We start from the raw sequence: 115,343 nt of genomic DNA, 5'->3' as shown, positions 1-115,343 counted from the left end.
CCCAGGCTTCCGTGGCGCTGGACAATGCTAAACTATACGAGGATATCAAACAACTCAACGAAAAAAAGGATGAGTTTATAGGTTTGGCAAGCCACGAGTTAAAAACGCCGGTTACCAGCCTGAAAGGGTATTTGCAAATCATTGCCCGCAATTTACCTGCTGATGATAGAAACAAGTTACTGGCAAACCGCGCGCTCGAACAGGTAGGCAGATTAACTACGTTGATATCAGATTTGCTTGATGTTACCAAAATCCAAACCGGTAAACTACCTTTTACCTATGCGGATTATGATATCATAAAATCAATTACCGATTTACGCGAGATCCTGCAACAGACAGAATCATCGCACCAGATCATTTTAAACCTTCCCCTTGAACGGTTAATTATTCATGCCGACAGTCAGCGCATTGAACAGGTGATCATCAATCTGGTAACGAATGCAGTTAAGTATTCGCCCAAGGGGGATAAAGTGATCATTACTGGTGCTGTTATCAATAATAAATTAAGGATCTCGGTACAGGATTTCGGTATCGGCATTCAGCCAGATCAGTTGGAACGTGTGTTCTCGCGCTTTTACCGGGTCGAGAACCTTGCGTCCCACATGTCGGGATTAGGGATCGGCTTATACATTTGCCAGGAAATTGTTACCCGGCATCAGGGCAGGCTTTGGGTTGAAAGTACCTACGGCGAAGGGTCTACCTTCTATTTCGAGCTACCGTTAAATACACCGACTAATTAGGGTTTATTTAAACTTTTCCTTCATCCCCAGCAGTCCCCAAATCCCCCCGCTATGAACGGCCAGGATCCGGCTGCCGGGTTCGAAATGTTCTTTGGTAATCAGATCATATAATGCATACATCATTTTGCCTGTGTATACCGGCTCAATTAATATGCCTGTCGCAGCAACAAACTGTTTAATGAAATTGATGAGTTGATCATTGGCTTTACCATAGCCCCCAAAATGGTAATCGACATGAAGGTCGTAATCCGTTCGTTGCGTTAAAAAGCGGTCGATCTCATCCTTAATAAATCCGCCGTTCTTAAACACAGGCACCGCATTAAATTTTGTTTTAAGCTGATGATTGTTCAATCCGTTAAGGATGCCTGCCGCGGTGGTTCCTGTGCCACAAGCGCAAAAAATATGATCATAACTTTCCGGCAGTTCGTCAACCAGTTCGCTGCAACCTTTAGCCCCTTCCGCAGATGCGCCACCTTCGTCAATAAAAAAAGCTTGCTCATCGTGGCCAAAATACCGATTGAACAGGGCAGGTTTATCGCGGTAGCTATCCCGATCGGTAAATAGTAGTTCCATACCGTGCAAACGGCATAAAAACAAGGTGTCATTATCAACTTCCTCTCCCCTTACAATACCCGTTGATTTAAAACCAAACTTCGCGGCAGCGGCAGCTGTAGCCATCAGGTGGTTTGAATATGCGCCGCCAAAGGTTACAAGATGTGTTTTTCCTTCAGCCTGAACTTGTTTAAGCAGATATTTAAGCTTACGCCATTTATTTCCTGATATCATGGGATGGATCAGATCATCGCGCTTGATAAAAACTTTTACACCCCGAGCATCAAACAAAGGGCTGTTGATTTGCTGTACCGGGCTAAAAATTTCAAGATCAATGTTCATAAAATAATACGGCGTTAATGCTATTGCAATATTACGTTTAACCTACCACAAAAAACGATTACTTTTGCGCCTCAAATGGCACACGAACCCGAACTTATTGAGCAGGAAGAACAGGACTTGTATGAACACTTACGTATAGTGGTTGACAAGGGCCAGTCACTTTTGCGGATTGATAAATTTTTGATGCACCGCGTAGAGAACGCTTCGCGCAACCGCATTCAAAATGCTATTGAACTGGGTAACGTGCTGGTGAACGATAAAACCATCAAATCAAGCTATAAAGTAAAACCGCTTGATGTAATCTCCGTAGTGCTGCCGCATCCGCCGCGTGATACCGAAGTTTATCCCGAAAACATCCCCATCAAAATCATTTATGAAGATGATGATGTACTGGTTGTTGACAAGGAAGCAGGTATGGTGGTGCACCCCGGCTATAACAACTATACCGGAACATTGGTGAACGCGCTGGTGTATCACTTTCAGCAATTGCCAACCCTGCCGGGTAATGATGGCCGCCCGGGATTGGTACACCGCATTGATAAAGACACCTCTGGCTTGCTGCTCATCAGCAAAAATGAGCGTGCCATGACCTGGCTCGCTAAACAGTTTTTTGAGCATACCATCACCCGTAAATACCTCGCATTAGTCTGGGGTGATTTGCCTGAAGATGGCACCGTAACCGGCTATATTGGCCGTAGTGTGGCCGACAGGCGGGTAATGTCGATATATGATGACCCGGAAAAGGGCAAATGGTCGGTAACGCATTATAAGGTATTGGAGCGCATGGGTTATGTTACGTTGATCGAATGCCAGCTGGAAACCGGTCGCACACACCAGATCAGGGCGCATATGAGACACATTGGTCATCCTCTGTTCAGTGATGCCACTTATGGCGGCGATAAAATTTTAAAGGGTACCATGTTCAGTAAGTATAAGCAGTTTGTTGAAAACTGTTTTGAGCTAATGCCGCGGCAAGCGCTGCATGCGCAAACACTCGGCTTTTTACACCCCACGTTAAAAAAGCGGGTACATTTTGAGTCGCCCTTACCGGCCGATTTTGAAGCAGTACTTGCAAAATGGCGAAAATACAGTGATACAGATACGAAGCAATAGACGTTAGATAAAGCATACAAACAATACCCGGTAAACAAATAAGCACGATCAAATTATAATATCTACCTGTCCCATGATGCCCGTATTCATCAATTTTAATGGCGAATATCTCCCTCAAAATACACCATTGCTCACCATTGGCAACAGGGGTTTTAAATATGGCGACGGCCTGTTTGAAAGCATGCGGCTGATGAAAGGGAAACTAAAATTTGCCGAACTACATGCCGACCGGCTTCAGCGGGGTATGAAAGCCCTTAAAATTGACGGCTATTCGCAAATGGATACCTGGTTTTTAAACGATATAGTTAACGAACTTGCCCGCAGAAATAAGGTAAAGCACGGCAGATTGCGTTTAACCGTTTACCGCGATGCTGAAGGCTTGTATACCCCTACCCAAAATAAAATGGCCTATTGTTTGGAACTGACCGCATCAGAAGAGCCAAGATACTTTTTAAACGAGAAAGGGCTGATCATGGATGTGTTTACCGAGCTGCCCAAACCGTCCAATTATCTATCGAACATTAAAACCTGCAACTCGCTTATTTACGTGATGGCCAGCCTGTACAAAACCCAGAACAAGCTGGATGATGTATTTTTACTAAACCAAAGCGGCAACCTCTGCGAAGCCAGCAGCTCTAATATTTTCATCAATTACCAAAATCACCTGTATACCCCGGCATTAAGCGAAGGCTGTGTTGAGGGCGTTATGCGCCAGGTAGTGATTAAGCTGGCAAATGAAAACAACATCGAAATAACCGAAGCCCAGATAAATCCAGATATTTTATATGAGGCTGATGAGGTGTTTTTAACCAACGCTACCCGCGGCATACAAACCGTTATGGGTTTTGGCGTAAGGCGTTACTTTAACCAGTACAGCAAAGTGCTGATGGATGAGTTAAATAAGTTGTAGGGATTTTCAGCGTTCTTATTCAATAAAACCCGTTGTCATTTCGACGAACCAGTGGGGGAATGTGCATGGGGTGAGGAGAAATCTTATACGCCTTGTTATAAATCATGCATGATGATCTTGCCAGACGCATAAGATTTCTCTTCGCTCCGGTGCTCAGTCCTTCCCATGCTCTGTCGAAATGACAACTTTTATAGGGTGTATACTTAGAAGGAACTTACTTCCTGTACTTTTATGGCCTCCAGTATCCCATCCCAAAGCGCAATGCGGGCTTGCAATGCTTCTTTAACAGCTCCGGTAGCTTCAGCCCATTTGTTATCGTCTTCGCCGCAAAGTTCGGCAGTCATTTGATAAGCTAATTGTGAATGATGATCGCCATCAACCTCAATATGACGCTCCAAATAATATAGCAGGATATCAACTTTACCGGGTAATTGCTGGCTTAGCTCCTTCACTATGCTCACGAACATATCCGGAATCAGGTCTTCGCGACCGAAAGTGAATACTGCAGCCTGCAGATAATCTTTGTTGGTATCTATAACATCAAAAGTATGTTGCACAAAGTTACGCGCGGCTACCGGGATATTGGCTATGATCAAGGCTTCATCAATATGCTTACCGAAATTCAACTCGTTAAACAGGTTATTGATACCGTTAGCGGCACTTCCCGCTTGCTGCATAGCACGTAAATAAAGTTCAAAATGGCTTGCACGGTTACCCTGCTCGTCAATATCGCTTTCTTCGCCGGCCACTATTTCGTTGATCAGGTAACGGGTATTAGCGTTTCCTGTAGGCATCCAGGGGGTAACGGTGCAGGTAAGCTTTTGCTGCAAAGCTTTAAGCAACGACATAAAGTCCCAAACAGCAAACACATGGTGCTCCATAAAAACGGTAAGCTCTTCAAGCGAGGTAATATTTTTATAAAGCTCGTGGCTAATAAGCTGATCGCGTAAAGGCTGGATCTCGTTTTTTAAATGTGCAATGCGGTTACTGTAATTTGCCATGTATCAAAATTATATGGGTGGCAAAAATAGTAAACAAGGTGATTACTAATGAAATGATTATTTTTTTTGACGGGATGGTGATGAGGAATAAGACTTCCCTAATTTTCTCAAAGTGATAAATATGCTACGCTGCCCCAGCGGGGCAAAAGGTTTGTAGAAAATAAGGTAGATTTGACTGAGCACCAGAGGTGCTCAACTTAACAAACCTGATCACGAAGCATGGCAAGTAACAACACCTATTCTCAATTAAATATTCACATAGTTTTTGCCGTAAAATATCGACTGGCATTAATTGAGGATAGCTGGGCTGAACGATTAAGGATGTACATAACTTCAATTGTTCAAAATCAAGGGCATAAATTAATTGCCATCAACAATGTGCCCGATCATCTGCATTTACTTATCGGTCTAAATCCTAATAAATCTATTTCTGAAATTGTAAGATTTATAAAAAGCGATTCGTCTGAATGGATTAATAAGCAAAAGTTAACAAAGGGGGGGATTCCAATGGCAGGAAGGGTATGGAGCTTTCAGTAATAGCAGGTCACAAATTGATAAGGTTATAAACTACATAGCAAACCAGCAGGAGCATCATCAAAAAACAACTTTTTTAGATGAGTACAGAAAAATGCTAAATGATTTTAATATCGAGTTTGACGAACAATATATCTTTAAACTGCCTCAATAATTGATCTACCAATTTAAGTTGAGCCCCTCTGGGGCTCTAAAAGAGAGGACATCTATTTTCTACAAACCTTTTGCCCCTCTGGGGCAGATCAGCTTGCTCGATAATTTACCTTCTAAATATTAAATTAGTTGGGATTTAAACCTTTTCAAGTAGCAAGTAGTAAAAACAATGCTCACTTCCCAACCACTATCTTCTCCCCCATTCGTACAACGATATCCGATCCCAACGCGTAAAAAGCCGAAACAGGTTCTTTTTCAAGATATGGTTTAAACTCGCTGCCGTACAAGGCTGCAACATCGGCATCAAAAACATAATCCCGCACCAGGCCGGTTTGCCAGGAGATATGTTCAACCTGGTACTCCATGGTTTTTGTTGCGCTTAGCCCGTTGTATCCCCAATAATGCTCTAAAATAAACTCTTCGGGACTGCCCGGCTTAATATCCACTAACTCATTACTTGCAGTAGCGCCGAGCTTGTTCCAGCGCCCCTTGAGTTTCCATTCGTACAAAAATTCGGTATGATGATCTTCGGTTGCAATAATAGAACTGCGCATAGGCAACGCGCGGTAATGTTCTTTATAAAGATTATTGGCGATAAGCACGATCATGTGTTTCGGTACAATTTCGCTGATAAAAACAGCGCCGCGTTTCCATTCGCTACCGTTGAAGTATCGCACATAAAAACGCAGGTTTACCTCCTCAAAATTCACGTGCCATGGCCATTTAATGCCCATAACCTGTGTATCCAGAAACATGAAGCCAACCATGCTCACCAGGGCTTTGCCTTCCCAAAGATCGAGTACGGTACCTGCAGGTATGTAAGGTTTTAATATAGCGGCGTCAACCTCGTAATTAAGCATCACCAGGTTTTTCCATTGTGCTTTTAAAAATTCACTTTTAGCCATAAAAAGAAAAATCCCGCCTTTTGCGGGGCAGGATTTATTGTAATGAGGTAATTAGTTTTTATAATATTTCATGGCCTCAGGTATGAGGTTCTGGATATCGGCAATACGGGTAGCATCAGCCGGGTGGGTGCTCAAAAATTCGGGTTGAGCGCCGCCTTTGTTTTGGGCCGCCATTCGTTGCCAAAAAGCGATGGCATTATGCGGATCATAACCGGCCATAGCCATAAAGGTTAAACCTAACCTATCGGCTTCTGATTCTTGTTTACGGGAATAAGCCAACAACTTCAACTGGCTTCCAACACCGTACAAAGTACTTATTGCAGTTTGTGTAGCTTGCGATTGCTGGCTTGTTGCAGCCCCAACCAATTGTCCGCCGCCCTGCACCAGCATTTCCTGCGAGATACGCTCGGCCGAGTGGCGCGCAATGGCGTGACCAATCTCATGACCCATAACTACTGCAAGATAAGCGTCGGTATTAGCAACAGGTAACAATCCGCTGTAAACAGCAACCTTGCCGCCGGGCATACACCAGGCGTTAACCTCGCTGCTTTGGATCAGGTTAAACTCCCACTGAAAGCTATACTGATCGCCGTAGCCATTCTCTTTAAGATATTTTTCGATCGCCGCGGCCAGCCTGTTGCCAATAACCTTAACGCGCTGCGCGTCATTACCACTGGCTATAACTTTGGTTTTAGAATCGGTAAGGAGTTGTTTGTAGCTTGCCGCAGCCGATTGGTTTACTTCGGCATCGCCAACAAGACTTAATTGTTTACGACCGGTAAGCGGTACGGTTGAACATGAAAAGATAGCCATGAGAGCTATCAGGACTAATGCAGGTTTAAATTTTTTCATAATGATCAGGCAGTTGCTTTCTTTTTAAAAAAATTGACTTTTGATTCTTTGCCCCTTATTAAGCGTTCAATGTTTTTTTGGTGCGTTACCAACACAAGTACGCAAATGCACATGCCGTAAATTACTATCGACCGGATAGGTGTCGGAAAAACAAATGTAACGCCAATAGGGTAAGTAAAGGCTGCTGCAATTGAACTAAGTGACACATACTTTGAAATCAATAACACCGTTATAAAAACAATTATGCATAACAAAGCGGCATGAAAATGTATAGCCAAAATCATTCCAAACAAGGTTGCTACACCTTTCCCCCCTCTAAAACCTGCAAAGATCGGGAACAGGTGGCCCATAACCGCGGCTATGCCCAAAGCAAGCTCATAGTTGGTATATGCGGTTGAGTTGATGGCGCCTGTGGCAGACGCACCAATAAAATAAGCGAAGTTGGTAGCTGCCCAGCCTTTAAATATATCAAGCAGCATCACAGGGATACCTGCTTTTTTACCAAGAACACGAAAAGTATTTGTAGCACCGGCATTACCGCTTCCGTACTCGCGTACATCCACTTTGTAAAAGGCCATACCTATCCAAACAGCCGTAGGTATCGAGCCGCACAGATAAGCCATTATGAGTGCTGTAACAGAGTAAACGGTTATCATTCTCCTGCAATATTACAAAATTGAAGCGGTAAAAGCGTTTTAATCTCAGCGCTTTTACCACTAAACTTTGTTTAACAATATGTTATCTGTTGTTTAACTACCCCTATTTTACAGCTTTAAGACTAAGGTCAAGGCTTTTAACAGAATGAGTAAGCGCGCCTACCGAAATATAATCAACGCCACAATCGGCATACTGGCGGATGTTATCAATGGTAATTCCGCCCGAAGCTTCGGTAATAAAACGCCCTTTGTTCATGGCTACCGCCTGGCGCAGGTTATCGAAATTAAAGTTATCTATCAAAATGCGGTTTACATTACCGGTTTGTAAAACCTGCTCCAGTTCATCAAGGTTGCGAACCTCAATTTCTATTGCCAGTTTTTTTCCGTTATCAGCCAGGTATTGGTTAGCGCTTTCAATGGCTTGTCTTATTCCGCCGGCGTAGTCAACATGGTTATCCTTGATCAGGATCATATCATATAAACCAAACCTATGGTTTACACCACCGCCTATGCGCACAGCCCATTTTTCGAGGTAGCGAAGTCCCGGAGTAGTTTTACGGGTATCTAAAACTTTGGTGTTAGTGCCTTTCAACAGGTCAACAATCTGCCGGGTTTTTGTAGCAATTCCCGACATGCGCTGCATACAATTCAGTACCAAACGCTCGGCAGTTAAAATGCTGCGCGAACTGCCTTCAACCTCAAAAGCAACGTCGCCATATTTTACAGGAGTGCCGTCTTCTAAAAAAACATTCATTTTAAGGTTGGGATCAACCACGTGAAATATTTCGGCAGCCAGCTCAACACCGGCCAGTATTCCTTCGTCCTTAACTAAAAGTTTTGCTTTACCGGTAGCATCGGCTGGGATAGTTGAAAGTGAAGTATGGTCGCCATCGCCAACATCCTCACTTAAAGCATTATTTATAAACTGATGTATTAGTTCCTTATCCAATTGTGTACTTTTTATAGTGTCAAAAGTAACAACAATTTTCAAATGCGGGGGTTTGATTACGGTAAAGATAATGGTTCATTGTTCATTGTTCATGGCAAATCATTGACTATGAAAACTATTCGGCTCAAACAGGTGCCATGAACCATTAACTATGATCCATGAACTGTGTCACTTCACCTTTTCATCTTCAATTTTCAGCTCAACAACATTGGTGCTTTTGCCGGCGTCTTTAAGGGTTATTGCAACGCGGAATTCGCCTTTATCTGTATTTAAAATATATACTCCAAAATGGTAATTACCGCCTGAGTTTACTTTATGCAGCAATTTGATGCCCTGAGGTTTATTCTTGGCGAAAAACTTATCCAGTATTACCGCTGCCTGGGTTTGAGAGTAAACATTCTCATCCTCCATGATGGTTATCTCCACATTGTTGGCAAACAGCCTGGAAAGCTCTTTGGTATTACCGGCTTTTAAAAGATTAGCCACGTTATCTATCACATCGGCATACGACGAAGCATATGGGATCAGCAACAACAAAACTAACGATGGCAAGTATTTCAATTTCATACTATAATAACGTACTAATAGGTGTTAAAGTTACAAAGGGCCACTAACTGTTTAGTTGTTTTTCATGTAAGATAAAATGATATTTCAAAACCTTGTATACTACATACTAACACGGAAGTGGCACTTTTATTTCAGACTGCTAACCTAAATTAAAAAATTATATATAAAGTACCCCGTTGCCTTTATATTTGCATTGTGGAAAACAAAAAAAAACTCGCATTAATAATACTTGATGGCTGGGGTTACGGCCGTAATGATCAATCAAACGCTATAATAGCAGCTAAAACTCCTTTTTTTGATAGCCTGATTGAACAATATCCAAATTCAAAACTTGAAGCTTCAGGAACAGCAGTAGGTTTACCTGCCGGGCAAATGGGCAACTCTGAAGTTGGCCACATGAACCTTGGTGCTGGTCGCGTGGTTTACCAGGAACTTGGCCGTATTCATAAAGCAGTTGATGATAATGAACTGCCAACCATCCCGGTATTGAAAGATGCCTTTGAATACGCTAAACAAAACAATAAAGATATACACTTCATTGGCTTAGTATCTGATGGTGGTGTTCACTCACATATCAGGCACGTAAAAGGCCTTTGCGATGCTGCCAAACAACTGGATGTTAACAACGTATATATCCACGCGTTTTTGGATGGCCGTGATACCGACCCTAAATCAGGACTTGGCTTTATTACCGATCTTGAAGAGCACATTGCCGGTACCGGCGCTAAAATTGCTTCTGCAATTGGCAGGTATTATGCCATGGACCGCGATAACCGCTGGGAGCGCGTGAAACTGGCTTATGACCTGATGGTGAATGGTATTGGTACGCCAACTCAAAATGTTACAGACCTCATCAAGCATTCATACCTTGAAGATGTTACCGACGAGTTTGTGAAACCAATAGTTGCTACTGATAGTGAAGGAAAACCATTGGCTGTTATTAAAGATGGCGACGTGGTGATCTGCTTCAACTTCCGTACCGACAGGGGCCGCGAGATCAGTATCGCGCTTACCCAGAAATCGTTCCCAGAGTACAACATGCACCCGCTGTCTGTCCGTTACATCACCATGACCCCATATGATGAAACATTTAAAAATGTTCAGGTTGTTTTCAACAAAGAAGATCTGACCAAAACGCTGGGCGAGATCCTGCAAAATGCCGGAAAAACCCAGATCAGGATAGCAGAAACTGAAAAATATCCGCACGTAACTTTCTTCTTCTCGGGTGGCCGCGAAAAAGAGTTTGAAAACGAAAAAAGGTTATTAGCGCCATCTCCAAAAGTTGCAACTTATGATCTGCAACCTGAGATGAATGCTGCTGGTATCCGCGATGCTATCATCCCTGAACTGGAAACAGGCTGGCCTGATTTTGTTTGCCTTAACTTTGCCAATACAGATATGGTTGGTCATACAGGTGTATTCAGCGCTGTAGTTAAAGCTGCCGAAACTGCCGATAGCTGCACCAAAGCCGTTGTTGAAGCTGGTTTAGCCAATGGCTATTCATTCATTATCCTGGCCGACCATGGTAATGCCGATTACATGATCAATGAAGACGGTTCGCCAAACACAGCGCACACTACCAACCTGGTACCATGTATTGTGATTGATAAAGACGTAAAAGAAGTAAAAGACGGAAAACTGGGCGATGTGGCGCCAACAATATTAAGCATATTAGGTGTTGCCATACCTCCCGAAATGACTGGTAATGTATTGGTATAATCCAAAAAACATAAGCAAAGCCGCCCTCATGGGCGGCTTTTTGTTATTAATAGCAACTTTATATTCCTGCAGGCCCGATAACAAGCAAAGCGGCGCTAAATTGGCTTATTTTGATCTGAAAGAATTTTTCAGGGCCGACTCTGCACGGCTTACTAAGTTAAATCCCGCTGTTGTTAAAACAGTTACCCACAATGGCGTTACCGAAACCAAAACGGTACACATTGGCAACTGGAACCAGGAGCTCAATTTATTTATCCAGTCGGACATTAACCGTCCTGCCTGGAAAAACAGTTACATTGTTAGCACCAGCGATAGCGCCATCGTTTACAGGGCCCGTACACCGGAGTTAAAAACCCGTCGCATTATCATTAAAAAAGCAGGCGATAAAGTGGAATGGATCCTGATTTACAACCACACCAAAAACCTGCTGTACGAAACCAACGAAAAGTTGAGCTATTTTCCCGATTCGCTTTACCTGATCCAGAAAACACAGCATGTAAAACTGATGGGACGTAATGACTATAAAGTGCAGGGGACTTTACCCAAAAGGTAAAAAGAAAAGTTTTATAAAATTTAGTGCTGTTTCACTAATGTACTGCCGCCGGTAGTGGCCTGGATAAGTTTTTCTTTTGATTGATCAATCAAGGCCGCGATATCCATACGACTTGGGTTATCGGCAAGTACTTTTTCCAGATCGGCAATGGAAGCCTTCAACGAGTTTATGCCCCTCGCCTTATCAAAAAAACGAGAAGTCGACTGTAGTTTAAATACGCCGTATTCACGGTAAGCTATACCCCGGTTCTGGTAGTATTTATTGTCTTTTAAATCGCTGTTAATGGAGATAGCTTTGGTAAGGTCAACTATTGCTCCTAACAGATATAATTCCTTATCAGCCGGCGATGCCTGGTTATCTCTGCCAAGATAGCTTTTTGCCCGCGCCCTGTAATAATACGCAGTAGCATCGGCAGGTTTTACAGCAATTACCTTGGTGTATGCCAATATCGATTTTTTATAGTTATCGCTATGATAATAAGAATACCCCAACATCCACATAGCATTGGCATTTGTTGAATCAGTTATGCATGCCTTTTCCAGGTGCGATACCGCCGAACGGAAATCGCCATCCATAAGTGCCTGCTGGCCAAGACGCACGTAAGCGTTTTGTGCCATAGCCGACTCAAGCGAAGACATGATCAGAAGGGGCAGGATAACTGATAACTTCATTAAACGGATTACTGGTAAAACAAAAATGGTATTATATTAACTATCAATACATCAAAATATTATGCAATATGGCAGTTTTGTGAAAATAAATTTCACATGTGCATAAAATTGTGAACAGCGATACTATGACTTTTTTTCATCTTTACCAATAAAATCTTATTTATTTACAATACTTGCCATAAATTTGTAACAAACATATAACCAGTACGTTAAATCAACGAATTATTTGTTGCTATTAATCAGCGTAACTTGGCACAGCTCTTGAACCATACACGGGTGCGATTCATAATCGCGCAATAACCTGTAATTGGCGTAATTGTCGTTTTGCAGGCTGACAACATGGCGTTTTATTCTATAAAATATAATTAATGAATTTCGATCCGTTTGATTTTAAAAATGCTTTACCGGTTATAAATGAGGATTCAGAATTTTTCCCGTTAATGTCATCGGAAGATGAGGAGGAGATGAATAATGAGGAGCTTCCCGATGTAATGCCTATTTTACCCTTGCGCAATACCGTTCTTTTTCCGGGTGTTGTTATCCCAATTACGGTTGGCAGGGATAAATCAATAAAACTAATCCGCGATGCCAATAAAGGCAGTCGCATGATTGGGGTGGTTTCGCAACAGGATGTGGGGATTGAAGACCCTACCTTTAACCAGCTTAATAAAGTTGGCACCATAGCACTCATCATAAAAATGTTGCAGATGCCTGATGGTAACACTACCGTTATCATCCAGGGTAAAAAACGTTTTTATTTAAAAGAAGAAGTACAAAGCGAACCCTATATAAAAGCTACAGTTGAGCCCTTCCATGAAATAAAAGGCAAGGAAGATAAGGAGTTTAAAGCCATGGTATCATCCATTAAGGATATGGCCATGAACATTATCCAGCTTTCGCCAAACATCCCGAGCGAAGCGGGTATCGCTATCCGTAATATCGAGAGCACATCGTTCCTGATCAACTTCATATCATCAAACATGAATGCTGATATGAGTGCCAAGCAGCACCTACTTGAAATTGCTAACCTGCGCGAACGTGCCAACCTTGTATTGGAGCACCTGACACTTGACCTGCAGATGCTGGAACTGAAAAACCAGATCCAAACCAAAGTGCGCGTTGACCTGGATAAGCAGCAGAGGGACTACTTCCTGAACCAGCAGCTTAAAACCATACAGGAAGAACTGGGTGGCAACACCCCCGATTTGGAAATTGAGAGCCTGCGCCAGCGTGCCGGTAAAAAGAAATGGGCTAAAGAAGTTAAAGATCACTTTAATAAAGAGCTTGAAAAACTGGCGCGTACTAACCCTGCCGCAGCTGATTACTCGGTACAGATCAACTATCTTGAACTCTTGCTTGATTTACCATGGAACGAGTTCACTAAAGACAATTTTGATCTTAAACGTGCGCAAAGGATCCTGGATAAAGACCACTTTGGCTTAGATAAAGTAAAACAGCGTATTATCGAATACCTGGCCGTACTTAAGCTAAAGCATGACATGAAAGCCCCTATCCTTTGTTTGGTGGGCCCTCCGGGAGTTGGTAAAACATCGTTAGGTAAGTCAATAGCCAAAGCTTTGGGCCGTAAATACGTGCGTATGGCATTAGGCGGCATTCGTGACGAAGCGGAGATCCGTGGGCACCGTAAAACATATATCGGTGCTATGCCGGGCCGTATTATCCAGTCGATAAAAAAAGCCGGTGCTTCAAACCCGGTGTTTATCCTTGATGAGATAGATAAAGTGGGTAACGATTTTAGAGGAGACCCTTCATCAGCCCTGCTTGAGGTGCTTGACCCTGAGCAAAACGGTACTTTTTCTGACCATTATGTTGAGATGGATTACGACCTGTCGAACGTTATGTTCATCGCTACCGCAAACTCATTGAGCACTATTCAGCCTGCTTTGTTAGACAGGATGGAGATCATTGAAGTGAACGGTTATACCATTGAAGAAAAAATTGAAATAGCCAAGCAACACCTCGTACCAAAACAGCGCGAGGCCCATGGTTTAAAAATAAAAGATGTTAGCCTTAAGGCCGATGTGCTTGAAAAGGTAATTGTGGATTATACCCGCGAATCGGGCGTACGTTCATTAGAGAAAAAAATAGGCTCGGTTGTACGTGGTGTGGCCAAAAACATTGCCATGGAAGAGCCATACAACAGTGTTGTCAGCAAAAAAGACATCGAGAAAATTTTAGGGGCTCCTATTTTTGATAAAGACCTTTACGAAGGCAACGACGTAGCTGGCGTTGTAACAGGCTTGGCCTGGACTTCGGTTGGTGGCGATATCTTGTTCATAGAAGCAAGCTTAAGTCCCGGAAAAGGCCGCTTAACGCTAACAGGCAGCCTTGGTGATGTTATGAAAGAGTCGGTAACAATTGCACTCGCCTATTTGCGGGCTCATGCTGCCGATTTTGATATCAATCCAAAACTATTTGACCAATGGGATGTACACGTACACGTACCTGCTGGTGCTACACCTAAAGATGGCCCGTCGGCAGGTGTAACTATGCTTACAGCATTGGTATCGGCATTTACACAGCGTAAAGTAAAACCTAACTTGGCCATGACCGGTGAGATCACACTTCGTGGCCGTGTGTTACCTGTTGGTGGTATTAAGGAGAAGATCCTGGCTGCCAAACGTGCCAATATCAAGGAGATCATTTTGTGCAAATCAAACCAAAAGGATATCCTGGAAATTAAAGAAGATTACACAAAGGACCTTAATTTCCATTATGTTACCGATATGAAGGATGTGATAACCCTTGCCCTTCTTAACGAAAAGGTTAAAAAGCCGATAGATCTTACCGTTAAGGAAGATGAAAAAACTGTGATTAATTAAGCAGTTTACTTACCAAAAAAAAGCTTCACGGCGTACCGTGAAGCTTTTTTGTTTTCCCCTTAAGCAATAACTGTGAACATGACGTCAATTTCAAACACACAAACTGATAACTACTTTATTTGCATTGGGTTTTTTATATATTAGCGCACATATACTATATAAACCCCAATGCCTAATAAACTATTTTTAACACTGGTATGCCTGCTAAGCGCTACCTGTTTATTTGCACAAACCCGAGGTCACGAATTTGGTATTCAATCTGATAATGACTCATTCCTTGCCCAGGGATCTGACAGGTATTACACCAACGGTATTTTCTTTTACTATCGTAAAGCTTTGCCGGTTAAACCTGCTGAAAAAGATCTGGCGAACAAAGTTTTGGGCTTTGAATTGGGGCAGAAAATGTTTAACCCGCAATCGGGCTATGTGCGCGGACCATTTGATATAGACAGGCCATTTGCCGCTTATACCTATTTAGGCTCGACACTCAACTTCCTTTATAAAAACGAAAGCAACCTGAAGTTTGGCGCTCAACTGGGCGTTGTAGGTCCAGCTGCCGGTGGCGAGCCAGTACAAAAGCTTATCCACAATACGTTTGGCTTTTATCAGCTTAACGGCTGGCAGTACCAAATCAAAAACGATGTGGAACTTAACCTTTCGGCCGAGTATAATAAGCTGTTAGCCCGCGCTTCATGGATCGACCTTACATTTAGTTCATATGCTAACCTGGGCAACGGTTTTACTGGCGCGGGTGCAGGCGGAATGATACGTATAGGCAATTTTAATCAACTATTCAATTCTATTAGTACTCAAAGTACGGTGTCAACCGGAGGTGAAGATAAACTACTACATAAGCACGAGATTTTCTTTTACTACAAGCCTTTAGCCAATGTAGTTGGCTATGATGCTACCATACAAGGCAGCTTGTTCCGCAAACATGATGACCCTAATAGTTTGGAGGTTACTTCAGAAAAAAAACCTTTTATATTAAGTCAGCAGGTTGGTGTAGCTTTTACCACCAGTCGTTTCGCGTTTGATATTGCTGCGGTATTCCATACCAAAGATGCCAAGGAAATGATCCGCTCGCACCAGTGGGGATCAATTACCGGGTTTTACAGGTTTAAGTAAAGAGATTAGAGGTTGGAGATTAGTGATTAGGAGCAACGCGCTACATCAACCACCATGTCATTGCTGTAAGGAACGAAGCAATCGCACGGAAGCATTGCCGCTCTGTATTGTATGCGATTGCCACGCTTCGCTCGCAATGGCGTAGTTTTAGTGAATCCTCAAACTAATCTCTAAAATCTATTTTTCTATTCTCTTTCTTAGCCGACTGCATTTTCTTATTATCCAACCTCGCGGCTTTAGCGGCTTTACTTACTTTGGTTGGCTTTCGTACTTTAGGCTTTTGGAGGGCTTTTGTCAGCAATGATATTAATCTTTCAATTGCTTTTTCTTTATTGAGATACTGGCTCCGCTCCTCATCGCATATCACCTGCACGTAACCATCTTTATTAAGCCTGTTTTGTAACTTATCGGTTAGCAGCAACTTTTCTTCATCGGTAAATAATGCAGATGAGGCTATCGAAAATAACAGTTCAACCTTGCTCGAAACCTTGTTTACGTTCTGGCCGCCCTTTCCTCCGCTTCTTGATGTTTTGTAGCTTGTTTCCTTCTGGAGATCGGCTTTGGTAAAATTCATCCCCAAAAATAAGTCTAATTGCGTTAGCTCCGGCAGGCCATTTGACGATTATTTGCTAACTTAGCAGCTCTATGAACAACAACATCGTAGTAGCTATTGACGGCTATTCATCGTGCGGAAAAAGCACCCTGGCAAAAGCTTTAGCAAAAGAGCTTCATTTCATTTATGTGGATAGCGGTGCCATGTACCGTGCAGTAACTTTATACTTTTTAAGGCATAAGATCGATCTGGAGAACCATGCGCAGATAGCTGAAGCCTTACATAACATCCATCTTAACTTTCATACGCAAAATCATAAAACCTTTATCACTTTAAATGAAGAGGATGTATCTGATGAGATCCGTCAGATGCATGTTGCCGAAAAAGTTAGTTCGGTAGCTGCAATTAAAGAGGTGCGCGTAGCTATGGTAAGGCAGCAACAGCGTTTAGGCCGTTCAAAAAACATCATTATGGATGGCAGGGATATTGGCACAGTAGTATTCCCGGATGCTCAGGTGAAGCTGTTTATGACTGCCGATCCGAAGATCCGCGCCGAACGCCGTTATAAGGAATTATTGCCAACAAACCCTACCATCACCTTAGAAGAGGTTTTTGATAATCTTGCCCACCGCGATTACCAGGATACAACCCGTGAGGAAAGCCCTCTTACCCGCGCCGAAGACGCCATTATATTAGATAACACCGACCTAAGCCAGGACGAGCAGCTTATGTTTGCCATAAGCCATATAGAGCCGTTTATTGCGGAGTAAATCTTGAACCTTGATTTTTAGGATTAGAGGATTTCCTGATATATCAAACAACATCAGGAAATCTTTTAATCAAGCGCATCATGGTTCTGTTTAAATTTCTCTGCCTTAACGCCAAACCTGTTTAAAAAATCCACCCCTTCGTCGCTTGGCAGGCCTTTATACTCAGCATAGGATTTGTCATAGTAAACATGCGTTATCCCCGCCGAATAGATAAGCCTTGCACATGGCAAACACGGCGATAGCGTGGTATACAGCGTAGCACCTTCAAGTCGCGCCCCGTTTTTCACGGCGTAAAGTATAGCATTTTCCTCGGCATGAAGGGCAAGTGAGCAACTACCTTTTGAATCGCGTGCACATCCAACTCCTGGCCATTCCTCATCGCAATTATGCGTGCCTGCAGGAGGCCCGTTATAACCGATGGATATAATCCTGGTATCGCGCGTTAAAACCGCTCCAACGTGTGCTTTAACGCAGTGAGAACGCAATGAAAGGTCATTGGCCAGGTTCATGAAAATATGATCAAAGCTGGGTTTCATAGTTTAATTCATTATGTCATTAAACGTCATTGGGTCATTACTTCATTTAAAAATGACTTAATGACCCAATGATCTAATGACTGATTAAATATTAATGTCCGCCTTTAACTTCAACGTGGTCAAGGTCGATACCCTGACTGCGAAGCTCGCGGCTAACTTTCCATGCAAAATAAGCAAGGTATGCAAAACCAATTACAGGCACAATGTATGAGAAGTGGATACCGCTCACACCTGGAATAACACCGGTTGCACCGTCAGCAATTTTACCTTGCAACGGCGGAATGATTGAACCACCCAAAATCATCATGATCAGGAATGCAGATCCCTGGCTGGTGTACTTGCCTAAACCGGTAATTGCCAACGAGAAAATTGATGGCCACATGATAGAGCAGCATAAACCACCGCTGATGAATGCGAATGTAGCAACCTTACCTGTAGTAAATAAACCTGCAAGCATGAACGCTACACCTAACAATCCAAGTACCGATAATGTACGGGTTGGCTTTTGCTGACCGATGAAGAAAGCCACTACCAGGATAGCTACACAAATTGCATAAGCATACAAGTTGCTTACATTAACGCCAGTGGCAGCATTCACTAATAAAACAATGCCAAAAGCAAGGAATGGAATTAACACATATAATATGTATTTAACCGATTTTGAAAGGTTGAAAGCGTCAATAGAACCCGCAAAACGGCCAATCATCAAACTACCCCAGTATAAAGAAATATAAGGAGCGATATCAGACTCGGCAAAAGAACCAAATTCAGGGGTTTTTAATAAAGCGCCCATGTTACTTTGAATAGTTACCTCGGTACCTACGTAAGTAAATATGGCCAGCATTCCTAATATCAACTGTGGGTACTGCATAGCTCCCCAACCTTCTTTGTTCTTTTTGGCGGCGAAAATAGTACCTACCAATGTAAAAATGATTATTGCTAACGAAGCATACACAAAATACTGACTTGGTACGCCGGTAGCCTTGCTGATAGGATCGGCAGCAAGTATCAAACAAAACGCTACAAACATAACCAGCAATGGTGTATTTGCTTTTGAGCTTGACTCGATCTTTTCATCGCTGGTAACTTTTGGTAAGTTTGAGAACCAGAAGAACAAAGCAACCGCGATGAACAGACCTGCCAATAAATAATACAAATTATTAATTGATGATATTTTAACATCGGCGGCAGCGGTTTTAGCAGTTGCGGAACCAAATAATACAACACCTACTACTACCGGGCCTAATAAAGCGCCTATATTATTAATACTACCTGCAAAGTTTAAACGGTTTGAACCAGTTTCGGGTGGCCCTAAGGCAACCACAAAAGGGTTTGCAGCCGTTTGCTGTAATGAAAAACCAACTGCTATAATGAAGAAAACAGCCAGGATAAAGCCAAATGCGCCTGAAGCTACAGCAGGGATCATACCCAACGCACCTACAGCCGAAATAACAAGCCCTAAAATGATACCATTTTTGTAACCCAACTTGTTCATGATATCCACCTTACTTGCTTGTGATGCGAAATAAAGTATCAGTGAGCCAATGAAATACCCACCATAAAAGGTAAAGTCAATTAATTGCGATTCGAACTGGGTGAGGTGAAAGTGCTCTTTACAGAAGGGTATGAAAATACCGTTAGAGGCCGCTAAAAAGCCCCAGAAAAAAAACACGGTAATCAGCGTATACAGGGCTGTACCGTAGTTTTTAGCATTGTTTTGTTCCATTTTAAAGTAGGTTGTACTGATTTGATTTTTGAATCTCTAAACATAATTCAATTTTGGTAAAAGTCTCCACTCTTTTTTAAATAAATTAAATCACAATTTTATGTTTCGTTGTTTAACTGATAAAATTGCATATTCGCAATGTTCAAAAAAGAACAAAGCTTAACTTAATGATAAAAGCCATTGTTTCGGGTATCGGGTTTGGATTAGTACTTACGTTTATAACCGGCCCGGTTTTTTTTGCGCTTATTAAAACCAGTATCGAAAAAGGCTTTCATGCCGGTGTTTCGCTTGCCCTTGGTGTAGTTTGCAGCGATGTGGTTTTTGTGGGTGCAATCCTGTTTGGTTCGCAATATATCGATGTATCCGACCATACCAAGGTCATAGCCGGCGTTGTAGGCAGTGCTATACTATTTGCGCTTGGCTTGTACTATATGTTTAAGAAAAGCGAGATCAATTACGAAAATAAAGTACCCTCAAGTGCCGACCGCTTTGGTTACGTACTCAAGGGTTTCCTGATGTGTATTTTCAATCCTACCCTCCTATTCCATTGGACGGTGGTAATTGGTGCCGCCAGTACAACCTTCCTTGTAGGTACGCCGCACAGGTCATTTCATATTGCTGTTATGTTTTTAACCATACTGATCATTCAGTTCGGCATGGATACCCTCAAAGCTTTCTACGCTAATAAACTCCGGGCACGCATTTCGGTTAAATTTATTCACCGGTTAAATGAAGTTGCGGGCATAGCGCTTATTATCGCCTCGTTAGTGCTTATTGATAAGTTGGTTACACACTTTGTGTTTGCGGCACCGGCAGGATCATAATAATTCAGCTGTCGTAAATAAGATCGAATCCCTGCTTAATATTTGATTCCTTTTAGAAGAAAAGACTTCTCCGCATCGTCATTGCGAGGTACGAAGCAATCCCCGACTTTACAGGGCGGATCTGCTAATAGGGGATTGCTTCGTACCTCGCAATGACGCCCTTAGATATTAAATTGTTTAAAACAAAAAAGGCGATGAAAAATCCATCGCCTTGTATATCAATACCCCTTTAGGGGGGTAAGGGGTTTTACATATAAGCTCTTTGGTTTTTACCTTCCATCCAGTTAACAAAGGCGCGGTTAACAACCTTGTTACCGCCTGGAGTTGGATAATCACCGCTGAAATACCAGTCACCAAGGTTATCAGGACAGGCGATGTGCAGGTTATCTAAAGTTTGATAAATTACCTGTACTTCGCAGTTCACATTTTTAGGGGTGATGATCTGGGCGATACGGTCAGAGATCTGCTGATCGGTAAACATCGCGTAAATCTCTTTAACGTAGTTTTGAACTTCTTCTTTCGGTAATTTCTGGCTGTCTTTACATTTTTGGTAAACATCCAGGATCACATCTTCCCTGTCCATTTCTTTCAACAGGCTGATTGCTGCCTCAAAAGCAACAAACTCGCCCATGCGCGACATATCGATACCATAGCAGTCAGGGTAACGGATCTGCGGAGCAGATGAAACCACAACAACCTTTTTAGGGCCAAGCCTGTCAAGAATTTTCAGGATACTTTGTTTCAGCGTAGTACCACGAACAATAGAATCATCCAATACCACTAAGGTGTCGGTGCCTTTTTTGATCAATCCATAAGTAGTATCATACACATGGGCTACCATTTCGCTACGGTCGGCATCCTGTGTAATGAACGTGCGGAGCTTAACATCTTTAATGGCGATCTTTTCAACACGCGGCGCAACCTGGAGTATTTCGGCAACCTTCTCTTCGGTAATATCGGCTCCAAGCTTCACTAATTCTTCGTGCTGATATTTCTTCACATACTTGTGCATACCTTCAACCATACCGTAAAAAGCAACTTCTGCGGTGTTTGGTATGTACGAGAATACTGTGTTTTTGATATCATGATTAACAAAATCCAGGATTTGCGGACAAAGCAACCTGCCTAATTGTTTACGCTCACGGTAAATGGCCGCATCACTGCCGCGTGAAAAGTAGATCCGCTCGAACGAGCAAGCTTTTCTTTCCTGTGGCTCGCTGAACATATCTTCGGTGATCTTACCGTTCTTTTTAACGATCAAAGCATGACCCGGGCGAATTTCCCTGATCTGTTCCATCGGTATATTAAAGGCGGTTTGGATAGCCGGACGCTCAGAAGCAGCAACAACGATCTCGTCATTATAATAATAATAAGCCGGACGAATACCAGCAGGGTCGCGCATAACAAAGGCATCGCCATGACCAAGGATACCGGCAATGGTATAACCACCATCCCAGTTTTTGGCCGATTTACGAAGGATCTTGGCAACATCCATATCATTAGCGATAAGTTTGCTAATTTCCCTGTTATCGTCCAATCCCTCACGTTTGTACTGATCAAACAAGCCTTGATTTTCGGTATCAATAAAGTGGCCTATTTTTTCGAGCACGGTAACGGTATCGGCTTTTTCTTTTGGATGCTGGCCTAAAGCATATAACTGCTGCAATAACTCATCAACATTGGTCATGTTAAAGTTGCCTGCAATAACCAGGTTACGGGTCATCCAGTTATTTTGCCTTAAAAACGGGTGGCAGCTTTCAATGCTGTTTTTGCCATGGGTACCATAACGCAGGTGCCCTAACAAAACCTCGCCGGTAAAGCTAACGTGTTCTTTAAGCCATTCGGCATCGGCCAGTTTTTCGGGAGCTTCTTTCTGAATATCCGCAAATTTCTTTTGGATGTATTCAAAAATATCAGCAACAGCATTTGAAGCCATTGAACGGTGACGGCTGATGTATCTTTTGCCCGGTTCAATATCCAGTTTAATGGTAGCAACACCTGCGCCATCCTGGCCGCGGTTGTGCTGTTTTTCCATTAAAAGGTAAAGTTTGTTCAGGCCGTACAGTGCAGTTCCGTACTTTTTCTGATAATAAGATAGTGGCTTTAGTAAGCGGATAAATGCCACACCGCATTCATGTTTAATCTGATCGCTCATGATTCGGAATGAGGCTGCAAAGGTATCATTTTAAAATGAAGTATCAGTAAAATCTATTGTCATAACATTGCATTTATTTGCAACCCTGTTTAATCCGCTTTATTAGGGTAAAAAGAACGCGTAACCTCAATATATCCAACTATATGATCGTTAAACTCTTCAAGTTCTTCGGCCGGGACCCAAAGCTCATCGTGTACAACACCACCCACATTTTGCACCTCGTAGCGTTTCAAATATTCAGCAGGCAAACTAAATTTAGTTACAAAACCCGAACCAGACGCAGGCACATTCCAATCCCTTGCTATTTGAATGGCATACTCCTCGTTCATCACCGGGTAAAAAATAGGTTGCTGAGCTAAGCGTTTGGGAAAACGCTTAAAACCCGATTCTTCTATCAGTTTTAATTCTTTTGGCCCAACTGGCCTGTAAAGTATCGTTAATCCTTCCATCCGTAACTTAATAAACCACTCCCCTACTTTTTAAACCCAACCATCTGGTGCAACTTAACCGGGTCATAGATCCGGCCTTCCTTTATTACTCCCGATACCTTCCTGATATCGCTGATATTCTTCAGCGGATCGCCATCGATGATCACAAGATCGGCTTGTTTCCCCACTGCAATTGAACCGGTTGTTTTATCAAGGCTCATTACTATAGCTGGTGTTATCGTTGCTGTTTTAATAGCCTGTGCCGGAGTTAGGCCAGCTTCAACATAAAGTTCAAGCTCGCGATCTACACTGTAACCCGGGAAGCCCATATCTGTACCGGCAACTATTGGAATTCCTGCATCATACAGCACCTTAACCGTTTTCTTCATGCTTTCATACAAGGGCTTAAGCTTAGCCGCCTGCGCAGGTTCTACGCCCATATTTTTAAACAAGGCTTGAAGCGGCAAGGGCAAATTGTAATAATTAGGTTCCAATTTGGTGATATCATCCTTAACATTACGCAGGGCCAGTTCAAAAACACCAACTGTAGGGTCTATAACCACATGATGATCTTTTATAAATTTAATCGCGGCAATACTTACAGAATCATCAAAAATAATTGACCTGTCCTTATCCCGTTTCATGATTGAATACACGTACTGAACATGGTTAACCATATTCATCCCCGAGTCAACCCCTTGCTGCAAGGTCATCCCATTCGGGATGTGACCTGTTACAGTTAAACCCAACCGGTGTGCTTCATCGCAAATAGCTTTTACTATAGCCGGTTTTACCGAGCTGTAGATCTTGATCTGCTGAAAACCATTTTCTTTATAACGATCAACTGCCTTTATGGCTTCTTCTTTAGTATCCGCCTGAATAATGCCCAATGCATAAGGCCCCTTGCCGTCAATGATACCAGCTTTAATAATATTAGGCCCCACACCTTTGCCTCCATCAATAGCCGCTTTTATAGCGTTGATATAACCAAACTCATTACCGCAATCGCGTACGGTGGTAACGCCTGCGGCAAGATAAGCAGGTCCCCATTCGGCCTGTTCAAAGTGCGCGTGCATATCCCACAGGCCCGGCAACACAGATTTTCCTTTAGCATCAATGATCTTCGCCCCTGCCGGAATTTTTACTTCGCCAACTTTGCCGGTTTGTTTAATAATGCCATTCTCTATTAAAATAACAGCGTTGGGCATACTTGTTCCAGTATTTACTTCAACCAGGTTTCCGCCGGTAATGGCTATCACTTTATCAACCTTACCTGTTGGCGCAGCAGCTTTGGCAAATAGTTCCATACCATAAGTGGCAGCTTTACCGATCAGTTGCGGCAGTAATTCTTCATAAGGCACACGCATCATTTCCAGCTTGTCGCCTTCCGCGTCATTAGTGATCAGGCAAATGAGTTTACCTTCCTGATCTGTCCAAACCAGTTCGTTACCCCAAACCAGGCCGCTAATAGTAAGCCGGTTTAACACAAGTGGCTTACCGTTAAAAGTAAGCTGATCTATACCTGATTTTTTGATTTGAACCGCGCCAAATGGCAAGGTGTGAATACTTTCGGGCTGTTTATGCTTATTCCAATACTGAATGAGCACCTGTTGCACAGTGCCCGGCGAATACCCCGCTACCGGGAAACTCAAGGGTAATAACTTTTGAGTATAAGATGAATCATTAACGCTGATTGACGCTTCGCCACCCCGGGTGGTCACTTTATCATCAATGGTCGAAAACCTTGAAGTACTTCCTTTGATCGTCAATTCAAGCGGTTCAACAGCGGGGTTTACCTTTAATTCGGCTTTAAGGGGTACCGGCGAGCCCCGGTCGACGAACTTGAAATCGATAGTATAATGAACCGCGTCTTTATATTTATGTACGTAGTATGTTTCCTTGCCTATATGCTGTTCAAATTTGTGCAGGAAAAATGTTCCGCTGTCTGTAGGCAAGTCGGTTTGTGCGCTGGCATTTGTTATGAGAGCTGCAAAAGCTGCCAATAGTAATAGATGTCGTTTCATAAGGTCAGTAAAGTTAATGTAAGATAGCAGTTTGCCGGACATCTTACAAAACAGTTTATACACACTACCCTATAAACCTAAATGTAATATTAATCCGCGCACCCTGCATCTTGCTTCTTTTAGGCACCTGGTGGAGCCAGTGATGCTGCGTTTCACCCTGCATAATGAGCAAATCACCATTGTTTAGTGCGATAGAAACTTTCGCGCTCTTATCCCGCTTATGCTTAAACTGAAAAACCCGCGAAGCTCCAAATGATACCGAAGCGATGACCGGGTTACCGCCCAGTTCAGTTTCGTCATCACTATGCCAGCCCATGCTATCGTTACCATCACGGTAATAGTTGAGCAACGCTGTATTAAACCTGTGACCGCTTTGCCGCTCGGCCGCCTGTTTAATATCCAACAACAGCGGACTAAACCTCACCGGCACATTCACCACACCAGAATATACATAAACCTCGTCGCTCTCGCCATACCAGGCTGTAAGCCGGGGGAAGTTTACCTCCTTACCGTAGATCTTCATCTTATCCTGTTTCCATGGCGTTTCATTAACCAGTTGCTCAAACACATCCTGCTTAAAAAAATGCGGGTAAAACAGCACCTCGCCATCAAAAGGCAGTAAGTTTTTTGAAGCCCCGAACAGGTTTAACTGATCATTATTGAATAGATCCATGCTCAAATATCTGTAATATCACGATAAAAGCACCATACCGCAATGGTTCTCAAAATGATAAAACCTATCATTTTGATAGTAACACCTCATATTGAGAAAAGCTTTCTCAATATGATAAATATTTGCAAATCAAAGCACTAAAGAAAACCCAATAGCTAATGGCATGCTAATTGGCCACATGCATTCGTAATCAAAATATAATTTACGATGGCATTGTTTATCGCGGCAGCAGCAAAATTTGCACAACGGACCACAAACGTCCCCGCCGCAGCCTTTTACATCCTTTCTTTTTCCCCTAATAATTTATACAATTCATGAATTCGCACGTTAAGCAACTCACTTTCGCGGGTATGATCGTTACCCTCGGTATTATTTTTGGCGATATTGGTACTTCTCCCCTTTATGTTTTTCAAACCCTGTTGGTTGAAGGTGGTAAAGTGAACACCGCGCTGGTATTAGGCTCAATTTCCTGTATCTTCTGGACACTAACCCTTCAAACCACTTTTAAATACATCGTTATTACACTACAGGCCGATAATAAAGGCGAAGGCGGCATTTTTTCCCTTTATGCTCTGGTAAGGCGTTATGGAAAATGGCTGGCCATCCCGGCTATAATCGGTGCGGGCACTTTACTTGCCGATGGTATCATTACCCCTCCTATCTCGGTAACATCGGCCATTGAAGGCTTGAATTTGGTTCCGGCATTTTCAACGGTTATCGTGCCGGGTAATAACCTGATTCTCATCATTGTAATTTCCATTATTCTATTACTGTTCTTCTTTCAGCAGTTTGGCACCAAGGTGGTTGGCTCGGCTTTCGGACCTGTTATGTTAATGTGGTTTATCATGCTGGGCGTATTGGGTACTTTACAGATAGTTCATTTCCCTTCTATATTTAAAGCCCTTAACCCTTACTATGGTGCCCGCTTACTGATGGACCACCCTAAAGGTTTCTGGCTGTTAGGCGCTGTATTCTTATGTACCACTGGTGCCGAAGCCCTATATTCTGATTTAGGCCACTGCGGCAGGCGCAATATCCAGGTAAGCTGGATCTTTGTAAAAACTACCCTGATATTGAACTACCTTGGTCAGGGCGCTTGGGTACTGTCACAGGCACCGGGCAAAAATTTTGCAGGTGTAAACCCATTCTTCGAGATTGTTCCTCACTTTTTCCTGCTGCCGGCTGTTGCCTTGGCTACATTAGCCACCATTATTGCAAGCCAGGCATTGATCAGTGGTTCATTTACGCTGATCAGCGAGGCCGTGAGTATGAATTTCTGGCCAAGGATCACTATTAAATATCCTTCAAACATTCGCGGACAAATCTATATCCCAAGCATCAACTGGATGTTATGCATTGGCTGCATCCTGGTATCGTTGTATTTCCGTACCTCAAGTGCCATGACAGCTGCCTATGGTTTTAGTATCACCATTGCCATGCTGAGCACCACCATTTTGATGTACTACTTCATGCGTTATGTAAAGCACTGGCCTGTTTGGTTGGTTACTATTATCCTGTGCGTGTTTGTAACTGTAGAGTTTTCATTCTTTATAGCCAACGCGGTTAAAATATTAAAACGTTTATTCTTTGTAGGATTCGAGGTTGGTTTGATCTTTACCATGTACACCTGGTTTAAGGCGCGTAAGATCAACAACCGCTTCCTTCACTTTACTGATATTAAAGAGAAACTGCCATTGCTTAACGCGTTGAGTAACGATACTACGGTAAATAAATATGCTACTCACCTTATTTATTTAACAAAGGCGAACAATAGCAGGCAAATTGAAGAAAAGATCATTTATTCGATCATGAGCCGCCGGCCAAAACGCGCCGATACTTACTGGTTCGTGCATATTGAACGTACTGACGAGCCTTATACCATGGAGTATAGCGTTGACCAGATTGAGCCGGGCAAAGTTATCCGTGTAGAGTTCCGTTTAGGTTTCAGGATCCAACCGAGGGTAAATGTACTTTTCCGCAAGGTAGTTGAAGATATGGTTGAACGTGGCGAGATCGATATCACCAGCAATTACCCATCGCTGAAACAATATCATATGGCTGCCGATTTCAGGTTTGTGATCATGGAGAAATTCCTGTCGTACAATAACCTGTTCAGCGTATCCGAAGGTTTTATTCTGAACAGCTATTTTGCCATCAAAAAATTGGCCCAGTCAGAAGCTAAGGCTTTCGGTTTGGATACCAGCGAAACACGCGTTGAAAAGATCCCTCTGGTAGTAAAACCGGTTAATAACATTCATATCAAACGGGTGGATGACCCGGTAAGCAATTTGGTTTCCGAGTTTGCTGATTAAAGCAATTCGCCCAACGTCGCTGCGCGTGTTACCCCTCTTTGCTTTGCAAGGAGGGGTTTTATTTTTTGCTATCTATTGTACAGGTACAAGTGTTAACTTCAGAGATAAAAAGCGAAGGGAATGTGCGATTCCTCTCTTGAGAGGGGTATGGTTCTACTTTGATTGCGCAGGTACAAGCGTCATTCGCTTGTACCATTCCAATGGTAAGCGTCCGCGCTTACCATAAATTCCGGGAGCGTGGACGCTCCTATTAAAAAAACATTCAAGCGTCGACGCTTGAACGTGCGTCGATTTTCATTATCCCGGCAATCCCTCCCCCAAAACAAAAAATCCGGCCTTTTGGGCCGGAAGTTTCTTAGGTTTGGTGGTTGGTTTGAAAGTATTATTATAATTTTTCGCCGTGCTGACTAAGGTCGAGACCTTGTTCTTCTTCTTCGGCAGATACCCTTAATGGCGAGATCATATCGGTGATCTTCAATAAAAGCAGTGAGCCAAAGAAAGCGAATATAGATACGCACACAAGTGCTACCAGTTGCACAATGAAAAGGTGGGTTTCGCCAAAGAATAAACCATTACCTGTTGTATTACCATGGTTAACTTGCTGGCTGGCAAATACACCGGTCAGTAACATACCCACCATACCGCCTACACCATGGCAAGGGAATACGTCAAGCGTATCATCAATGCTGGTACGCGTACGCCATTCAACCACCAGGTTACTTACCACTGCCGAAATAATACCGATAGCCATTGAGTGTGGTACCGTTACAAAACCTGCGGCAGGTGTAATAGCCACCAAACCTACAACAGCACCAATACAGGTACCCATTGCAGATGGTTTACGACCAAGCAGCATGTCAAAAAATATCCAGGTAACACCTGCAGCAGCCGAAGCCGTTGTACTGGTTGCCAAAGCGGTAACAGCTAAAGCATTAGCGCCAAACGCAGAACCGGCGTTAAACCCAAACCAGCCAAACCACAATAAACCGGTACCGATCATCACATAAGTGATACGGGCAGGTGCATGGTTAGCCTCAGTACGGCGTTTAAGGTATAAAGCTGATGCCAGGGCAGCCCATCCCGCCGACATGTGCACAACGGTACCACCTGCAAAGTCAAGCACGCCAAATTTGGCTAATATGCCATCAGGGTGCCAGGTGCAATGCGCCAAAGGCGAGAATATGAATATCGAAAACAGTACCAGGAAAATAATATACGAGTTAAAACGGATCCGCTCTGCAAATGCACCGGTGATAAGCGCCGGGGTAATAATGGCAAACTTTAACTGGTACATGGCAAACAACAACAACGGAATGGTTGGCGCCGCTTTCCAGGTAGCATTACCCAACATGCCTTTCATCATGAAAAAGGTTGATGGATTACCAATAATTCCGTAGAAACTATCGCCAAAAGCTAAACTGAAACCGAAAATGCCCCACATTACCGTAATAATTACCATACAAACAATGCTTTGCAGCATGGTTGATATTACGTTCTTTTTGTTAACCATACCGCCATAAAAAAAGGCAAGACCAGGCGTCATGATCAAAACCAGCGCTGTTGACATCAGCATCCAGGCAATATCGCCTGTATTAAAGTTAGGGTGACCAGAATCCTTGAAATCTACTGACGGAAAAAGGAAAGTAAGGGAAAGTATAATTAAGATCAGGAAAAAAGGGATATACCTCTTCATGTATTCAGAAAAAATATGTTTTAAATCTGCATGAAAGGTATGATTTTTTCTAAAAACAAAAGAAATTAATTGACTTTTGTTGAAAAAAACATCAGTTATAAATATTTAAGGATAGAATTTGGGAAAATCCCCAATAAAACAAGCAGAAAACTAATAACGACAGCTAAAACAAGAAGATTATATGATCTTTCACTTGCAACTTCTGCATTTTCTGTTCTTTTCAGAAATAAATACAAAGGAATTTTAAGGTAATAAAATAACGACACTACCGTAGTTAACGCGCCGGTTATCATCAAAGCCAGTAACCAGATGTTGTGTGTTTGCTCATAAGCGCTGTAAACTGCCGAAAACACAAACAATTTACCGGTAAAACCTGCTGTAACCGGGATTCCGGTAAGGGAAATGAGGATAATTACAAAACAAACCGATGCAGCAGGATATTTTAAGCCCAAACCTTTGTAATCTTCTACTTCTTCGGCATCAACAACGTTATTAAAATACGACGCGAGTGCCAAAGCCCCGATATTTGCCAACGCATACACTGCCAGATAGTAGGTAAGCGACGATAAACCCTGTACATTAAAGGTAACTACGGCCATTAAAGCAAAACCGGTATGGCCAATACTCGAATAAGCCAGCATTCTTTTCACATTGTTCTGCAAAACGGCAGCAAAGTTTCCGGCAATCATGGTGATAATACCAATGGCCGATAAAACGATGCCAAAATCAATCCCCTTCCAATCTGCCGAGAACAGGAACAAAGGCATCACATTTACCAGTAACGCGAAAGCGGCTATTTTAGGAACGGTTGAAAGATATGCAGTAACAGGCGTTGGCGCTCCCTGGTAAACATCGGGTACCCAAAAGTGCATCGGCATAAATGATAGCTTGAAACCAACACCTATCAACACCAATACTAAAGCGAAGGAAACACTAAGCGGGTTCACGTTTGGCAATTGTGCTACAATATTCAACAATCCGAGCGAGCCGCTGAATCCATATAGTAAGGAAATGCCATACAACATGATAGCCGATGAGGCCGCTCCGAACAGCACGTATTTTAAGCCGGCCTCGGTGCTCAAAGCAGTTTCGGAACGATAGGCCACCATCAGGTATGAGGCCACCGATACCATCTCAATGGCAAGATAAACCGACAGCAGGTTAATTGCCATAGCCATTAAATGCAGGCCTAATACCGATGCGATGGAAATGGTATAAAGATCAGATACTCCTTTTGTGTGGGCTTTCAGCTTATCATCCCAGGTAAAGTTTAACAACAGGATGAATGAGAGCGGATCGATAATGATCTTAAAGAACACTGCCGAGCGCCTAAGCAACAGCATACTGCCAAAAATAACATGATCTCCATCAAGGATCAGAGCAACCTGTTGCAGGTCTTTAAACAACACCAGCAGCAAGCCAGCACAGGCCACTATTTTACAAAGCTTCACAGATCTGCGCCCAAATATCAGGTCGGTTATCAGTACTACCAAAAACAGCGCGGTTAAATAAATTTCGGGCATGAAATAGGGAATACTGCCAAAAACATTGGTTAACTGAGCTGATATATGGGGTAGCAGATCGTGCATTTATATTTTATTGTACTATTACTGATTGATTTTTTGGGTATTTTACCTGGTATTTCAGCTTCACCTTCTTTTCATCAAGCGAATTTAACACGAAATTCCATGAAACCTTACCTGTTGTTGCATCGGGTTTTGCTCCTGATGTTTCCTGTGCCTCCACCTCGATATCTTTATTCTGCGAAACCGGTACCTGGTCTTCAACCAACAAATTAACCGATTGGCTTTTCCTGTTTTTTACATCGATGAGCCAGTTGCGGGTTTCCTTAAGGTTTGAACCAGATGACTGCCTCATAGCCAGGCCTTTTTCCATGCTACGGGTAACAACAATATTTTTATCGGTACCCAGGGATAGGTTCAGCGTATCGGTAGTGGCATCGGTATTGATAAGTGATTTACCAATATAGGTACCTTCAAAAAACAGGTTAGCCTCACCAGAGAGGAAACTATACTTATTCCAGTTGGTAAGCTGGGCGGTAAGGAAAACATCGGTACTCAGTTTAGGAGCTACATAATATTGGTAAGTAGCATCAATATTATACTGGCTTATTTCAACAGCATATTGTTTACCATCGCTTGGCACCGTATAAGGATTAGCGATATTAAACTCAATATTGGTTTGGTTTTCCTCTTTTTTAACTTCGATAGGAACTGTGTTAACTATGTTTTTAACCTGTACACCTGCAACAGCTCCAGTCAAATCACGTTTATATTCCGTACCATAACCCGCAACAACAACTTCATTAAGCTGTTGCGAAGATGATTTTAGGGATACGTTAATCAGCGGTGCGTTAGCCTGCCTTTCAGTTGTTTCAAAGCCAATAAAACTGTAGGTAAGTACAGCATTAACATTAGGTAGCTGGATGCTATAATTTCCACCGGCGTCACTTACCGCCCCTATTGAAGTTCCTTTTACACGAATGGCAACGCCCGGTAATGCCTGGCCATCATCACCGGCTACCACCCTGCCCATTACCTTGGTTAAAGAGGCTGTAGAGCCGGAGTAGTACATACCAAAATTAAGGTAAGTAGGTGTAAGTTCGGGCTTGGCGCCGTTTACTGTTGGGTTGCCTGTTGATAAAGTAAGCTTAGCGCTTTTCCAGTCCTCCCCTGTTTTTTGCGATACATTGGCTTTGTAAACAATAGTAATAGGACTGTTTACATTTTTAGCGCGGATATCATAGGTAGGAAACCAGCTTGCATTCCGCACCAGGTAGCTCAATGTAAAATTTGCCTGCAATGCTGCTTTTGAAGATACCGTTACCAAAACATTGCTGGTAGTCTTAGCGCCTACCCTATTTATTTCGGCAATTTGCTTGTCGTAACCCTGCAGTTCGTCGTTAAGCAGGTCAATCTGATCATTAACCACCTGCTGGTTCTTCTTGATCTCGTTTAAACGTGCAGTCTGAAAATCGAGTGTCTGTTTCAGCTTCACCGGATCCAAAGCAACATTGGTGCCGTTACTTATTGGGTTTTTAGCTAAGGTATTGGCTTCCTCCTGGTATATGGAAAGCATATTGTTTTGCAGGGCTATCTTATTCCTTACCAGTTTTTGCTTGGCTTCAATAGCTTGTATATTTTTCTGCCTGATATCGTTATCGGCAAAATCAAGTTCGTGATTTACGGAAAGAATGGTAAAGTCGCCACCGGCATTTACCTGGATGCTTTGCACATCAATACCCGGCGAAAGGTTTTCAAATACCAGCGTTGAGGTGCCTGGACTGATATTCACTAACGCGGTGCGGTTAACCTGCGCCCCATTTAAAAACACGGTTACTTTTTGAACTTTTGAGGCTACGTGCTGACCTTCGTTTGCCCTTGTTGCGGCAGCGATAAAAAATAATGCTGCGGCGATAGATAATTTTTTAAACATAATTCCTTCGGTTAAATACACACCATCTGTTATTTCGCTTATGCCCGTGTTGCCGGGGGCAGCGTAAATAAAAGATGCAGGGGTATGCACTTTTCCATAAAAGAATTTATGTTGAAACACTATTATTTTTATTTAGCCTGTAAAAACTGAATCAATGCTAATACCGAATCATTGATTTTTCCAAATACCAACGATGGCATTAAACCTAAAGCAAGTGCCGCAGCAGCCATTGGTATAAGTGCCAGCTTTTCGCGGATACTTACATCGGTGAGCGCTATTTTCCAAACTTCGCCCCCTTTAAGCGATACTTTTCCGAAGAACATGCGTTGCAGCGTCCACAGAAAATAGGCGGCACCTAATAAAATACCTACCGAGCCGCATATAGCCATCCAATATGGCAACAAACCGTTAACCGTTGGCGATTTAAATGTACCTGCCAATGTAAATGCTTCCGCCACAAATGCCGAAAAGCCGGGCAAACCTAATGAGGCAAAAAAAGCGACCATCACAAAGGCTGTATACTGTGGCATCTGGGTACCCAATCCGCGGAAATGATAAATATCCCTGTCGTGCACGCGGTTATAAACCACACCCACTAAAAAGAACAGCATTGATGACAAAAAGCCGTGACTTACCATCTGCATTACGGCGCCGCTTACACCTTCGGCAGTTTGCGAGGCAATCCCCAGCAATACGAAACCCATGTGCGATACTGATGAATAAGCGATCAAACGCTTCAGGTCGCGCTGGGCCAGCGCATTGCAGGCGCCATATAATATCGACACAACACCTATCAAGCCAAGCCAAAACGCCCCTGACGAGGCTATCTCCGGGAAAATCCCGAGGCAAATCCTGATAATACCATAACCACCTATTTTAAGCAATACACCTGCAAGAATAATAGATACCGGTGTAGGCGCTTCAACGTGAGCATCAGGCAGCCAGGTATGTAAAGGAACAATTGGTACTTTGATGGCAAAGGCAATGAACAGCACAACAAAACCAACCGTACGTGCCGGCATCCCCAATATGGTTTGATGGGCGGCGGCGGAAAATACTGAACCCTGAGTATAGTTGGCGGGGTTCATCATCTGGATAATATTAAACGTATGGCTACCCGTTGCCGGGTCATTTACCGAAAGGTATAAACCTACCATCACCAGCAACATAAATACCGACCCAAACAAGGTATAAAGGAAAAACTTAATAGCTGCATACTCCCGGCGTACACCACCCCACATCCCGATCAGGAAATAAAGCGGCAGCAACATCAGCTCATAAAACAGGTAAAACAGGAAGAAATCCAATGCGCAAAATACACCCATCACGGCCATATCCAACAACAAGAACAGCAAGAAGAAACCTTTCAGATTGCTCTTGATCTCCCATGAGGCCAGTGTAGCAACAACCATCACCAGTGCCGACATCACCAGCAGCGTTACCGAAATACCGTCTATCCCAACAAAATAATCTATCTGCAATTTCCCCATGCTGCCCAGGTTAAGGCCTATCCATGGCAGTTTCTGTACAAACTGAAACTGATCTTCATGGTTTATCCCCGCCGAAGCAGCTCCGGTTTTAAAATTGAGATAAATATATATGCTGATACCAAGTTGCAACAACGTAGCCAATAGCGTAATATATTTAAAACTGCCCCGCTGCGACGATGGCAACAGTACAATAACCAGCGCAAACAATACGGGTATAAATATGAGCAGGGTTAACAGGTTCATTAAATTCAGATCAATATTTTTAAAACAAACAGTATCAATACTATCAATAACATGCTGTACAGGTAATACTGTACTTTACCGTTTTGAAATTTACGTGCAAAATTGCCAATGCTTTGCACCAATGCTGCCATCAAATGCAAAAATCCGTCGACAATATGTTTATCGCTCCAGGCGGTAAGGGCGGCTACCATCCGGCTTGAGCGTTCAATCAGGTGGATTAAACCGTCTATAACATTCCTGTCAAACCAGAAACAGGTTTTACCCAAACCAAGTATAGGCTTTACAATCGCTTTTCTGTAGATTTTATCCAAATACCACTGGTTATAAGATAAGCGGTAAAGGAAACCGGTTTGCGGGAACGAAAACGTATTTCTTTTTACGTAGATGGCATAGGCGGCGTACATCACAAATACGCTTAAGATATTTACCCCTATAGGGATAATGGTATGATAGATATTTTCGCGGGCCATGAATTCGGCGGGCTTTAGGCTCTCGAACAACCAGGCTTTTTCATAAAAGAAAGGATTAAGCGAAAACAGCGGGAACAAGCTGCATATTGCCAATAATATCAAAGGTACGCGGTATTGCCAGCCGCCATCGCTGATATGAAGTTTTATTTCGGGATGTTTTTTTAACAATCGAAACTCACCAAAAAATACTTTTACCATCAGTCTTGATACGTAAAATACTGTGAGCCAACTGGTAAACAACGCTCCTGCCGGAATCAGCTTAAGCCATGCGCTCCGCCCCTCGCTCCATTCAAAAGCCTGGATCAGGATACCGTCTTTTGACAGATAGCCCGATGTAAGCGGAATACCAATAAGCGCCAGCGAACCAACAACGGCTGCAATAAATGTTACCGGCAGTTTTTTACGCAGGCCACCCATGTAATGAATATTCTGAGGGTCGATATCAAGGTTGTTCTCCTCTTTGATATGCTGCATTTCGTGAATCACGACACCGGCCACCAAAAACAGTAAACATTTAAAAAAGGCATGCGTAGCTAAATGGAATAACGATGAACCATAAGCTCCCACTCCCATAGCCAGGATCATGTAACCCAATTGCGATATAGTTGAATAAGCAAGTACACGCTTCAGGTCGTTTTGCGTTAACGCGATGGTAGCCGCCATAAACGCGGTAAAGCAACCGATAATGGCAAGAACAGTTAATTCGCTATCGGTAAACAGGGGATAAACCCTGCCCAGTAAAAACACTCCTGCAGCCACCATGGTAGCCGCGTGAATTAAGGCCGAAACTGAAGTTGGCCCCTCCATAGCATCAGGTAACCAGGTATGCAAGGGAAACTGTGCCGACTTAGCCGCGACAGCCATAAACACGCCAATACAGGCAACATATTGCCACACCGCAGGAATTTGGCCTGAAGCAGAAATCCACAAGCCATCATGGATAACCGATTTAAATACCAGGTTATCGTTTATAAATAGTGTGGCGATATCAAATGTATGGAACTTGGCAAAAATGATAATGATGGCGCTCAATAAACCGATATCGCCAATACGGTTCATGATAAAGGCTTTTTTATTGGCTTGTACCGCCTTATCCCTGGTAAACCAGAAACCGATAAGCAGGTATGATGAAAAGCCCACCAATTCCCAAAAGGCATAGAATAACACCAGGCTATCTACAATCACCAAACCCAGCATGCTGAAGCAGAAAAAGCTGAGATAAGTAAAGTAACGACTATACCTGTCGTCACACTTCATGTACGCGGTAGAATAGATATGCACTGGCAAAGCAATCAGCGATACCAGCAGCAACATCATTGCCGAAAGGTTATTCAGCAAGATCCCCGCAAAAACTTTGGTAGTACCAATAGTGAACCATAAGGTTTGAACGTGCTGAGGTTGCTGGTTCCAAACTGCTGCAAATACCATTGCAGACAATACACATCCAACCAAAATAGCCAGCGTTGAAATCCAACCTGCTGCTTTACTTTTTACCGGCAAGCAAAAATTGATCAAGGCAGCAAACAGCGGCAGAGCCACAGCTAAAATAGCATAGCAGAAGATGGAAGGATCTGTATATGGTATCGCGTTGTTCAATTATCTTTTTTATCTATTTATTTTCTGTAGAGACGCATCACATGCGTCTTTTCTGTTCTATCTGCTTTATGAAGACGCATGTGATGCGTCTCTACGCTTTTTAATCCCTCAAATTTTTAATCTCATCCGGATCAATGGTTTTATATCTCCGGTAAACATTCAGGATGATGGCTAATGCCACTGCCGTTGTTGCAGCAGCCAGTACAATGGCAAACAGGGCGAATACCTGTCCCCCATTATTCAACTTATCATATTTACCAAAAGCCACCAGGTTTAAAATGGCAGCGTTCAGCATCAGTTCAATACCTATCAACACCTGTATCGAGTTGCGTTTTGATACAATCATGTATACGCCTGTACAAAACAGCAACGCGCCTACCAGTAAAAAATCGGTTAGCGAGATCATGCGCTGCCCTCCTTACGTGATAAGTGCGCCGCACCCACCAAAGCCATCAGCAGTAAAACAGAAATAGCCTCAAAAGGCAGCAGATAGGTGGTCATTAAGTTAATACCTATATTTTCAATGGTGGAATTAGCAGGCGTTATCTCGTTTTTTTGCGCAATAGCCTGTTTTACCCATGGCAGGTTATCGGCATCGACTTTAAGGATAATGTTTACTATCACAGCTAAAAACAATACAGCCAGAATAACTGCAGGCACTTTGGCCATATTAACAAATTTCCCTTTTTGCTGCTGGATCACGTTCAGCGTTTCCCTGCCCGAGAGCATAAACGCAAAAAGGATCAGCACCAAAATACCGCCTACGTAAATTACTACCTGCGTTACGGCCACAAAATCGGCAAGGGCAATTACGTATAGCCCGGCAAGGGCAAACAAGGTCACAAAAAATATAAAAATACTCCTGACCAGGTTTTTGCTTAAAGCGGCATACAGCGCCGAACCAATGGCAATAAAACTCATGACATAAAACAACAAGCGCACTAAACTCATGCCCCGCCCTCCTTTTGTTTCATGGCGGCTAATTTGGCAGCTTGTTTTTCGGCCTGCTGTTTATCAAATAAAGCGCGTTTTTCTACGGCATCTTCCGGTTTCATATCCGAAAACTGGTAAACCAGGTCGCTAAGTTGAAAAACGGTTTTATCATACTGGTTGGTCATCGTAATGCACTCGGTTGGGCACACAATAGTGCACAGGCCACAATACATACATTTGGCCATATCAATATCAAACTTGGCGGCGTACAAACGTTTGGTAGTCCCGTCGGATGTTTGCCCGATAGCTTCCGTAGCCTTGATCGATTCAATATCGATACAATTAACCGGGCATACCTTAGCGCACAGATCACATACGATACAGTCATCCATTTCCACATCCAACTGATAACGGCCTACTTCGGGCACGGGCAACTGCTGTTTAGGATATTGAATGGTATTGGTACCATGTTCAAGCTGTTTAAAGTAATTGCTATCGCTCACGGTCACAATCTCCCGTTTGCCGTTACCGGCAAAAAGGTGGCGTATGGTAAGGCTTAAACCTTTCCATGCTGTTGTAAACGCGTTTATTACTCTTTGAACCATGATTTTTAGGATTTTAGGATTACCCTGAATTTCCTATATACTTTAATTATTTACTAATCTTTTCTTCTATCTCTTCGGACTTCCGGACTGCCGACTTCCGACTAAACACTTACATGAGCCACAACCGCCATACGCCAGATATCAGCATACAGGCAAAAGCCAGCGGGGTTAACACTTTCCAGCAAAGGTTCATCAGCTGGTCAACCCTTAAGCGGGGCAATGTCCACCTGATCCACATTTGTACGGCTACCAGTGCCAGTGTTTTTAATACAACCCATAGTATGCCCCAAGCTACCCCGGTTGTCCACGTTGCCAGTTTAACGCTGCCAATGTTGGGCAGGGGCGTATTCCATGCACCTAAAAATAATATTACCGCTATCATGGATACCAGGAACATCATCGAATATTCGGCCAAAAATACTAATGCGAAACGGATCCCCGTAAACTCGGTATGGAAACCGGCGACCAGTTCGGATTCAGCTTCCGGAATATCGAACGGTGCGCGGTTACTTTCGGCCAGTGAAGCTATAAAATAGATCACAAACGCCACAAGTAAATGTGGAGCCCTGAATACATTCCAGCTAAATAATCCGCCTATCTGGGATACATCCCAAAAACCTGCGAATTTAATTTTTTCAGTTGCCAGGATCCCTTGCTGAGCCGAGATCGCTTGTAAATCCAGCGTTTGGGCAATCATCACCACAGATATGATAGCAAAACCGGCAGGAATTTCATATGAAATGATCTGAGCTGCGGAGCGCATAGCCCCCAGTATAGAATATTTGTTGTTAGATCCCCATCCGGCCATCAGGATCCCTAATGTTTCGATAGAGATAATGGCGAAGATATAATACAGACCGATGTTTGTTTTTGAAGGGATAAGTCCCGGAGCCCAGGGCAGCGCGGCAAAGCCAAGATACACGGCTATGAATATTACCGCCGGAGCCAACATAAATAACCATTTATCCGCAGCTGCCGGAATGATCAGTTCTTTCTGAAGCATTTTTAGAATATCGGCCAGCGTTTGCAGGGTACCGTATTTACCTGTCTCGGTTGGGCCAAGCCTGTCCTGTATAAAAGCGGATATTTTACGCTCGGCATATACACCGAATAATGCAAAGAAAGCTGAGAAACTAAACAGCCCGATTGCCGCGATAAAATATGTAATATAATAGTTCAACAGGAATATTTGCTTAAGGGTGCAAACTTACTAAATGTTGAGTTATTTAGAATGATTAAATTATATATTAAGTTGATAGGAGAACCATGATTTACCTAATTCAAAGATTACTTGATTTATCAACGCCTAAAGCCCTGCATCACGGTCATCCTTCAATCCTAAAAATCGAGGTTCAACACTTTACCAAATCATTGGCCGATATAAATGTTGACTTTACCGGGGCCGAGAAAAACAGCGAGGCATGATGATCAAAGTCGGCAGTATCATCGGTTGTGGTGTAAAACTTGCTTTCACCGTCACGGCTTATCTTTTGTTCAATTTCGGGGTGACGGTTTAAATAATCAACAAGACTTTTTGCTACTATATCACCCTGGCCAACCACATTAATGCCTTCGGGCAAATACGCTTTAATTTTATCCTGGATGATGGGATAATGGGTACAGGCCAATAAAATGGTATCAATGTTTGACGACTGTGCCATGATCTGATCCAGGTAAAGCTGCACAAAAAAATCAGCACCAGGTTTATCGTACTCTCCATTTTCAATCAGTGGCACCCAAAGCGGGCAAGCCTGCTGATGTACCTTAATATCAGGAAAAAAATTATTGATTTCGAGCAGATATGATCCGGATTGCACCGTGCCTTTAGTACCCAATACCCCTATTTCTTTAGTTTTCGTGTAATTGCCAATGATCTCGGCCGTTGGGCGGATTACCCCTAACACCCTTTTTGTAGGATCAGCTATATTTTTAAGGTCTTGTTGCTGAATAGTGCGCAGCGCCTTGGCCGAAGCAGTATTACATGCCAGGATCACCAATGGGCATCCCTGATCAAACATCCATTGCACACACTCCCAGGTGTATTGATGTATGGTACTGAACGAACGGTTGCCATAAGGTGCGCGGGCGTTATCGCCCATATAAATATAATCATAGCCGGGCAGCTGCTCAATAATAGAACGGAATACGGTTAACCCGCCAAAGCCCGAATCAAAAATACCAATGGGTTGATTTGACATACACAAACATAAAAAAAGCGTCCCGCAATTACGGAACGCTCTTATATAATTTACTTAAAGGTGATCTTATTTTAAACCCAATTTCAATTTTACAGCTGGCATCAAATCGTCGCCCGCAGGAGATACGATCATGCTAACTTGTGATGAATCTAATACATAAGCATAGCCTTTTTCTTTAGCTACTGCTTGTACAGCGGTAGAAACTTTATCAATGATAGGTTTACCTAACTCTTGTTTTTTAGCATCAACCTGTTGTTGAGCGTTGTTCTGATAATCATTCATGCGTTTTTGAATGTCCTGCAATTCTGAGGTTTTTGCCTGACGTACAGCATCGGTCATTGTAGCCGCGTTTTTATCCAAATCGGCACCTTTGGTTTGTAATTCATTGTTCATAGTAGTTAACTGATCAATGAATGTTTTTTGATAGGCCTGTAATGTTGTAGAAACGGTTTTAGTTTCAGGCATCTGATCGATAACCTGGCTAAAATTAACATAACCTATTTTTGTTTGCGCTTTAGCGAAACTACCCACGAACAACATACCTGCTGCAACTAAGGCGACTTTAAATAGTTTTTTCATTTTGATTTTGTGTCCTGTGTTTTAATAATGGATAATAATTATCTGTTTTGTTTTTGTAACGTGTATCAGCAAATTACTTTATCAATTACCCCGGAAACAGCTAACAATGAACAGGAACATTAGCAGCTTATCTTTACCCCGGCTTAATTACAAGCAATCTCGATTGGTAAACATAAAAAAAGCGTCCCGTTTAATCAGGGCGCTTTTTTTAGTATTGGCAATTCTTATTTCAAGCCTAATTTTAACTTCACAGCAGCCATCAGGTCATCAGCATCAGGAGATACCAATAAAGTGATCTGTGATGAATCTAATACGTAAGCATAGCCTTTTTCTTTAGCTACAGCCTGTACAGCCTGAGTAGCTTTATCAATAAGCGGTTTACCTAATTCCTGCCTTTTAGCATCAACTTGTTGCTGGGCATTATTTTGGTAATCATTCATACGTTTCTGAATATCCTGCAGTTCGCTTTCTTTAGCGCCACGTACAGCATCGGTCATGCTCGCCCTTTTTGATTGGTAATCCTGACCTTTTGTTTGATACTCATTGTTCATAGTGGTCAATTGATCAATGAACGTTTTCTGGTAAGCCTGGATAGACGCTGTCACAGTTTTAGTTTCGGGCATCAAATCAATCAGCTGGTTGAAGTTGATGTGGCCGATTTTAGTCTGAGCATTTGCAAAGCTGCCCGCAAATAATAAACCTACTGCAACCAAGGCAACTTTAAATAGTTTTTTCATTTTCCTTTTTCTGTGTTTAAATAATAGTTCGATTTATCTTAATTCAAATTATTTAGCAAATACTCCCGGCTTTAATCCTAACCTGGTTATAACATCCGCGCTCTTATCATATCGCGGGCTTGCATATAACATGATTACCTCGCTGTTTTTATCAAAAATCATATCCAGGTTATCGCCTTCAGCAACTGCTTGTACAGCTTTAGACACCCTATCCTGAATTGGTTTAATCAGCGCTGTGCTTCTTTGCGAAAGCTCACCATCCGGACCAAATTTCTGGCGTTGAAAATCTTTCGCCGCCTTCTCTTTGTCAACAATTTCGGCCTCACGGCGTTTTTTCATGTCAGGAGTCATCAGCACCTGATCGGCCTGATAGGCCTTATACAAACGGTCAATTTCCTGAAAACGGCCATCAACCTCTTTTTGCCACTGATCAGATAATGCAGCCAGTTGCTTTTGTGATGATGCATATTCGGGCATGTGCTTTAATATATACTCCGAGTCAACATAAGCAAAACGTTGCGCATAAGCTCCTGCAAAAGCAGTTAACGTTAAAAAGGCTACTAAAATTATCTTCTTCATAAATTCGGTACGCAAATTAATTAAATCCGCCGGATAAACTCTGAGAAATTGTAAAATGGAACTGGCCTTTATTTGCATCCGGTTGTCCCGGTATTTTGTCAAAGCCATAACCATAATCTAACCCAAGTAAGCCAAATATAGGTAAAAATATCCTTGCGCCCACACCTACCGAACGTCTTACGTTAAACGGATTAAACTGGCTAAACTGGTTCCAGGCGTTACCACCTTCAGCAAAAGCTAACAGGAAGATAGTTGCCGACTGGCTTGCGATAACCGGGTGACGAAGCTCCAGGGTGTATTTATTGTAGATAGCACTACCGGTGTTGGTATTCTGATTTTCGTTTGAACCTTCAGGCACAATCGAGAAGTTTTGGTAACCACGTAAACCGATGATCTCGCTACCCTGTAAAAACTGATAGCTCTGCATACCGTCGCCACCTAATTTAAAGCGCTCAAACGGTGAAGGACCTACTTCGTGGTTGTACTGACCAAGGAAACCAAACCTCACCTGCGACATCAATACAAACTTACCTACCAGTTTCGAGAACCACTGCGCATCATATTTAAATTTATAATACTCAACAAAGTGGTAACGCTGTTCTGGAGTAGCAATACGGTAGTTGATATTGTTAAACAATGAATATGGCGGTGTAGCCTGGATAGTTAGCTTAATGTTTGAACCCTGTGTTGGGAAAATCGGCGCATCTATCGAGTTACGTGTCAATTCCTGGGTTAACTTGATGTTATAAGAGGTACCGTTTGTAAACAGGTAACCGGTATAGTTATCAAGGCTATAGTGGTCAAAGTTAAGTGAGTAGTTTAACTGGAAATAGTTATCAGGCCATTTCAAACGTTTACCCAATGTAACACCCACACCGTTAATACGCAGGTTGTTATAGTAAGGGCTTGATTTTGGATAGTACTGACCGGTTGAACTTCCCTGCGTATAAGCTGATAACGCAAAGTAGATTGGCTTTTTACCACCTAACCATGGCTCAGAGAATGTGAACGAGAAGTTTTGATAAGTACGACCGCTTGACTGTCCCCTTAAGCTCAGTTTCTGACCATCACCTTTTGGCAGTGGTTTGTAAGCTTTTAGGTGGAATATGTTACGGATAGAGAAGTTGTTAAAGGTTAAACCTAAAGTACCTACCAACTGGCCACCACCAAAACCACCCGAAAGCTCGATCTGGTCTGAAGGTTTTTCAACTACGTTATAAACCAAGTCAACAGTACCATCCTGCGGATTGATATTGGTTGGCTTAGGCTCTGTTTTTTGCTCATCGAAGTTACCCAGCTGACCAATTTCACGCGCACTGCGGATCAATAACTCTTTGTTGAATTTTTGACCTGGCTTAGTCTGGATCTCGCGCATTACCACTTTATCATTGGTAACATCGTTACCTTTTAACATAACGCGGTTAATAGTATACTGCGGGCCTTCGTAAATCCTAACATCAACATCAACAGTATCATTATATACCCTTGTTTGTACCGGATCGGCATTGAAGGTTAAGTAACCGTCATTCAAATAAAGTGATGAAACGTCATCGTTACCCGGAGTTGGGCCACTTAAACGTTTGTTTAGCTCATCTTCGCTAAATACGTCGCCTTTTTTAACATGGAGGATCCTGTTTAACAGATCAGTATTATATTTAGCATTACCCGAAAACTTAACATTACCAAAGTAATATTTAGGACCTTCGTATACTTTAAGTTTTACGTTTACAGTTTCATCATCGTGTTTCCAAACAGAATCGCTCAGGATCTCGGCGTCACGATATCCCCTGCCCTGCATTTTTTCAATCAGGTTCTGTTTATCTTCTTCGTATTTATCCTGCTTAAATTTCTTTGAGCCAAACAGGTTATACCATTTACGCTTACGGGTTTTGCTTAAAAATCCGCGCAGGGTACCTGTTTTAAATGCTTTATTTCCTTCAAAAATAACGTCGTTAATTTTAACCTTGGTCTTTTTATCAATGGCGACATCCAAAATAACGCTGTTAACATCACCCTGATCTTTACGCTGGGTAATGGTAACTGTAGTATTTAAGAAACCTTTTTCGTTAAAATGCTTTTTAATAATAGCAGTTGTTGTACTGATGAGGTTTTCGTTTACGATTTTGCCCACGCGGTCGTTCAGTTTTTTCTGAACGTCTTCAATCTCGCCTTTACGAATACCGGTCAGGTGCATACGTGATAAACGCGGACGTTCAGATACGGCAATTTCCAGGTAAACAGTATCCATATTAATTTTGGTGATGTTTAACTGAACATCATCAAATAAACCCTGTTGGTACAAGGTTTTAATTACCTCGGCATTACGTTCGCCCGGAAGGTTGATACGATCGCCTTTGGTTAATTTGGATAATTGGATCAGGATGTCTTTATCAAGATATTTTGCGCCACTAACAGAAATACCACCAATAATATAATCTTTAGGATTAAGATAACTTAAACTATCAGCCGGTATCGATTTTGACAGTGTAGGCCTCGGCCCGTTGGATATCTGGGCGAAAGCCGTAGTAGCCAAAACCGAGAAAAGAATAGCAAAAAGAAATTTATACATTCGAATATTTTAGTGGGCTAAAAATAATTTATACAGTTGTTAAAATTTGTTAAAAGTAAAAATTTAGTTCACCTGCTCGCTTGTTAGGCCAAAACGGCGCTCGCGTTTCTGGAAATCAATCACTGCTTCATACAGGTCTTCTTTCCTGAAATCGGGCCATAATTTAGTTGTAAAATACAACTCGGCGTAGGCAATCTGCCATAATAAATAATTACTAATACGGTATTCACCACTGGTTCTGATCAGCAGTTCGGGGTTCGGCATATCGCCGGTAAAAAGGTTTTGTTCAAAAACCTCCTCATTAATATCGTTCACATCAAGCTCGCCATTTTTTACTTTTATGGCGATATTTTTTGCCGCACTCACAATTTCACGGCGCGAGCTGTAACTCAAAGCCAGCGTAAGCACCACACCGGTATTGCCGGAAGTTGTTTCGATAGCACTATTAAGTTCGCGGAGACATTTTTCGGGCAGCATATCCAAATCGCCAATGGCGTTAAGCCTGATGTTATTTTTCATAAAGCCGGGAACTTCTTTATGAATGGTAGTTACCATCAGCTCCATGATCGCCATAACCTCCAGTTTAGGACGGTTCCAGTTTTCGGACGAAAATGTATATAAGGTGATATATTTAATACCTAACTTATCGGCACCCTCAACAACATCCCTAACAGACGTTACACCGTTGTGATGGCCAAATATTCTTAATTTGCCTTTGCCTTTTGCCCAGCGCCCGTTGCCATCCATAATGATAGCCACATGCTGTGGTAGTTTCGACAAATCAATCTGATCCAAATAATCCATATTACTCATTATCAAAAACCACCCCGTACAAACACACTCGTGTAAAATTTTCCATCAATACTTATGGTCTGCTATATTCGGTTGTTAGACTAATCAATTAAAATTAACCCGCATCTGCCATTTTTACCACGCAAATTGACGGATTTTTCAGGGTACAAAGGTAAAACTTACTTTGTATTTTTTTAGTATCCCGCACTAAAAGAAAATGTTATTGCGAATAATACATTAAAACAAGCTAAACAGCTATAAAAACCATCATTTTTCGTAATATTTAGAATAAAATAAAAAACCGGCGGCCACTATCTGTTTGATAATGAAAGCCGCCGGCCATGAAAAGCTACCTGTAAATTTGCTTACAATAGCGTTACATTATTATATTCCTTTTTGTTTAAGCGCATCAACGTCTTCGGGTTTAATATCAACTATGGCATATTGCTGGATACCCGTAATAGCAAGTTCATCAAGTGTACTCACCAAATTGCTGTATTGCGATTTATCGCCGGGCTTCACCAACACAATCATGGATTTGCCTGTTTGATCATGTACCTTTTTATTTACATCAATAAGCGCCTTGCGGATGCCATCAGCTTTAAAATCTGTTATTGAAGGCGCGATAATCGGATTTTTGAGCTCACCTAAAAAGTACATTGCCTTATTATTCTTACCCAGGCATACGGTTAAGGTACGACTGGCCCCCACCGGTTCACTTTGCTCCCCTACCGGCATAGCCAGGTCCATCGCCTTTGATTTGGCCAGGGTGGTTGTCATAATAAAAAAGGTAATGAGCAGGAATGCCAGATCGACCATTGCAGTAAGATCAACACGGGCGTTCATTTTTTTGCGTTTGTGCTTTCCGCCACCATTTTGGGAAGATGAATTTAATTCGGCCATGACTTTAAGATTTAAGGTTAATAATTAATCACAATACTAAATTACAAAACACAACACATAAACAGAATTAAATATTGTATTTTAATTTAAAAACGAATTAAATATTGTTTTATTGTCTAAAAAGACACAATAATTCCAAGGCGGGTCTATGCTGTAACCGAGAGATTTAGTAGATCAGAAGTAACAATTGGCGGTTACGAAAGTAAATGAGATGGTAAGATTGAGAAAGAAGTAAGTATCATGCGATTTGAAATCGCCGCGTTGAGAGCCAACGGTACCGGTATAAACGCCTGTCTTTTCGCCCGAACGGTCTGAAAGACCGGCAACAAAAGCGCTCATTTTGGTTTTATCGGCGTATACCCCACTCACGTCATCAAGATAATCGGTAAAGGCATAACGATATCCCATATCGGCCATGATGGTAAATTTGCCCGAAAGGTTATACTTAATACCTAAACCGTAAGGAATAACAACAGTATTATTACCGTAAGGTTTAAGCTGGCCTTCGGTTTTAAGTTGCCTTAAGCCAACTTCATGACCAAGATAATCCTGCGCCCGGGGGGCATAAGACGTTATGCCTATACCTGTAAATATATAAGGTGTGTATTTATTCCGGCCGGCATCGGGAATATAATTCATGAAATTAAATTCGCCGGTAAGGCTAACCTCACGCAATTGGTCTTTAAAGTTGAGATTACGTTCGCGAAATTGCGGATAACCGGAACGGCTGTCATAAGCCGCGATATTGCCGATGCCAACATTAAGCTTAGCTGAAAAATAGCCGTCGAAATTCCTTTTGCCAAATATGCCTGCCGATACGCCGCTTATCTTAACAGGATTATTGGGATTAAGATCACCAATATAACCCGCGCCGCCTATCGAGCCGCCTATTTCCCAGGTTTGGGCCTGCAGCTGATAAGTTAAAAACAAGAATATCGCTAAAAGTAGATATTTAGGCATTAATCAAATTTAGTAGTTACGGGCGTCAAGGCCCCAAAGCAATTTATTCCTTAACGTAGTTAAGTAACTTTCATTACTAAGCCTTATTAAATTTAACTGAAAACTGGCCTTTTGTACATGAAACTTAACTGTCTGATCCAACACTTCCGTTCGCGAATCGCATGAAATGATGTAATTGGCACTCCGGCTTTCAACCTCAAAGCAAAGCTTGCTGGTATCCGGGATAACTATTGGCCGCACGTTAAGGTTATGCGGCGATACCGGGGTTACAACAATACTGTTTGACTGCGGGAAAATAATAGGCCCGCCGCAACTTAATGAATAAGCCGTTGAGCCGGTTGACGTAGAGATAATAAGCCCGTCGCCCCAGTATGAATTTAAAAACTCATCATTTAAAAACACATGGGTTATAATCATGGCGGCATCATCGCGCTTATGGATAGTTATATCATTAAGTGCGAAATTATTACTACCAAAAACGTTAGGGTTTGAGTCGACAGTGAGCAGCTCCCTGCAATCGCAGGTGAATTGTCTGTTCACTACAGCATGAATGGCTGCGGTAATATCACTTTTGTTAACACTGGCCAAAAAACCAAGGCGCCCAAAGTTGATACCTATAACAGGGATTCCCGAATCGCGGATCAAGGTAACCGTATCAAGCAGGGTTCCGTCACCACCAAGCGTAATAAAAATATCAATAAAGCCTTTCAATGTTTCGGCCGGACGCAGTACTTTATATTGTACCGTGGTTAGCTTATCCTGCAAGTATTCGTGAAGTTGCTGATGTACGTAAATATCAACACCGTGTTGTGCAAGGCTATCAAAAACCTGCTGTATAAAAGGTAAAACAGATGGCTCATTAAATGGCCTGCCGTAAACTGCTATTTTCATTTTTTAAAAAAGCGAATATCGAACTTTGAAAGTACATTAATGCAGCAAGGCATAAATAATTAATACCGGCACACCCCTTTCGCTCCAATTACCTCCTGATTTGCCTGTTATATAATCTATACCACTATAAGGACAAACCCCATGCTATTGTTTGCTTATATTTCCGAATAAGGCCTTTTTAATTGCTTTAACAGATAAATAACTTCAAAGTAAAATAATTAAGTTTAACTATTTTGGCCTATCTTACAGCTATTAACAACGGTTATTTATAGATGGATCAAACCTTTACCCAAAAATTATCCAATATACAGTCAATTGCAGATGAACTTCCCTCCGCCCTGATTATACATGAGGTTGAAACATTGCAGATAGTGTATATGAACAGTGTAGGCCTTAATATATTGGGTACAACGCTTGATGAACTGAAGGCCATGGGGCCGGACACCTATCACATAAAATATTTCAACACTGAAGATAGCGACGAATATGTGCCTAAAATATTACATCTTATAAAAAGCCGCACCCAGGAACATATATCTTATTTTCAGCAGGCCCGCGCCTCACAACATGCCGAATGGCAGCTTTTTGTTAGTACTACTAACGTTTTTGCGCGCAATGAAACCGGCGACGCCACCCACATTTTAACTTTAGCCAGTATGCTGGATCCCGTTCATCACATCACTACTAAGGTGAACCGCCTCATGGACGATATCTCGTTTTTACGGCGAAACAACCTGCTGTTTTTAACGCTCACCCGGCGCGAGAAAGAAGTGCTGAAATACATAGCCATGGGCATGAGCTCGGCAGAGATTGGCACCACGCTATTTATTGCCCCGGCCACCGCCGAAACCCATCGTAAAAATATCAAGAACAAACTGCGGTTAAAAAATCATTATGATGCCGTGCGGTTTGCACAAGCTTATAATTTGGTTTAGACTTAAGATTTCAAACGTAAGACTACAAATTAAGATAATTCATGAGGGAATCATACCTATCGCGGGCGGTATCGTTGATATCTTTATGATTGAAGGTAGCTTTGATATCGTACTCATACCTTAGGAAACTGGCTATAATACCTGAAATATCCTGCTTATTGATTTTAAGCGTAACCTCCATCCGGGTTGAATCCGGGAATGACTGAACGTAGGAGCTCAGGATCTGCGCATTATCCGACTCAACTATCTGAGCCATGTGCGCCAACGAGTTATTTTTATTATTAATCTCGAGCACAATGATCCCTCCCGGCTGTGCTACCGAGGTTATCTGTGCAAAATATTCTGTAATGGCGTTAATGGATATCAGGCCAAGATAGTTGCTTTTGGCGTCAAGCACTGGTACAACAGTTAGCTGCTGTTCGTAAAACAAACGGATAACATCATAGATGTGCTGATCTTCCAGTACGTACGGATTCACCAGCGAAAGTGCCAATGATCCTATTGGTGCCTGGTAATCGCTTTCGCCTATAAGGTCATCCTCGGCAAGCAACCCCAAAAACTGCTCTTCATTTACAATAGGCAAATGCCTGAGGCGAAACTCAACCATACGGTCCAGCACTTTCTGAATGGTATCAGAGGTGTGTACCGGTGGTATCGAGTCAGCTATCAGGTCAAGTGCTATCATCTACGCATTTACTTTGGTCTCTAATTTAGTTAAAAACTGTTTAAGTAAAACATTAAATTCTTCAGGATGCTCCATCATTGGGGCATGACCGCATTTATCAATCCAATGCAGCTCTGAATCCGGAAGCAGTTCGTTAAATTCAACAGCTACCTCTGGCGGCGTGATCTTATCGTTACGGCCCCAGATCAAAGATACCGGGATAGTGATCTTATGCAGATCTTTTTTCATATTGTGCCTGATGGCCGATTTTGCCATCGCCAGCAAGCGGATCACTTTATGCCTGTCGTTAATGGTCTGGAAAACATCCTGCACCAGATCATCAGTAGCTATAGCCGGATCGTAGAAAGTGAACTGCACTTTTTCGCGCACAAAATCTATACTCTCCCTGCGCGGAAATGAACCACCAAAGGCGTTTTCGTATAGGCCCGAACTTCCGGTTAAAACCAATGCTTTTATATTTTCGGGATGTGTAGTTAAATAAACCAGTGCCACATGTCCGCCAAGCGAATTGCCAAGTAAAGTAATATTACTAAGCTTTTTAAATTTTATAAACTTATGTACAAATTTCGATAAACTTTTCACCCCGGTACTGATCAGCGGCATGTCGTAAACCGGCAACATGGGGATAATAACCCTGTACTTTGATTTAAATTCATTAATAACCCCATCCCAATTACTCAACGCCCCCATTAAACCATGCAGCAGTAACAGCACTTCTCCTTCGCCCTCATCGATGTAACTAAAACCGTGTTCCTCTTTAAGCACGAACTCCATATAAATATCAAAAATTAATTTTCTAAATTATCCTATACCAAAATCACTTTTAGTATAAATTCCCGTTATTCCGCTGCAAAATTAGTTTATTACCAACGGCATTTAGCAAGTATAGTAATTATTTATCAATGTAGTAATGTTAAGCTTTCATTAAACAAGTTAACATTAAAACAACATAAACATTTAAAAAGCTCAGTAATAATTAAATGCTGATAGCTTAGCCCAGCAACTGTTTAACTACCTCTGATATTGTTTTACCATCGGCTTTGCCCGCAAGTTCTTTACTGGCCATACCCATTACGCGGCCCATATCTTTTACCGATGTAGCGCCTATCCTGCCAATGAGTTCTTCAAGATAACCTTCAATTTCAAACTTGCTCATTTGTTGCGGAAGGTACTCTTCAATAACCAGCATTTCGGCTATCTCAACCTGGTAAAGGTCTTCGCGGTTTTGTTCTTTATAAATATCTGCCGACTCTTTGCGCTGTTTTACCAGCTTTTGCAATACTTTGATCTCCGCGTCTTCAGTAAGTTCATCAGCAGCACCTTTTTCGGTTTTAGCTAATAACAATGCCGATTTAATGGCACGTAAGCCCTGTAAACGATCTGCCTGCTTAGCAAGCATAGCCAGTTTAATATCCTGGTCTATTTGTGTAATTAATGACATATCTTTAATTAGTGAATTGTTTTTGATGTGCAAATTTACCCCCTGAATATCGTACCCGCATTTGCCTGTGCTGTTGGCATGATCAATATATCATTGATGTTAACATGCGCCGGGCGCGATGCAATGAACCATATCGTTTCGGCCACATCTACGGCTGCAAGCGGTTCAAAACCTTCATATACCTTTTTTGCACGTTCCTTATCGCCTTTAAAGCGTACTTCCGAAAACTCGGTTTCAACCGCACCCGGATGTATCGCCGTAACCTTAATACCGTGTGGCAAAAGATCAATCCGCATACCTTTATTTAGGGCGTCAACAGCATGCTTGGTAGCGCAATATACGTTTCCGTTGGCATAAACTTCTTTACCGGCAATTGAACCCAAATTTATAATATGGCCTTTACCATTTGCTATCATCCAGTTTGATACCACGCGGCTTACATACAACAGACCTTTAATATTGGTATCAATCATGGTTTCCCAATCGTCGATGCTGCCTTTTTGAATAGGGTCAAGCCCCTGGCTTAAGCCGGCGTTGTTAACCAATACCGTTACTTTTTTCCATTTTTCTGGCAATGCCTCCAAATTACTGATAGTATCCTCGCGGTTGCGGACATCAAATGATGAAATCGCTACTTCTACATTATATTTATCATTCAGGTGTTTGGCCAGCTTTTCCAGCCGCTCCAACCGCCGACCGGTTAATACCAGATTATATCCCTCGCGGGCAAAAACGTGTGCGCATGCTTCGCCAATGCCGGCGGTAGCTCCTGTAATTAAGGCAATCTTACTCATAGGTTTGATAACTCTAAACAGCGAAATTATGTTTTTTAGTTTGAAATATTGTCGGTTGGGAGTAAGGTTGTTTTTGAATGTAAGTTAAAACATTCTTCCCCTATCAAAATCTGAAAAGATATCATAAACGAATTGTCATCCTGAGGAACGACGGATCTTCTCGCCTGGCATAGTGATTCTGAATATTGAAGAATATTCTTTGCTACCGCTCAGAATGACAGGCATTTTTAATTATAATTTATGCTTCTCTCCTACTCAAAAATCAGACTGAACATAATGGTGTGTAAACCCAATCTGCTAAGAGGCGCGGAATACGGGTTATTTTCGCTGATCAGCACATTACCTATCGAATTAGAAATCTTGATCTCAGGCGAGAGCTTAAAAAATTCAAAGTAGATATCACAACCTACACCAGCTTCGTACGAGGCGTAGCCGCTAACATTTTTCACCAGTTTTTCGGAAAGATCAAGATTGGCATCTGAGTTTTTCTTAGAGCCGATGGTCTGACTATATTTCAATCCACCAACTACGTAACCTCTGAAATCGCCCAACCTGTCTGACTTTAATTTTATTTGCAGGGGTACATCAACCGAAGTGGTCTGCACTTTTTTGTCCACATCTTCCGATGGGTCAACATATGAATAATGCAGGTATCTATCGGCAAAAATTAATGACGGCGTGGTGCGTACTTCCAGGTGCTCGGTAAGCCTGTACCTTGTTAAAAAGCCAACACCAAAGCCTGATGAGCTTTTTGAGCTGATGCTATTGAGCGGCCCTTTAATTTGCACACCGGTTTCATCTAAAAAAGGGCGACGAAAATAGGGTTGATTAACGATTTTGAAATCGCTGCTTACATAAGTAAAGCTAAAGCCAAAGCTCAAATCCTGCTGATCGGCACCGCCACCCCATGCAGGTACACGCTGAGCAAGCAATAAATTGCTGCTAAATATCAGTACAACTACAATTAGGTAACGGTTTATAATCATTTAATACCGGTGTATATTGAACAGATACCAAACGTTAAAGGCCTGCATTTGGTATTCTTAAAGCCTACTTTATCCATCAAAGCCACAAAAGAAGGTCCATCGGGAAAGGCTGCTACCGACTCGGGCAGGTAACTGTAAGCCCTCGCATCTTTACTAAACAGCTTGCCTATGCCTGGTGTAATATAGCTGAAATAAAAATTATATAACTGTTTTACCGGGAATACCTTGGGTTTAGAAAACTCAAGCACCACTACTTTGCCACCCGGTTTAAGTACGCGGTTGATATCTGTAAGGCCTTTCTCCAGGTTTTCAAAATTACGGACTCCATAAGCTACGGTAACGGCATCAAACTCTGCCCCTTCAAAAGGGAGTTTTTCCGAATCACCCAGCTTTACGCCAAACTTATCGCTTAAACCACGTTTGGCTATTTTTTGCTCGGCAATGTCAAGCATTCCCCTTGAAATATCAACACCGATAATTTTTTCGGGTTTCAGGATAGATAAAGCCTCAAAAGCAAAATCGCCTGTACCTGTAGCAACATCCAGTATCAGTTTTGGTTTGTCTTTTTTTAACTCGTTGATGGCTTTTTTTCGCCAGATGATATCAATACCAAGCGACATGAAGTGGTTCAGGAAATCATACGTTTTTGATATATTGTTGAACATATCCGCTACCTGTTCTTTTTTGGTAGCCTGCTGGTCATGGTACGGTGTTATGGTTTTGCTCATCGCGGGCAAAGATAATGATTGTATGCCGAATGCTTTAATATTAAGGCAGCCGAAAAATGAATACTGAAACAGCGCTGACAAGTTAACTCACCCCAACATCGCTGCGCTCGTCACCCATCTCTGCTTCGCAAAGAGGGGCTTTCATTATCTTACGTTTTCCTTACCCTCTCTACGCTTTGCGTAGAGAGGGTGGCCCAGCGAAGCGCGGACCGGGTGAGTAAACTATACACCAGGAAGTTAATACCCCGATATTAAGTTGCCCTGATTATGTAAATGTTAAGTCAATTCATTATTTTTAGAAACCAATTATTGCCGACATATGCCGGCAAATCACATTTAAAATTTGCTTCCTTATCCTTATGAAAGACGAACAAGAATCCTCGCGCCGTAGTTTCATTAAAAAACTAACCACTGCAACAGCGGCCGTAGCTGCCGGATCGGGCCTTTTAGCCAACCAAAGCCAGGCCAAAACTTTTTCAATCCAGAAACGCCTTATAGGCAATAGTCCTAACGACCAGGTAAACATTGCCCTCATTGGCGCCGGTGGCATGGGCACGCAGGATACCATTACCGCCCTTCAGGTGCCAGGCGTAAAACTGGTAGCCGTTTGCGACTTGTATGACGGCAGGCTGAAAGATGCCAAAACCCGTTGGGGAGCCGACATTTTTACTACCCGGGTTTATAAAGAGATCCTGAATCGGAAAGATATCGACGCGGTGATCATCGCTACTCCGGATCACTGGCACCAGCAAATTTCTGTTGACGCCATGCATGCCGGTAAACACGTGTATTGCGAAAAACCAATGGTGCACGCCATTACCGAAGGCCCGGCAGTGATCAAGGCACAAAAAGAAACAGGCATGATTTTCCAGGTAGGTAGCCAGGGTGTATCTTCATTAGGTAATGAAAAAGCGCACGAGCTGTTGAAAAGCGGAGCCATTGGCGAATTAAATTATGCCGAAGGTTTTTGGGCACGGCGGGCACCACTTGAGGTTTGGCAATATCCCATTCCTGAAGATGCATCGCCACAAACTGTTGATTGGGAAACTTACATCAGCAATACTAAAAAGCGTCCGTTTGATGAGAAACGCTTTTTCCGCTGGAGAAACTATACCGACTATGGCACCGGCATGGCGGGCGATCTTTTCGTTCACCTTTTTTCAAGCCTACATTTTATAACCGATTCTGTTGGCCCCAATAAAATTTACGCATCAGGCGGTTTACGTTTCTGGAACGATGGCCGCGAAGTACCTGATGTGCTTTTAGGAACTTTTGATTACGGTAAAACACAGGCGCATCCGGCCTTTAACCTTTCGTTGCGCTGCAACTTTGTTGATGGCACCAGCGGTACCACGTATCTTAAACTGGTAGGCAGCGAAGGCTCAATGGATATAACCTGGGATAAAGTAACCTTAAAACGTAACAAGATATTAGCTTCTGACGATCCGTTTTACCTTGATAAGCTCAAAAAAGCTGGAAGCGGCTACGCCGAACGTAAAAAAATGCTTCCGCCCGAAGAAATTGTTTACGATGCCGAAAAAGGGTATCTCGGCGGACCATATGATCACATGAACAATTTCTTCACCGCCATCCGTAACAAAGGCAAAGTAACCGAAGATGCCATATTTGGCTATCGTGCCGCAGCCCCTGCCCTGTTATGTAACGATAGCTATTATAACAATAGCCCAATGTTCTGGGATCCTGAAAAAATGCAGCTTATCAAAAAATAACAGTTTAAAGCAAATACCTTATTATGAAACAACAACTCAAAAAACTCGGGTTAGTACTGGCTGCCGTGGGATTGGTTTGCGTACAAACGTCGGCCATTCCTGTTAATGATCATAAACCTGCTAAACAGGCCACCCCTGCAAAAGGTGGCTGGGTAAACCTTTTCGACGGTAAAACACTAAAAGGCTGGCATGGCTTTAATAAAAAAGGCCCGGTAAAAAACTGGACCATTATTGACGGAGCCCTTGTTTGTCTTGGTGCGGCACAGGGTGATACCGGCGGCGATATTGTAACCGATAAAGCCTACACAAATTTTGAACTTTCATGGGAATGGAAAATAGACAAAGGCAGCAACAGTGGCGTGATGTACCATGTAGTTGAAGACCCTAAATACCACGCGAGTTACGAAACCGGCCCTGAGTACCAGATCATAGACGATGCCGGATGGCCTGATAAATTGGAAGACTGGCAAAAAACCGGTTGTGATTACGCCATGTACCTGCCAAATGCTTCAAAAAAAGTAGCACCGGTTGGCACCTGGAACACAAGCAAAATCGTTTTCAATAACGGGCATGTTGAACATTGGCTCAATGGCAAAAAGATCATTGCTTTTGAAGCCTGGACCGATGATTGGAAAAAGAAAAAAACCGAAGGCAAATGGAAGGATTATCCTGATTATGGCACCGCGAAAACCGGTTTGATTGCCTTGCAGGATCATGGTCACAAAGCCTATTTCCGGAGTATTAAAATAAAGGAATTATAAAGCAGTATAACTTTTTGCTTCGTGCCTGCGTATAACAGATTCTATAAAAGACTCATTGCGAGGTACGAAGCAATCCTTAACAGCAGGCAACCATGCAATATCGCCGGCAGTGGATTACTTCGCCGTTCCACCTCCCAATGATCGGGAAAGAAATAATCTTTTGATCCCCCGTTGCAAATATAACTCGCAATGAGTTTTTTTGTTTGTTTTTATCTGTTAATTAGCGAGTTGTAACAAATTTTCTATATTTAAACGGCGGGTAAACATCGTTAAATTACCATTTTCGTCTACCGGCCATTCTTCTTTGGGCTTATCCCAATATAATTCAACACCATTTTGATCAGGATCGTTCAGATAGATAGCTTCAGATACCCCATGGTCAGATGCGCCGGTGATCTGATAGCGGGCATCAATCAGCCTTTTGAGTATAATAGCCAGGTCTTTTCTTTCAGGATATAAAATAGCTGTATGGTATAATCCCGGTGCATATTCCGGAGCCGGTGAAGCGCCTTTGCTGTGCCAGGTATTTAAGCCTATATGGTGGTGATAACTGCCCGCCGAAATAAACGCAGCCTGATCGCCATACATCACCATTTTTTCAAAGCCCAGCAAAGCACAATAAAAATCAAGGGATTTTTGGAGGTCGCTCACTTTTAAATGAACATGGCCTATGCGGGTTTGAGCTGGTATTTTATAATCGTTCATAATATTACATGTTTAAACATCAAATTTAACTATTATTGCATTACTTTTTGTTTTCCTATTGTAAAACAAGCTTATAAATACGCGGAGGCAATTTATGCATGGGTGTTACCACAGTGAACGCATTGAGTAAAAATACTACCTTTGCAGAATGATCGTAAAATCGGCCGAATTTATTTGCAGCAATAGCCAGGTAAGCAAGTTACCGCCCCCCGTAAAGGCAGAGTATGCTTTCATTGGGCGCTCAAATGTGGGCAAATCATCCCTTATCAATACCCTTACGGGTAAAAAAGGACTTGCCAAAACATCGCAAACTCCCGGTAAAACACAGCTCATCAATCATTTTTTGATTAACGAGAGCTGGTACATTGTGGATTTACCCGGTTATGGTTATGCCCGTGCCTCCAAAACCGAAAAAGCCAAATGGGATAAGTTTATTCATACTTATCTGGATAAACGCGAGAGCCTGCAATGTGTCATGGTACTGATAGACAGCAGACTGGAGCCGCAAAAGATCGACCTTGAATTTTGCAACTGGCTTGGCGAAAAAGGGCTGTCATTTGTCCTGGTATTTACCAAAGCTGATAAACAATCGAGCGTTAAAACCGATCAAAGCATTGCCAAGTTTAGGAAAGCCCTGATGGCTACATTTGAGGAAGTGCCGCAGTTTTTCATCACATCATCAGAAACGCAACTCGGTCGCGAAGAAATACTGGAGTTTATTGATGTAGTAAATCAGAATTTTGAGGTTCCAACATTTTTGGGTTCCCCTCTTGAGAGGGGGCGCGAAGAATAGCGCGATGGCAGGGGTGTGTTATGCAAGCGATTAGCAACATCGCTTATAAAACAAATGAAGAAACACACCCTACACCCCTCTCAAGAGGGGAATCGCACTGGGCTCGCTTCTGAAGTAAAAATAATTTGCAATAAATAACTCACCCTAAACTGTTGCCACGTACTATTATCCCATATAATCCCCGGTTAAAAGAGTTAGCCAAGCGATTGAGAAATGATAGCACAATTGGCGAAATATTGCTTTGGAAAGAGTTGAAAGGCAAGCAAGGTTACGGTTATGATTTTCATCGCCAAAAGCCATTGCTAAATTATATTGTCGATTTCTATTGTTTCGAGTTAAATTTGATAATTGAAATTGATGGCCAATATCATAACCATGAAGAAGTTTACAGACTGGACATGATACGGGAACAGGAACTTGAGAAATACAACTTAACAATTATTCGGTTTACCGAAATGGAAGTAAGAAAAGATATGCCTAATGTTTTAAGAACAATTGAGCAACACATAGAGAAACTTAACACGAACAACATATAATATACCTCCTCCTCTTTGAAGAAGGAATTTCATATCATGAAAAAATACTTATCCTTAGTAACTTTTGCCCACACCATTTTTGCCATGCCGTTTGCATTTATCGGCTTCTTTTTGGCGGTGACTACAACCCAATATCATTTTGACTGGCTTAAGCTGGTTTTAATGGTGCTGTGTATGGTATTTGCGCGTAACTCGGCTATGGCCTTTAACCGCTACCTGGACAGGGATATCGATATTCAAAACCCGCGCACCAAACAACGTGATATCCCGGCAGGAAGGATTACACCAAAAGCGGCTTTAACATTTGTGATTATTAACTGCTTGTTGTTTATTACGGCAACCTGGTTTATCAATAAACTTTGCTTCTTCCTGTCGCCGGTGGCTTTGTTTGTGGTGATGGGCTATAGTGCTACCAAACGTTTTACCGCGCTTTGTCATTTAGTTTTAGGTTTAGGTTTATCACTTGCCCCTATCGGCGCTTACTTAGTAGTTACAGGTCAGTTTGCTATTACTCCAATATTCTTTTCATTATCAGTTTTGTGCTGGGTAAGCGGCTTTGATATTATCTATGCTTTACAGGACGAAGACTTTGATCGCAGCCAAAACCTGCACTCTATCCCCGCTTACCTGGGTAAGGTGAATGCGTTGAGGCTCTCTACCTTTTTACATGTGCTTTCGGCTATCTTTATCATGATGCCGGCTATCGAAACGCATGTAGGTATCCTTTACTATGTGGGTATCGCGTTCTTTTGCGCCATGCTGATTTACCAGCACCTGCTTGTAAAACCAAACGATCTGAGTCGCGTTAACTTTGCGTTTATGACAACCAATGGCATTGCCAGTGTAGTATTTGCCGTATTGTTCTTGCTCGACAGGATATGGATACACTAATCGCCCTTAACAAGTTCAGGAAATATTTTGAAAGCTTTGTTCCGCTCAATGACGAAGAGTGGCAAGCCTTATCGCAGTATTTAACGGTAGATCCGTTAAAAAAGAAAAAGTTTTATGTAGAAGCCGGTAAGGTCTGTGATCAGATCGGCCTGGTTGTAAAGGGATCGGTACGTTATTACCACGTTAAGGATGGCGAGGAAATAACCGGTTATTTCAGCTTTGAAGATGAAATGCTAAGCTCATATAAAAGTTTCCTTACACGTACTCCTGCTGTAAACTATATTCAGGCACTTGAAGATTCAGTTATCGTAAACCTGAGCCACAAAAACCTGCAACAAGCATGCATGAATGAGTTGCTCGGTTTTAAGATGGAACGTTTTGGCAGGTTAGTAGCCGAGCATTATCTTATTTGCTACGAAGAACGTGTTACCTCGTTCATCACCCAATCGCCTGAAGAACGTTACAGTCAACTCCTCGAAACCGGAGGCGAAGCACTGTACCGCATCCCGCAGCATTATATCGCCAACTTTTTAGGAATTACCCCGGTTTCGCTATCGCGGATCAGGCGAAGGATCATGAAAATAAGCGCTTGATTTGAGGTGAAAGTTTAAAGGCGAAAGGTAAAAGGCGAAAGGCGAAAGGTTTTTCTTAAAAGCCGTAGGCAAAAAGTCGAAAAGAAAAAAGCTCAAAGCTGAAGGCTTAAAGCACAAAGCAAATAAAATTCAAAAATCCACCTAAATTCGAAATCGAACATCCGAATTCCGAAATCAAAGTAAATCCGAAATCGAAATTCCGAACTCCGAAATTCCCCAATTCCTTATCTTTTGTTAACGTTTTGATTTACAAAGGGCACCTACCTTTGTTATACACAAAACGAAAAAGATCATGCATACTATATTAGGAGCTGGCGGTCCGGTAGCGAACGCCCTTACCAAAGAGTTAATCAACCATAACGAAACTATCCGCTTAGTTAGCCGCAAACCGGTTAATACCAATAACAACAACAAAGTAACCTGGCAAAAAGCCGACTTGTTAAATTATGATGAGGTACTGTCCGCAGCACAAGGATCAACAGTAATTTATCTTGTAGCAGGCTTGGTTTATGATAAGGATATCTGGCGTGCGCAATGGCCGGTGATCATGCAAAACGTGATCAATGTTACCAAAGCAACCGGTGCGCGTTTAATATTTTTTGATAACGTTTACATGTACGGCCTGGTTAACGGTGCCATGACCGAAAACACGCCCTATAAACCCAGCAGTGTTAAAGGCGAAATCCGCGCAGGGATTGCCAAAATGCTCATGAACGAAGTCGAGGCCGGTAATATCAACGCAACTATAGCCCGTGCACCTGATTTTTATGGCGCCCCGATTAACAGCTTTGTTGATATGATGGTGCTGAGCAATTACGCCAAAAAACAAAACGCACAATGGATAGGCAATCCGGATTGTAAACACAATTTTATTTATGTGCCTGACGCAGGTAAAGCTATGTTCATGCTTGGTCAGGCCCCCGATAGCGGCAACCAGATCTGGCACCTCCCTACTCCGCCGGCCATTACCGGTAAACAGTTTTTGGATATTGCCGCCAGGATTTATAAAGTTGAACCAAAATATACGCGTGTTAATAAAGCAATGCTGTGGCTGTTCGGTTTATTTAAAAAGGTGGTAATGGGTACAGTGGAGATGTATTATCAATATGATCACGATTATATTTTCGACAGCAGCAAATTTGAGAAAGCATTCAACTTTAAACCAACAAGCTATGAGGATGGCATAACCGAAATATCAAAAACTCTTCATAAGGGTTGAGTATGGAGTTGTAAATAGCTGTTTAAAAACAAAAAACGTCATTGCGAGGCACGAGGCAATCGCGAACTATACAGAGTGGACCTGCAAATCGGGGATTGCTTCGTACCTCGCAATGACGTGGTGGATATACTTTTCTTTTATCAAATAAAACACATTTAAACGTGTATTATTTGCACTTCTCCAACCATAATCTGCACATTTGCACATAAGCAAATTGCACATCTATAAATCATGATCCACAAAAAAACAAGAACATATATCCCGGCTTCCCTTGATATTAAATGGGAAAACCTCGAACCATTTTATAAGGAACTGCTTGATCGACCTATTAATTCGGTCGAAGAACTGGAAAAATGGCTGCGCGATAAAAGTGAGCTTGAGGCTGCACTGGAAGAAGATTTTGCCTGGCGCTACATCCGCATGACCTGCGATACCACCAGCGAGGAACTGCTTCAGAAATTCCAATACTTTGCTACCGAAATTGAGCCTAAAATAGCCCCCTTCAGTAACGAACTCAATAAAAAGCTGGTTGCCAGCGAGTATGTTGACAAACTGGACAGCCATAAGTATTTCGTTTTCCTCCGTGCTGTAAAAAAAGCGTTGGAACTTTTCCGCGAGGAAAATATCCCGGTACAAACTGAGATCCAAGTTGAGCAGCAGAAATATCAATCTATAACCGGTTCTATGTCGGTGCATGTTGACGATAAGGAGTTTACCTTAGAGCAGGCATCAGTATTTTTAAAAGGTACCGACCGTGCCAAGCGCCAGGAAGTTTCGGAAAAGATAACCAATCGCCGTTTACAGGATAAAGAAAAGCTGAACGAGCTTTTTGACCATCTGCGCAAGCTTCGTCATACAGTAGCTACCAATGCAGGTTTTGAAAACTTCCGCGATTATATGTTCCAGGCTTTAGGCCGTTTTGATTATACCCCGCAGGATTGCTACGCCTTCCATGCGGCTATTGAGACCGAAATAGTTCCGATACTAAGGGCCCAGGCCGAAAAGCGCCGTGAGGCTTTAGGTCTACCTGCCCTTAAACCATGGGATATGGATGTAGATATTTCGGGCAAGCCAGCGCTTAAGCCATTCCAAAATGGTGAAGACCTGATCGAAAAATCTATCCAGTGCTTCAGCAACATTAACCGCTATTTGGGAGAGCGTTTGGAGATCATGAAAGATAACGGCCTGTTTGATGTTGAAAGCCGTAAAGGTAAAGCACCAGGTGGCTACAACTATCCACTGGCCGAAACGGGCGCTCCGTTCATTTTCATGAACTCGGCCAATACATTCCGCGATTTAACCACGATGGTACACGAAGGCGGTCATGCGGTACATACTTTCCTAACCGCCGACCTGGAACTGAATGATTTTAAACATTGCCCATCTGAAGTTGCAGAACTGGCCTCTATGTCAATGGAGTTGATCTCGATGGATAACTGGAATGTTTATTTTGACAATAAGGAAGACTTGAAACGTGCCAAACGCGACCAATTGGTGGATGTACTGAAAACCCTGCCATGGGTAGCTGTTGTTGATCAGTTCCAGCACTGGATCTATACCAATCCGGGCCACACTGATGCCGACCGCACAACTGCCTGGATCGAGATTTTTGAACCATTCGGCGCAAACTTTGCCGATTGGAGCGAGCACCGCGATGCGTTGGCAAACTTATGGCAAAAACAACTGCACATTTTCGAAGTACCTTTTTATTACATTGAATATGGCATGGCCCAGTTAGGCGCTATAGCCGTTTGGAAAAACTATAAAGAAAACCCTGAAAAAGGTTTACAGCAATATCTTAACGCTCTTAAGTTAGGCTACACCAAAACCATCAAGGAAATTTATGAAACTGCAGGGATCAAATTTGATTTCAGCGCGGCTTACGTAAAAGAACTGGCTGAGTTTGTTAAGGCGGAGTTGGATAAGTTGAACTAAATAATTCGATAATACTTTATGTCATTGCGAGGAACGAAGCAATCGCATGCTTTACAGAGCGGCCGTGCTTCCGTGCGATTGCTTCGTTCCTCGCAATGACATATTTTTTATCACCACGGGTCACGCTTCGTTAAACCCGCGGCAGCTATTTATTTTGCCAATATCCTCTTGTACAACTCCCAATAATCACTCACCATTTTCTCGCTCGAAAACTGAGCATTAGCCCAGTTGTAACAATCAATCCTTTTAATCTCACCAACAGCAGCAACCGCTTCCACCGCTTCATCGACGGTATCAACCAAAAAACCGGTTTGTCTATCCTTAATCAGTTCCCTCATCGATCCACGATTAAAAGCAATAACAGGCGTACCGCAAAGCATGGCTTCCGCTACACTTAAACCAAATGGTTCATTAAAACTAATAGGATGCAGCAAAGCATAAGCTTTCCCTAAAAGATCCCGACGTTTTTCCGGTCCGGCGTGACCTATATATTCTATATCTGCCGAGAGTTGCGGCTCTATCTTTTCTTTAAAATAATTAGCGTCCTGCACTATGCCCGCTATTAGCAACTTTCGTTTACTTTTTTTGGCGATCTCGATAGCCTCGGCTGTTCCCTTATCCGGATGGATGCGGCCGAAATATAGCAGGTAATCATCCGGTTGCTCATAAAAATTAAAATCCCGGGTGTCTATGCCGTTGTAAACTGTAGCGAGGTAATCAAGCTCCGGACTACGGTCTGCATTGCTGATGGATACATAATGTCCCCTACTGTTGTATTTTTTATATACCGGGACGATCTTTGGTGATGAAAAGCCGTGAATAGTAGTGATCACCGGAGTTTTGGTCAAACCCGAGTAAGTAAGCGGCAGAAAATCGAAGTTATTATGAATGATATCAAACTGCCCGGCCTTCTCCATCAGGTTACTGATATGCAGGCATTCCAGCACCTTGGCATCTTGGGCTCGGTCTTCCTCGTAACCGGCAACGCAAATAGCATCAAGCGTACCTGTGGTTATGGAATCGCCAGTGGCGAAGAGTGTTACTTCCGCGCCCAGCTTAACCATACCTTCGGCTATGTTTGATGCTATTTGTTCCCATGGCCCGTAGTGCCTGGGCGGTGTGCGCCAGGCAACAGGGGCTAATACAGCTACTTTCATTTAGCAGGTCTGTAATTTTTGACCGTACTTGTTATATTCGTATTCCAGCTCAAAGGCTTTCAATACAGTTAAGTGTGATATGAGGTAGGCCAGCGTACTCTCTGCCCCCTGGTTACGGTTTATGCCGCCCGGCAGCAAGCCATCACAGCATCCTTTGGTTTCATGATCATACAGCGGGGCTCGCAGGGTGTTTTCACCAAGGAACCATTTATAGCTCAGGAACATTTTTTCGATATACTGCGGAACTCTGAAAATCTGGTAAGCCTGAAAATGCATCAGTACCATAGCCATGGTTTCTATCGCCTGCTGATCAAACGTAGGGAAGGTACCACCACGGTAATACCAGCCGTCATTACCTACCGGGCTCAAATACCCGTTTGACAATGTAAGCTGATCAAGGAAAGCCATGGTTGCCAAAGCTATTTTCTTTGCCTCTTCATTTCCCGTTATCTCGCACGAATGCAGTAAAGCCAGCGGAAGAATGGCATTATCATAGGTCATCTTTTCTTCAAACCACTGCCAATCATCTGATTGAGTATTGTTATAAGCATCTATCAGCGGCTGGGTTAAATTGGCTAATATTTTTACCATACCCTCATCTGTAGGATAGACCTGCAGATATAAACTGATACCGATTATGGTATTCGCCATTCCCCTCAAATGCTTCAGAGCTGCAAAATGCGGAACGGATTTGTGGAAGATCTCTAACGAAAATTCCCGGTATGAATTACTTGCGGCACAGCCAATTAAATGACCTAATGCCCAAATAGTACGCCCAAATGAATCTTCCGATCCAACCTCATCCAGGTAACGCCTGTCGAAACTCAGGAAGTTGCGGAAGTTGCCGTCATCGGTTTGCATGTAGTGGATATAGCTCAGGTATATTGGCAGCAGTTCAAAAGCTTCACGGCTTCCATTACGCTGGTAAGCCATGAGCGCCATAATCAGCGCGCGGGCATTATCGTCTAAACAATAACCCTCTTTCAAATTTGGAATCCCATATTTGGCATGTTGCACAATACCTGTATCGTCGGTCAGGCGCAAAACATGGGTTAAACTGAATTTTGGAAGTATCTCCGGATCTACGATACTATTGCGAAGGATCTTGTCGCTAAAGTCATAACGTACCAATGATTCCTGGGCCACTTTAATAAACTCGGCGCCAATAACCGGCCAGCGCAAGTGCAGGCCGTATTGGTAAGCGTTCTCTTTTAACTCAGCAAGTACACGATCCTGGTCAAGCAATTCGATAACCGTATCGGCCAATGCTTCTGAATTTTTAAAATCAAACAACCTGCCGCGTTTATCAGCCAGCAATTCGGTGGCATGCCAATACGGCGTCGAAACCACCGCCGCCCCTGCACCAACAGCATATGAAAGTGTGCCACTGGTGATTTGGGCTTCGTTCAAATATGGGGTTACATATATTTCACAGGCGGTAAGATAGTTCACCAGTTCTTCTTCAGAAACAAACTTGGCTATAAAAGCGAGATTTTTGGAAACGCCCAATTGTGCCGCAAGCGACTTCAGGTGATCGCGGTATTCCTCGCCCGAACTTTTGATAACGCCCGGGTGGGTATTGCCCAACACCACGTACATCACATCGGGATGTTTCTCAACTATTTTGGGGAGTGCTTTAACCACCGTTTCCAGACCTTTATTCCGGCTCAGTAAGCCAAAAGTGAGCATTACCCTTTTATTTTTGAATGATGAAAGGTTCTTAACCGGGTTTTCAACCGGTGCTTCAACATCGGGAACACCGTGCTCAATGATCTGGATCTTATCAGCAGGGATATCATAAATATTGGTCAGGAACTCGACGGCACGTTTGCTCATCACCACAATTTTTGAGGATTGCTCGGCTATTTCACGGATGATGATACGCTGTACATAACTCGGATCTTTTAATATGGTATGTAGAATAGAGATTAAAGGCTTCTCCAGGCGATTGATCAGCGGGAGAATATAAATGCCGCTTTCACCCCCATAAATACCAAATTCATGTTCCATGATGCATACATCGGCATCACTCGTATTGATGTAGTTTGCCGCCCGGATATAATCTTTCTGGTGGTTTTGACGGATAACATATTTTACCTCCTCCGGGTACTCGTATTCCTGTAAATTTTCCGAATCGTTAAGGGCTACAACAAAACCATTTTGTGCCAGGTTCCGCCTTTCCGGAAAATTTGAGTTGATGGCGTGCATCAAATTATTATTAAATGTCGCAAGACCGCATTCGCGGGGAGGATAGGTTGATATATATGCTATTTTCATAAGTAGATTGTGTATAGATTCATTGCATTGATCTGCTTTACAAAATTTAATTAATTGTAAAAACAGAATGACTACAAAAAAGTGCAATAAGTGACCTGAATTATTGCTTCGGATACATTCAATGCACTATTTTCATAGATGCAGGTATAAATGCACAAACTATACCAATTTAACTCAAACTATAATTCGGCGACAATTTTTAACAGTTGTAACAGGCAAGTTACAGGGAGGAGTTATTGTTATAAATGTTGTCATTTCGATAGAGCATGGCTGGGGGATTACGCGACGGGGCGAAAGAGAAATCTTATACGTCATGCAAATTCAACCTGCATAGTTGCTTATCATATTGTATAAGATTTCTCCTCGTTCCTCGTTCGAAATGACAACGAGGGTATTTTTTGTTCCCTCAGTGGGATGAGGAAAGTATGCTTTATGTCATTTCGATAGAGCGGAGATTAGGATTGCGCGGTGGGGCGAAAGAGAAATCTTATACGCCATGCAAATGCAAGCTGTATAGTTGCTTAGCATCTTGTATAAGATTTCTCCTCGTTCCTCGTTCGAAATGACATCGGGGTATTATATTCTTTATCTCGTATAGAAATCAATCGCCTCAATAATCACATTACAAGCTTTCCTGATCTCATCAAGTGTAATAATAAGCGGCGGCGCCAGGCGCATAGAGTTGCTGCAATGCAGGAACCAATCGGTAATCACGCCGTTTTCGATACAGCGGTCAATTATTTTTTTATTAAGATCGAAATCTTCTAATTCAACAGCCATCATCAGGCCTTTACCACGAACCTGGCGTATAGCAGGGTGTACAAGCAATTCACGAAACAGGACTTCTTTTTCGGCAACGGCAGATACAAGGTCATTATCCAACAGAAATTCTAAGGCAGCCAAACCCGCCGCGCAACATACCGGGTGACCTCCAAAAGTGGTGATGTGACCAAGGATAGGATTTTCTTTCAGCGCATCCATAATCTGGTTTGATGAGATGAACGCGCCTATCGGCATTCCGCCGCCCAGGGCTTTTGCAAGCAAGAGAATATCAGGTACAATATCAAAATGCTCAAAAGCGAAAAGCTTGCCCGTGCGCCCAAAAGCGGCCTGAATTTCATCCAGTATCAGCAAAGTGCCTGTTTGGGTACAGCGGGCACGTAAAGCTTTCATATAAGCCAAATCCGGCACTCGGATGCCGGCTTCCCCCTGGATAGTTTCGATGATCACGCAAGCTGTTTGCTCAGTGATCAAATCCAGATCTTCAGGATTATTAAAGTGGATAAAGTTTACTCCGGGTAATAATGGTCGGTATGCCTGTTTAAACTCTTCATTACCCATTACGCTTAAAGCACCCTGGGTACTGCCATGATAAGAATTATGACAAGCTATAATTTGCTGCCGGCCAGTGAAGCGCTTGGCCAACTTTAATGCGCCCTCAACAGCTTCAGCTCCGGAATTGGTAAAATAAACCGATTGCAGGTTATCCGGCAATACAGAAACCAGCTTTTCGGCAAAGCGGACCTGCGGAGTTTGCACATACTCGCCGTATACCATCAGGTGCATATATTTATCAACCTGCTCTTTTATAGCGTTAATAACATAAGGATTACTGTGTCCCAGGCTGCTAACACCAATGCCTGATATCAAGTCGATGTAAGGTTTACCCTCCGCATTGTACATATAAACACCTTCGGCACGCTCAAATTCAAGCAATAAAGGGAAATTTGTAGTTTGAGCGTTGTTGGCTAAAAAAAGCTGGCGAAGAGTTGTCATGATGTTTTGTTATAAGTATTAAGTCGCCTTTAGAAGTTATTGCCTAAAAGGCGTCATTGCGAGGTACGAAGCAATCGCGAACTGTACAGAGCGGCTCTGCTAATCGGGGATTGCTTCGTACCTCGCAATGACGAGTAGTAGAACCCAGACTTACGAAGTTTTAAAAACTTCGTAAGTCTTAGATCCGCGATGACGCTTACTTAAATTTTAGCGACAAAGATAAACTAAAACAGATGGACGAAAATCCATCTGCAAATGTTATTTGAAATACTTTAAATTTTCAAGACAGTGAGGTAACTAATCTCTAAACTCCAACCCCTAATCTCTCCCCTAATTCCCCGCTCTTTCGCTGCGTTCGCTGAGTTGTTTGATGAGTTCGTCGTTAAACTCCTGCTCGCTTTTGTAAAGCACGCTCACCTTTTCGGGCGGAAGAATTTTGGAGAACGAATCACGGTAACGTTTACGGATCCCAACCAACTGGCTTTCGTAATAAATTTCTTTATCTATTTGTTCGGTACCGTTGGTTGATGAAGTTGAATTGTTTAAACGCTTCAGGATGCGCACAGCAGTAAGTTCCTGCTGATATTGATTATAAAGCGGCCAGAATTTGGTCGCTTCATCATCGGTAAGATCAAGCTGGCGGCTAATGTACCTGTTACGGGCAGCCTCAAGTCTTTTTCCCATAGCACCTTTTTTGTTGCCATTAGGGCGAACGGGATTAAGCTCGGGCCTTGAGGGCGTTTGAGCCGGAACAAAGCGGTTAACCTGCCCCACAGCTTCATAGCCTATAGCCATAACAAATAGCACAATACAAATATGCCTGATCAATTTACTCATTAAATATTTTCCTCTGTTTAATTATCTATATAATCCGACAGATCTTCGTCTGCATTACTTGTATTACTTTTTTGATTAGCATCCATCAGTGTACGGGTGTCGCTCGCGTCCATATGTAACTGAAGGTAGCTTTTTATTTCATCAACCGGAACTGATGATACCTGCTCGTGTAAATAAGAGTGGTTATGATCTGATGGCTGTAAATCTCCCCTGAAAATAACACCTACGCCAAGTATCAGGGCAAAACAAGCGGCTGTAGCATACCTGATGGTTGGTGAAGACCAAAGCCTTCTTACCATACCCTTTTTCTGTACAGGCTTAGCTTTATTAATGCTTACAACGTTATCTGCTTCCTGCTCCTCTTCTGCTTCGGCATTAACGGTTTTATCCAAAATGCGCTGGCTAAGCTGGTCAAAATAGTTTGCAGGCACTTCAAAGCCTTCATGCTCTACGTTCATAGCTTCCTCAACCGCTATGCGGCTTTGGATATTGGCGCTCAATTCCTCAAAATAATTTTCAGGAACGGTAAAGCCTTCATCGCCCATGGCCTCCTCCACCGCAATACGGCTTTGGATATTACTGCTCAGTTGGTCAAAGTAATTCTCGGGAACCGTGAAACCTTCATCGGCCATCCCCATAGCTTCCTCTACCGCAATGCGGCTTTGGATGTTACTGCTCAGTTCGTCAAAATAGTTTTCGGGCACCGTGAAACCCTCGCCCGCATCCATGGCTTCATCTACCACAATACGGCTTTGAATGTTGCTGCTAAGCTCATCAAAATAATTTTCGGGAACGGTAAACCCCGAATCACCTGCGCCAAAAGCACTTTCAATATTTATGCGGCTCCGGATATTGCTATTTAACTCGTCGAAGTAATTTTCAGGTACCGTGTACCCTGCAGATGGATAGTTCTTTAATCCCTCAAGCCTTATGCGTGTTGTAATGTGCTGCGCTAACTCATGGAAATAGCCATCAGGCACCGTGAACGGGTTAGTTTTGCTAACCTGTTTCAGCGCGATGAAATCATCCAGCCATTCCCTATTGTCCATATCGCTTTTCATACACAACTATAGATTACTATTGTGCTAAAAGGTTTAACGTAAATTAAAAAATTAATCTCTGCCAAGCAAATGAGCTTCTATCTTTTTGACTGCCAGGTGAAAAGATGCTTTTAAAGCCCCCACACTGGTACCCAAAACCTGCGACATTTCCTCGTACTTCATGTCTTCATAGTATTTCATATTGAAAACAAGCCGTTGTTTTTCGGGCAGGGTAAGCAATGCTTCCTGCAGTTTACGCTGCGCGGCGTCGCCGTTAAAATAGGTTGAGTCGGCCAGTGTATCGGCCAGCTCATAAGCAACATCATCCAACGAAACATTATTTTTTTGTTTTTTCTTATTCAAAAAAGTAATGCATTCGTTGGATGCTATCCTGTACATCCAGGTGTACAGTTGCGCGTCGTTTCTGAAACCAGCCAGGTTTTTCCAAACCTTTACAAAAACATCCTGAACCAGGTCATCGGCATCGTCATGATCAACAACCATACGACGGATGTGCCAGTATATTTTCTGCTGGTATTTTTTCAACAACAGGTTAAATGCCTCATTCCGGGTCTTTTCGTCCTGAAACTTGCTTAATATCTCTGAATCTTCAACCTGTACCGACATTTTTAGAATTTTATTAATGTTAAAGGTTTAATTAACCTTTTTTGTTTTTTCTTTCTATCACCTTTTTAACCGCTGCCACAATATGCTCGGCATCTAAGCCGTATTTTGTCATCAGTTGTTCTGGTGTACCACTTTCGCCAAAGCTATCGTTAACAGCTACGTACTCCTGTGGTGATGGGTTGTGTACCGCAAGTACCTGCGCAATGCTATCACCCAAGCCACCTAAACGGTTATGCTCTTCGGCAGTAACTACGCAACCGGTTTTAGCAACTGATTTTAATACAGCCTCTTCATCCAGCGGTTTAATGGTGTGGATGTTGATGATCTCGGCATCGATACCCTGCTCAGCCAAGATTTCGCCGGCTAAAATAGCCTGCCATACCAGGTGACCGGTAGCAAAGATACTTACATCAGCGCCTTCGTTCACCATCCATGCTTTACCAATTTCAAATTTTTGATCAGGATCGGTAAAGATAGGAACAACCGGGCGACCGAAACGTAAGTAAACCGGGCCGTCATAATCAGCTATCGCGATAGTAGCAGCTTTGGTTTGGTTATAATCGCAGGTGTTGATAACGGTCATGCCTGGTAACATTTTCATCAGGCCGATATCTTCCAGGATCTGGTGGGTAGCACCGTCTTCGCCCAAAGTTAAACCAGCGTGTGAAGCGCAAATTTTTACGTTTTTGTTTGAATAAGCTACCGACTGGCGGATCTGGTCATAAACCCTGCCTGTAGAGAAGTTAGCGAAAGTACCGGTGAAAGGGATTTTACCACCGATGGTCATACCGGCAGCAATACCTATCATGTTGGCTTCGGCAATACCTACCTGTACAAAACGCTCAGGGAATGCTTTAATAAAATCGTTCATTTTCAATGAACCGATAAGGTCGGCACAAAGAGCAACAACCTGATCGTTTTTCTGGCCTGCTTCCAGCAACCCGGCGCCAAAGCCCGAGCGGGTATCTTTTTTATCTGTGTAAGTGTATTTTTTCATTTTGCCTACCCCTCCCCTCTTTCAAGGAAAGGAATTTGGATTTTAAATCGTGATAACTAAATTGATGTTTTTTTGACTCTCCCCCTTTAGGGGGCCGGGGGGCTAATAATCGCCCAGTGTTTCCTCTAACTGATCTAACGCCAGTTTAAGCTGCTCATCATTTGGAGCAACACCGTGCCATTTGTGGCTGCCTACCATAAAGTCGACACCGTAACCCATTTCAGTATGCATCAGGATCATGATTGGTTTGCCTTGTCCTGTGCGGCTTTTTGCTTCTTCAAGCACCCTAACCACATCGGCCATATCATTACCTTTCATATCCAATACATCCCAGCCAAAAGCTTCCCATTTAGCGCGAAGATCGCCTAATGAAAGTACTTGTTTGGTTGGACCATCAATTTGCTGACCGTTAACATCAATCGTCGAGATCAGGTTATCAACATGATTGTGAGGAGCAAACATCGCAGCTTCCCAAATCTGGCCTTCCTGGATCTCTCCATCGCCATGCAGGGTAAACACCAATGATTTATCACCATTTAATTTTTTAGCAAGCGCGGCACCAATAGCTACCGATAAGCCCTGGCCTAATGAACCCGAAGCAATACGGATACCCGGAAGGTGCTCATGTGTAGTTGGGTGACCTTGTAAACGCGCGTTCAACTTACGGAAAGTAGCAAGTTCTGCTTTATCGAAGTAACCTGCGTGTGCCAGTGTGCTGTAAAATACAGGCGAAATATGGCCGTTTGACAGGAAGAAGATATCCTCGCCAAGAGCATCCATATTAAATTTAGGATCGTGGTTCATTACCGAAAAGTACAATGCGGTAAAGAAATCGGTACAGCCCAATGAGCCACCAGGGTGACCCGATTGACAGCCGTGTACCATACGTACAATGTCGCGCCTTATTTGCGACGCGGTTTTTTCTAATGTTTGTAAGTCTGCTTTCATTAATGGAATTTAGGAACTGCTAAAGTAGCTATTATGATTGTGTTTTTAACACTTATTTTACAAGATCAAGCACCTGCTGTGATGAGGCCTTAGTATCAACCTTGCTGATCACGTGCGTAATAACTCCTTCTGCATCAATTATGAATGTAGTACGTGCCGTACCCATGTATTTTTTGCCGTACATATTCTTCTCAACCCAAACGCCATAAGCTTCAACAATTTTAAGCTCATTATCGGCAATAAGTGTAAATGGCAGGCTGTATTTGGTTTCAAATTTTTTGTGCGATTTTTCATCGTCGGTACTTACACCTATTACTTCAAACCCTTTGCTTAAAAGCGATTGATAATTATCCCTGAAATCGCATGATTCGGCGGTACAGCCTGGGGTATCATCTTTTGGGTAAAAATAAAGGATCACATTTTTACCTTTGTAATCGGCAAGGGATACTTCCTTACCGTTTTGGTCTTTAGCGGTAAAAGCGGGTGCTTTATCGCCTTCTTTTAATGTTGTCATGTTTTATTTAGGTACTTATCTGGAAAAATCGGCGGAAAATTCCGAAAAATTATTCTTGTTATCAACTAAAGTCAACTTAAACACGTGTTTACCGGGCGCAATATCGTTATTAAACGTGTAACTTAATATTTTACTTTTATAATCGTGCTCCATTAACACCCATTTACCGTCAATAGTGCCGGTATAGCTCTTAATTCCTGATAAATTATCACTCATCCTGAAGTTAATACTGCGTGCAGCCTTCATATTGCTTCCATTTTTGATATTAAGCGGATGGATAACCGGTGCTACTGTATCTACCTTAATATAATAATCGCCAAAGGCACTCACCTGCGATATCACGTAACCATCCTTAAAATAACCGCCCTGGCAACCGCCCCACGAGCTCACAATAACAGCCTTATCGGCATACTTGCCCAGGTCAACATCTGGCTTGATCCAGATCTCATAGCTATCATGAATAGGTGTTAAGCGGTTATGGATATGGTGCATGGCCGAATAAGCACCTGCTGGTTTGGCCGATGCCGAATATTGAAAATCCAGGTCATCATACAAATTACCCGGCATAATGATCACCTTCACCCTGTCGTTACTAAACTCGCTGCGCTTATCATAGTAAAACATGGTACCCGTAGGTTTTACAGGCTGAGGATTTGTAAACGGAGCCGATTTAACTTTCAGCTTCAGCGATGATGTATTGCCCGCAACATCTTTCACTACATATTCAACATCGTGCGTAGCGTTATCATCAAATGTAATGATGCCATTATTTACCGATTGCGGATACAACGAAATGCGGCTTCCGGGCAGAATGAAACATTTCTGCATCCACCTGCGTGATGATTCGAAAGCTGGGTAATCGATATAAGCATTGATGGCATGGGTTTGATCAAACGCGAAACGCTCGACAGCGAAGGTGTATACCGTTTTACCATCCAGTTTTAGTTCGATAGAATAAACGCCGTTATGATTAAACGATGTGCTGTTCATATCGGTGGTGTTAATACCAAACCCGATATTGCCGCTTAGTTCCAGCGTTTGCGGTTTAATGAGATGGTAATTTCCTCCTGCACCGGTCACTCCTAAAAACTCCTTAGGAGTTTTTTCGCTGAAGGGTTTCCCGTTAAGGTGATATATCCCGATAGAAGTGATCGTCGGCGGTACTTTATCCGGAATGGTTAGCCCGAACAGCTGCGCGTTGATGGTTTCTTCGGTTTTGCTATCGCGGATCTCAAAATGCACATGCGGTCCGGCCGATGCACCTGCATTACCTGAAATAGCTACAACCTCATCCTTTTTAACGGGTACCTGGGTTGGTGTCAGGTTAAAATCGGCCTCGTAAGTTTGATGCTCATACTGGTATTTTTTAACCAGATCAATAACCGCCGGGCTAAAACTTTCCAAATGGCCGTAAACGGTGGTGTACCCGTTAGGATGGGTAATATAGATAGCCCGTCCAAAACCACCAAACTGCACACGTACCCTTGATATATATCCTTCGGCAGCGGCATGTACCGGATAGCCGGTACGTTGGTTGGTTTTAAAATCCAGCCCGGAATGAAAATGCGAAGGCCTAAGCTCACCAAATGAGCCGGCGGTGGTGGGTGGTGTAAGATCAAGCGGATACCTGAAATAATTTTGCGGGTATTGCCTGCTTTGTATAATATCATTCTGTGCAAATGTGTTTGAATAAAGCGCCAAACACATTGCACCTGTAACCAATAGTTTTTTGATCATGCTTATTTAACGTAAAAATCGAGCATTTTCTCATCCTCAAGATATCCCTCAAGCCTGTCGCCGATTTTTACTTTTGATACACCTGGTGGGGTGCCTGTAAATATTAAGTCGCCCTTTTTAAGGGTGATGTATTTTGAAACAAATGCGATGATGCTCTCGAATGAGAAAAGCAGATCGCGGGTATTGCCCTGCTGGCGGGTTTCGCCGTTGATATCCAGCTTAAAGTTGATATCATAAACCGACTCAAATTTGCTTTTAGGCACAAAATTGCTGATAGGCGCCGAACCATCAAAAGCCTTGGCTAATTCCCAGGGCAGGCCTTTTTCTTTATGACGGGCCTGAACATCGCGCGCGGTGAAGTCAATCCCCAAACCAATTTCTTCGTAATAGTTAGCGGCAAATTTTTCGCTGATATGCTTGCCTTCCTTGCTGATCTTTAAAACCACTTCAATTTCGTGGTGAACATCTTCCGAAAAATCAGGATGGTAAAAAGGCTTGTTTTCTTTCAGCAAAGCCGTGTCGGGCTTCATGAAGATAACCGGTGTAGTTGGTACCGGGTTATTGAGTTCTTTGGCGTGTTCGGCGTAGTTGCGGCCAATGGCAATAATTTTCATAAATGAACGCTATAATCGCCAAAGCTAAAAAATTTGATGGGTTTGGGGGAAGGTTTATAAAGTTGTATTAATTATTTGACGTTTTTAAGTCTGTCCGTTTGTGAGTTGCACAGAACTTCTCTCAAGGTACAGCGTTGTTGTTGACAACACCTACAACAGTGGGAGTAGCTACGGAATTTCAATTCCTAAATATTTGACATACTTATCAGGAGCCGACTTTGCAATGAGCAACCTTACCGTTTTGCATTGCTTTAAACTATCCAACGCCTCCCTGTCGTAAGTGGCATAATCTGCGTGGAAAGTTTTTCGGTTGAATTCATATTTTACATGTACGTAAGCTGGTCCACGGGTCTGCAATACACTTTCAACCTTTGCATTAACTACAACAGCGTCACGGAAAGCCTTGCTTTCATCACGATCATCATCTACCACCAGCTTCACCGCAAACACAGCAATGACAACAATAAAAATTACTATTAATAAAATAGTTTTATGTTTCGTTTTCATCATTAATCGTTTGAAAATTTGCAAATATCCGTTATCCAAAATCTCTGACTGCGCTATCCGAAGTCTCTGACTTCGATCGACTATGCCTGTAGTCTTCAGACTACCGTAATTTCATGTAGTTGCAAACTACATTCATATTTAATTCGAAGTCAAAGACTTCGAATAGCTCTTTTGATTAGTTTAATAAACGGAGGATCTTTAATTAATAACCGAAATCCTTTTAATAACCGATTCGGTACCGGCTACTACGCGTACAAAGTAAAAACCGCGGACCAGCTTATTGCTGATAGGATAGTTCAGATTATGATCGCCAGATTCAACCCTTTGCGAAAACAGGGTGGAAATATCATTACCCAACACATCCATTATTTTAATGGTAACGTTGGTATTGCGCGATATAGAGTATTTAAGATTGATCTGATCGGTAACCGGGTTAGGATACAACTGTACATCACTTAACAGTTTATCATCCGGCCTTGATACATTCAATTTAACATTTGAAGTAACAGCAGGTTTTAGCGGAGGAAGCGAAAGATGCAGGCCATTTTTTAAATAAGAGGTCTTGGTGCCCTTGGTTTTACCCCTGAGATACACGGTATCAGACTTCAGCGTATGGCCATCAACTACAAAGGCGAAGTTCATGAAAATTGCCATCGCAATCATCACGACCCAGGTGTAGGTGTAAACATAAGAATATGTAAAATTTCGCCTCATTATTTAGTATGATTCTACAAAAGTATAAATAATGCCCTCATCCCATTAAATATTAATGTTTTTGTAAAACTTTTTAACAAATTTTAACAAAATGTGTAACCTTATTGTACCATAGACACATTATTTCCTTATACGTTTAATCAGTATAATGGTTTAACCAAAAAAATTAATATTTTTGCCATCTCTAAATCATAAAAGTGTCAAATCATAAAGATCTGCATAAACTGTCGGCCGCTGGCTTCCTGATCAGTTTAGGAATAATTTACGGTGATATTGGTACCTCCCCACTATACGTATTTAAGGCCATTGTTGGCCAACGTCAAATTTCAGAAACGTTAATTCTTGGAGGTGTTTCGCTTATTTTCTGGACATTAACCTTGCAAACCACTTTAAAATATGTGGTGATCACGCTAAGGGCCGATAACAAAGGTGAGGGTGGCATTTTTTCGCTGTTCTCGTTGGTGCGTCGCAAAGCAAAGTGGTTAATTGTACCCGCGGTAGTGGGCGGTTGCGCACTGCTTGCCGATGGTATCATTACCCCGCCAATTACCATATCATCGGCTATTGAAGGTTTGCAAACGTATTACCCTAATTTACCAACTGTATATGTGGTAATGGCCATTATTACGGCCTTATTCATTATACAGCAGTTTGGTACATCGCTGGTGGGTAAAGCTTTTGGACCTATTATGTTTATTTGGTTCACCATGATGGGCTTTTTGGGTGTCACCTACATCGTGCATGATCCATGGGTTATCCGTTCGCTCAACCCGTACTATGCATTTAAACTACTCACATCAAGCTCAAGCGATGGCGCATTTATTATACTTGGTGCCGTGTTCCTGTGTACTACGGGTGCTGAGGCTTTATACTCCGACCTTGGTCACTGTGGTAAAGCGAACATCCGTGTAAGCTGGATTTATGTTAAGATATGTTTGATCTTAAACTACCTGGGCCAGGCGGTATGGTTGTTACAGCGCAATGGTCACGTTATGGATCTTAACGCTCAAAACCCTTTTTACCAGATCATGCCAACCTGGTTCCTGATCTATGGTATCGGTATCGCTACCGTGGCTGCTATCATTGCCAGCCAGGCGCTTATATCGGGTTCATTTACCCTTATTGCCGAGGCTGTAAGGCTTAACCTTTGGCCAAAAGTGAGGATCAATTATCCATCTGAGCAAAAAGGACAGCTTTATGTGCCAAGTGTTAACTGGCTGCTGTGGGCAGGCTGTTTAGGCGTGGTGCTTATCTTTAAACACTCCGACAAAATGGAAGCTGCTTACGGTTTAAGTATTACCGTAGCCATGCTCATGACCACCATACTGGTATCTAAATTCCTGAAACGCAAAAAGGTACCAAACTACATTATCAATTTGTTTTTGGCCGTTTACTTACTTATTGAAGGCACCTTCCTTACCGGTAACCTGCACAAGTTTTTAGATGGCGGTTGGTTTACCCTATCAATAGGCTTCCTGTTGTTCACCGTAATGTGGACCTGGCATACGGCCCGTAAAATCAGGAACCGCTACGTTAAGTTTGTTGAGATAGAAGACTATTTTGATATCATTAAAGAATTAAGCTCAGATGAAAGCGTACCTAAATATGCTTCACAATTGGTGTACTTAACCAGCGCTAATTTCAATTCAGAAATTGAATCAAAAATTGTTTACTCCATACTGCAAAAGCAACCTAAACGCGCCGACGTTTACTGGCTGGTACACGTTGACGTAGTGGATGAACCCTATAAACGCGAATACGAGGTTGACCACCTGGTGCCAAACAAACTCATTCGTATCGATTTTAAACTTGGTTTCCGTGTTGAGCAGCAGATAAACCTGCTATTCAGAAAAGTAGTCGAAGACCTGGTTAAAAAAGGCGAGGTTGATATTACCAGCACCTACAAATCGCTAAACAAGCACAAAATAGTAGGCGATTTCCGTTTTGTGGTGATTGAGAAGATCTTCTCACGTTCACATAACCTGTCGTTTGTTGAGCGCTTTATTATGGACTACTACAAGCAGCTTAAGAAAGTAAGTTTATCAGAAGAGCGTGGTTTCGGCCTCGATCTGAGCTTTGTAACGGTTGAGAAAGTACCGCTGGTACTTGCCATACCTGAAGCAATTGAAATACACAGGGTCAATTAAAATAGCTTTTTTAATATTGAAAGCCTTCCGGAAACGGGAGGCTTTTTTGTTTTGATATTAATTAACTTGTCATTGCGAGGAACGAAGCAACCGCATGCTATACAGGGCGGCTATGCTTCCGTGCGATTGCCACGCTTCGCTCGCAATGACATAAAATTTCATCTGCAGTAGCGTCGTTTTTTATGCGTCCATTTTCCACGCTATCCGCATATACTTCCGTACTTCGTCATTAATATCTTCGTTAAAATACATCCTGAAGTAGTGGTTATACTGATTGGTGCCCGGCACCTGCTTTATCTTGCTAAAGCACAGGTTATCGTCATAAACCTCTTTAAAGGGAAATACCACGTCAATAAAGTTTTTGCCCAATTGGGAGATATAAGCAAAGTTTACCCTCGCCCCTAAAGCTATCATGCTTTTGGTAGGATAAACTTTAACGGGGCCTATCAGCAGATATTCATCAACCAAATGATCAAACAAAGCTACCGTATGTGGCGATTTACCGCTTAGCGCTTCTGATAATTCCCTGTCGCGACATGAGTGTACCTGGTTAGTGGCTGTAAATTCACGTTCGCATAAGGGGCAGGTCCACATGGTATTTACGCGGTTACAGATTCTTTGCCTAAGGCGCTGTTTTTATAGCTGTAGGTACCGTAAACAACTAAACCAATTACCAGCCAAATTAAAAACCTTAGCCAGTTGGTATAACCAAGTTCGGTCATGAGATAAAAACAACTCATCAGCCCTAAAACCGGGATCAGGGAGAAGTTTTTAATAAAGCTATAAACCGCTATGATGATGATCAGGATAAAGAAAAGATAGTTAGGGAAATTGTAAAGAAAACCATCAAAACCAAGATAGTATTTTTTGGCATCGCTGATATCATTGGTTTGCCTTAAAGCGGTATTGAACTTATCCTCTTCTATATCTTTAAAATATTTTTTGGCGGAATCTGGCTGGGAGACAATGTTGGTGCTGTAAAGCTGATTGGTGGTTCTAAGCAGGCTCAGCTTATCATTGTTATCCATATTATCAATGATGTCGCTCCTGTCTTTCAGCTTTTTAAACTGCATCATTTCAACTTGAGCAGCCGGCTTAAAATAAGCCACCGAACCCAAAATGATAAGCGTAAGAATTGGCACAATGAATTTGCCATTTACATATGGTAAGTGAAATTTACCTTTCTCTGCTTCCTGGCGGGGAAGTAGCAACACACCGCCGCAAACCAATACAAAAGCAAAAAGGGTGCCTATACTGGTCAAATCGGTAACCTCGGTAAGGTTCATAAACAGCGCCGGTATAGCAACCACAAAGCCGGTTACCACAGTAGCAAAAGCAGGTGTTTGGTATTTTGGATGGATACGTGAAAACGCTTTAGGCAGTAAACCATCGCGGCTCATGCTCATCCAGATACGCGGCTGTCCTAACTGAAATATCAGCAATACACTGGCCGTTGCAATAACCGCACTGATTGAGATCACATAGCTTATTTTATTTAAACCAACCTTCGCGAAAACAAAAGCCAATGGGTCGCCAACCTGCAGATCTTTATAGCTTACCATACCGGTAAGTACCAATGCTATCAGAATGTACAACACCGTACAAATCACGAGTGAATAGATCATGCCGCGGGGCAAATCCCGCTGAGGTTTTTCGCATTCTTCGGCAGTGGTTGATATCGCATCAAAGCCTATATAAGCAAAAAACACGCCCGATACACCTTTCATAACACCGCTGAAACCGTTAGGCATAAACGGGTGCCAATTGGCCGGAGTTACATAAAAAAAGCCAACTACTATCACCGCTATGACGATCACTATCTTAAGCACCACCATAGCGTTGGTGGCCTTTTTAGTTTCGCGGATACCTACATAAACCAGGTATGTGATAATGATTACGATTAACAGAGCAGGTAAATTAGCTATCAGTTTAAAACTGCCAAAACCCGGCGCCTGATCCCAGGCCAGCGCTTCTGACTTTACTTTGTCACTGATATCAGCCAGATTTTTGCCCGCGGCCAGAACCTGCTCATGGCCACGCAAGGCCGAAACATAGTCCATAGTTAAAAACTTAGGCATATGGATATGGAAACCTTCAAGCAGGTTCACAAAATACTCGCTCCAGGAAATAGCTACCGCGATATTGCCAATGGCGTATTCCATTAATAAATCCCAGCCTATGATCCAGGCAATCAGCTCGCCGAACGATGCATAAGCATAAGTATAGGCACTACCCGCAACCGGGATGCGCGAGGCAAATTCGGCATAGCAAAGCGCCGAAAAACCGCAGGTAACGGCTGTTAAAATAAATAAGATGGAAACCGCGGGGCCACCATGAAATGATGCTTCCCCAATTGTCGAAAATATCCCCGCCCCTACAACGGCTGCTATGCCCATGAGGGTCAGGTCTTTTACATTAAGTTCTTTTTTGAGTTGGGATGATGTTGTACCGGGATGCTCACTATCACTAAAACCGCACTCAACATCATTTAAAATTTTCGCTACTGACTTTTTACGAAAGATACTTTTCGACATGTAGTTTAATTAATAAGTCTAATCAATCTCAAAATTAATCATTTTTTTGCATTGAATAAGTATATGCTTACTTTGCAGCATGAAGATAGGAATAAAAGACGTGTTGTACAGGATCCGCCCTTTTTTTATCCTTTACCTTATCCTCTTAGCTACCTGCTTAACTATCAAACTGCTATACAGCCGTGAAACTATTTTTTTCACAGTTAACAGTTGGAACCAACCCTGGCTTGATGCCATTGAACCCTACATTACAGACATTGGTGATGGCACCACAGCCGTAGTATTGTCGCTTTTTATGCTGCTGTTCAGCTATCGTAGCTGGCTGTTGCTGGCATCAAGTTATGCAATAACATCTATAGTTGCCCAAATCCTTAAATACATTTACATAGCACCGCGGCCGAAGCTTTATTTTGAAAGCCAGTGGAGCAGGGTGCATACTGTGGATGGCGTTTATATACTGGAAAAATACAGCTTCCCTTCCGGGCATACGGTGAGCGCTTTTTCGGCAGCACTTGTTATAACTTACCTTTGTAAAAACAAAGGCTGGGGAATCCCAGCCTTGTTTGTTGCCATTATGGTTGGCTATTCAAGAATGTACCTAACCGAGCATTTTTATGAGGATGTACTTGCAGGCTCGGCTATCGGTGTGTTTGTTACTATTTTTTGGCTTACCTGGCTTGATGGTAAACAATTCATCCAGTCGGCCAAATGGAACAGGGGCCTGCTCCATTTATTCAAGAAAGCCCCTGCTGTTAATTAAACTCCCGCTTCCAATTGCCTGTTTTTACGTTTGATCACGGTTAATACAATGATCAGCACGATGACCGCGCCGCCACCATAAATACCTATTTTGGCTGGAGCAGACATACCTTTAGCGTCAGACAAATACTGGTCACGACGATCTAAAGTTGGTGCGATCTGAATAGAACTTGAAAATTGTTTCAGTTCTGCCTTGGCAAGGTCGGCCCTTTGTTCGGGGTAGTTATACTCAAAAGTATAGGTTGCATCCTGGGTATAAAGCAGGATAAAATTCCTTAACTCAGGAGACTCGCCTGTTGAACCGCTGTTATCAATCCTTAGGGTAAATACTTTACCTTCCAATTTGCCGATGGTAGTATCACGCGGATACATTACACTACCATTAACCGATTGTTTCTGGATACCATTGATGTAGGTTTTAAATACATCTTTCAGGTCTTTCTCTTTATTTAAGGGTTTGTTGTTAGCGTTTGGTACGCGTAAAACAAGAATATTACCTAATGATCCGGTACCCTGGTATATCTGTTGACCTAATGTATCCTTTTTTGTAAAGCCCTGCGGTAATGAAACAGTAACAAGGCTATCTATCTTTACAGGTTTAAGTGCCTGGCTAAAACCTGCAAGCGAAATTAGCGTTATGCTTAAGCTTAAAATTATCTTTTTCATATTTATTTAACTTGAAAAAGAAGAATAAGTTTTAACTAATAATACATAATGAGTTTCAGATGATAGCTAAATGACTTAAAATCAACAGTTAATAAAAAGCAAAAAGCTTAAAGCAGAAGGCTCAAAGCTTTTTCTTGAGGCATAAGTTTAAATGATAAAAACGTCATTATGAGTTTAAAAACCTAATGAGATTTTGCAGGATGAATAACAATGCAGAAGACTTACGAAGTTTTGAAAACTTCGTAAGTCTGGATTTTATAGATTGACGTGGATAGCTGCGACTTGTAAAGAATATAAAAGCTTTCAGCCTTCGGCTTTAAGCTTCCTTCAGCTTATTCAATAGGTCATCCAAGGATACTTCGGCAAAGGCGGTTGATGAATCGGATACACCATATGGGATAATGAGTTTATTGTTGTGCACTATTGCCCCGCATGAGTAAAGTACGTTTGGTACATAGCCCTCCCGTTCGTCGCTGGTGGGGATGAGTAATGGCTCTTTTAAACGTCCTATCTCAACAGCAGGATCATCAAGTTTTAACAGTGTTGCCCCCAATACATAACGCCTCATGGGGCCAACGCCGTGGGTTATCATGATCCAGCCGTCGGCGGTTTCAATGGGCGAACCGCAATTGCCTATCTGCACAAACTCCCAGCTAAACTTCGGCTGCTGTAGCATCACCGGCTTTTCCCAGATATTGATCTTATCCGAATACATGATGTAGTTATTACAACCGTCTATCCGCGATATCATCACATATTTGCCATTTACCTTACGTGGAAACAGGGCCAGGTTTTTATTCTGCGCGCCGGCACCGTACAAAGGCATGATTTTGAAATTATAAAAATCGGTTGTCTGCAACAACTTAGGCATAATCAGCGAACCATCGTAGGCTGTGTAGGTAGCATAGTAAAGTTTGCTGCCATCATCGTTTGTAAATTGAACAAAGCGGGCATCTTCAATACCCTTGCGTTCATATTCGGATATCGGGAAGATCACCCTGTCGGATATATCTGTATCCAGCGAAAAAACAATTTCATAATAGGAATCGGCTAGCCATAGCACTTTGTCGTACTCCAGGCGCTTCATATCGTTTTCCTGCAACCGTTGCGAGTCCATGATGATACGGCGCAGGTTCGCGTATTCAAAATGATGATCGAGCTTTGATTCCAGCTCATTGATCACATCAATGCTGATCTGCGTAATAGCCGCCTTTTCAAAAAACAGTTTTTTATTGTAAACCGCGTTCCGTACAATTTCGGCTTCGTCGATATAGCTTCCAGCGGGTTGTATGCTGATGTTATTATCCTTATCAATCATGGCCCGGCGAAAGGTGATGGATGAGATGTGCCCCTCACCTACCGCCCTGAAACTGATAATTACCCGGCGCTGCCCGTCTTCAAGTTCGGTTTGGTCGGGATCTTCAATTATAGATGGATTGAAGAATGCCGCCGACTCGATAGAATATTCATGCGTAAAAAACGACCCGATGAGTAGTTTACGGTTAACCGTCAAAGTATCAAAATCGATATTCAACTCTAAAAACAGGGGCTTGAGTTTGCTGCAATGCCTGTTTAGTACGCGGGTGATGTTGCGGTGCCTTTTAGAGTATTCCTGCAGTATTGGTGATACTATGCCGAAGGCCTCATCCTCGCTTATAAGCATCACACGCTCAATAACTTCTTTAGCGCGGTCGTTTCCGTTAAAAAAAAACCTTGCAATTACACGTTTCGGATCTGGATTTACACGGATGGGTTTGCGTTCGATAGAAAGTCTCATACTATGAAGTGGTAGCTTTTAATTGTAACAGTAATTAGCGTAAATTGATTTATGCTTTTTTAATTTAAACGCAACATTTAAAAAATGACATTCCACAGGCCGGGATAAAAACCTATCTTCATCTTTTATTAATCTTCGGTACGGTATTTTGCCTGCCGTGAACAATCCCGATCCTGTAACCCATATTGAATGCACAGTTATGAACGTGTTAATTGTTGAAGACGAAAAAGGCCTTGCGCTTGAAGTTGATGAATTTTTGAGCCATGAAGGTTTTACCGTTGAGCATGCCCGTACCAAAAAGTCGGCGTCCGAAAAAATCTTCGTAAACAATTATGATTTTATCCTGCTCGATCTCGGTTTGCCCGATGGCGATGGTTTTGACCTGCTTAAAATGCTGAAAGGCATGAACAACCGTGAAGACGCCGTGATTATATTAACCGCCCGGGGCGCTGTTGACGACCGGGTATCCGGCCTTGAACAGGGTGCCGACGATTACCTTGCAAAACCATTTTCCCTCAACGAACTGCTTGCCCGTATGCACGCCATTACCCGCCGCAAGCACCGCCTGGAGAGTAATGATATTAATGTAAAAGGCCTAAAGATCAATATTCAAAACCGCACCGTTACTTATAACGACGAACGGATAGCGCTCACCAAAAAAGAGTTTGAGATATTTAACTACCTCGTTTTAAATAAAAACCGGGTAATATCACGTACCAACCTCACCGAGCACGTTTGGGGCGATGTACTGGAAATTAACTCCGACTCGAACTTTGTGGATGTGCATGTTAAAAACCTGCGCAAAAAACTGTCGGCATATATCCCTATCGACTGGTTTGAAACCGTAAGAAGTATCGGCTATCGCATCAACATCTGAAACAAATAACTGCATGAAACTACAGGTAAAACTGGCCCTTTATAATACATTAACCAAGTTAGCCATTATACTTTTTACGGGCCTGCTTATCCTGCTTTCTATCGAGAAGATTTCTTATGATCACGTGGAGTTGCGGCTTGAGGAAAATGAACGTGAAACGCTTAAAAATCTCAGTTCAAAAGAGATTAACAGTAAACTTTCAGATCAAAAACCCTATACTGATTATAATATATTAAAAGAGGAGTTCATTATAATTAAACCGGTTAAATTTCAACCCACGGAAACCCAGGGTGCCAGATTTACAACCGAAACCCGAACAAGCGAACAGGTTACGCAAACGTATCGCATACTAACCCATCAGTTTAATTTTAACAATCATACCTATTTGCTTGAAATTGGCGTTGCAATTACTTCCATTGAAGAGTTAAAATCAATCATAAAAAGATTTACCCTTTTAACATTGGTAATAGCACTTGCCCTTACTTTGGTAAGCGACCTGGTGTTTACCAAATTCCTGCTTGCCCCGTTTTATAAGATCATTGACCGAAAGCTAATCAAGGTAAATGACCCCATGAACTTTGATTACGAAAAAATCCAGACAACCACACAGGATTTCGAGCTGCTTGACGATAGCATCAGCACGTTGATGAAAAAGATCAGTAACCTGTTCAGTCTCGAAAAACAGTTTATTGCTAATGTATCACATGAGCTGCTTACGCCTATATCAATTATCAGTTCCCGGCTGGAGAATATCTTGCTACAGGAAGAGCTTAGCGAAGCCAGCGAAAACAAAATGCACGCTTCGCTGAAAACGTTAAACCGGCTTAAATCTATCATCAACAGCCTTTTGCTGATATCAAAAGTTGAAAACAATCAGTATGCAAAAACCGATGTGGTGATGATAGCCGGTGTAATTATGGAGATTGAGGAGGAACTGGAGGATCGACTGGAAGAAAGACACCTTATTTTTAACAACAACATCAAATACATTTATTCGCTCATGGGTAACCGCCCGCTGATGCATACTCTGCTGTTCAATCTTATTAATAATGCCATCAAGTATAATAAGCCCAAAGGCAGTATTAATATTGCCGACGAATTAAAGGAAGACGTTTATATACTGGAAATTACTGATACCGGCGCAGGCATGGACCAGCAACAAATAGAAAATGCCTTCAACCGGTTTGAAAAGTTTGAAACAGAAGAAAAGGAAAGCTATGGCCTGGGTTTAGCCATTGTAAAAAGTATCACCACATTCCACAACATCAGGGTAAAAATAGATTCGATGAAAGACAAAGGAACAAGTGTGTACCTCATCTTTCACCGTGAGTAGGGCTTCACCTAATCTTCACATTGTACCAATACCTTTACAAAGTTTATTTTATAAGTAGATCCCCTAATTAATCATAGAGGCTGTTTCCCCGATGGAGATGGCCTTTTTTTATTGAAACAAACTCCTATATCATCTTATTCCGCTTAACCAGGTAGGTATTCAGGATATGGTGATAACCTTCATGAATATCAGCATCAACCAGGTCGATATGATATTGCGCGCACTTGAGTTCCAGCTGATGACGGTATTCTTTTAATGATGCCTTATAAGCGTCACGGATCCGGGCCGGGTTTACTTTTAGCTCTTCGCCACTTTCAATATCTACAAAATGATGCGGACGGTTATCGAAATTAAACTCCAGTTCCTTTTGCTTATCGGTAACATTGAAGATTACCACCTCGTGCTTATTAAACTTCAAATGCTGAATAGCAGCAAATAAAGCCTGCTGTTTCTCGACGTCCAGATTATTCTCCAACATATCGCTAAAAACAATCACTAATGAACGCTGGTGAATTTCCTGGGCTATATGATGTAGTACGTTGGTAATATTGGTTTGAGTATTTACCTTGGGACTGCCATACATTTTTTCCAACTCGGCATATAAATAAAACAGGTGCGTAGTGGTTGATTTAGCCGCGCTGATCCAGTCTATCTTATCCGAAAACAGGCAAAGCCCAAACGCGTCGCGCTGTTTTTTAAACAGGTACATCAGCGAAGCAATAGCATAAACCGAGAACTGAAGCTTATTGGTGCCCGTTTCAGGAAAGTTCATTGACGACGAAGTATCCAGCAGCAGAAAACAACGCAGATTGGTTTCCTCTTCAAATTGCTTAACAAACAATTTATCGGTACGGGCCAGCAACTTCCAGTCGATATTTTTGACAGACTCGCCATTGTTGTATAAACGGTGTTCGGCAAATTCAACCGAAAAACCGTGGAAAGGGCTTTGGTGCAAGCCGGTGATAAATCCTTCTACTACCTGCCGGGCCAGTAATTCAAGATTGGCCAGTTGCCTTATCTGCTGATCTTCGTTTAATTTGGGCATAGGCTAATATAGGGACATAAAAAAAGCGTTGCAAAATTGCAACGCTTTTCATTAAAATATGTTGTGTTAATGCTACAGCGGGTAGCATCAAATAAGCCTCTGTGAGTTATGCTAACTGTTTTACCAGTTTATCAGTTAATACTGATTTTGGCACAGCACCGATTTGTTTATCCACAATTTCGCCATTTTTGAAGAACAATAAGGCAGGGATGTTACGGATACCGTATTTTACAGATATACCTGGGTTGTTGTCAACATCTACTTTACCAACAACAGCTTTGCCTTCATATTCTTTAGCAATATCTTCAACTACCGGACCTACCATCCTACACGGACCGCACCATTCTGCCCAAAAGTCAATTAATACCGGTTTGTCTGATTTCAGGACAAGCTCGTCAAAGTTTGCATCAGTTATTTCTAAAGCCATGATTTCTATTTTTTAAATTTTGTACTTACAAATATATGCTATTCAAATTGCTTGCCACAAGTGCGTTACTGACATTGTGACAATTATATTATTATAATACGCGCAGTTAACGCATGTATGACCATTTGTCGCATTTGCACCTCAAAACACCACTTTGCGACATGACGTATTTACACAAATAACCTATTTCCGGAGCATATTTACAACTGTAGCGGCGGGTTACTTTTTAACATTGGGGGTATTAATTAACATTACGGATGTACAATATGTTGATCTCTGAACTCGAATTTTAAAGAATTATTTGAATTTATTGAATTGGACTTTTATTCTGCTAATTCGTTCGATTCCTTAAAATTCGAGTTCAGACAACAAAAAATGACCGGAAGCTACAGCCGCCGGTCATCAGTTAATAAATTGTCCGTGTCCTCAATAACAACGCTCACAATACCCAAATTTGTGAGGACCCGGACAAATATTCTCTTTTATGAATTAAGCACCTTTCATGGTTGCCATACCACCATCAGCAATCAGTTCGGCACCAATTACGAAGGTTGAATCATCTGAAGCGAAGAAAGTAACGGCTTTGGCGATTTCTTCGGCCAAACCGAAACGGCCAACCGGAATTTGTTTTACCAACTCGGCTCCCATACCTTCCAGTTGTTCCTGGGTTAAGCCTAATTTATCGGCAGTATGTAAAGGTGTTACAACCGGGCCGGGACTTACAGAGTTAACCCTGATACGACGTGGCAATAATTCGGCTGAAATGTTTTTAGCTAATGAAAGCAAAGCTGCTTTACTTGCTGCGTAAACAGTTGCACCGGCCATACCAATGTGCGCATTGATTGAAGTGTTCAGGATGATAGAGCCACCATCATTAATTAAAGGCAATAATTGCTGAATGCTGAAGTAAGCACCTTTAAAGTTGATGTTCATGATATCATCAAACATTTGCTCGCTCATTTGTTCGGTTGAATTGAACTGACCAATACCGGCGTTGATAAACACAATGTCAATTTTTTCGGCAACGGCTTTTACTTTTTCGCCCAATTGTTTTACCTGGTTCATATCGCCGCTGTCGGCAATTACACCTTTAGCATCAGCGCCAAGTATTTCAAGTGCCTCATTAATTGAGTTTTGGTTTCTGCCTGTGATGATCACTTTTGCACCTTGTGCAATGAACTCCTGTGCTGTGGCCAGGCCTATACCACTGTTTCCGCCTGTTATTACTGCTGTTTTTCCTTGTAACTTTTTCATTATCTTTGTTATTGATACATCAAAGGTACAGTGAGTTACGAGGTTGGTCAAGAATGCACCATTTTGTGCGGAACGTACTTTTTGGTAGGTTATGGGCCGGTTTGATGCAATCGATATATCGCCTTTTTCATTATGACAAAAAACAGACATTCTGATCACTCCTGTACTATGGCGGCAGCCCTGAGCGTGATCAGCGGGAAGTGGAAACTGAGTATAATAAACCAATTACTATCCGGACAGAAGCGCTACAGCGAGATAAACCGTGCCATTCCAGGCATGACCGAAAAGATGCTTTCACAACAAATCCGCGAACTGGAAGAGGATGGTATAGTAAGCCGTCATATTTTCCCGGAAGTGCCACCAAGGGTAGAATATTCCCTTACGCCCATCGGCCAGGAACTATCATCTATATTTTATACCCTTGAAAGATGGGGCAGCCACTACATGACCGTCACTAACGCCAACGGCGAAGTGATTCAGCCTGATTATACTTGTTATACTTTAGTGAAACAGGATGATGAGGTGGTGAAGGCGGAAGTGTAACCACCTTAAGGCTTGCGCTCGTTTGTAACGAGCGCTTATAATGGCTTCGCGATTGTATCGCTCGTTGCGTTGTAAACGCAAACCCAAGCTACGCACTCGTTACAAACGAGCGCGAGTTGATGTAACCGCGCTTTTTAATTGCGTCATTGCGAGGTACGAAGACAACCGACCGAAGGGAGCTCATTAATACCTATAAAAACAAATAATAATTATTAATAATCCCCGATTAGCAGGTCGGCCCTGTAAAGTTTGAGAGTGCTTCGTTCCTCGCAATGACGGGAAGTAAAAAAATTAACTCAAAACCGGCTCCTCATTTGTCAAGCTCAATATCCCGGCCATGAAATCATCGCTTGGGTTTACTTTGAATGATTTGGATGAAAGCTCTACCAGCATAACTTCTTCCCTGTCCCTGATCTGGAAACGGAGCTTACAATTTTTTACCGGGTACTTTTGGTTATTATCATCAATCATGTGCTGAATATCATCCAGCAGTTTACTATTTAGATTATTTACGTCAATACAAACCGTTAATGATTTGGTAAGCTTATCGCGCATTTCTGATAACAGGTCCATTACCATGATCCGCAGGTCCCAGTTATCTTTCTGGCGGAATTTTTCTTCGATGTTTCCTTTAATATGCAGGAAGTAGCCTTCCATCATCATATTACGGAATTTTACATAATCGTCGCCAAACAGGGCAAACTCGTACGATTCATTGTAATCTTCAAACACAAACGTACCAAATGGCTTACCCGTTTTGGTCATTTTATGCTGAACGCTTGATACCAGGCCGCCAATCCTCAACTCACCACGACGGCGCAGTTCGTTAAATGCCGCCGTCACATCTTCGCCACCTTCTCCTGAGCGGGCTTTCTGCATCAGCTTCAAATCGCTGATGTTGGCGTTACAGAAACGCTTCAGCTCAACTTTATAATTATCCAAAGGGTGACCGGTTAAATAGATCCCGATAACCATTTTCTCATACTTCAGCTTTTCTATCAGCGCCCATTCCTCAACATCTGGCATGGCAGGTTCAGGTACGTAAGAAGCTACCGAACCACCAAATAATGACGACTGTGAACTGCTTTGCACGTTCTGATAATCGTTGGCATATTTGATCAGACGCTCAACTCCTGTCAGCGTACCTAATTCGGTCTTAGCAAAAAACTGCGCGCGGGGAATTCCAAAACCATCAAACGCGCCACCATAAACCAGGTTTTCGTACGATTTACGGTTAACGCTACGCGTGTTTGATCGTCTTGCAAAATCATATACCGTTTCAAACGGGCCGTTGGCGGTACGTTCTTCAATAATACTTTCTACTGCCTTATCACCCACGCCCTTTACACCGGTTAAACCGAAACGTACCTGCCCACGCTTATTCACCGCGAAAGCCATGTCCGACTCATTGATATCTGGCCCCAAAACCTCAACCCCCATGCGGCGGCACTCCTCCATAAAGAAGGTAATTTTTTCAATGTTATTCTGGTTATTTAAAACCGCCGCCATATATTCTGACGGATAGTGCGCCTTTAAATAAGCAGTTTGGTAAGCCACGAATGCGTAGCATGTGGAGTGCGATTTATTGAACGCGTACTGGGCAAAAGCCTTCCAGTCGGTCCAAATTTTGGTAAGCTTATCTTTAGGGTGGCCTTTTGCAACGGCTCCCTCCATAAACTGGGCCTCCATCTTGTTCAGTACCTCAATCTGCTTTTTACCCATCGCCTTACGCAAAACGTCGGCATCACCTTTACTAAAGCCTGCCAACTTTTGCGATAAAAGCATCACCTGTTCCTGGTATACGGTAATACCATAGGTTTCGCCAAGGTATTCTTCCATATCCTCCAAGTCAAACACGATAGGTTCGCGACCGTGCTTACGGGAAATAAAGTTAGGAATGTACTCTATCGGGCCCGGACGGTAAAGGGCGTTCATGGCAATTAAGTCTTCAAACTTATCGGGCTTAAGCTCGCGCAGGTACATTTGCATACCGTCACTTTCAAACTGGAAAGTGCCATTGGTATCCCCACGCTGATAAAGCTCATAAGTTTTAAGGTCATCAAGCGGAATGTAGTCAATATCTATCACCACACCATGATTTTGCCTGATCATGCGCAGGGCATCTTTAATAATGGTAAGGGTTTTCAGACCCAAAAAGTCCATCTTAATTACACCAGCATCTTCAATTACACGTCCATCATATTGCGTAACCAACAGGTCAGAGTCCTTAGCCGTAGCTACCGGAACAATATCGGTAAGGTCATAAGGGGCAATGATGATACCCGCAGCGTGCACACCGGTATTACGTACAGATCCTTCCAGCTTTTCGGCCTCGCGTAGTACCTGTGCCTTAAGGTCATTACCGTTCAGGATCTCTTTTAGTTCCGGAACCTGCTCAATGGCATCTTTCAGGGTGATACCCAAAGTTTCGGGTACCAACTTCTTCATTGCACTTACGTCGGCCAATGGCATATCCAATACACGGCCTACGTCCTGGATACTGGTACGGGCAGCCATGGAACCATAAGTGATGATCTGCGCTACCTGGTTTTTACCATATTTATCAACCACATAGTCAATAACCCTTTGCCTGCCCGCGTCGTCAAAGTCCGTATCAATATCGGGCATCGATTTACGGTCGGGGTTAAGGAACCTCTCAAACAGGAGGTTATACTTCATAGGATCGATATTGGTGATGCCTGTACAATAAGCCACCACCGATCCGGCTGCCGAACCACGGCCCGGACCAATAAATACGCCCATATCGCGCCCTGCCCTGATAAAGTCGGCCACAATGAGGAAGTATCCCGCAAAACCCATGGTACGGATAGTGAATAGCTCAAAGTTGATGCGTTCCTCAGTCTCCGGGCTAATATCTATATAGCGCTCCTTGGCACCCATAAAAGTAAGGTGCTTCAGATACTCCCATTGGTTAAGGGTATCTGCATCGGGCGTATTGTGAATTTTAAATTCGTCGGGGATGATATAGTTAGGTAGCAGGATATCGCGCTTAAGCTTTAGCGTCTCTACCTTATCTACAATTTCGTTGGTGTTATCCAATGATTCTGGCACGTCATGGAACAGCCGTCCCATTTCCTCCTGGGTTTTAAAATAAAACTGATCATTAGGGAAACCAAAACGATAGCCTTTACCACCCTCTTCATCGGTAGCTATCGGGGTGCTTTGCATATCACCTGTATTTACGCAAAGCAAAATATCGTGCGCGTTCGAGTCCTGCTGATCCACATAATGCGAATCATTTGAACAGATCACTTTTACATTATATTTTTTAGCGTAGGTGAGCAACACATTATTGATGATTTGCTGCTCGGGGATCTCATGGCGCTGAATCTCGATATAAAAATCCTCGCCAAACAAATCAAGCCACCATTTAAACTCCTTCTCCGCATTTTCGGGCGTATCTTTTAAAATAGCCTGTGGTACTGATGCACCAATACAGCAAGTAGTAGCGATGATACCTTCGTGGTATTTCAGGATTAATTCTTTATCAATACGTGGCCATTTGCTGTACAACCCTTCCATATACCCTAATGAGCATAGCTTAACCAGGTTTTTGTAACCGGTAGGGTTTTTGGCCAGCATTAGCTGATGGCGGCGCACATCCTTATTCTCTTTGGTGAACTGTTTTTTATGCCTGTCTTCAACCACGTAAAACTCGCAGCCTACAATGGGTTTTACATTGTGTTTACCGGCTTCGGCCACAAACTTAAATACGCCAAACATATTACCATGGTCGGTAATAGCAAGGGCTTTCATCCCATCTTTAGCGGCTTTTTTATACAGCTTGGATATATCGGCTGCACCGTCAAGCAGGGAGAATTGGGTATGTACGTGGAGGTGAGAAAAATCAGGCATAGTAAATCCGTTTCAACAAAATCTTTATGAGGTACAAAGTTAAAACAAGTTAAGGATGTAGACTGTTAAAAAATAGCGCTGTGGAAATTTTTAATTAAAGCCGGTCCCCCCTTTTGTAAATTATATAGCTACACACAGCAAACTGCTATACTTAGCATGTTATTTGCATATATTAAGCAACCCTATCATCACCTTTGAAATACATATACAATTGAAAAAAATACTACGAATAACCCTTAAAACGATACTTTGGATACTGGTTAGTGTAGTTCTGCTGGTTATCCTTGTAGTAATTTTAATACAGGTACCTGCTGTTCAAAACTTCGCGAAGGATAAAGCAGTAACTTTTTTACAGAATAAAATACATACCAAGGTTAAGATTGGTCATATAAGCCTTGGTTTGCCCAAGTTGTTGGTTTTGGAGGATGTGTATTTTGAAGATCAAAAGAAAGACACCCTGATTGCCGGCGAAAAACTAAAGGTTGATATCAGTATGCTCAAGCTGTTGCACAGCCAGGTTGAGGTAAATGAAATAAACCTGCAAGGCATTACAGCCAACGTAAACCGCGGTGCCGACAGCGTGTTCAACTTCGACTATATCATGAAAGCTTTTGTTGGCGAGCAAAAGAAGGAAGTAAAGCCCACCGACACTACATCAACTATGAAGTTTTCTGTTGATAAGATCATCCTCGATAAGATCAACGTAAAATATAAGGACGCCATTACCGGCAACGATGTTAAGTTTTTGCTTGGGCACTTTGATACCCGTGTTAAGGATTTTGATATGGATAAAATGAAGTTTACCATACCCAAAATCACACTGAGCGATGTTAACGCCAGGATCATCCAAACACCAACCAAAGCAATCTCACCACCTGATACTGCAACCACTCCGTTAAATATGGATCTGAATTTAGGGGTGATCGATATCTCTAAAATCAAGGTTGATTACCAAAGTGCGGAGATGGGCGCCAAAGTAGACCTCAGCAAATTTTTGGTAGAGATGGACAAGATCGACCTGAAAAACCAAAAGGTAGGCATCAAAAACATTGAATTAAGTGATACCAAAGCAGGGCTCAGTTTAGCCAAGCCCAAAACCGTTGTTAAAGAGGTTGTTAAAACCGTTAAAAAACTGGATACACTGGTATCCTCCCCTACCAAATCGGCATGGCGGGCTACCATTGGTAAAGTCACCTTTACTAACGATAACATTAAGTTCGATAACGAAGCGCAAAAGGCTATACCCAAAGGCCTTGATTTTGGCCACATGGATATCCGCAACCTGAATGCCGAAGCCGAAAATATTTCATACAGTCCGGATACCATTTCGGGCAAGATCAACTCCTTTACATTTGCAGAAAAGAGCGGTTTAAAGATCAATAAATTTCATACAGCATTCCTGTATGGCCCAACCACCGCCTACATGAATGACCTGTTGTTAGAAACGCCGCAAACCACGCTGCAAAAATCGGTTCAGGTACGCTATCCATCTATAGATGCCATTACCAAAAACATTGGCGCGCTTGGCATCAACGCCAATTTGGATGGCAGTCGTTTAGGATTGAAAGACGTTTTATTGCTGATGCCTACCATGGCGAGTATGGAGCCTTTTAAATCATCGCCGGGTACTGTGTTTAAGATCAACGGCAGGGTAAGCGGGCAGGTTGATAACCTGGAGATCCCTAACCTGGAAGTTACCGGTTTAAGCAGCACGCATATCAAAGCGTCGGCAAAAATGAAAGGTTTGCCCGATGTAAACAAGGCCACCTTTGATGTTAACATCGTCGATTTTAGCACCAGCCGTAGCGATATAGATAAACTGGCCCCTGCCGGAAGCATACCATCAAACGTAAGCATTCCCGAAAAAATGACGCTAAAAGGTAATTTTAAAGGAAGCATGTACACCTTCAATACCAAAATGGGCTTACGCTCAAGCTATGGCGCGGTTGATTTGGTAGCTGCTTTAAAGAACGGGCAAAACAAAAACGCGGCAACTTACACCGCCAATATTAAAGTTAACGAACTAAATGTTGGCGCGCTTACCAAACAGCCGCAAATGGTTGGCCGCATTACCATGAGCGCCAATGTTAAAGGCACCAGCCTCGACCCTAAAAAGGCAAGCATAGCATTTAACGGTAACGTAGCTAAAGCATACGTGAAAGGTTATACCTATCAAAACCTGGTCATGAAAGGCACATCGAGCAATGGCGCTTATACCGCTGTTGCCACCATGAAAGACCCTAACATCAACTTTAGCCTGGATGCTAAGGCTAACCTTAATAAAAAATATCCGGCAGTTAAGGCCACTTTGAATGTGGATAGCATCAACCTTAAAAACCTGAATTTTGTAAAGGATGATATGCGTTTTCATGGCAAAGTTGTGGCCGATGTACCAACCGCCGATCCGGATTATCTGAATGCCAACATCCAGGCAACCGATCTGCTGGTAGTAAACAAAGGCCAGCGGATCCAGATGGATACCATCAGCCTGATCTCGACAGCCAGCGCCGATAGCAGCACATTGCGCCTGAAGACTCCTATCATGTCTGCCCATATGGCCGGCAAGTATAAACTTACCCAGATAGCCCCGGCCCTGCAGGATGTGATCAATAAATATTTCAATACCGCTATTGCCGGCGGTCAGCAGGTTGCGGTAAAAACAAAGGGGGGCAAAACCATTAAAACTAAGCCTGCACCGGTAGTAAAATACGATGCGCAGCAATTTAAATTTGAAGCCCGCCTGGTTAAAACTCCGCTGCTTAATCAGTTTGCTCCGGATCTGAAACAACTTGATCCCGTTTTACTGAATGGTAGTTTCAACAGCCAAACCGGCGAGCTGATTGTTAAAGGCTCGATACCCAAAGTGGTTTATGGCACCAACACGGTCAATAAAGCATCACTTAATATCAATACCAACAACAACGCGCTTAACTATAATTTCTCGGTTGATGAAGTTAAAGTTGGTTCCTCTGTCGATCTGTTATATACCAGTATCTCCGGTTCGGCACAGGATAACAAAGCGGGCGTAAGCATACAAATTCGCGACGCGGCCAAAAAAGAACGTTTCCGTATAGCGGGCACCTTCAGCTTATTGCCTAATGAATACCAGTTTAGCTTTAATAAAGATGGCCTCTTGCTTGATTACCTGCCATGGGCGGTTAGCGATGATAACTTTTTACAATACGGGCAAAAAGGGATCCTGGCGCATAATTTTACCATTACAAACAGCAACCAGGTGCTTAGCGTTAACAGCAGTACGCAGGAGTTTAACAGTCCGCTGAATATCAAATTCAACAACTTCCATATCGAGGCACTTACCAAAATGGCCAAACAGGATTCGTTACAGGTAGGCGGCACCATCAACGGCGATGCTACGGTTAGCAATTTCCAGGCCTCGCCGGTATTTACTGCCGCCATCAACGTTAATGATTTTAACTTTAAAGGCGATACTGTAGGTAACATCGCCCTCAAAGTAAATAACCAAACCGAAAACGCCTACGCCGCCCAAATGAGCATCACCGGTAAAGGTAACCAGGTTGACCTAAACGGCACCTACTATACATCGCCCGAAAGCCGCTTTGACCTCGATTTGAATATTGTGAACCTGAGCATGAAGAGTATTGAAGGGTTCAGCTTTGGTAGTTTGCGTAATGCTACGGGTAATATTACCGGAGCGCTTAAAATATCGGGCACTACCACGGCACCATCTGTCCGGGGTGATATCAACTTTAATAAGGTGGGCTTCAATGTGGCTATGCTCAACTCCTATTTCAGGATGCCGCAGGAAAGCATTACGTTCAACAACGAGGGCATCCGCTTTAATGATTTCACTTTGGTTGATTCCACCGGCAACAAGGCTGTGGTTAGCGGCAGCATCTACACCAAAACCTACACCGACTTTGCCTTTGGTATGGATATCAATGCCAACAACTTCAGGGTGACCAACTCTACCGAAGCTGATAATAAACTTTACTATGGTAAGCTTTATGTGGATACCCGCATCAAGATCCGCGGTAATATGGCCAAGCCGGTTGTGGATGCCAACCTTACCGTGAACGATAAAACCGATATGACCTTTGTGCTGCCAACCAATGACCCGGCGGTTGAAGACCGTAAGGGTGTGGTTGATTTTATTGACAAAGACGCCCCAAAAATGGATTCTATCCTGCTGGCAAGACAACTGGATTCGCTCAAAAAATCGGATGTTACAGGCCTCGATGTATCGGCAACCATCACCGTAAATAAAAACGCGGCGTTTACCATTGTGGTTGATGAGCGTAACGGCGATATTGTACATCTGAAGGGTGAAGCCAACTTAAATGGCGGTATCGACCCAAGCGGCAAGATCAACCTTACCGGTACTTATGTAGTTAACTCGGGATCATATAACCTGGCTTATGCCACAGTTAAACGTACTTTTAACTTTAAACAAGGCAGTACCATAGTCTGGACGGGCGACCCAACCAGTGCCAATATCGACCTTACTGCTATCTATGTGGCTAATGTACCGCCGATAGACCTGGTAGCCAACCAGCTTTCGGATGCGCAGAACAGTACGATGTATAAGCAAAAACTGCCTTTTAATGTTAATCTGAACCTGAAAGATCAGCTGCTTACACCAAATATCAGTTTTGATATTGTACTGCCTGATAGCACATATTCGGTATCATCAGATGTGGTGAGCACCGTAAATACACGCCTTACCCAGATACGCCAGGACCCCAACGAGCTTAACAAACAAGTACTGGGTGTATTAGTATTGGGCCACTTTATTGGCGATAACCCGCTGCAGAGCCAGGGAGCAGGCACATCTATAGAAGGTACTATCCGTAATAGTGTGAGCAGCTTATTGTCCGATCAGTTGAACCGTTTGGCAGGCAGTCTGATCTCGGGTGTTGACCTTAATTTCGGATTGACGTCTGGTGAAGATTACTCGTCGGGAACAGCAACTAATCGTACCGACTTAAACGTAGGCCTGTCCAAACGTTTCCTTAGCGACCGGTTAACGGTTAGCGTGGGCAACAACTTTAACCTGGAAGGTAATCAACCGGGACAAAAGGCTTCAAACATAGCCGGCGACGTATCTATAGCCTATAAACTAAGCAAGGATGGCCGCTACACCCTGCGCGCCTACCGCCGCGACGAATTTATTGTGATACAGGGCCAGATCATTGAAACCGGCGTGGGCTTTACCCTAACTGTTGATTATAACCGTTTCAGGGAGATCTTCCGCAAGCGTACCCCTGAAGAACGCAGGTTGCGCCGCCAGTATCAGCAGGAACAAAAAGAGAAAAAAGAAAAACAGGACGAGGCGGATAAAGCGCTGGAGCAAAAGAACATGCAGCAGCAACAGGACAACAAACCGCAAACCACTTCAAACTAAGCCCATGACCAAACATTTAAAATATATACTGCTTTCATCATGTGTTTTACTGAGTGCCTGCAGTACCACCAAGTTTCTGGCACCGGGCCAAAAATTATACACAGGCGGCGAGGTGGTGATCAAAGATTCGGTTTTGAAAAAGAGCGAGAAAAGTGCCCTGAGTGAAGAACTTGGCGCTTTATTAAGGCCCGTGCCCAATAGTACCATATTAGGCATGCGTTTTAAACTATGGTTATACTTTAAAACTAAAACCAATAAAACCAAAGGTCTTGCTCACTGGCTCAACAAAAAAGGAGAACCTCCTGTGCTTATCACTTCTGTAAACCTTGATCAAAACAGCAAGATCCTCCAAAACAGGCTGCAAAATGAAAGCTATTTCCAGGCACAGGTAAGCGGAGATACAGTAAGCAAAAAACCGACATCAAAAGTTGCCAAGGCGGTTTATACGGCAGTAACCGGACCGGGATATAAAATCAGGAAAGTAGTATTTCCACCCGGTAACCGGACTATAGATACCGCGGTTACAGGAACATCGGCAAAAACACTGTTAAAGGTTGGGGATAAATACAATCTTGATGTTATAAAAACCGAGCGCCTGCGGATTGACGCAAAGTTAAAGGAAGAAGGCTTTTATTACTTCTCGCCCGAAAACCTGATCATGCACGTGGATAGCACCATAGCCGGTCACCAGGTTGATATTTTTGTAGCGGTCAAAAATGAAACCTCCGGTCGCGCGCAAAACATTTACACTATTAACAATATTTACGTTTATCCAAGCTATACGTTAAGGGACACTTCGTTGATGAAGGATAAAGCCGTTTTTTATAAATGGTATAACATTGTTGAACGCCGCAACACAGTGCACACCTATACGTTTGCTAATACGGTGCTGATGCGCCCGGGGCAGGTTTATAACCGTACCGCTCATAACAACTCACTTAACCGTTTCATTAACCTGGGCCCCTACAAGTTTGTAAAAAACAGGTTTGAGGATGTATCTGCTGATTCATCAAAATTGGATGTTTATTACTTTTTAACACAATACAAAAAGAAGTCGTTATCCCTCGATATTTTAGGCCGTACCACATCAGCCAACTACACCGGTACGCAAGTGAATTTAAACTGGCTTAATCGTAACGCATTTAAAGGTGCCGAGGCTTTAAAGATAACCCTGTTCGGTAGTACCGATGTGCAGGTTGGCGGACAAAATGCAGGTTACAATGTATACCAGGCAGGTATCCAGACAACGCTTTCATGGCCGCGCTTTATCGGGCCAATTTATCCTAAAGCAGCAGATGCCTATATTCCGCATACTAATTTAAGTCTTGGTTACTCAATAGTAAATCGCCAAAAGTTGTATAACTTAAATTCGTTTAATTTATCTTTCGGTTATCAATGGCGCGAGACCGAGCATCGTTCGCATGAGCTTAACCTCATCAACTTTCAGTTTGTGAACCCGTTGAGTGTATCTCAACAATATCTTGACAGCATACACAAACCTAACGTTCCGGTTAACCCTGCACTTAAACACGTTATTGATAAACAGTTCATCCTTGGCCCAAGCTACAGCTTTACCTATACTAATACCAATGAGGATTACCGCACCAATACGATTTATTATAACGGAAAGATCAGCCTTTCGAACAATATTTACGGTTTAGTTACCGGAGCCGATAGTGCCGGCGGAAAGCCGAAAAAACTTTTCGGCGCCATATTTAACCAATTTGTAAAACTGGAGAACGAGATCAGGTATTTTCACAAAACCGGCCCAAACAGCACCATTGCCAGCAGGCTTATTGTGGGTGTCGGTTTACCTTATGGCAACTCAACCCAATTACCTTATAGCCAGCAATTCTTTATCGGCGGCCCCAACAGCTTACGCGGTTTCAGGGCCAGGGCTATCGGGCCGGGCTCATTTGACCCAAATACCGGAGTAGGTACAGGCGGCTTCCTTGCCGATGAATCGGGAGATATCAAGGTAGAAGCTAATATTGAGTACAGGCCAAAACTGTTCAGTATAGTTCGCGGGGCTTTGTTTGTTGATGCGGGTAATATCTGGTTGTTGCACTCTAATGGGTCGCAGCCGGGAGCAGTATTTACCAAAAGCTTTTTAAATGATCTGGCGGTTGATGCCGGTTTCGGTTTAAGGTTTGATTTAACGGTATTGGTGTTACGTACCGATCTGGGTATCCCCTTGCGTACGCCATATGTACGTGCCAATGAACCCCGTTGGGATTTTAATTTTAACCGCAGCGTGTTTAACCTGGCTATCGGGTATCCGTTCTAATTTAATTCGTCAAACAGAAAAGCCCCGGTCAGCAAAACCGGGGCTTTTCTGTTTGAATCCACTGCTTTAATCTGCACATTTGTAATTCGTAATTTTCACACCTACCATGATTATATCTGTTCCTTTACAAATCATCGATCTGCATGGCGATGGTTTTCATCCGCTGATTGAAGTCACCTTGTTTGGCAAAGCCTTTACCATGGTGCTGGATACAGGCGCATCTAAAACCGCTTTTGATCAAACATCGTTAACAGAAGCTAACGAAACCATGAACATACTGGCCACCGAGAAACTTTCAACCGGCCTCGGCACCACTACTATGGAATCTTTCACGGCAACGGTAAGCGACATGTACATTGGCGAACTACCCATCGCCGAATTTGAAGCAGCCGTGCTTGACCTCTCCACCATTAATAGCGCTTATGAACAAATGGGCCATCCGCAGGTATTAGGCGTTTTGGGCGGCGATATTTTAATGAAATATAAAGCGGTTATTGATTACGGAAAACATGCAGTAAAATTAAGTAAGCCGCGATCAGCTAAACGCCGAATTATGCATCTTGCTACATAACTGGCCTGTAGGCCTGATAACAATTGTCCATTACCCCATCCAATCTTTAGTACACCTTTAGTTAAAACCGATCTATAGTTCGAGCAATACAACCATTAGCAATTATAATTTCTATATAAACTAAAAAGAAAGACAATAATTCTTTAAAAGAATACTTTTTTGTAATTTTATATTAATAACCAAATAACCTTTTATTTACATATTGCGTATAGGTTAATAGCACTGGCCAGTTGCTGAAAATTTTATTCTTCATTTACATCTAAACGTAACTAAAACGATGAAAAGAAAACTATTATTAGGGGTCGGGCTAAGCGTGATCGTGAGTGCCTGTGTACTATTCTCATGCTCAAAAGACAAAGGAGCAAAAACCACAACTACCAGCCAAACGGCAATTCCGGATGATGTGCTGAAAACTATTTCAAACTTAGGCTTCAGTACCGATGAAGTGCGTAAACAGGGCGACGGCTATCTTGTTGAAGGCGATATCCTTTTAACCCAGGCCAATTTATCAGAAGCGAGCACCAGCCCTACCTTAAGAATTGCTGATGTTGAGCAGTACCGTACCACCAACTTGGTTAAAAACCTGCCCAGAACGGTAACCGTGTCGGTTTCAAACTTACCTACTGTTTACCTTAACGCGGCTACCGCCGCGGTTGCGCGTTATAATGCGTTAAACCTTACCCTTAAGTTTCAAATGGTAAGCAGCGGAGGCGCAATCCAGATCATTGGCTTTAACCAGGGGCCAAGTGGTGGTTACATCACCTTAGGCTCATCGGGCTTCCCTACCTCATCGGGCAACCCGTATAATCAAATTCAGATGAATACCAATGAGCAGGCTTACGGTGCAAACCCTGATCTGGGTTATGTAACTTCCGTTATCCAGCACGAACTGGGCCATTGCATCGGTTTCCGCCATACCGATTATATGAACCGCGCCTTTAGCTGCGGGGGCAGCCGGAGTAATGAAGGTTCAGCCGGTATTGGCGCTATCAAGATTCCCGGTACACCAACCAAAGCAGATGCCGGCTCATGGATGTTAGCGTGCTCAAGCGGTACCGACCGTACATTTAACGCTAACGATCAAATTGCGTTAAACTACTTATATTAATATCGCCTATAGTTGTTTCACTATCTCAACTAAATAGCTTTATCAAACCACTAAAGGGGACACTGCAGTAACCCTTTAGTGGTTTTGAACATATCACCGCCTATGACAAAAAGAATACCTGTTACTGTATTGCTCTTTTTTTTATGCCTTAAAGTGTCATGGTCACAAAAACACATGGGCGATGATGCTATCAACTCCATTTATAAGACATCTGTTTCCGCTCCCCAAAATACTACATCAAAACAATACTACCTCGTTAAGTTTAAAGCCCCGGCACATATTGATAGCCGGAAATACAACATCACCAAACGCATATCCTACAACTATTACATTGTATCGTCGGTCTCGGCCATCAATGGCGATGCTAACGTCATCAGTACCAGCCCTGCCGCCCCACTATGGAAAGCTTCTGATAACCTGGCGAAAAACTGGAAACAACACCCGGCACGCACACAAGCTATCGACGTTACGGTTACAACAGCCAATGATACTGTTATCAATCACATCAAAAACTCCGGAACTATTACGGGCCAAACAGGCAACCAGGTGCGCCTCAACATTAAATTAGAAAAACTTCCCTCCTTACTTCAGCAGGATTATATATTATTCGCCAATGAGGCTCGCCGGCCCCATGAAGAACTTGCCGTTAATGATATCGATCTCGGCTTAAATACCATGTCGGCCATAGGATCTAATTTTCCGGGCTCAACAGGGCTCGACATTAATGTCTCTGTAAAAGAAAACCGCTATGACAATGACCTCGACCTTTTAGGCCGCAGCTTCAAATCATTTAAAACATCTGATATCACTTCGGGCCATGCCACCACTATGGCAACACTAATAGGCGGCAACGGGAACTCGTACATTAAAGGTTTGGGAGTTGCACCAAAAGTAAATTTCACCTCATCGTCATTTGAACAATTAATGCCGGATAGCACTGCCATTTTTAAATCTTACAATATCTCGGTGCAAAACCACTCTTATGGTACGGGCATTGAAAACTATTACGGCCCCGAAAGCGCGGCCTATGATCAGCAGATCTTTGAAACCGACTCGCTGGTACATGTATTTTCATCTGGCAATATTGGCACTTCGGCACCCGAAAGTGGTGTTTACAACGGTGTAAACGGAGTGGCCAATTTATCGGGCGATTTTAAACAGGCTAAAAATGTGATAGTAGTTGGAGGCACGGACAGAATGGGCAATCCTGAGTCCTTAAGCTCGGCCGGCCCAGCCTATGACGGGCGCGTTAAACCAGAGCTGATAGCCGATGGCGAAGATGGCACCTCGGGTGCGGCCGCCCTGGTATCGGGCACAGTAGCTTTGCTCCAACAGGCTTACAAAGCACAATATAAACAGCTACCTTCTGCAGCGTTGATAAAAAGTGTGCTTATCAATTCGGCATACGAGATAACTGCGGCTCAGGGTCCACAATATAAATCGGGCTTTGGCTCATTGAATGCGCTTGAAGCTTTGCGCACCATTAATGATAAGCACTTTTTTTTCGGCTCTGTGAGCAATAACACGTCAATGTCTTACCCGGTAATCGTACCCCAAAACTGTAGGGAACTTAAAATTTCATTAGCATGGAATGATCCGGCAGCGCCACTTAATGCGCCAAGTGCATTAATAAATGATCTTGATCTTAGCGTTACTACACCATCAGGGCAGGAAATTTTACCATGGGTGCTCAGCAGCTTCCCTTCTGCCGATTCATTGTCCGCCCCGGCAAAAAGACAAGTAGATACCCTGAACAATACAGAGCAGATAAGCTTACAAAACCCGGCGGCTGGTATATATACAGTGCATGTTAAAGGCCAACAGGTTACCAGCGGCACGCAAAAGTTTTATGTTGCCCACCAGGAAACTATCGCAAACCGCTTTGAATGGATCTACCCATCAGCCGGCGACCAGCTTTTTGCCGGCGAGGATAATTATGTGAGATGGCAAAGCTCATTCAACGCAACATTGGGGACAATAAGTGTTAGCTTTGATCATGGCCTTACCTGGAAACCCGTTAATAACGCTACCTTAAAAAACCGCTACTATACCTGGTCAACACCCGATGTTTTCACTAAAGCCATGCTTAAAATGGTTATCGGCGACCAAACTTTTACAAGTGCCGAATTCAGCATTTCAAAACCGCTTAGCCTTGATGTTGGCTATCAATGCAGCAGCGGTATCCTGCTACAATGGCAACCTCAACCAGGCAGTACAAGCTATACCGTTTATACCATTAAAGACAAACTGTTACAAAAGCTAACAGCAACTACCGATACCAGTATTATTGTATCCGCGCAGCAACAAACCTCAACCTATTTTGCCGTAAGTGCTGCAGGCAATGGCTTCGAGGGGATAAAAAGCTACACTATTGATGCTACCACGCAGGGCGTTGGCTGTTATGTAAAAACATTACTGGCAAATGCGGTTAACAATACAGTAGTGCTCAACCTCCAATTAGGCAGTGTTTATAATCTTAAATCCATCACCCTTGAAAAAACAAACTCCGCCGGCAAATACTATACTTTAAGCACTATACCACTTACCACATCGATTAGTTACCAGTACACCGATAATAATCCCCGGCAGGGAAAACAATATTACCGGGCAAAGCTTACCACCACCACAGGTGATATTATTTACTCCAACATAGCCGATGCCACTTATTTACAGCCGAGCCAGTTTGTAATTTACCCTAACCCTGTTGCCGGGCAAATCAATATCCTGAGCGGCGACATCAATAACTACGAGTTTAAATTATACGGTAGCGATGGTAAGTTAAACACAGTTAAAAGCTTTAACGAACTACAAAATACCATCCCGGTAAAGCTTGTTGCAGGCGTTTATATTTATACCATTGAACTAAATGGCAAAGTAGTTTATAATGGCAAACTGATAAAGATTTAAGAGGCCCACCGAAAACCAAGCGGGGGCGGGCGAGTTCCAACAAAAAGGCCCGCTTCAAAAGAAGCAGGCCTTAAAAAATTATCAAATTATTCCTCTCCGCCAGCTGGCGGAGGCGGAGGCTTACGAATCTATCTTAGCGTATTTAGCGTTGCGCTCAATGAACTCGCGGCGCGGGGCAACCTCATCACCCATCAGCATGCTGAAGGTATGGTCGCACTCTGCGGCGTTTTCAATGGTAGCACGTTTCAGAGTACGGGTTTCGGGGTTCATGGTAGTATCCCAAAGCTGGATATCGTTCATCTCACCCAAACCTTTGTAACGCTGTACGTGTACACTATCTTCCTTACCTGAACCTTTAAGACGTTGTATGGCGGCATCGCGCTGTACGTCGTTCCAGCAATATTCGTGCTCCTTACCTTTTTTAACCTGGTAAAGCGGCGGCGAAGCAATATATACATAACCTGCCTCAACCAGCTCCTTCATATAACGGAAGAAGAAAGTTAGGATCAGTGTAGTAATGTGCGACCCGTCCACGTCGGCATCCGTCATGATGATGATCTTGTGGTAACGGAGCTTAGTCATGTTAAGGGCTTTATCATCTTCAGGTGTACCGCGGCTCACGCCCAAACCGGTAAACATGTTCTTGATCTCTTCGTTTTCATAGATCTTGTGCTCCATGGCTTTCTCCACGTTCAGGATTTTACCACGCAATGGTAAAATAGCCTGGTATTCGCGATTACGGCCCTGTTTGGCGGTACCACCCGCCGAGTCACCTTCGACAAGGAATAACTCGCAAAGGGTTGGATCGCTATTGGCACAATCCGACAGTTTACCCGGTAAACCTGAGCCTGTCATCACGCTTTTGCGCTGTACCATTTCGCGCGCTTTACGGGCGGCGGCACGGGCAGTAGCAGCAAGGATCACTTTATTTACAATAAGGCGCGCTTCTTTAGGATTTTCCTCAAGGTAGTTGCCTAAAATTTCGCCTACGGCTACGTCAACAGCACCCATTACCTCGTTGTTACCCAATTTGGTTTTGGTTTGGCCTTCAAACTGAGGCTCGGCAACTTTTACCGATACTACCGCTGTCAAACCTTCACGGAAGTCATCACCGCTGATCTCAACCTTTACGTTTTTCAGCAAGCCTTCCTTATCAGCATAGGCTTTCAAAGTACGGGTTAAACCGCGGCGAAAACCAGCTACGTGGGTACCACCTTCAATGGTATTAATGTTATTTACGTACGAGAAAACGTTCTCGCTGTAGGTATCGTTATATTGTAAAGCCAGCTCAACCGGGATACCGCCTTTATTTCCATCCACATAAATAGGTTCCGGAATGATAGGCGCGCGGGTGCCGTCCAAAAACTTCACAAACTCGCGTAAACCACCTTGTGAGTAAAACTCTTCCGAACGGAAAGTTCCGTCTTCCAGGGTTTCGCGCTCATCAGTTAAGCTCAGGCGGATACCTTTGTTCAGGAAGGAAAGCTCGCGCAAACGGCCGGCCAGTGTATCGTACTTATACTCGGTAGTAGTGGTAAAAATTTCCGGATCGGGCTGAAAGGTTTGGATAGTACCTGTTTTATCAGATACACCAATTTCCTTAACATCAAACATTGGCTTACCGCGCTCATATTCCTGGGTAAAGATCTTGCCCTCACGATGAACAACAGTAGCAACATGCGTAGATAGCGCGTTAACGCAACTTACACCCACACCGTGCAAACCACCCGATACTTTGTAGGTATCCTTGTCAAATTTACCACCGGCGTGCAAAACAGTCATTACAATTTCAAGCGCCGATTTACCTTCTTTTGTATTAATACCCGTAGGAATACCACGACCGTTATCAGATACGGTTATGGAGTTGCCAACATGTATAGTAACTTTTATATCATCGCAATAACCGGCAAGAGCTTCGTCGATAGAGTTATCAACTACTTCATATACAAGGTGGTGCAAACCTTTAACGCCTGTATCACCAATGTACATCGACGGACGCTTGCGCACCGCCTCTAAACCCTCTAAAACCTGTATGTTATCTGCTGAATAATTGGATTTATCCTGAATTTCTTCGCTCATATTTATTTAATGAAACAATCTTCAAAATTACAAAAAATACCCCGGATTAACGATTATTTGTGGATAAAAGTACCGTTGTGGAATAGATTCGTGATGAATACCATGGTTCATAGCTGAAGATAGATTTGGGGGATTTTGACCGTTGCTGGAGTTGCAATATAAAACCCATAAATTGAAGAAATCCGTTTAATCCTGGTTCAGAAACAAAAAAACCGCTACCAATCTTATGACCGGTAGCGGATAAACACCTATCGCTCCTCACTTAAAAATTATTACAAATAGCCGATCCCATATTTATAGTCAGGCTTTCGCTTTCATTGTTGATTTGTTGGGTAGTACCGTAATTTTGGCCATCATAAGTAACCTGAAAATCATAGGTCTTCCCTTTCTCCAATGCAGTAACAGTCATATTACCACTTTCCATATATCCAAGATATTGATAAGCCGCGCCGGAGCCTGTTTCCCTGAAAAACACATACATACTCGGGCGTATTACCAGGTCGGGCCTTGAGGAGCAGGTGCCGGTAAAGTTTAAACCAACCGCATCATAAACCGGCAGCGGTTTCTGCGTAACGGGATTACTGTTAACCGAACCTGTTTTAGACAAGGCAACATTTATTACCTGCTGCTTTTGATCGGCCGTAAAAGTTATCGATTTAGTGGCGGTGTTGTAACCCGGTACTTTTACCTGGACCGAATAAGTTTCAGGCTTGCCCGCTACAGGTACAGCCGCAGGCCCAGGACCAATGGCAATTACACCATTACTAATGTTTAACTGCTTATTACCCGATATTTCATAAATATCGTCGGCATTATCACCGCTTACGCTTAAAGTGCCGCTTTTGAGCACCACTTCGGGATTTGAGGCATCCGTAACATGGATAAGCGCGGTATATTTTATTACGTTAGTATCTACTACTATTTTAAGATCTTCTGTTGGCTTTTTACAAGCCACCGGTAGCAGCAATAATACAAAAAGCAATTTCTTTATATTTTTCATCATAGTTTTTATTGTATCCTAAAATTGAAGTTTAGTTGAACAACAGGTAAAAACCTGTAGCCTTTTAAATTTTGCTGCAACTGCGCCGATTGACTGGTATTGCCCGAAAGAATACCTGAGGCTGTGATATTTGCGTCGGGTTGTTTCAAAAAGTAAGTACCTAAATCGAGGTTAACGTTAAACGTGCGATTTGAAAAAGGCTTTAATAAACCAATACCGGCATAGGGCGCGAAGCCTCTCCAGTTAACATTCATGTTAAGATTACCAACCTCCTCATTATTCAATACGATATCGCCGTATGTATAATTGTCTTTAGGTTGTACAGCTATTTTACCCTTCGCATTAATAAAATAGCCCGCGCCACCTACCAGCCTGAAACCGGGAGCGCTTTTAAACGGAATAAAATCGGCAAGTAAATGGATATTTGAGAAATTGGCCGACATCCTCGAGTTGGAGTTAAACCCCGAAACACTGAAAACGTTATCGGCCGATACCGGGATAATATTAGCCCCTAACCGTAACGACATTTTGGGCAAAACGCCATATGCAAACTCGGCTCCTACCCCTTGTGTGCCCACATTAAAGTGCAGGGACTTCTGATTTGTAACCTGATCGCGCCAGTCGGTATTCTGAGCCTTTGAACTTTTACCCAGTACAAATACCAAAAGCGGCAATAAAAACAGCTTCTTCATACTTAAAATAGTTTTAATTATTCAGGAGATCAATTGCGCGGCTTAGGGGCACCTTTTAAAAGTAAATTCCAGAAGGTATTTAATTTAATCTTTATTTACTTTATAAGCTATTTAAAGAAATAAAATAAACTATTATTAAACTACCACTTATTACGAATAGTACTTTAAAAGGTTTACAGGATTCTCATTTTTACGAAATCCGCAATTAATTATGCAAATAGTCAATACCATTGGCGCTTCATATTATCTGCACATCTGATTAGGATACTTGCTATGAAAGATTATCTTTGTCAAAATTTTATAATATTTTTCAGATTAACAGAATGAAAACCAGTGCTTCAGTTTTAACCAAACTCACCTTAGGATTAGCCATTGCAGGCAGCATTGCCGCTTGTAGCCAAAATAAAACTGCCGATAAACCGGCTGCTGCTTCAACTACAGTAACACCCGATAAAGAAACTATCGTTTTTGTAAATTCAGATTCTTTACTGAACAAATACGATTACTTTAAAGATCTTTCAAAACGTTTAGAAGATAAAGGCAAAGCTTCACAAACTGATTTGCAAAACCGCGGCCAGGCTTTTCAACGCCAGGTTGCTGAGTACCAAAAAAACCAGGCTACCATGCCTGCCGATCAGCGTCAGGCTACAGAACAGCAATTACAGCGTAAACAACAGGAACTGCAAACCTATTCACAAAATGCCGGTGCTGAGTTTCAAAACGAACAAGCTGCTGAGAATGCTAAGTTGTATGACAAAATCGCCGATTTTGTAAAAGCTTATGCTAAAGAAAAAGGCTATAAAATGGTATTAACTTTTTCAAAAGCTAACCCAACTGTATTATATGGCGATCCTTCTTTAGACGTTACGCTTGATGTTGCTAAACGCCTGAACGACGCTTACGCTAAAGACAAAAAATAAAACATTTGAAAATTTTGATGATATGCTATTAAAAATTAATATCATCTTCAAATTATCAAATTGTCACATTTTCAAATTAGAACCTCAACTTCGGTTGAGGTTTTTTAATTTAGGACAATATGGAAAACACGGCACACGAAAAATTTATGCGCATAGCCATTGAACTGGCCGAAGACAATGTAAAGCGCGGCATAGGCGGCCCTTTTGGAGCTGTTATAGTTAAAGATGGTATGATTATAGCCCGCAGCGCCAACCGTGTTGTACCCACTAATGATCCTACCGCGCATGCCGAAGTTTCGGTGATCCGCCTGGCTTGCCAGGAGTTGGGCACCTACAATTTAGCCGGCTGTGAAATTTATACCAGCTGCGAGCCATGCCCTATGTGCCTGGGCGCTATTTACTGGGCCCGCATTGATAAAATTTACTACGCCAATACAAAAGCGGATGCCGCTGCCATAGGCTTCGACGATCATTTTATTTATGACGAACTGGGCTGCACTATGGAAAAACGCAGGGTACCTTTTGTACAAATACTCAGAGAGGAAGCACAAACCGCTTTTAAGCTTTGGGAAACTACCGAGCATAAGGAACATTATTAACCAGGATTTGGCGAGAATATCTTGTCTGAACCGGAATTAGAAGGATTTATCAGATGGACAGGATTTTGAATTGCTCAGCGTTACATCCAATTTAAGGGTCACATTTGCAAATCAAAATCCATTAATCCCAAAAATCTGCTTAATCCTGGTTCTCTTCTTCCTGCTCTTCAAAAAAGTTATCTTTCAAGTCATCAATCTCACGCCTTTCAAGCTTGGTAGGGCGGCCGGTGCCGCGGTCGCGTTTCAGTACCGGAGCATGGAACATGGATTTAAATGCCTGAGTTTGCTCAACCGGGGTTATATCTTCATAAAAATTCACAGCGGTTTTGGCATCAACCCGGTTCTCGAGCAGGCCGGTTACCTTTACCACTTTACGTTCAATACCTTTGGCAACGTGATAAACATCACCAATTTTCACCTCGTATGATGGTTTGATGTTTTTACCATCCAGTTTTATGCGCCCGGCTTTGCAGGCATCAGAGGCCAGCGTACGGGTTTTAAAAACACGAATGGCCCACAAGTATTTATCTATTCTTAGCTTCTCTTTTTCGCCCATTTTATCAGTCCCTTTCATATTTATCGGCCAGGCGTTTGGCCAAGTCATCTATATCCTTTTTACGTGCAAGTATAAGCACCCAATGTTCGGGAATACGCTCAAAGCCGTAAAGTAAACCCGCCAAACCACCAGTTACCGCGGCAGTCGTATCGGTATCAAACCCCAAATTTACAGCTTTTAATACTGCTTCGCTATAGTTGGTTGTGGTTAGTAAACACCAAATGGCAGCCTCAAGTGTGTTCAACACATAGCCACCGCTTTGTATTTTATTGACGGGCAGTTCGTGAATATTACCTTCCAGTAATCGGTCAAACAAAGCAATTTCATCATGGATAATGGTTGTCCCTTTTAAAAATGACGCTACCTCCATGTTTACTTCCCGGTAAACGACTATAGCATCGTTATTCGTTAACAGTTTAAGGGCAAACTCAAGGTAATAAAAACAAGCAATTACCGAACGGACATGCCCATGTGTTATGGATGATACTTCTTTTACAATAGCAAAACGTTCTTTTACAGGTTTATCCTTTATATAAAATAATAAAGGCAGGATACGCATTAATGAGCCGTTACCATTGGATGATTCGTCAAAGCCGCCGGCCAGGTCTGGCCTCACTTTATGAACAATCCGTTCAATAGCCGCCCGGGTAGCGATACCAACATCAAATACTTCACCACGTGCAGTCCATTGTTCGTCATATAACCATTCAGCAAAACTGTTTGCTATTTTTTGCAAATCATAACCATCTGCCAAAACATCAGCCAGACAAAAAGTTAATGAACTATCGTCAGACCATGTGCCGGGAGGTTGTCCATAGGTGCCAAAACCGATCATATCAGTTACAGGATTTTGAGCGATAACGGACCGTGTTTTAAATTCCACGGGAACGCCAAGCGCATCGCCAACGGCCACACCGAACAGCACATCCTTATAATAGCTTCGCTTATTAGTCATTGTGCTAATTAACGCATTTTTAAATACGCGGCAAATCAGCCTTTAGCAAAACTTATTTAGGCAGGTCTCTTTTTATGAATTTACGATAAAGATATTCGGCATAACCAACGCTTATGTAATCAGGAAATTTCCAGGTGGGGTAATAGCGTTTTTTGATACTTTTAAGCGTACCAAAAAACAAAACACCTAAAATAAGCAGCAATGCAAATCCAAGCAAAATAACAGCAAATGACGCAAGATGGCTCATACGTTGGGGGAGTGGGGGATTAATAGTGATAAATTAAAAGGTAAAATTCAATAAAGTAATTTCTTACTATTTAAAGAAAACTCTTATACGCTAAATAACGCATCAATGTTTACCGGTTTTATAACTTATCTCCCCAAAAATGCTATGTCGCTAAAACAAGTAAGCCTCCCCGACACTCGCTGTCCGGAAGGCTTTTGACACCTAATTAGTTTAAACGTTGGTTTTCGTTTATATAAAATTAAGGCTTACTTAACGTTTTTTTACATGCTGTTAACTGATTGTCCGGATTTTGTATACCTATGTGTAAACCAATACACTGACAATCAAATTATTATACGCAATCAGTCAAATATACCCACAGTTTTCTCAAAATATCGCTCATATAACATCAAAATCGAGTTTCAATGCGTTGCGATCCGGTTTAAGTATTAATGATTAATGTGACCATAGCGATGAATCTTTTAACCCCAATGCGTTTCATTCATCATGACATTCAATCTTTTAAAATCAAACATATTTCCTTAAAAATCCTTTAATTTGCCAAAAGTTTAATTTCACCAATGCAAGATCTCAAAAAACTGATTGAAGAGGCCTGGGAGGACAGGAACCTGCTTAACTACAATGAATATACCAACGCCATCGAAACCGTTATAGACCGGTTGGATAAAGGCGAAATCCGTGTGGCCGAACCAATTGGCTCACGCTGGCATGTAAATGAGTGGATTAAAAAGGCGGTTGTTCTGTATTTCCCAACCAGGCAGATGGAAGAAATTAAAACCGGTCCTTTTGTTTTTCATGACAAAATGAAACTCAAAACCGATTACAAACAAACCGGTGTCCGTGTGGTACCTCACGGTATTGCCCGTTACGGAGCTCACCTGGCTAAAGGTGTTATCATGATGCCATCGTATGTAAACATCGGCGCTTATGTTGATGAAGGTACAATGGTTGATACCTGGGCTACTGTTGGTTCATGTGCGCAGATTGGCAAACATGTACACTTAAGTGGTGGTGTTGGTATTGGTGGTGTTTTAGAGCCATTACAAGCTGCTCCTGTTATTATTGAAGATAACTGCTTTTTAGGTTCACGCGCCATTGTTGTTGAAGGCGTACATGTTGAACACGAAGCAGTATTAGGTGCAAACGTGGTATTAACAGCATCAACCAAAATTATTGATGTTACCCACAGCACTCCTATTGAGTATAAAGGCCGTGTACCTGCCCGCTCGGTAGTAATTCCGGGATCATACACCAAAAAATTTGCTGCTGGTGAATACCAGGTGCCTTGTGCCCTGATCATCGGTACGCGTAAGGAGTCAACCGATAAAAAAACGTCATTGAATGACGCCCTGCGTGAAAATAACGTAGCGGTTTAATATAGATATGAGATATCAGATGTGAGATATGAGATTTTGAATAAACAATAAGCTCAACTCACATC

100 protein-coding genes (1 of these 100 only partly in view) are annotated in these 115,343 nt (G+C 42.6%); 33 read left to right on the top strand and 67 right to left on the bottom strand.

All coding sequences use genetic code 11. From position 1 onward, the window contains the following. Window positions 1-740: the end of a PAS domain S-box protein gene (locus EAH55_RS08010; RefSeq protein ID WP_121809183.1), read on the top strand. 1,273 nt of this gene lie to the left of the window's left edge; the window shows 740 of its 2,013 coding nt (coding positions 1,274-2,013); its start codon lies off the left edge, out of view; its stop codon occupies window positions 738-740. A gap of 3 nt (window positions 741-743) precedes the next feature. Here the strand turns inward: EAH55_RS08010 and EAH55_RS08005 are convergent, their stop codons facing one another. Then, complete coding sequence (locus tag EAH55_RS08005; protein WP_121809182.1) at window positions 744-1,634, bottom strand: 1-aminocyclopropane-1-carboxylate deaminase/D-cysteine desulfhydrase; 891 nt, start codon at window positions 1,632-1,634, stop codon at window positions 744-746. A 75-nt stretch (window positions 1,635-1,709) separates the two neighbouring features. On the opposite strand from EAH55_RS08005, the gene EAH55_RS08000 reads away from it, so the two are divergent. Then, entirely contained in the window at window positions 1,710-2,747 is a 1,038-nt protein-coding gene (locus EAH55_RS08000) for an RluA family pseudouridine synthase (RefSeq protein WP_121809181.1), read from the top strand. Window positions 2,748-2,820: 73 nt separating this feature from the next. After that, window positions 2,821-3,657 (top strand): aminotransferase class IV, encoded by an 837-nt coding sequence (locus tag EAH55_RS07995; protein WP_121809180.1) that lies wholly within the window; start codon window positions 2,821-2,823, stop codon window positions 3,655-3,657. Window positions 3,658-3,860: 203 nt separating this feature from the next. On the opposite strand, the gene EAH55_RS07990 is transcribed toward EAH55_RS07995, so the two are convergent. Continuing rightward, window positions 3,861-4,538, bottom strand: a complete 678-nt coding sequence (locus tag EAH55_RS07990; RefSeq protein ID WP_394339753.1) for a DUF3050 domain-containing protein — start codon at window positions 4,536-4,538, stop codon at window positions 3,861-3,863. Window positions 4,539-4,877: 339 nt separating this feature from the next. Here EAH55_RS07990 and tnpA point away from each other — a divergent pair, with 339 nt between their 5' ends. Further along, entirely contained in the window at window positions 4,878-5,195 is a 318-nt protein-coding gene (gene tnpA / locus EAH55_RS07985) for an IS200/IS605 family transposase (RefSeq protein WP_244228129.1), read from the top strand. 323 nt (window positions 5,196-5,518) lie between these two features. Here tnpA and EAH55_RS07980 read toward each other — a convergent pair whose 3' ends face one another. From EAH55_RS07980 to EAH55_RS07960, 5 genes are all read right to left on the bottom strand, one after another. After that, complete coding sequence (locus tag EAH55_RS07980; RefSeq protein ID WP_121809178.1) at window positions 5,519-6,250, bottom strand: YqjF family protein; 732 nt, start codon at window positions 6,248-6,250, stop codon at window positions 5,519-5,521. Between the two features lie 51 nt (window positions 6,251-6,301). After that, window positions 6,302-7,102 (bottom strand): M48 family metallopeptidase, encoded by an 801-nt coding sequence (locus EAH55_RS07975; protein ID WP_121809177.1) that lies wholly within the window; start codon window positions 7,100-7,102, stop codon window positions 6,302-6,304. A gap of 5 nt (window positions 7,103-7,107) precedes the next feature. Continuing rightward, entirely contained in the window at window positions 7,108-7,758 is a 651-nt protein-coding gene (gene plsY / locus EAH55_RS07970) for a glycerol-3-phosphate 1-O-acyltransferase PlsY (RefSeq protein WP_112567189.1), read from the bottom strand. A gap of 103 nt (window positions 7,759-7,861) precedes the next feature. Further along, a complete protein-coding gene (nadC, locus tag EAH55_RS07965) occupies window positions 7,862-8,707 on the bottom strand; it encodes a carboxylating nicotinate-nucleotide diphosphorylase (protein WP_121810013.1) in 846 nt (281 codons plus the stop codon). 168 nt (window positions 8,708-8,875) lie between these two features. Beyond that, window positions 8,876-9,274: a DUF4783 domain-containing protein gene (locus EAH55_RS07960; RefSeq protein WP_121809176.1), complete on the bottom strand. Its 399-nt coding sequence runs from the start codon at window positions 9,272-9,274 to the stop codon at window positions 8,876-8,878. Between the two features lie 195 nt (window positions 9,275-9,469). Here EAH55_RS07960 and gpmI point away from each other — a divergent pair, with 195 nt between their 5' ends. Together gpmI and EAH55_RS07950 are read left to right on the top strand one after the other, a co-directional pair. After that, on the top strand, window positions 9,470-10,993 hold the full coding sequence (gene gpmI, locus EAH55_RS07955) for a 2,3-bisphosphoglycerate-independent phosphoglycerate mutase (RefSeq protein ID WP_121809175.1): 1,524 nt from the start codon (window positions 9,470-9,472) through the stop codon (window positions 10,991-10,993). Next, window positions 10,980-11,546 carry a hypothetical protein gene (locus EAH55_RS07950; protein ID WP_121809174.1) on the top strand — a complete coding sequence of 189 codons (567 nt, stop codon included), beginning with the start codon at window positions 10,980-10,982 and terminating at the stop codon, window positions 11,544-11,546. Before gpmI ends, EAH55_RS07950 begins: the two co-directional genes overlap by 14 nt. A gap of 20 nt (window positions 11,547-11,566) precedes the next feature. Here the strand turns inward: EAH55_RS07950 and EAH55_RS07945 are convergent, their stop codons facing one another. Then, window positions 11,567-12,217 carry a tetratricopeptide repeat protein gene (locus EAH55_RS07945; protein ID WP_112567177.1) on the bottom strand — a complete coding sequence of 217 codons (651 nt, stop codon included), beginning with the start codon at window positions 12,215-12,217 and terminating at the stop codon, window positions 11,567-11,569. Between the two features lie 368 nt (window positions 12,218-12,585). Here EAH55_RS07945 and lon point away from each other — a divergent pair, with 368 nt between their 5' ends. Together lon and EAH55_RS07935 are read left to right on the top strand one after the other, a co-directional pair. Then, on the top strand, window positions 12,586-15,060 hold the full coding sequence (lon, locus tag EAH55_RS07940; RefSeq protein WP_121809173.1) for an endopeptidase La: 2,475 nt from the start codon (window positions 12,586-12,588) through the stop codon (window positions 15,058-15,060). A gap of 168 nt (window positions 15,061-15,228) precedes the next feature. Beyond that, window positions 15,229-16,188, top strand: a complete 960-nt coding sequence (locus EAH55_RS07935; RefSeq protein ID WP_121809172.1) for a lipid A deacylase LpxR family protein — start codon at window positions 15,229-15,231, stop codon at window positions 16,186-16,188. Window positions 16,189-16,351: 163 nt separating this feature from the next. On the opposite strand, the gene arfB is transcribed toward EAH55_RS07935, so the two are convergent. Next, window positions 16,352-16,762 (bottom strand): alternative ribosome rescue aminoacyl-tRNA hydrolase ArfB, encoded by a 411-nt coding sequence (gene arfB, locus EAH55_RS07930; RefSeq protein ID WP_121809171.1) that lies wholly within the window; start codon window positions 16,760-16,762, stop codon window positions 16,352-16,354. Window positions 16,763-16,833: 71 nt separating this feature from the next. Here arfB and cmk point away from each other — a divergent pair, with 71 nt between their 5' ends. Further along, window positions 16,834-17,511 (top strand): (d)CMP kinase, encoded by a 678-nt coding sequence (gene cmk, locus EAH55_RS07925; RefSeq protein ID WP_112567162.1) that lies wholly within the window; start codon window positions 16,834-16,836, stop codon window positions 17,509-17,511. A gap of 65 nt (window positions 17,512-17,576) precedes the next feature. Here the strand turns inward: cmk and EAH55_RS07920 are convergent, their stop codons facing one another. After that, window positions 17,577-18,047: a deoxycytidylate deaminase gene (locus EAH55_RS07920; RefSeq protein ID WP_121809170.1), complete on the bottom strand. Its 471-nt coding sequence runs from the start codon at window positions 18,045-18,047 to the stop codon at window positions 17,577-17,579. A 91-nt stretch (window positions 18,048-18,138) separates the two neighbouring features. Further along, window positions 18,139-19,773 (bottom strand): MFS transporter, encoded by a 1,635-nt coding sequence (locus EAH55_RS07915; protein ID WP_121809169.1) that lies wholly within the window; start codon window positions 19,771-19,773, stop codon window positions 18,139-18,141. Between the two features lie 167 nt (window positions 19,774-19,940). Here EAH55_RS07915 and EAH55_RS07910 point away from each other — a divergent pair, with 167 nt between their 5' ends. Further along, window positions 19,941-20,597 (top strand): LysE family translocator, encoded by a 657-nt coding sequence (locus EAH55_RS07910; protein WP_110587194.1) that lies wholly within the window; start codon window positions 19,941-19,943, stop codon window positions 20,595-20,597. A 247-nt stretch (window positions 20,598-20,844) separates the two neighbouring features. Here the strand turns inward: EAH55_RS07910 and EAH55_RS07905 are convergent, their stop codons facing one another. The 4 genes from EAH55_RS07905 to EAH55_RS07890 all read right to left on the bottom strand — a co-directional run bounded on the left by EAH55_RS07905 (window position 20,845) and on the right by EAH55_RS07890 (window position 25,877). Further along, window positions 20,845-22,752 carry an amidophosphoribosyltransferase gene (locus EAH55_RS07905; RefSeq protein WP_121809168.1) on the bottom strand — a complete coding sequence of 636 codons (1,908 nt, stop codon included), beginning with the start codon at window positions 22,750-22,752 and terminating at the stop codon, window positions 20,845-20,847. Between the two features lie 89 nt (window positions 22,753-22,841). Then, complete coding sequence (locus tag EAH55_RS07900) at window positions 22,842-23,201, bottom strand: hypothetical protein (RefSeq protein WP_121809167.1); 360 nt, start codon at window positions 23,199-23,201, stop codon at window positions 22,842-22,844. 23 nt (window positions 23,202-23,224) lie between these two features. After that, window positions 23,225-25,204, bottom strand: a complete 1,980-nt coding sequence (locus EAH55_RS07895; protein ID WP_162996783.1) for an amidohydrolase family protein — start codon at window positions 25,202-25,204, stop codon at window positions 23,225-23,227. Window positions 25,205-25,268: 64 nt separating this feature from the next. Continuing rightward, window positions 25,269-25,877, bottom strand: coding sequence for an alpha-ketoglutarate-dependent dioxygenase AlkB family protein (locus EAH55_RS07890; RefSeq protein ID WP_121809165.1), 609 nt, complete (start codon window positions 25,875-25,877; stop codon window positions 25,269-25,271). Between the two features lie 314 nt (window positions 25,878-26,191). On the opposite strand from EAH55_RS07890, the gene EAH55_RS07885 reads away from it, so the two are divergent. Then, window positions 26,192-28,189: a KUP/HAK/KT family potassium transporter gene (locus EAH55_RS07885; protein ID WP_121809164.1), complete on the top strand. Its 1,998-nt coding sequence runs from the start codon at window positions 26,192-26,194 to the stop codon at window positions 28,187-28,189. 385 nt (window positions 28,190-28,574) lie between these two features. On the opposite strand, the gene EAH55_RS07880 is transcribed toward EAH55_RS07885, so the two are convergent. The 18 genes from EAH55_RS07880 to EAH55_RS07795 form a co-directional block, all read right to left on the bottom strand. Then, on the bottom strand, window positions 28,575-29,882 hold the full coding sequence (locus EAH55_RS07880; RefSeq protein ID WP_114936432.1) for an ammonium transporter: 1,308 nt from the start codon (window positions 29,880-29,882) through the stop codon (window positions 28,575-28,577). Window positions 29,883-29,977: 95 nt separating this feature from the next. Then, entirely contained in the window at window positions 29,978-31,471 is a 1,494-nt protein-coding gene (locus EAH55_RS07875) for an NADH-quinone oxidoreductase subunit N (protein ID WP_121809163.1), read from the bottom strand. A gap of 7 nt (window positions 31,472-31,478) precedes the next feature. Beyond that, entirely contained in the window at window positions 31,479-33,458 is a 1,980-nt protein-coding gene (locus tag EAH55_RS07870) for a mucoidy inhibitor MuiA family protein (RefSeq protein WP_121809162.1), read from the bottom strand. 8 nt (window positions 33,459-33,466) lie between these two features. Further along, window positions 33,467-35,071, bottom strand: coding sequence for a complex I subunit 4 family protein (locus tag EAH55_RS07865; RefSeq protein WP_112567129.1), 1,605 nt, complete (start codon window positions 35,069-35,071; stop codon window positions 33,467-33,469). Between the two features lie 5 nt (window positions 35,072-35,076). Beyond that, entirely contained in the window at window positions 35,077-37,137 is a 2,061-nt protein-coding gene (gene nuoL / locus EAH55_RS07860) for an NADH-quinone oxidoreductase subunit L (RefSeq protein ID WP_244228128.1), read from the bottom strand. Between the two features lie 100 nt (window positions 37,138-37,237). After that, on the bottom strand, window positions 37,238-37,543 hold the full coding sequence (gene nuoK / locus EAH55_RS07855) for an NADH-quinone oxidoreductase subunit NuoK (protein WP_121809161.1): 306 nt from the start codon (window positions 37,541-37,543) through the stop codon (window positions 37,238-37,240). Continuing rightward, a complete protein-coding gene (locus EAH55_RS07850) occupies window positions 37,540-38,088 on the bottom strand; it encodes an NADH-quinone oxidoreductase subunit J family protein (RefSeq protein ID WP_121809160.1) in 549 nt (182 codons plus the stop codon). Before EAH55_RS07850 ends, nuoK begins: the two co-directional genes overlap by 4 nt. Continuing rightward, a complete protein-coding gene (locus EAH55_RS07845) occupies window positions 38,085-38,675 on the bottom strand; it encodes a 4Fe-4S binding protein (protein WP_121809159.1) in 591 nt (196 codons plus the stop codon). Before EAH55_RS07845 ends, EAH55_RS07850 begins: the two co-directional genes overlap by 4 nt. Window positions 38,676-38,784: 109 nt before the next feature. Further along, window positions 38,785-39,855: an NADH-quinone oxidoreductase subunit NuoH gene (nuoH, locus tag EAH55_RS07840; protein WP_121809158.1), complete on the bottom strand. Its 1,071-nt coding sequence runs from the start codon at window positions 39,853-39,855 to the stop codon at window positions 38,785-38,787. A gap of 172 nt (window positions 39,856-40,027) precedes the next feature. Continuing rightward, window positions 40,028-40,873 carry a glutamate racemase gene (murI, locus tag EAH55_RS07835; RefSeq protein ID WP_121809157.1) on the bottom strand — a complete coding sequence of 282 codons (846 nt, stop codon included), beginning with the start codon at window positions 40,871-40,873 and terminating at the stop codon, window positions 40,028-40,030. A gap of 66 nt (window positions 40,874-40,939) precedes the next feature. After that, window positions 40,940-41,452 (bottom strand): OmpH family outer membrane protein, encoded by a 513-nt coding sequence (locus tag EAH55_RS07830; protein WP_121809156.1) that lies wholly within the window; start codon window positions 41,450-41,452, stop codon window positions 40,940-40,942. Window positions 41,453-41,676: 224 nt separating this feature from the next. After that, complete coding sequence (locus EAH55_RS07825) at window positions 41,677-42,189, bottom strand: OmpH family outer membrane protein (RefSeq protein ID WP_112567111.1); 513 nt, start codon at window positions 42,187-42,189, stop codon at window positions 41,677-41,679. A 48-nt stretch (window positions 42,190-42,237) separates the two neighbouring features. After that, the gene (locus tag EAH55_RS07820) at window positions 42,238-42,768 is read right to left on the bottom strand and encodes an OmpH family outer membrane protein (RefSeq protein WP_112567108.1); all 531 of its coding nucleotides are present in this window, start codon (window positions 42,766-42,768) and stop codon (window positions 42,238-42,240) included. A 16-nt stretch (window positions 42,769-42,784) separates the two neighbouring features. Further along, window positions 42,785-45,337, bottom strand: coding sequence for an outer membrane protein assembly factor BamA (gene bamA, locus EAH55_RS07815; protein ID WP_112567105.1), 2,553 nt, complete (start codon window positions 45,335-45,337; stop codon window positions 42,785-42,787). Window positions 45,338-45,400: 63 nt separating this feature from the next. Beyond that, window positions 45,401-46,141, bottom strand: coding sequence for an isoprenyl transferase (locus EAH55_RS07810; RefSeq protein ID WP_121810011.1), 741 nt, complete (start codon window positions 46,139-46,141; stop codon window positions 45,401-45,403). Window positions 46,142-46,513: 372 nt separating this feature from the next. Then, entirely contained in the window at window positions 46,514-47,032 is a 519-nt protein-coding gene (locus EAH55_RS07805; RefSeq protein ID WP_121809155.1) for an ExbD/TolR family protein, read from the bottom strand. A gap of 174 nt (window positions 47,033-47,206) precedes the next feature. Next, window positions 47,207-47,992: a type IX secretion system protein PorG gene (gene porG, locus EAH55_RS07800; RefSeq protein WP_121809154.1), complete on the bottom strand. Its 786-nt coding sequence runs from the start codon at window positions 47,990-47,992 to the stop codon at window positions 47,207-47,209. A 9-nt stretch (window positions 47,993-48,001) separates the two neighbouring features. Then, complete coding sequence (locus tag EAH55_RS07795; RefSeq protein WP_112567096.1) at window positions 48,002-48,883, bottom strand: NAD kinase; 882 nt, start codon at window positions 48,881-48,883, stop codon at window positions 48,002-48,004. Window positions 48,884-49,155: 272 nt separating this feature from the next. Here EAH55_RS07795 and EAH55_RS07790 point away from each other — a divergent pair, with 272 nt between their 5' ends. After that, the gene (locus EAH55_RS07790) at window positions 49,156-49,818 is read left to right on the top strand and encodes a response regulator transcription factor (protein ID WP_244228126.1); all 663 of its coding nucleotides are present in this window, start codon (window positions 49,156-49,158) and stop codon (window positions 49,816-49,818) included. 22 nt (window positions 49,819-49,840) lie between these two features. On the opposite strand, the gene EAH55_RS07785 is transcribed toward EAH55_RS07790, so the two are convergent. From EAH55_RS07785 to ubiE, 6 genes are all read right to left on the bottom strand, one after another. Beyond that, window positions 49,841-50,503, bottom strand: a complete 663-nt coding sequence (locus tag EAH55_RS07785; protein WP_121809153.1) for a CBS domain-containing protein — start codon at window positions 50,501-50,503, stop codon at window positions 49,841-49,843. Further along, a complete protein-coding gene (locus EAH55_RS07780; RefSeq protein ID WP_114936417.1) occupies window positions 50,504-51,277 on the bottom strand; it encodes an alpha/beta fold hydrolase in 774 nt (257 codons plus the stop codon). A 217-nt stretch (window positions 51,278-51,494) separates the two neighbouring features. After that, entirely contained in the window at window positions 51,495-51,944 is a 450-nt protein-coding gene (locus tag EAH55_RS07775; RefSeq protein ID WP_091221950.1) for a GatB/YqeY domain-containing protein, read from the bottom strand. 35 nt (window positions 51,945-51,979) lie between these two features. Further along, window positions 51,980-52,738: an SDR family oxidoreductase gene (locus tag EAH55_RS07770; protein WP_121809152.1), complete on the bottom strand. Its 759-nt coding sequence runs from the start codon at window positions 52,736-52,738 to the stop codon at window positions 51,980-51,982. Window positions 52,739-52,989: 251 nt separating this feature from the next. Beyond that, the gene (porT, locus tag EAH55_RS07765) at window positions 52,990-53,724 is read right to left on the bottom strand and encodes a type IX secretion/gliding motility protein PorT/SprT (RefSeq protein ID WP_121809151.1); all 735 of its coding nucleotides are present in this window, start codon (window positions 53,722-53,724) and stop codon (window positions 52,990-52,992) included. Then, window positions 53,721-54,452 carry a bifunctional demethylmenaquinone methyltransferase/2-methoxy-6-polyprenyl-1,4-benzoquinol methylase UbiE gene (ubiE, locus tag EAH55_RS07760; protein ID WP_121809150.1) on the bottom strand — a complete coding sequence of 244 codons (732 nt, stop codon included), beginning with the start codon at window positions 54,450-54,452 and terminating at the stop codon, window positions 53,721-53,723. Before ubiE ends, porT begins: the two co-directional genes overlap by 4 nt. Before the next feature lie 359 nt (window positions 54,453-54,811). On the opposite strand from ubiE, the gene EAH55_RS07755 reads away from it, so the two are divergent. Both EAH55_RS07755 and EAH55_RS07750 read left to right on the top strand, forming a co-directional pair. Further along, window positions 54,812-56,182, top strand: coding sequence for a Gfo/Idh/MocA family protein (locus EAH55_RS07755; RefSeq protein WP_121809149.1), 1,371 nt, complete (start codon window positions 54,812-54,814; stop codon window positions 56,180-56,182). Between the two features lie 23 nt (window positions 56,183-56,205). After that, window positions 56,206-56,943 carry a 3-keto-disaccharide hydrolase gene (locus EAH55_RS07750; protein WP_121809148.1) on the top strand — a complete coding sequence of 246 codons (738 nt, stop codon included), beginning with the start codon at window positions 56,206-56,208 and terminating at the stop codon, window positions 56,941-56,943. A gap of 216 nt (window positions 56,944-57,159) precedes the next feature. Here EAH55_RS07750 and EAH55_RS07745 read toward each other — a convergent pair whose 3' ends face one another. After that, complete coding sequence (locus EAH55_RS07745) at window positions 57,160-57,648, bottom strand: VOC family protein (protein WP_121809147.1); 489 nt, start codon at window positions 57,646-57,648, stop codon at window positions 57,160-57,162. A gap of 148 nt (window positions 57,649-57,796) precedes the next feature. Here EAH55_RS07745 and yihA point away from each other — a divergent pair, with 148 nt between their 5' ends. The 6 genes from yihA (at window position 57,797) to EAH55_RS07715 (ending at window position 63,615) form a co-directional block, all read left to right on the top strand. Beyond that, a complete protein-coding gene (gene yihA / locus EAH55_RS07740) occupies window positions 57,797-58,441 on the top strand; it encodes a ribosome biogenesis GTP-binding protein YihA/YsxC (protein WP_121809146.1) in 645 nt (214 codons plus the stop codon). A gap of 152 nt (window positions 58,442-58,593) precedes the next feature. Next, a complete protein-coding gene (locus EAH55_RS07735; protein WP_121809145.1) occupies window positions 58,594-58,977 on the top strand; it encodes an endonuclease domain-containing protein in 384 nt (127 codons plus the stop codon). 36 nt (window positions 58,978-59,013) lie between these two features. Continuing rightward, the gene (locus EAH55_RS07730; protein ID WP_112567063.1) at window positions 59,014-59,868 is read left to right on the top strand and encodes a UbiA-like polyprenyltransferase; all 855 of its coding nucleotides are present in this window, start codon (window positions 59,014-59,016) and stop codon (window positions 59,866-59,868) included. Then, entirely contained in the window at window positions 59,856-60,461 is a 606-nt protein-coding gene (locus EAH55_RS07725; protein ID WP_121809144.1) for a Crp/Fnr family transcriptional regulator, read from the top strand. Before EAH55_RS07730 ends, EAH55_RS07725 begins: the two co-directional genes overlap by 13 nt. Before the next feature lie 292 nt (window positions 60,462-60,753). Then, window positions 60,754-61,680 carry an NAD-dependent epimerase/dehydratase family protein gene (locus tag EAH55_RS07720; RefSeq protein WP_121809143.1) on the top strand — a complete coding sequence of 309 codons (927 nt, stop codon included), beginning with the start codon at window positions 60,754-60,756 and terminating at the stop codon, window positions 61,678-61,680. 231 nt (window positions 61,681-61,911) lie between these two features. Then, a complete protein-coding gene (locus EAH55_RS07715; protein ID WP_121809142.1) occupies window positions 61,912-63,615 on the top strand; it encodes a M3 family oligoendopeptidase in 1,704 nt (567 codons plus the stop codon). Window positions 63,616-63,764: 149 nt separating this feature from the next. On the opposite strand, the gene EAH55_RS07710 is transcribed toward EAH55_RS07715, so the two are convergent. From EAH55_RS07710 to EAH55_RS07650, 13 genes are all read right to left on the bottom strand, one after another. Then, window positions 63,765-64,772: a glycosyltransferase family 4 protein gene (locus EAH55_RS07710; protein WP_121809141.1), complete on the bottom strand. Its 1,008-nt coding sequence runs from the start codon at window positions 64,770-64,772 to the stop codon at window positions 63,765-63,767. Continuing rightward, entirely contained in the window at window positions 64,773-67,049 is a 2,277-nt protein-coding gene (locus tag EAH55_RS07705) for a glycosyltransferase family 4 protein (RefSeq protein ID WP_121809140.1), read from the bottom strand. A gap of 585 nt (window positions 67,050-67,634) precedes the next feature. Then, window positions 67,635-68,825: an aspartate aminotransferase family protein gene (locus EAH55_RS07700; protein ID WP_121809139.1), complete on the bottom strand. Its 1,191-nt coding sequence runs from the start codon at window positions 68,823-68,825 to the stop codon at window positions 67,635-67,637. Between the two features lie 330 nt (window positions 68,826-69,155). Next, entirely contained in the window at window positions 69,156-69,662 is a 507-nt protein-coding gene (locus EAH55_RS07695; protein WP_146749958.1) for a hypothetical protein, read from the bottom strand. A 17-nt stretch (window positions 69,663-69,679) separates the two neighbouring features. After that, a complete protein-coding gene (locus EAH55_RS07690) occupies window positions 69,680-70,723 on the bottom strand; it encodes a hypothetical protein (protein ID WP_121809138.1) in 1,044 nt (347 codons plus the stop codon). A gap of 51 nt (window positions 70,724-70,774) precedes the next feature. Continuing rightward, window positions 70,775-71,329 (bottom strand): RNA polymerase sigma factor, encoded by a 555-nt coding sequence (locus tag EAH55_RS07685; RefSeq protein ID WP_090531966.1) that lies wholly within the window; start codon window positions 71,327-71,329, stop codon window positions 70,775-70,777. A gap of 31 nt (window positions 71,330-71,360) precedes the next feature. Next, a complete protein-coding gene (locus EAH55_RS07680; protein WP_114936400.1) occupies window positions 71,361-72,326 on the bottom strand; it encodes a transketolase family protein in 966 nt (321 codons plus the stop codon). 102 nt (window positions 72,327-72,428) lie between these two features. Continuing rightward, the gene (locus tag EAH55_RS07675) at window positions 72,429-73,274 is read right to left on the bottom strand and encodes a transketolase (RefSeq protein ID WP_121809137.1); all 846 of its coding nucleotides are present in this window, start codon (window positions 73,272-73,274) and stop codon (window positions 72,429-72,431) included. Window positions 73,275-73,326: 52 nt separating this feature from the next. Beyond that, window positions 73,327-73,788, bottom strand: coding sequence for a thioredoxin-dependent thiol peroxidase (gene bcp, locus EAH55_RS07670; protein ID WP_091221880.1), 462 nt, complete (start codon window positions 73,786-73,788; stop codon window positions 73,327-73,329). Between the two features lie 15 nt (window positions 73,789-73,803). Then, window positions 73,804-75,525, bottom strand: a complete 1,722-nt coding sequence (locus tag EAH55_RS07665; protein ID WP_121809136.1) for a M23 family metallopeptidase — start codon at window positions 75,523-75,525, stop codon at window positions 73,804-73,806. Window positions 75,526-75,527: 2 nt separating this feature from the next. Further along, the gene (locus tag EAH55_RS07660; RefSeq protein ID WP_121809135.1) at window positions 75,528-76,139 is read right to left on the bottom strand and encodes a fumarylacetoacetate hydrolase family protein; all 612 of its coding nucleotides are present in this window, start codon (window positions 76,137-76,139) and stop codon (window positions 75,528-75,530) included. Between the two features lie 168 nt (window positions 76,140-76,307). Beyond that, the gene (locus tag EAH55_RS07655; protein ID WP_162996782.1) at window positions 76,308-76,649 is read right to left on the bottom strand and encodes a hypothetical protein; all 342 of its coding nucleotides are present in this window, start codon (window positions 76,647-76,649) and stop codon (window positions 76,308-76,310) included. Between the two features lie 195 nt (window positions 76,650-76,844). Beyond that, window positions 76,845-77,360 (bottom strand): T9SS type A sorting domain-containing protein, encoded by a 516-nt coding sequence (locus EAH55_RS07650; RefSeq protein WP_112567027.1) that lies wholly within the window; start codon window positions 77,358-77,360, stop codon window positions 76,845-76,847. A gap of 197 nt (window positions 77,361-77,557) precedes the next feature. Between EAH55_RS07650 and EAH55_RS07645 the strand changes: the two genes are divergently transcribed. Further along, entirely contained in the window at window positions 77,558-79,507 is a 1,950-nt protein-coding gene (locus tag EAH55_RS07645; RefSeq protein WP_112567024.1) for a KUP/HAK/KT family potassium transporter, read from the top strand. A 180-nt stretch (window positions 79,508-79,687) separates the two neighbouring features. Here EAH55_RS07645 and EAH55_RS07640 read toward each other — a convergent pair whose 3' ends face one another. After that, window positions 79,688-80,101: a DUF5655 domain-containing protein gene (locus EAH55_RS07640; RefSeq protein ID WP_244228124.1), complete on the bottom strand. Its 414-nt coding sequence runs from the start codon at window positions 80,099-80,101 to the stop codon at window positions 79,688-79,690. A 5-nt stretch (window positions 80,102-80,106) separates the two neighbouring features. Continuing rightward, entirely contained in the window at window positions 80,107-82,041 is a 1,935-nt protein-coding gene (locus EAH55_RS07635; RefSeq protein ID WP_121809133.1) for an amino acid permease, read from the bottom strand. 79 nt (window positions 82,042-82,120) lie between these two features. On the opposite strand from EAH55_RS07635, the gene EAH55_RS07630 reads away from it, so the two are divergent. Continuing rightward, window positions 82,121-82,801: a phosphatase PAP2 family protein gene (locus EAH55_RS07630; protein WP_121809132.1), complete on the top strand. Its 681-nt coding sequence runs from the start codon at window positions 82,121-82,123 to the stop codon at window positions 82,799-82,801. Here EAH55_RS07630 and EAH55_RS07625 read toward each other — a convergent pair. Both EAH55_RS07625 and EAH55_RS07620 read right to left on the bottom strand, forming a co-directional pair. Next, on the bottom strand, window positions 82,798-83,466 hold the full coding sequence (locus EAH55_RS07625; RefSeq protein ID WP_121809131.1) for a hypothetical protein: 669 nt from the start codon (window positions 83,464-83,466) through the stop codon (window positions 82,798-82,800). The two genes, EAH55_RS07630 and EAH55_RS07625, sit on opposite strands and share 4 nt — an antisense overlap. A gap of 316 nt (window positions 83,467-83,782) precedes the next feature. After that, window positions 83,783-85,243 carry a glycoside hydrolase family 130 protein gene (locus EAH55_RS07620; protein WP_112567012.1) on the bottom strand — a complete coding sequence of 487 codons (1,461 nt, stop codon included), beginning with the start codon at window positions 85,241-85,243 and terminating at the stop codon, window positions 83,783-83,785. Between the two features lie 199 nt (window positions 85,244-85,442). On the opposite strand from EAH55_RS07620, the gene EAH55_RS07615 reads away from it, so the two are divergent. Together EAH55_RS07615 and EAH55_RS07610 are read left to right on the top strand one after the other, a co-directional pair. Beyond that, window positions 85,443-86,120, top strand: a complete 678-nt coding sequence (locus tag EAH55_RS07615) for a response regulator transcription factor (protein WP_091221836.1) — start codon at window positions 85,443-85,445, stop codon at window positions 86,118-86,120. Between the two features lie 13 nt (window positions 86,121-86,133). Beyond that, a complete protein-coding gene (locus tag EAH55_RS07610) occupies window positions 86,134-87,453 on the top strand; it encodes a sensor histidine kinase (RefSeq protein ID WP_121809130.1) in 1,320 nt (439 codons plus the stop codon). A gap of 124 nt (window positions 87,454-87,577) precedes the next feature. Here the strand turns inward: EAH55_RS07610 and EAH55_RS07605 are convergent, their stop codons facing one another. From EAH55_RS07605 to EAH55_RS07595, 3 genes are all read right to left on the bottom strand, one after another. Further along, window positions 87,578-88,498 (bottom strand): DUF58 domain-containing protein, encoded by a 921-nt coding sequence (locus EAH55_RS07605; RefSeq protein ID WP_121809129.1) that lies wholly within the window; start codon window positions 88,496-88,498, stop codon window positions 87,578-87,580. A gap of 106 nt (window positions 88,499-88,604) precedes the next feature. Further along, entirely contained in the window at window positions 88,605-88,925 is a 321-nt protein-coding gene (gene trxA, locus EAH55_RS07600; RefSeq protein ID WP_090531998.1) for a thioredoxin, read from the bottom strand. A 489-nt stretch (window positions 88,926-89,414) separates the two neighbouring features. Next, on the bottom strand, window positions 89,415-90,179 hold the full coding sequence (locus EAH55_RS07595) for an SDR family oxidoreductase (RefSeq protein ID WP_112568097.1): 765 nt from the start codon (window positions 90,177-90,179) through the stop codon (window positions 89,415-89,417). 132 nt (window positions 90,180-90,311) lie between these two features. Here EAH55_RS07595 and EAH55_RS07590 point away from each other — a divergent pair, with 132 nt between their 5' ends. Continuing rightward, window positions 90,312-90,722 (top strand): winged helix-turn-helix transcriptional regulator, encoded by a 411-nt coding sequence (locus EAH55_RS07590; RefSeq protein WP_121809128.1) that lies wholly within the window; start codon window positions 90,312-90,314, stop codon window positions 90,720-90,722. Between the two features lie 291 nt (window positions 90,723-91,013). On the opposite strand, the gene dnaE is transcribed toward EAH55_RS07590, so the two are convergent. After that, window positions 91,014-94,598 (bottom strand): DNA polymerase III subunit alpha, encoded by a 3,585-nt coding sequence (gene dnaE / locus EAH55_RS07585; protein WP_121809127.1) that lies wholly within the window; start codon window positions 94,596-94,598, stop codon window positions 91,014-91,016. Window positions 94,599-94,809: 211 nt separating this feature from the next. Between dnaE and EAH55_RS07580 the strand changes: the two genes are divergently transcribed. The 5 genes from EAH55_RS07580 (at window position 94,810) to EAH55_RS07560 (ending at window position 106,854) form a co-directional block, all read left to right on the top strand. Continuing rightward, window positions 94,810-99,981: a translocation/assembly module TamB domain-containing protein gene (locus EAH55_RS07580; RefSeq protein WP_121810008.1), complete on the top strand. Its 5,172-nt coding sequence runs from the start codon at window positions 94,810-94,812 to the stop codon at window positions 99,979-99,981. A 4-nt stretch (window positions 99,982-99,985) separates the two neighbouring features. Beyond that, a complete protein-coding gene (tamL, locus tag EAH55_RS07575; RefSeq protein WP_121809126.1) occupies window positions 99,986-102,268 on the top strand; it encodes a translocation and assembly module lipoprotein TamL in 2,283 nt (760 codons plus the stop codon). Window positions 102,269-102,374: 106 nt separating this feature from the next. Next, the gene (locus EAH55_RS07570; RefSeq protein WP_244228122.1) at window positions 102,375-102,839 is read left to right on the top strand and encodes an aspartyl protease family protein; all 465 of its coding nucleotides are present in this window, start codon (window positions 102,375-102,377) and stop codon (window positions 102,837-102,839) included. A gap of 277 nt (window positions 102,840-103,116) precedes the next feature. Further along, window positions 103,117-103,947, top strand: coding sequence for a M57 family metalloprotease (locus tag EAH55_RS07565; protein ID WP_114936383.1), 831 nt, complete (start codon window positions 103,117-103,119; stop codon window positions 103,945-103,947). 102 nt (window positions 103,948-104,049) lie between these two features. Continuing rightward, window positions 104,050-106,854: a S8 family peptidase gene (locus EAH55_RS07560; protein WP_121809125.1), complete on the top strand. Its 2,805-nt coding sequence runs from the start codon at window positions 104,050-104,052 to the stop codon at window positions 106,852-106,854. A gap of 120 nt (window positions 106,855-106,974) precedes the next feature. Here the strand turns inward: EAH55_RS07560 and gyrB are convergent, their stop codons facing one another. From gyrB to EAH55_RS07545, 3 genes are all read right to left on the bottom strand, one after another. Next, a complete protein-coding gene (gene gyrB, locus EAH55_RS07555) occupies window positions 106,975-108,933 on the bottom strand; it encodes a DNA topoisomerase (ATP-hydrolyzing) subunit B (protein ID WP_112572580.1) in 1,959 nt (652 codons plus the stop codon). Window positions 108,934-109,195: 262 nt separating this feature from the next. Then, window positions 109,196-109,936, bottom strand: coding sequence for a PEGA domain-containing protein (locus EAH55_RS07550; protein ID WP_121809124.1), 741 nt, complete (start codon window positions 109,934-109,936; stop codon window positions 109,196-109,198). Window positions 109,937-109,941: 5 nt separating this feature from the next. Beyond that, on the bottom strand, window positions 109,942-110,625 hold the full coding sequence (locus tag EAH55_RS07545) for a hypothetical protein (RefSeq protein WP_244228120.1): 684 nt from the start codon (window positions 110,623-110,625) through the stop codon (window positions 109,942-109,944). Between the two features lie 323 nt (window positions 110,626-110,948). Between EAH55_RS07545 and EAH55_RS07540 the strand changes: the two genes are divergently transcribed. Together EAH55_RS07540 and EAH55_RS07535 are read left to right on the top strand one after the other, a co-directional pair. Then, window positions 110,949-111,545: an OmpH family outer membrane protein gene (locus tag EAH55_RS07540; protein WP_121809123.1), complete on the top strand. Its 597-nt coding sequence runs from the start codon at window positions 110,949-110,951 to the stop codon at window positions 111,543-111,545. A gap of 119 nt (window positions 111,546-111,664) precedes the next feature. Next, complete coding sequence (locus tag EAH55_RS07535) at window positions 111,665-112,144, top strand: nucleoside deaminase (RefSeq protein WP_112572586.1); 480 nt, start codon at window positions 111,665-111,667, stop codon at window positions 112,142-112,144. Window positions 112,145-112,283: 139 nt separating this feature from the next. Here the strand turns inward: EAH55_RS07535 and EAH55_RS07530 are convergent, their stop codons facing one another. From EAH55_RS07530 to EAH55_RS07520, 3 genes are read right to left on the bottom strand one after another with little or no spacing between them, the layout of a single operon-like run. Further along, window positions 112,284-112,700, bottom strand: coding sequence for an RNA-binding S4 domain-containing protein (locus tag EAH55_RS07530; protein ID WP_112572588.1), 417 nt, complete (start codon window positions 112,698-112,700; stop codon window positions 112,284-112,286). A 4-nt stretch (window positions 112,701-112,704) separates the two neighbouring features. Continuing rightward, window positions 112,705-113,655 carry an ADP-ribosylglycohydrolase family protein gene (locus EAH55_RS07525; RefSeq protein WP_121809122.1) on the bottom strand — a complete coding sequence of 317 codons (951 nt, stop codon included), beginning with the start codon at window positions 113,653-113,655 and terminating at the stop codon, window positions 112,705-112,707. Between the two features lie 52 nt (window positions 113,656-113,707). Then, the gene (locus EAH55_RS07520; protein ID WP_112572590.1) at window positions 113,708-113,902 is read right to left on the bottom strand and encodes a hypothetical protein; all 195 of its coding nucleotides are present in this window, start codon (window positions 113,900-113,902) and stop codon (window positions 113,708-113,710) included. Window positions 113,903-114,462: 560 nt separating this feature from the next. Here EAH55_RS07520 and EAH55_RS07515 point away from each other — a divergent pair. Then, a complete protein-coding gene (locus EAH55_RS07515) occupies window positions 114,463-115,278 on the top strand; it encodes a 2,3,4,5-tetrahydropyridine-2,6-dicarboxylate N-succinyltransferase (protein WP_112572592.1) in 816 nt (271 codons plus the stop codon). Window positions 115,279-115,343: the final 65 nt, after the last annotated feature.

Origin of the sequence: Mucilaginibacter kameinonensis (genome assembly GCF_003675385.1) — a bacterium.
In the GTDB taxonomy this organism is placed as follows: Bacteria; Bacteroidota; Bacteroidia; order Sphingobacteriales; family Sphingobacteriaceae; genus Mucilaginibacter; species Mucilaginibacter kameinonensis.
This window is presented reverse-complemented; position numbering and strand designations above follow the sequence as displayed.

Excerpts from the sequence above, each read along its gene's own strand:
- EAH55_RS07910 (WP_110587194.1), top strand. The coding sequence starts at position 19,941 with ATGATAAAAGCCATTGTTTCGGGTATCGGGTTTGGATTAGTACTTACG.
- EAH55_RS07590 (WP_121809128.1), top strand. The coding sequence starts at position 90,312 with ATGACAAAAAACAGACATTCTGATCACTCCTGTACTATGGCGGCAGCC.
- EAH55_RS07975 (WP_121809177.1), bottom strand. The coding sequence starts at position 7,102 with ATGAAAAAATTTAAACCTGCATTAGTCCTGATAGCTCTCATGGCTATC.
- murI (WP_121809157.1), bottom strand. The coding sequence starts at position 40,873 with ATGTCAAATCAACCCATTGGTATTTTTGATTCGGGCTTTGGCGGGTTA.
- EAH55_RS07810 (WP_121810011.1), bottom strand. The coding sequence starts at position 46,141 with ATGGATTATTTGGATCAGATTGATTTGTCGAAACTACCACAGCATGTG.
- trxA (WP_090531998.1), bottom strand. The coding sequence starts at position 88,925 with ATGGCTTTAGAAATAACTGATGCAAACTTTGACGAGCTTGTCCTGAAA.
- EAH55_RS07615 (WP_091221836.1), top strand. The coding sequence starts at position 85,443 with ATGAACGTGTTAATTGTTGAAGACGAAAAAGGCCTTGCGCTTGAAGTT.
- EAH55_RS07685 (WP_090531966.1), bottom strand. The coding sequence starts at position 71,329 with ATGTCGGTACAGGTTGAAGATTCAGAGATATTAAGCAAGTTTCAGGAC.
- EAH55_RS07525 (WP_121809122.1), bottom strand. The coding sequence starts at position 113,655 with ATGACTAATAAGCGAAGCTATTATAAGGATGTGCTGTTCGGTGTGGCC.
- EAH55_RS07880 (WP_114936432.1), bottom strand. The coding sequence starts at position 29,882 with ATGAAGAGGTATATCCCTTTTTTCCTGATCTTAATTATACTTTCCCTT.
- EAH55_RS07720 (WP_121809143.1), top strand. The coding sequence starts at position 60,754 with ATGCATACTATATTAGGAGCTGGCGGTCCGGTAGCGAACGCCCTTACC.
- tamL (WP_121809126.1), top strand. The coding sequence starts at position 99,986 with ATGACCAAACATTTAAAATATATACTGCTTTCATCATGTGTTTTACTG.
- EAH55_RS07775 (WP_091221950.1), bottom strand. The coding sequence starts at position 51,944 with ATGTCATTAATTACACAAATAGACCAGGATATTAAACTGGCTATGCTT.
- EAH55_RS07570 (WP_244228122.1), top strand. The coding sequence starts at position 102,375 with ATGATTATATCTGTTCCTTTACAAATCATCGATCTGCATGGCGATGGT.
- EAH55_RS07695 (WP_146749958.1), bottom strand. The coding sequence starts at position 69,662 with ATGAGTAAATTGATCAGGCATATTTGTATTGTGCTATTTGTTATGGCT.
- EAH55_RS07780 (WP_114936417.1), bottom strand. The coding sequence starts at position 51,277 with ATGGAGTTCGTGCTTAAAGAGGAACACGGTTTTAGTTACATCGATGAG.
- EAH55_RS07790 (WP_244228126.1), top strand. The coding sequence starts at position 49,156 with ATGGATCAAACCTTTACCCAAAAATTATCCAATATACAGTCAATTGCA.
- EAH55_RS07995 (WP_121809180.1), top strand. The coding sequence starts at position 2,821 with ATGATGCCCGTATTCATCAATTTTAATGGCGAATATCTCCCTCAAAAT.
- EAH55_RS07705 (WP_121809140.1), bottom strand. The coding sequence starts at position 67,049 with ATGAAAATAGCATATATATCAACCTATCCTCCCCGCGAATGCGGTCTT.
- EAH55_RS07905 (WP_121809168.1), bottom strand. The coding sequence starts at position 22,752 with ATGAGCGATCAGATTAAACATGAATGCGGTGTGGCATTTATCCGCTTA.
- EAH55_RS07690 (WP_121809138.1), bottom strand. The coding sequence starts at position 70,723 with ATGAAAAGCGATATGGACAATAGGGAATGGCTGGATGATTTCATCGCG.
- porG (WP_121809154.1), bottom strand. The coding sequence starts at position 47,992 with ATGCCTAAATATCTACTTTTAGCGATATTCTTGTTTTTAACTTATCAG.
- EAH55_RS07990 (WP_394339753.1), bottom strand. The coding sequence starts at position 4,538 with ATGGAGCACCATGTGTTTGCTGTTTGGGACTTTATGTCGTTGCTTAAA.
- yihA (WP_121809146.1), top strand. The coding sequence starts at position 57,797 with ATGATCGTAAAATCGGCCGAATTTATTTGCAGCAATAGCCAGGTAAGC.
- EAH55_RS07655 (WP_162996782.1), bottom strand. The coding sequence starts at position 76,649 with ATGATGAAAACGAAACATAAAACTATTTTATTAATAGTAATTTTTATT.
- EAH55_RS07945 (WP_112567177.1), bottom strand. The coding sequence starts at position 12,217 with ATGAAGTTATCAGTTATCCTGCCCCTTCTGATCATGTCTTCGCTTGAG.
- EAH55_RS07550 (WP_121809124.1), bottom strand. The coding sequence starts at position 109,936 with ATGATGAAAAATATAAAGAAATTGCTTTTTGTATTATTGCTGCTACCG.
- EAH55_RS07920 (WP_121809170.1), bottom strand. The coding sequence starts at position 18,047 with ATGAAACCCAGCTTTGATCATATTTTCATGAACCTGGCCAATGACCTT.
- dnaE (WP_121809127.1), bottom strand. The coding sequence starts at position 94,598 with ATGCCTGATTTTTCTCACCTCCACGTACATACCCAATTCTCCCTGCTT.
- EAH55_RS07730 (WP_112567063.1), top strand. The coding sequence starts at position 59,014 with ATGAAAAAATACTTATCCTTAGTAACTTTTGCCCACACCATTTTTGCC.
- EAH55_RS07820 (WP_112567108.1), bottom strand. The coding sequence starts at position 42,768 with ATGAAGAAGATAATTTTAGTAGCCTTTTTAACGTTAACTGCTTTTGCA.
- EAH55_RS07900 (WP_121809167.1), bottom strand. The coding sequence starts at position 23,201 with ATGGAAGGATTAACGATACTTTACAGGCCAGTTGGGCCAAAAGAATTA.
- EAH55_RS07885 (WP_121809164.1), top strand. The coding sequence starts at position 26,192 with ATGAATTCGCACGTTAAGCAACTCACTTTCGCGGGTATGATCGTTACC.
- EAH55_RS07625 (WP_121809131.1), bottom strand. The coding sequence starts at position 83,466 with ATGAAAAAGATAATTTTAAGCTTAAGCATAACGCTAATTTCGCTTGCA.
- EAH55_RS07875 (WP_121809163.1), bottom strand. The coding sequence starts at position 31,471 with ATGCACGATCTGCTACCCCATATATCAGCTCAGTTAACCAATGTTTTT.
- EAH55_RS08000 (WP_121809181.1), top strand. The coding sequence starts at position 1,710 with ATGGCACACGAACCCGAACTTATTGAGCAGGAAGAACAGGACTTGTAT.
- EAH55_RS07665 (WP_121809136.1), bottom strand. The coding sequence starts at position 75,525 with ATGATCAAAAAACTATTGGTTACAGGTGCAATGTGTTTGGCGCTTTAT.
- EAH55_RS07560 (WP_121809125.1), top strand. The coding sequence starts at position 104,050 with ATGACAAAAAGAATACCTGTTACTGTATTGCTCTTTTTTTTATGCCTT.
- EAH55_RS07565 (WP_114936383.1), top strand. The coding sequence starts at position 103,117 with ATGAAAAGAAAACTATTATTAGGGGTCGGGCTAAGCGTGATCGTGAGT.
- EAH55_RS07805 (WP_121809155.1), bottom strand. The coding sequence starts at position 47,032 with ATGGCCGAATTAAATTCATCTTCCCAAAATGGTGGCGGAAAGCACAAA.
- EAH55_RS07745 (WP_121809147.1), bottom strand. The coding sequence starts at position 57,648 with ATGAACGATTATAAAATACCAGCTCAAACCCGCATAGGCCATGTTCAT.
- tnpA (WP_244228129.1), top strand. The coding sequence starts at position 4,878 with ATGGCAAGTAACAACACCTATTCTCAATTAAATATTCACATAGTTTTT.
- EAH55_RS07935 (WP_121809172.1), top strand. The coding sequence starts at position 15,229 with ATGCCTAATAAACTATTTTTAACACTGGTATGCCTGCTAAGCGCTACC.
- EAH55_RS07710 (WP_121809141.1), bottom strand. The coding sequence starts at position 64,772 with ATGAAAGTAGCTGTATTAGCCCCTGTTGCCTGGCGCACACCGCCCAGG.
- EAH55_RS07845 (WP_121809159.1), bottom strand. The coding sequence starts at position 38,675 with ATGGTTCAAAGAGTAATAAACGCGTTTACAACAGCATGGAAAGGTTTA.
- nuoK (WP_121809161.1), bottom strand. The coding sequence starts at position 37,543 with ATGATCTCGCTAACCGATTTTTTACTGGTAGGCGCGTTGCTGTTTTGT.
- EAH55_RS07980 (WP_121809178.1), bottom strand. The coding sequence starts at position 6,250 with ATGGCTAAAAGTGAATTTTTAAAAGCACAATGGAAAAACCTGGTGATG.
- EAH55_RS07620 (WP_112567012.1), bottom strand. The coding sequence starts at position 85,243 with ATGAGACTTTCTATCGAACGCAAACCCATCCGTGTAAATCCAGATCCG.
- EAH55_RS07630 (WP_121809132.1), top strand. The coding sequence starts at position 82,121 with ATGAAGATAGGAATAAAAGACGTGTTGTACAGGATCCGCCCTTTTTTT.
- porT (WP_121809151.1), bottom strand. The coding sequence starts at position 53,724 with ATGATTATAAACCGTTACCTAATTGTAGTTGTACTGATATTTAGCAGC.
- EAH55_RS07595 (WP_112568097.1), bottom strand. The coding sequence starts at position 90,179 with ATGAAAAAGTTACAAGGAAAAACAGCAGTAATAACAGGCGGAAACAGT.
- EAH55_RS07755 (WP_121809149.1), top strand. The coding sequence starts at position 54,812 with ATGAAAGACGAACAAGAATCCTCGCGCCGTAGTTTCATTAAAAAACTA.
- EAH55_RS07650 (WP_112567027.1), bottom strand. The coding sequence starts at position 77,360 with ATGAGGCGAAATTTTACATATTCTTATGTTTACACCTACACCTGGGTC.
- EAH55_RS07890 (WP_121809165.1), bottom strand. The coding sequence starts at position 25,877 with ATGGATCTATTCAATAATGATCAGTTAAACCTGTTCGGGGCTTCAAAA.
- EAH55_RS07770 (WP_121809152.1), bottom strand. The coding sequence starts at position 52,738 with ATGAGTAAGATTGCCTTAATTACAGGAGCTACCGCCGGCATTGGCGAA.
- EAH55_RS07545 (WP_244228120.1), bottom strand. The coding sequence starts at position 110,625 with ATGAAGAAGCTGTTTTTATTGCCGCTTTTGGTATTTGTACTGGGTAAA.
- plsY (WP_112567189.1), bottom strand. The coding sequence starts at position 7,758 with ATGATAACCGTTTACTCTGTTACAGCACTCATAATGGCTTATCTGTGC.
- EAH55_RS07540 (WP_121809123.1), top strand. The coding sequence starts at position 110,949 with ATGAAAACCAGTGCTTCAGTTTTAACCAAACTCACCTTAGGATTAGCC.
- EAH55_RS07605 (WP_121809129.1), bottom strand. The coding sequence starts at position 88,498 with ATGCCCAAATTAAACGAAGATCAGCAGATAAGGCAACTGGCCAATCTT.
- EAH55_RS07830 (WP_121809156.1), bottom strand. The coding sequence starts at position 41,452 with ATGAAAAAACTATTTAAAGTCGCCTTAGTTGCAGCAGGTATGTTGTTC.
- EAH55_RS07515 (WP_112572592.1), top strand. The coding sequence starts at position 114,463 with ATGCAAGATCTCAAAAAACTGATTGAAGAGGCCTGGGAGGACAGGAAC.
- EAH55_RS07660 (WP_121809135.1), bottom strand. The coding sequence starts at position 76,139 with ATGAAAATTATTGCCATTGGCCGCAACTACGCCGAACACGCCAAAGAA.
- EAH55_RS07535 (WP_112572586.1), top strand. The coding sequence starts at position 111,665 with ATGGAAAACACGGCACACGAAAAATTTATGCGCATAGCCATTGAACTG.
- EAH55_RS07960 (WP_121809176.1), bottom strand. The coding sequence starts at position 9,274 with ATGAAATTGAAATACTTGCCATCGTTAGTTTTGTTGTTGCTGATCCCA.
- EAH55_RS07530 (WP_112572588.1), bottom strand. The coding sequence starts at position 112,700 with ATGGGCGAAAAAGAGAAGCTAAGAATAGATAAATACTTGTGGGCCATT.
- EAH55_RS07915 (WP_121809169.1), bottom strand. The coding sequence starts at position 19,773 with ATGGAACAAAACAATGCTAAAAACTACGGTACAGCCCTGTATACGCTG.
- gyrB (WP_112572580.1), bottom strand. The coding sequence starts at position 108,933 with ATGAGCGAAGAAATTCAGGATAAATCCAATTATTCAGCAGATAACATA.
- EAH55_RS07680 (WP_114936400.1), bottom strand. The coding sequence starts at position 72,326 with ATGAAAAAATACACTTACACAGATAAAAAAGATACCCGCTCGGGCTTT.
- EAH55_RS07950 (WP_121809174.1), top strand. The coding sequence starts at position 10,980 with ATGTATTGGTATAATCCAAAAAACATAAGCAAAGCCGCCCTCATGGGC.
- EAH55_RS07635 (WP_121809133.1), bottom strand. The coding sequence starts at position 82,041 with ATGTCGAAAAGTATCTTTCGTAAAAAGTCAGTAGCGAAAATTTTAAAT.
- EAH55_RS07825 (WP_112567111.1), bottom strand. The coding sequence starts at position 42,189 with ATGAAAAAACTATTTAAAGTTGCCTTGGTTGCAGTAGGTTTATTATTT.
- EAH55_RS07675 (WP_121809137.1), bottom strand. The coding sequence starts at position 73,274 with ATGAAAGCAGACTTACAAACATTAGAAAAAACCGCGTCGCAAATAAGG.
- EAH55_RS07640 (WP_244228124.1), bottom strand. The coding sequence starts at position 80,101 with ATGTGGACCTGCCCCTTATGCGAACGTGAATTTACAGCCACTAACCAG.
- bamA (WP_112567105.1), bottom strand. The coding sequence starts at position 45,337 with ATGTATAAATTTCTTTTTGCTATTCTTTTCTCGGTTTTGGCTACTACG.
- bcp (WP_091221880.1), bottom strand. The coding sequence starts at position 73,788 with ATGACAACATTAAAAGAAGGCGATAAAGCACCCGCTTTTACCGCTAAA.
- EAH55_RS07850 (WP_121809160.1), bottom strand. The coding sequence starts at position 38,088 with ATGAGTTTAGTGCGCTTGTTGTTTTATGTCATGAGTTTTATTGCCATT.
- EAH55_RS07785 (WP_121809153.1), bottom strand. The coding sequence starts at position 50,503 with ATGATAGCACTTGACCTGATAGCTGACTCGATACCACCGGTACACACC.
- EAH55_RS07520 (WP_112572590.1), bottom strand. The coding sequence starts at position 113,902 with ATGAGCCATCTTGCGTCATTTGCTGTTATTTTGCTTGGATTTGCATTG.
- ubiE (WP_121809150.1), bottom strand. The coding sequence starts at position 54,452 with ATGAGCAAAACCATAACACCGTACCATGACCAGCAGGCTACCAAAAAA.
- EAH55_RS07865 (WP_112567129.1), bottom strand. The coding sequence starts at position 35,071 with ATGAACCTGTTAACCCTGCTCATATTTATACCCGTATTGTTTGCGCTG.
- EAH55_RS07895 (WP_162996783.1), bottom strand. The coding sequence starts at position 25,204 with ATGAAACGACATCTATTACTATTGGCAGCTTTTGCAGCTCTCATAACA.
- EAH55_RS07795 (WP_112567096.1), bottom strand. The coding sequence starts at position 48,883 with ATGAAAATAGCAGTTTACGGCAGGCCATTTAATGAGCCATCTGTTTTA.
- arfB (WP_121809171.1), bottom strand. The coding sequence starts at position 16,762 with ATGAATTTTACCAAAGCCGATCTCCAGAAGGAAACAAGCTACAAAACA.
- EAH55_RS07700 (WP_121809139.1), bottom strand. The coding sequence starts at position 68,825 with ATGACAACTCTTCGCCAGCTTTTTTTAGCCAACAACGCTCAAACTACA.
- EAH55_RS07750 (WP_121809148.1), top strand. The coding sequence starts at position 56,206 with ATGAAACAACAACTCAAAAAACTCGGGTTAGTACTGGCTGCCGTGGGA.
- EAH55_RS07610 (WP_121809130.1), top strand. The coding sequence starts at position 86,134 with ATGAAACTACAGGTAAAACTGGCCCTTTATAATACATTAACCAAGTTA.
- EAH55_RS08005 (WP_121809182.1), bottom strand. The coding sequence starts at position 1,634 with ATGAACATTGATCTTGAAATTTTTAGCCCGGTACAGCAAATCAACAGC.
- cmk (WP_112567162.1), top strand. The coding sequence starts at position 16,834 with ATGAACAACAACATCGTAGTAGCTATTGACGGCTATTCATCGTGCGGA.
- lon (WP_121809173.1), top strand. The coding sequence starts at position 12,586 with ATGAATTTCGATCCGTTTGATTTTAAAAATGCTTTACCGGTTATAAAT.
- EAH55_RS07725 (WP_121809144.1), top strand. The coding sequence starts at position 59,856 with ATGGATACACTAATCGCCCTTAACAAGTTCAGGAAATATTTTGAAAGC.
- EAH55_RS07715 (WP_121809142.1), top strand. The coding sequence starts at position 61,912 with ATGATCCACAAAAAAACAAGAACATATATCCCGGCTTCCCTTGATATT.